Source organism: Azospirillum doebereinerae (assembly GCF_003989665.1).
Taxonomy (GTDB): Bacteria; Pseudomonadota; Alphaproteobacteria; order Azospirillales; family Azospirillaceae; genus Azospirillum; species Azospirillum doebereinerae.
The window spans coordinates 222,599-306,587 of record NZ_RZIJ01000005.1 but is presented as its reverse complement, the minus strand read 5'-3'; the positions used below and the strand labels follow the sequence as shown (position 1 = coordinate 306,587).

The following is an 83,989-nucleotide window of genomic DNA, read 5'->3' as shown; positions in this document are numbered from 1 at the left end:
GCGTAAAACCTGTTACAGTTTGCTTGCTTCAACTTTGGATGCGAACAGACGTCCGCGTTTTGTGCCGATCCCATTCACGAACCGGAACCAAACGCTCAAACGGTGAAACCCTCACCGCCGCCTGCGCATCCCTTCTCACAACACGGTATAAACTTGTCAAACATCCCGCAGCGCCGAAGCGCCGCATCGACCTCTCCCCCATCCCCCATCTTTCAGGGAGGCGAGCCGGAGAAGGCCGAGAATTCTTTTGCGAAACCGGAAGCTCCAAACCGCGAACCGGACCGGCGCTGCCGAACCAACCGCTTGTTTTCGCTTCCTTTTTCTCCGCCGCCGCGCCGCTTCGTGAAGCGCCGCCCCGTCGGTGGAGCGGGTTATAGGCGCCCCAACCCAAACCGCGCAACACCTTTTTTGCGTCTCCATGAAAAATTTCTGACGGTTTCTCTTTTCACGGAAGCCGAGGCGGGATTCGGTGTAAGGGAGCGGTCTTCGGACGGCTCAGGCCAACGGTTTCCCGCCAATTGACAGCAACCCGCCCGACGCGCATCGTTCCTAGCCAATGGTCGTACCTCGATCGTTAGGGAACCCCCGCCCCCGCGTGTCGGATGATCCATATAGGATTAGGAGAATGACGGTGCGTTCGAGGCTTTGCCGCCTTCCCACGCTCGCCTTGATCGCCGCCGGCTTGGCGGGGATCGTGACTCCCACCGCGTCGCGCGCCCTTGGTGTGGAGACGCCCTCCACGGAGATGGAGCGCGAGTTGGAGCGGGTCCACCGCGCCGCCGCCAAGGACAAGCCCGCCCTCGCCCCTGCCATCGACCGACGCACGCTGTCGGTCGGCGAGGGCGACACCCTCATGGATCTGCTGACCGGCGCCGCCGTTCCACGCAGCGAGGCCAGCAGCGCCATCGCCGCGCTGCGCGACGTCTACGACCCGCGCAAGCTGAAGGCCGGGCAGCGGGTGACGGTTCTGTTCGAGCCGCGCCGTGGCGGAACGCGCCGCTTCCTCGGGCTGGAGTTCGTGCCCGACCCGGTCCGCTCGGTGTCGATCACCCGCAAGGGGGAGACCGGCTTCACCTCCAGCCAGGTGGAAAAGCCGGTCAGCCGCAAGCTGATCGCCGCGCAGGGCGTCATCCGCTCCAGCCTGTTCGAGGCGGGCAGCGCCGCCGGCGTCCCGCTGTCGGTGATGATGGCCTTCATCCGTGACTATTCCTACGACGTCGATTTCCAGCGCGACCTGCAGCCGGGCGACCGGTTCGAGATGCTGTACGAGCAGATGGTGACGCCGGACGGCACGGTCGTCGGCGACGGCGACGTGCTTTACGCCTCGCTGGCGCTGAGCGGCGAGGACATGCCGATCTACCGCTTCAAGACGCGCGACGGTCGCATCGACTATTACAACCGCGACGGCGAGAGCATCCGGCGCGCCTTGCTGCGCACACCCATCGACGGCGCCCGCATCACCTCGGGCTTCGGCATGCGCAACCACCCGATCCTCGGGTTCAGCAAGATGCACCAGGGAGTCGATTTCGGCGCGCCGAAGGGGACGCCGATCTACGCTGCCGGCCGGGGCGTGATCGAGCAGGTCGGGCCGTTCGGCGCCTACGGAAACTACATCCGAATCCGCCACAACACCGAGGTCTCGACCGCCTACGCCCACATGAGCCGTTTCGCCAAGGACAGCCGGCGCGGCGGCAAGGTCGAGCAGGGCGACGTCATCGGCTATGTCGGCGCCACCGGGCGGGTCACCGGCGCGCATCTGCATTACGAGGTGCTGAAGGGCGGCCGTCAGGTCAACCCGCGCTCCATCGATCTGCCGACCGGCGAAAAGTTGGCGGGGCGGGAGCTTCAGGCCTTCCAGCAGACCATCCGCGCGCTGGAGAAGTCCTTCGAGGACACGCGCGGCGGCCTGCAACTGGCGCGCACCCCCGGCACGCCGGACGAGAAGGGCTGTTCGAAGGCGACGAGTTGCTGAGAACGGAAGCCGGGACGCTCAGTCCCGGCGCATCATGCCGCGGATGGCGCCCATCAACTGCCGGGCGCTGTGCTCGTCGTCCAGCAGCCGTTGCAGCTTCTCGCGCACCAGCATCGCCTTGGGCTTCTGCTGCATGGCGCGTTCGATGGCGAGTTCGGCCTCGCCCGGCTTCAGCGCGTCGTTGTCGGACATGGGTTCCCCCGGTGACGGTGTGAAAAGAGGATGGGCCAAGCGGCGGCGGGCGGCAAGCTAGCGGTACTGGCCGACGGATTCGGTGGCCTGAGCGCCGGTGCCCAGCTTGAACTCGGCAAGGCCGGGGGCGTCGGGGTTGATGCCGCCGAGATCCAGCGTGCGGACGCCGGCCCGCTTCAGCGCCAGGATGCCCTTCCACATCACCAGCCGCATGGCGCCGGTCTTGCGGCCGGCCTCGCTGGCCCAGCCGATCTGGCTGGTCGCCACACTTCCGTGGCGGAAGAACAGGGTGCAGGCCACGGGGGTCACCGTGTCCAGCGCCGTCACCATCAGCGCGCCCTCCCCCGCCCGGCCGCCCTTGACCATCGCGTTGCGCAGCCGCACCGCCAAGGCGCCGGTCATCGGGCGGAACCCTTTGACCACGGCCTGGTCGTGCTCCTGCTTCATCAGCCAGGGGAGGTTGTCGGCCTTCCAGTCGGAGTCGATGACGAAGCCGCTCCGGTCGGCCAGACGCAGGCGCTTGCGCCAGTCGCGGGCCAGCCCGGCCTTCAGCGCCTCCTCGTCCGGGGTCAGGTCGAGCCAGACGGTCTGGTAGCCGGGGCCGCTCTTGCGGAAGCCGCAACGGGCGAGCAGAGCCTCGGTCTCCGGCGTCGCCGGCAGCTCCGGCAGCAGGCTGGCGCGGCTGAGCGGCGAGCGCGGGCAAGCCTTGCGCAGGAGGCGGAGGGTGGCTTCCAGTGTCTCGGCGTCCAGCTCGGCGCCGTCCAGCCACAGGGGGCCGCGGTGGAGATGGCGGTCGTGGAACAGCTTCAGCATCCGCCGTTCCAGGACTTGGACCAGACCGATGGGCGCGCCGTCGCGCCGGATCACGCCCAGCTTGGGCAGGTAGCCGTAGGTCCGCCCCATGGCCCGGCCATAGGCGAAGCTCTGTGGCAGGGTCGAGCGGCAGACGCGGGCGAACAGCGCGTCCCACTCGCCCAGCGTGCCCTCGTTCCAGGCGATGGAAACCTCGGCCATGCCGGTTCTCCCGTCAGGCCGGCGGCAGGGCGGCGGTGGCCTCTTCGACCTGGGCGAAGGTCGGGCGGTATTCGGGTTCCAGCACGTTGCGGGCGAACTCCACGGAGATCGCCGGGGCATAGCCGGACAGATGGGCGATCAGCCCGGTCTTCATCATCTGATAGTATTTGCCCTCGGCGTGGTAGATGCCCTTCAGCCCGCTGGCGATCGGGGCCATGAAGCCGTAGGCGACGAGAATGCCGAAGAAGGTGCCGACCAGCGCGCCGCCGATCAGCTTGCCCAGCACCTCCGGCGGCTCGGAGATCGAGCCCATGGTGTGGATCACGCCCAGCACCGCCGCGACGATGCCCAGCGCCGGCACGGCGTCCGCCACCGCCTGCACGGCGTCGGCCACCGACTGGTGTTCGTGATGCATGGTCTCGATGTCCTCGTCCATCAGATCGACCAGCTCGTGCGGGTTGTCGGCGCCCAACGACATCAGGCGCAGATAGGTGCAGAGGAAGGCGATGGCGTGGTGGTCGGCGTAGAATTTGGGGAATTGCTGGAAAAGCGGGGAATCCTCCGGCTTCTCGATGTGCTGTTCGAGCGCCAGCAGGCCCTTGGTCTTGGCGATCTTGAAGACCTGATACATCATGGTCAGGGCTTCGAGATAATTGTCCTTCTTGTATTTCGGCCCCTTGAACAAGTGGCCGATCTCCTTGCCCGTATGACTGATGACGTTCTTCGAATTCGCGATCAGAAAGCCGCCGATGCCGGCGCCCAGGATGATCATGAACTCGAAGGGCATCCAAAGCACGCCCATATGGCCACCGCCGAGGACGTAGCCCCCGAACACGCAGAAGATCACGGTGACCAACCCGATCATCACGAACATACGGTCTTTTCCTTCTGAATCCGGCCGGAGACGCCGATCGGCGCGTAGCGTCGGCCTGTCCGGTTGGATTCACGGTCAAACCGGTTGAGTTTCCGTGAACGTCCGAACGGCCTACCGCTTTCGCGACAGAGCGCGGCGATCCTACCGGGGGTGGCCCCGACTGTCACGAAAGGACTGGCGCGTCAGGGTTTTTCAGGAGGGAGCAAGGCCTTGATGCGGTCGCGCAACGGGCCGACCTCGTCGAGCGGCAGGGCGAAATGGCACGCCAAGGTCACAGGGACCGACAGGGCCTGTTCGCGCAGGGCCGCGCCGGCTTCGGTCAGTTCCACGATCACGCGGCGTTCATCGGCGGGGTCGCGGCGGCGGGCGACCAGACCGTTGGCCTCCATCCGCTTCAGGAGCGGGGTCAGCGTGCCGGAATCCAGATCCAGCGCGTCGCCCAGTTCGCCCACCGTGCGGGGCGCGCGTTCCCACAGCACCAGCATCGCCAGATACTGCGGGTAGGTCAGCCCCAGCTTGTCGAGCAGCGGGCGGTACAGCCGGGTGATCCGGTTGCTCGCCGAATAGAGCGCGAAGCACAGCTGGCGGTCGAGCCGGAGAAGCTCGCCGCCGGCCGGGCCACCGGAAGCGGGGCCATCGGCAACAGGGGGATCGGAAGCGGGGGACGGGGTCGCCGCCCCCCCGGTGCTGGTCGTGTCGTCGGTCATGCCGCCTGGACGCTGAGAGCCACGTCGATGTTGCCGCGCACGGCGTTGGAATAGGGGCAGACGCGGTGGGCGGTGGCGACCAGCTCGTCGGCGACGTCCTGGGCCAGACCCTTGACCTCGACCGCCAGCGCGACCGAGAGGGCGAAACCGCCTTCCGGCGTCTGATGCAGACCGACCGTGGACGCGACCGAGGCGTCGGTCAACGGCAGTTTTTGCAGGCGGGCGACGTGGCGGACCGCGCTTTCGAAGCAGGCTGCGTAGCCGGCGGCGAAAAGCTGCTCGGGGTTGGTGGCGCCGCCCTTGCCACCGAGGCTCTTGGGCATGGCAAGGTCGATGTTCAGCAGGCCGTCGTCGGTCTGGACATGGCCGTCGCGGCCACCGGAGGTGCGGGCGTTGGCGGTGTAGAGAGCGGACATCGGTTGGTCTCCTTGGGTTCGGTTTGGTTTGGTGCGTGTTCGATGAAACGGACAATAGCGTTCAATTTAATTGTGCGCAATATAATTGATCGCTTTATACCCTTGCGTTTCGGGCGCGGCGGCTCTGCGCGGGACGTTCGAAATCAGGCCCGTATTTTGCCGAGCCTCCGGCCTCCCCCCGCTGCACGCAGGGACAAGCCACACGCACCACCGAGGAGACCGACGGAACGGCGCCTCAAAGAAAAAGGGGCCGCCTCGCGGCAGCCCCCCTTCCCTCACGCGACGGCTCTGGCGGTTAGCCGATGCGCCAGACGTCCGGGCTTTCCTCCAGACGCTTGAGCAGGGCGAGGCGCTGCTGCTCGATCTCCGTCGGCAGGCGGCTGCCGAAGCGGTTGAACAGCTCCTCCTGGTCCCTGGCTTCCGCCTCGGCTTCCTTGCGGTCGATGTCCATGATCTTGCTGAACTTCTCCTGCCCGAAGCTCAGCCCGTTCCAGTTCAGATCCTGGTAGCGCGGCGAGTAGCCGAAGGGCGACTCGGCGACCTCCGTGGCGCGGCCGCGCACGCGGTCGACGATCCACTTCAGCACGCGCATGTTGTCGCCGAAGCCCGGCCAGACGAACTTGCCGTTCTCGTCCTTGCGGAACCAGTTGACGCGGTAGATGCGCGGCAGGCTCTCGACCTTGGCTTCCATCGACAGCCAATGGTTCCAGTAATCGGCCATGTTGTAGCCGCAGAAGGGCAGCATGGCGAAGGGGTCGCGGCGGATGGCGGCCTGGCCGACGGCGGCGGCGGTCGCCTCAGAGCCCATGGTCGCCGCCCAGTAGACGCCTTCGCGCCAGTTGTAGGCCTCGAACACCAGCGGGAAGGTCTTCGACAGACGGCCGCCGAAGATGAAGGCACTGATCGGAACGCCGGCCGGGTCCTCCCAGGCCGGGTCGATCGACGGGCACTGCGCCGCCGGGGCGGTGAAGCGCGAGTTCGGGTGCGCCGCCAGACGGCCGGCGCCCGGCGTCCAGTCCTTGCCCTGCCAGTCGATCAGGTGTTCCGGCGGGGTGTCGGTCAGCCCTTCCCACCACACGTCGCCGTCGTCGGTCAGCGCGACGTTGGTGAAGATGACGTTGTGGTCGAGCGTCTTCAGCGCGTTCGGGTTCGACTTGACGCTGGTGCCCGGCGCCACGCCGAAGAAGCCGGCCTCCGGGTTGATGGCGCGCAGGGTGCCGTCGGGCTGCGGCTTGATCCAGGCGATGTCGTCGCCGATGGTGCGGACCTTCCAGCCCTCGAACTCGGCGGGCGGGACCAGCATGGCGAAGTTGGTCTTGCCGCAGGCCGAGGGGAAGGCGGCGCCGACGTAGGTCTTCTCGCCGGTCGGGCTCTCGACGCCCAGGATCAGCATGTGCTCGGCCAGCCAGCCCTGCTCGCGGCCCATCGAGGAGGCGATGCGCAGCGCGAAGCACTTCTTGCCGAGCAGCGCGTTGCCGCCGTAGCCCGAGCCGTAGGAGACGATCGAATGCTCCTCCGGGAAGTGGACGATGTACTTGCTCTCGGCGTTGCACGGCCACGCCACGTCCGCCTGGCCCGGCTCCAGCGGGGCGCCGACCGAGTGCAGGCAGGGCACGAAATCGCCGTCGCCCAGCACGTCGAGCACCTTCTGGCCCATGCGGGTCATCAGGCGCATGTTGACGGCGACGTAGGGGCTGTCGGAGAGCTGGACGCCGATGTGGGCGATGTCGGAGCCGAGCGGCCCCATGCTGAACGGCACCACGTATAGGGTGCGGCCCCGCATGCAGCCCTCGAACAGGCCGTCCAGCTTGGCCTTCATCGCGGCCGGGTCCATCCAGTTGTTGGTCGGACCGGCTTCCTCACGGGTCTTGGAGCAGATGTATGTGCTGTCCTCGACGCGCGCGACGTCGCCCGGATCGGACCGGCAGAGGAAGGAGTTCCGGCGCTTGGCCTCGTTCAGGCGGATGAAGGTGCCGGCCTCGACCATCTCGTTGCAGAGACGGTCGTATTCCTCCTGCGAGCCGTCGCACCAGTGGATGCGCTCCGGCTTGCATTTCAGCGCGATCTCCTCGACCCAGGCCAGGAGCTTCTTGTTCCGCGTCCGCGTGTTTGCAGTCATCGTCTTCCTCTCGAATGCGTCGCCGGTTCGGGGGCCATCATGAAGACGCCGGCCTGGACCGCCCGATCGGGCGCTTCAGGCGAAGGCGGATGGTCGCCAGCCGTTCCGGTCTGCTCTTGTCCGTTGTCGTGGTCAGTAAAGCGGCGGTTGGCGCCGCGCCGGACGGGCGCCGCGACGAAGCGGGGCAAAAGGCGGTCCAAGGGCGAGAGGCCCGGACGGGAAACGGGTCGATCCGTTATGGTCCACTGACGTTTTCTCCTGGTTGCGCTGGTCGTGCGCCGCTTTTTTGTTTTTGGTGCGGCGCCCGCTGGGGTCGTACACGGTCCTCGGGCGGATGCTTCGCTCTGCCGTAAGGCTTTGCCTGTTGCTCTTCTTGGGCGGCGACGCTTCTGCGAGCGTTCGTTCCGCCAGGGATCCGGACCCCGGTCAACGGGGGCCGCCGGTGCCGCCGGGTCGGGCGGCACGCTGGACCAGAGCGGCCAAGGCCAGTCTAGCCGATTCGGGATGGTTTGTTCTCTCATCAAAATCGACGCGGGCGACGTACCCCCCGCACCGAAGGTCGCACCCCTCCGGATCCAGCCCGGTCAGGGTCCAGCCTTCCCCGCGTTCGGCGCTTCCGGGCGGAAGCGGGACGAGGAGCGGCAAGGCGGCGGCGTGCGCGGCGTTCAGGGCCGCCAGCGTGTCGGATTCGGCCTCGGCCAGCGCGGACGGCACCCCCGGCAGTCCCAGCGCGTCCTTCGACAGCCAGTGGATGCGCCCGAAGCCGGCGACCAGATGCGCCCGCTCCACCGCGACGCGGTAGACCGCGAAGTCGGCGAAACCGGCGTAGAAGGCGGCGTCCGGGTGGCGGCGCAGGAAGCGCGCGCGGTGGCGCGGCTCGTCGCTGCGCGCGGCGCGGCCCAGCACCGACAGGCGGGCGCCGGTCAGGGGCTGCGCCAGACCGCCGGTGCCGTCGAACAGCAGGCCGACGCGGGGATCGCGGGCGAGGTTGCGCGTGTGTTCGGCGAGGGTGGAGAGCAGCAGCAGCGGGCTGCCGTCGTGGTCGGAGGCGACCAGCACCAGCGACGGGTAGGGCCAGCCGGCATCGTCCGGGGCGGCGTCCTTCGGCTCCGCCTGGGCGGTCGCCAGGGTGGCGCGGTCGTAGCCGCGCATCAGCCGGCGCGCCTGTCCGGCCGCGTCCGGAGTCGCCGGCAATGGCGACGGGCCGTCCGTCCCACGGGGGGAGGACGCACCAAGGGCTTCGGTGGCACTCATACCGGCAACGCGTGCGTTCTCCCGCGCGACGCCGTTGTTCGGCGCCGCATTGACGCCATATTGGACCATAAAAATGGTGTGGGAAAAGGGAAAACTGCCGCAGAACGCTTGACTCCGCCACAATCAAACGGACTGGCCGTTCGCCCTACCCCGCCTGTCAGAGACCCCGATCTCCGGCCGTGCTACAACCCGGCTGTTCCCGCGCATAAGGACGAGATCCACACCCATGGTCCACACCGTCGCCCTGGTGGATGACGACCGCAACATCCTGGCCTCCGTCTCCATCGCCCTGGAGTCGGAGGGCTTCGAGGTGCGCACCTACACCGACGGGGCCGAGGCCCTGCGCGGCCTGACCCAGCGCCCGCCCGACCTCGCCGTGCTCGACATCAAGATGCCGCGCATGGACGGGATGGAGCTGCTGCAGCGGCTGCGCCAGACCACCCAGCTTCCGGTCATCTTCCTGACCAGCAAGGACGACGAGCTGGACGAGTTGATGGGCCTGCGCATGGGGGCCGACGACTACATCAAGAAGCCCTTCTCGCAGCGCCTGCTGATCGAGCGCATCCGCGCCCTGCTGCGCCGCGAGGCGCTGCGCGGGGAGACCGGCGCGCCCGTCGATCCGGGGCAGGTGGTGACGCGGGGGCCGCTGCTGCTCGACGGCGCGCGGCACGCCTGCACCTGGAAGGGCCAGCCGATCGACCTGACGGTGACCGAATTCCTGCTGGTCAAGGCCTTGGCCCAGCGCCCCGGCCACGTGAAGAACCGCGACCAGCTGATGGACGCGGCCTATGGCGAGCATGTCTATGTCGACGACCGGACCATCGACAGCCACATCAAGCGGCTCCGCAAGAAATTCAAGGCGATCGATGCCGACTTCGCGCAGATCGAAACGCTCTACGGCGTCGGCTACCGCTACCGCGAATAGCGCCGTCCCGGCGCGCGCGAATAGCGCCGTGTCCGCGCGGCGGCGCCCGCCCCGGCGCGGCGTCTCGCCGCTGACCCTGCGCATCCTGGCCGTCAACGTGCTGGCGCTGGCCCTGCTGGTGGTCGGGCTGCTCTACCTCGGCCGCTACCAGGACCGGCTGATCCAGGCCGAGATGGAGGCGCTGGCGACGGAGGCCCGCATCTTCGCCTCGGCGTTGGGCGAGGGCGCGGTGAACCGCATCCTCGTCCCGCCCGCCGACAGCGAGGATGGCGGCCGCGAGCGGTTCGAGCTGGCCCCCGAGCTGGCCCGTCAGATGGTCCGCCGGCTGGCCGAGGCGACCGCCACCCGCACCCGCCTGTTCGACATCGACGGCGCGATGCTGTCCGACAGCCGGGTGCTGACCGGCTCGCAGGGGCGCATCGAGATCCGCGAGCTGCCGCCCCCGCCGGCCGGCGACGCGGTCTCGCGCGCGATCAACACCCTCTACAACCGGCTGATCGACGTGGTGCCGAGCCGCGAGGGGCTGCCGCCCTACCGCGAGGAGGACGGCCAGCCCAACGGCGACGTCGAGCACGCGCTGGCCGGCGAGACCGGGGCGACCGTCTGGCGCATGGAGTCGGCCTCGGACGAGCCGGAGCTGCTGCTGACCGTGGCGGTGCCGGTGCAGCGCTACCGCGAGGTGCTGGGCGCGGTGCTGCTGACGCGCGGCGGCGGCGAGATCGACCGGGCCATCCGCTCGGTCCGCTTCGACATCCTGCGGGTGTTCGCGGTGGCGTTGCTGGTGACGGTGGCCCTGTCCTTCTACCTCGCCGGCACCATCGCGCGGCCGATCCGCCGGCTGGCCCAGGCCGCCGACCGGCTGCGCACCGGCCACGGCCGCCACACCGAGATCCCCGACCTGACCCACCGCGGCGACGAGATCGGCGAGCTGTCGGGCGTGCTGCGCGACATGACCGCCGCGCTGTGGGCGCGGATGGACGCCATCGAACGCTTCGCCGCCGACGTGGCGCACGAGATCAAGAACCCGCTGACCTCGCTGCGCAGCGCGGTGGAGACCGTCGCCCGCATCGAGGATCCCGGCCGCCGCGCCCGGCTGATGGCGATCATCGCCGACGACGTGCAGCGGCTCGACCGGCTGATCAGCGACATCTCCAACGCGTCCCGTCTGGACGCCGAGCTGTCGCGGGCGGAGCTGGAGCCGGTGGACATCGGCGCCATGCTGGCGATGCTGGCCGACATGCACCGCGCCGCCGGGGAAACGGGCGAGGACGGAGACGACGACGGCGAGGCCCCGCGCGTCCTGGTCGACGTGCCCGCCGACGAGCGGCTGGTCGTTCCGGGGCTGGAAGGACGCTTGACGCAAGTGTTCCAGAACCTGATCGCCAACGCCCTGTCCTTCTCGCCGCCGGGCGGAACCGTGCGCGTCGCCGCGCGGCGGGCCGGGAGCATGGTGCGGATCACCGTCTCCGACGACGGTCCCGGCATTCCGGAGGGCAAGGAGCAGGCGATCTTCGAGCGTTTCTACACCGAGCGCCCGGCCGGCGAGAAGTTCGGCACCCACTCCGGCCTCGGCCTTTCGATCTCGCAACAGATTGTTCACGCTCATGATGGTATGGTTGACGTGCAAAACCGGCTTTCAGCCGATGGTCGCATTGACGGAGCAGACTTTAGTGTGACGCTGCCCCTTCTCCGCTGACCTGCGGAAAAGTTGCATCGACATTCGATAAGCGGTGGACAAGCGTCCCGCATACGTCAATCATGTTGACGGTGATTCCTCGCGCGTGCCGTTCGCCGCTTTTCCTTTGCGAGCGCGTCTGATCCTGGGCAACCCTGTGGGGTCTTCATGTCCACATCGGCTCAAGTCATTGATATCCGTCGTTTTCGCTTGGCTCGACTGATCCGCGACGCCGGCCGCCAGCAGGGCGAGCTTGCGCGTCTGATGCGCGATTCCGCGCAGGAACGAACCCAGCTGGCCGAGGCGCTGCAAGGCGCGCAGCACCACCTCGTGCGGATCGCCGACAGCTACAAGCTGCTGCTGGTCCGGCTCAAGCGCGAGAAGGATTTCCGCGACGCCTGCCAGGAGGCGGCGGAACTGGAGGATCTCGACGAAATGATCCGTCGCCGCGACGTTCTGGTGCGCGAACTGGAAAGCATCCGCAGCGCCTCGCGCGGGAGCGCCGGAGCCTGAGTTCCAAAAAACATTCCGAATCCGAAACGACGTCGCGAGGCCGGCAGCGCTTCGGATTGTCGAAACGGCGGCGATAACCTTCGTCCGTTCCGTCCCGGAGGGATGATCCTGTTCAGGATCCCCCGCCTTCCCCACCCTCCCCCTACCCTGATCCCATTGACAGAACCCGCGCCACGTCTCACCTTCGCCTGATCATGGTGACGATGCACGGCACCTGCGTCCTGCTCTCCGGGATCGGCGTGTTGCTGAGAGGGGAGCCGGGAAGCGGAAAATCCGACATGGCTTTGCGATTGATCGACGGCGGCGCGCAACTGGTCGCCGACGATCAGGTCGTGCTGCGCGCCGTGGACGGCCGCCTGACCGCCACCGCCCCGGACACCCTGGCCGGCTTGCTGGAAGTGCGCGGCGTCGGCATCCTGCCGGTGCCGGACGCGGACTCCGCCGAGCTTGGCCTGATCGTCGACCTCGTCCCGTCCGAGCGGGTCGAGCGCCTGCCTGAACCGGCGCGCGAACCGATCCTGGGCGTGTCCCTTCCCCGCCTGGCGCTCGCCGCCTTCGAGGCGTCGGCCCCGGCCAAGCTGCGTCTGGCCGCCGCCGCCGCGCGGGCCGGAACCCTGGGTTCCGTGCCGGCCAAACTCGCGGCCTTTCCCCCGGCCACCCCATGACCGCATCCACCGTGACGACCCAATCCCAAAGCCCCGACTCCACCGCCTTCTCCGCCCCGCGCGGCCGCATCGTGCTGGTCACCGGGATGTCGGGGGCGGGCATGTCGGTCGCGCTGAAGGCGCTGGAGGATCTCGGCTACGAGGCGGTGGACAACCTGCGCCTGTCGCTGGTCCCGGCGCTGCTCCAGCAGGCCGACCCCCGGCGCCGGCCGCTGGCGCTGGTGATCGACAGCCGAACCCGCGATTTCTCCGCCCGCAACTTCCTCGACGAGCTGGACGATCTGCAGGCGCGCGACGACCTCGACGTCAAGCTGGTCTTCCTGGATTGCGGCGACGAGGTGCTGCAGCGCCGCTTCACCGAGACGCGGCGGCGCCACCCGCTGGCGGTCGACCGCACGGTGCCCGACGGCATCGCGCGCGAGCGCGGCCTGCTGTTCCCGCTGAAGGAACGCGCCGACGTCACCATCGACACGACGCAACTGTCCATTCACGATTTGCGGCGCATCCTGTCGGGGCATTTCCAACGCGACGCGCAGGCGGCCCTCCAGGTGTTCGTGACCTCCTTCTCCTTCCGGCTGGGGCTGCCGCGCGAGGCCGATCTGGTCTTCGACGTGCGGTTCCTGACCAACCCGCATTACGACCCGGCGTTGCGCGCGCTGACCGGCCTCGACCCCGCCGTCGCGGCGCGGGTGGAGGGCGACGCCGATTTCCCGGCCTTCTTCCGCAACCTGACGGAGCTGCTGCGGCCCCTGCTGCCGCGCTACAACCAGGAAGGCAAGAGCTACCTGACCATCGCCATCGGCTGCACCGGGGGCAAGCACCGTTCGGTGTTCGTCGCCGAACGGTTGGCGGCCTGGCTGGCGGAGCTGGACATCAAGGTGAATCTCAGCCATCGCGAGCTGAACCGCCTCGGTGCCCGGCCCGGTGGAGCGGGGTGAAGCAATTTGCGTCTTGACGGCCATGCGCCCATGCCACCATCCAAAAGCAGTCCATGACGAAGCCCAGCAATCCCACGGGGAGGCCCAACCTTGAAGGATGTCCCATGATCGGCATGGTACTTGTGACCCACGGGCGACTCGCCGAAGAGTTCATCGCCGCGCTGTTCCACGTGGTGGGCGAGCAGACCCAGGTGCGCGCGGTGTGCATCGGCCCCGACGACGACATGGAGCAGCGGCGCCAGGACATCCTGAATTCGGTCGCCGAGGTGGACGACGGGTCGGGCGTGGTGGTGCTGACCGACATGTTCGGCGGCACGCCCTCGAACCTCGCCATCTCCATCATGGACAAGGCGAAGGTCGAGGTGATCGCCGGCGTCAATCTGCCGATGCTGATCAAACTGGCCAGCGTCCGCAAGACCGAGCCGCTCGACAAGTCGGTGATCGCCGCCCGCGACGCCGGGCAGAAATACATCAACGTCGCCTCTTCCCTGCTGTCGGACTGACCCCGCGATGAGCCTGAGCGACCAAAACCCCGATGGCCAGACCCCGGTGCCGGGCGAACTCCGCAGCACCGCCGCCATCACCAACCAGCGCGGCCTGCACGCCAGAGCCTCGGCCAAGTTCGTCAAGCTGGTCGCCACCTTCGAGGCCGAGATCACGGTGCGCCGCGGCGAGTCGGTGGTGTCGGGCGAGTCGATCATGGGCCTGATGATGCTGGCCGCCGGCCCCGGCACCACGGTGGAGCTGCGCGCGCGCGGCAACCAGGCCGAAGAGGCCATGGCCGCCCTGCTCGACCTGATCAATCGTAAGTTCGATGAAGAATGACACGCCGCCCTCCGCCCTGAACGCCGCCGCACCAGCCGCCGTCCAGGCCGCCGCCGCTCCTCCCCCTGTCCAGGCGCCCGCCGCCCCTGTCGCCGCCCTCCCCGCCGCCGGCCAGAGCCGCAGCCTGCGCGGCCTGGGCGTGTCGCCCGGCGTGGCCATCGGCCCGGCCCATGTGGTGGAAAGCGGCGCCGTCGCCATCCCGGAATACGCGATCCCGCCGGATGGGGTCGAGGCCGAGGTCCTGCGCTTCAACGAGGCCGCCGCCAAGGCGCGGCGCCAGATCAAGAAGCTCAAGAGCAAGGCGCTGGTGCTGCCCGACTCGGCGTCGGAGGAGATCGGCTTCCTGCTCGACGCCCATCTGTCGATGGTGACCAACTCGCGCCTGACGCGCGGGGTCGAGCGCCGCATCAAGGAGGAGCGCCTCAACGCCGAGGCCGCCATCCAGGCGGAAATCGCGACCATCGCCCAGACCTTCGCCGGGATGGACGACGCCTATCTGGCCGCCCGCATCGCCGACATCCGCGAGGTCGGCCGCCGGCTGACCCGCAACCTGCTCAAGCACGAGTACCGCGCCTTCTCCACCCTGCCCCCCGGCAGCATCATCCTGGCCGAGGAGCTGACGCCGGCCGACACCGCGCTGCTCGACCCCAAGGCGGTCGGCGGCTTCGCCACCGTGCTCGGCGGCGCCGAGGGGCACACCGCGATCCTCGCCCGCTCGCTGGGGCTTCCGGCCGTGCTCGGCGCCGCCGGGCTGCTGGCGGGGGTGCGCAACGGCGTGACGGTGATCGTCGACGGCGTGCAGGGCCGCGTCCTGATCGACCCGCCCCCTGAGGTTCTGGAGGACTACCGCGCCCGCCGCGCCGCCCGCGAGCGCGAGCGCGAGCAGCTGAAGAGCCTGCGCAAGCTGCCGGCGGTCACCCGCGACGGCACGGCGATCACGCTGATGGCGAATCTGGAGCTGCCGCGCGACCTCGACCACGCGCTGGAGAACGGCGCGCAGGGCGTCGGGCTGCTGCGCACCGAATTCCTGTTCATGAACCGCGACCAGCTCCCCGACGAGGACGAGCAGTACGGCGTTCTGCGCGCCATCGTCGAGGGCATGGGCGGCCGCCCGGTGACCGCCCGCACCATGGACGTCGGCGGCGAGAAGCTGGCCGGCTGGATGGCCGGGCGCTACGGCGAACCGGCCAACCCGGCCTTGGGCCTGCGCGCCATCCGTCTGGGCCTGCGCGAGCCCAAGCTGCTGGAGACCCAGCTCGCCGCCATGCTGCGGGCGGGCGCGCACGGGCCGCTGCGCATCCTGCTGCCGATGATCACCTCGGTGTCGGAGGTGCAGAAGGTCCGCGAGATCCTGGGGCAGGTGGCGCGCCGCCTGCGCCGGCGCGGCGTCGCCATCGCCGATCCCCTGCCGCCGGTCGGCGTGATGGTCGAGGTGCCCGGCGCCGCGCTGGCGGCCGACGCGCTGGCCTACGCCGCCGATTTCTTCTCCATCGGCACCAACGACCTGACGCAGTACACGCTGGCGATCGACCGGGCGGACGAGCAGGTCGCGACGCTCTACGACCCGCTGCACCCGGCGGTGCTGCGCCTGATCCAGTTCACCATCGAGGCGGCGCTGCGCTCGCGCATCCCCGTGTCGGTGTGCGGCGAGATCGCCGGCGACGCGCGCTACGCCCCGCTGCTGCTGGGTTTGGGCGTGCGCGAGCTGTCGATGTCCCCGCCCTCGGTCCCGACGGTGAAGAAACGGATCCGCTCCCTCGACCTGATGGAGGCGAGCCGCCGCGCCCGCGTCATCATGGACCAGAGCGACAGCGGCCGCATCGCCACCCTGCTGGACGACTTCAACGCGATTATTTGAGAGGGCTCACGCCGGGCGCGAATAGGCGGCGGCGGCGGCGACCTGCGCGTCGGTCGGGCGGACGCCGGTGTAGAGCACGAACTGCTCCAGCGCCTGCAACGCGATGACCTCGGCGCCGGTGATCACCGGCTTCCCAGCCGCACGGGCGGCGCGGATCAGCGGGGTCTCGGCGGGCATCGCAACGACGTCGAACACGTGGCCGGCCGCCACGACCAGCGCCGGGTCGAAGGCCAGCGTCTCGGAGTCGGGGCCTCCGGCCATGCCGAGCGGCGTCACGTTGACCAGCAGGCCGGGGGCGATCCCCGCCGTGTCGGCCTGCCAGGGCAGGCCGTACTCGTCCGCCAGCTTGCGGCCCGTCGCCTCGTTGCGGGCGACCACGACGCCCTCGGCGAAGCCGGCGTCACGCAAGGCGCACAGCACCGCGCGCGCCATGCCGCCGCTGCCGCGCAACGCGAAGCGCAGTTCACGCGGCACGGCGTGGCTGTCCAGCAGCGTGCGCACCGCGAGGTAGTCGGTGTTGTAGCCACGCAGCCGGCCTTGCTCGTTGACGATGGTGTTGACCGACTGCAACCCGGCGGCCGACTCGTCGAGGTCGTCGATAAAGGGGATGCAAGCCTCCTTGAACGGCATCGACACGCCGCAGCCGCGAATGCCGAGCGCCCGGATGCCGCCGATCGCGGCGGGGAGGTCGTCCGTCGTGAACGCCTTGTAGACGTAGTTCAGGCCAAGCGCCGCGTAGAGGTGGTTGTGGAAACGCGTGCCGATGTTGCTCGGACGCCCCGACAGCGAGATGCAGAGGCGGGTGTCCTTGTCGATGGCGTGTGTCATGTGGACCTTTCGTGGGCGAACTTGAACGTCTTCTGGAGTTAAGCAGGATTGTGCAAGTCCAGCCACGGTTGCCCCCACCTCATTCCTCCCCCGCTGGGCGGGGGAGGAGGTCGAACGCTTGTCGGCGTGCGGCGGCAGTCCCCTCCCCCGCTGGGCGGGGGAGGTAAGGGTGGGGGCAACCAAGGGCCGCACGCCCCCATCACGGCAGCGTCACCGTCACCCGCAACCCGCCCTCCGGCCGGTTCACCAGCGCGATGTCGCCGCCATGCCCCCGGATGATCGTCCGCGCCGTGGACAGCCCCAGCCCGACCCCGCCGGTGTCGCGCGAGCGGGAGCGCTCCAGCCGGTAGAACGGCGCGAAGACCTTCTCGAACTCCTCCTCCGGGATGCCGGGGCCGTTGTCGTCGATGTGGACGCGGGCCTGCCCCTCCTCCGGCTCCAGCCGCACGGCGCAGCCGCCGCCATAGGCGATGGCGTTGTCCATCAGGTTGGCGAAGGCCCGGCGCAGCGCCACCGGCCGCCCCTCCGCCACCGCGTGGGCCGGGCCGTCGTAGGTCGCCTCGTGCCCCGCGTCCACCCGGTCGTCGCACAGGCTCTGCAACAGGTCGGCGAGGTCGAGCCGACCGCGCGGCTCGCGCTTGGCGTCGTCGCGGGCGAAGACCATGGTGGCGGAGATCATCGCCTCCATCTCGTCCAGGTCGGAGAGCATCCGCCGCTGCATCTCCGGATCGTCGACCAGCTCCGCCCGAAGCCGCAGCCGGGTCAGCGGCGTGCGCAGATCGTGGCTGATCGCCGCCAGCATCTGCGTGCGGTCGGCGACGAAGCGGGCGAGCCGCGCCTGCATGCGGTTGACGGCGCGGGTGGCGGCGCGCAGCTCGCGCGGGCCAGCCTCGGGCAGCGGGGCGGCCTCGCCGTCCACGCCCAGCCGCTCGGCGGCGGCGGCGAAACCGGCCAGCGGCGCGGTGAAGCGGCGCGACACCCAGAGCGACAGCGCCATGATGACCCCGACCACCGCGCCCATCCACAGCACGAAGCGCAGGGTGCGGAACGGCCCTTCCAGCGGGTCGCCACCGGTGAAGCTCAGCCAGGAGCCGTCGCCGAGCCGCACCGAAAGGCGCACATGCGGCCCCCAGCGCCGGTCGTCGTCCCCGCCCCCGCCGGCGAAGGGCGGCGGCGGGCGCATCCGGTCGCCGCCCCGGTCGTTGTCGCGCGCGTCGCGGCGCTCGACCTCGAAGACGATGGCGCGCGGCGGCAGGTTCAGCGTCTCGCTCAGCCGCCGCCGCAACCCGTCGAAGCGGACGTTGGTGTAGTCGGTCAGCTCCGGCGGCCGGTCGGCGTGCCACTGGACGCGCAGCACCGGGTCGTCGATGGCCTGGACCAGCCGCTCGCGTCCGGGGGGGGGCGTGCTCTCCACCAGTTGCACGATGGCGGTGACGCGCTGGACCAGCACGCCCGGCCCGTGGATCGGCGGCCCCTCGCTGCGGTCGGTCAGATAGACCAGCGCGCTGATCGCCTGGGTGAGGAACAGCGCCAGCACCACGGTCAGCGCCATGCGCGCGGCGAGGCTGTCGGGAACCGCGAGGCGGCGGGGGAGCTTCACGATCCCACGCTCACCGTCGGGGTGAAGAGATAGCCGCCGCCGCGCACCGTCTTGATCAGGGTCGGCTCCGCCGGGTCGGGCTCGATCTTGCGGCGCAGCCGGCTGACCTGCACGTCGACGGAGCGGTCGAAGGGCACCGCCGAACGCCCGCGCGCCAGATCGAGGAGCTGATCGCGGTTCAGCACCCGCTGGGGATGCTCGGCGAAGGCGACCAGCAGGTCGTACTCCCCGGCCGAAAGCTGCACCAGCACGCCGTCCGGCGAGCGCAGCTCCCGCTTGGTCACGTCGAGCGACCAGCCCTCGAAGCGCAGCACCGTGCCGCCGCCGCTGGTCCCGGCCACCGGCGGGGCGGAGACCCGGCGCAGCACCGCCTTGATGCGGGCCAGCAGCTCGCGCGGGCTGAAGGGCTTCGCCAGATAGTCGTCGGCGCCCATCTCCAGCCCGACGATGCGGTCGGTCTCCTCGCCCATGGCGGTCAGCATGATGACCGGGGTCTGGGCGGTGGGGGCGGACGCGCGCAGCCGGCGGCAGAGCGACAACCCGTCCTCCCCCGGCAGCATCAGGTCGAGCACGATCAGGTCGACGCGCGCGCCGTCCAGCGTGCGCATCATCTCGGCCCCGTCCTTGACGCCCGTGACCCGGAAGCCGTGCTTGGTCAGGAACTGCGCCACGAGGGAGCGGATTTCGCGGTCGTCGTCGACGACCAGAAGATGGGGGGTGCGGTCCATGCCGCGCATGATCGGGCGCGAAGGCCTTAGGGTGAAGGGGAAATGTGTAACGGCCGGTTACAGGGCCGAAGGCGGTTACACAGTGTTACCAAGTGACGGGGTTGCGGACATCGTCCGGCAACGTCGGGGGCGCATCGTCTGGTCATCGGGAACGCGAAGACGCGCCTCCCCAACGAGATCGCCTCCTCACCAACCAGGAGTACCCCAATGAAACGCGCCCTTCTGACCTCCGCCCTGCTGGTCGCCGGTTTCGGGCTGGCCGTTCCGGTCTTCGCCCAGCAGGCCCCCGCCGGCCCGGCGGGCGGGCCCGCCGCGGGTGGCCCGGACCGCCACTTCAGCCGCATGTGCGAGGACCAGGACGCCCGTCTGGCCGGCAAGCTGGCCTTCGCCGAGAAGAAGCTGCGCATCACCGAGCCGCAGCGCGCCGCCTGGAACAAGTTCGCCGACAGCGCCCGCGCCAGCCTGAAGCCGACCCAGGACCTCTGCACCAAGGTCAAGGACCAGCCGCGTCCCGCCGCCCTGCCGCAGCGCCTGGAGCGCGCCGAGAGCATGATGCAGGCCCATCTCCAGCAGCTCCAGACCGTCCGCCCGGCCCTGACCGAGCTGTACGCCCAGCTGACGCCGGACCAGCAGAAGACCGCCGACCACCTGCTGAACCAGGGCGGCGGCCCGCGCCACGGCGGCATGGGTCCGGGCAAGGAGCATGGCGGTCCGGGCATGGGTCCGGGCGGCGAGCACGGCCCGCGTCACGGCGGCCCCGGCCCCGACGGCAAGCCGCCGCAGGAGTCGCGTGGCGGCTGACGTATCAGTCACCGACGTATCACCGTTGGATGACGCGTCCGCTTAGCGGCGGTTGATCCCAGCCCCCCAAGCCAACCGCCGCAAAGACGCAGGCCGCCGGATCCCCCCTCCGGCGGCCTGTCTTTTTTTGGGTGCCGGGACGGGCTTATCCTCCACAAAGGCTCAGAGGCGCGGGTTGAAGCCCTTCTCCCCTTGCGGGGCAGGGCTGAAGGGCGCCAAAGGCGACCGCAAGCACTGCTGGTTGGGATGAGGGGGATTCCGCCACAGGCGGAAAGAACAGGAGATTTGCGGCCGGCTGAAGCCGGCGCCCCCTCACCCCAACCCCTCTCCCGCAAGGGGAGAGGGGCTCAGCCGCCGTCGGTCGACCTTCAGCCCCGCCCACCATAAAGAAAGGCGCGCCCCCGTTGGGGAACGCGCCTGTCGAGTGGTCAAGGATTGATCAGTGACGTGCCATCGTCACGAAACAGCGAACAGGGCGGCGGGCCGGTTTATTCCAACGGAAGACCCGCGCCCCTTTTCGGTCACCGCTCCACGAAGGCCTTTTCGATCACGTAGGTGCCCGGCTCGCCGTTGGTGCCCATGACGAAACCCTGGCGGTCCATCATCGCGCTGGTCTCGGTCAGCATGGCGGGGCTGCCGCAGATCATCACGCGGTCGTGCTGCGGGTCGAGCGCCGGCAGGCCGAGGTCGCTGTACAGCTTGCCCGTCTCCATCAGCGTGGTCAGGCGGCCGCTGTTGCGGAACGCCTCGCGCGTCACGGTCGGGTAGTAGAGCAGCTTCTCCTTCACCTGCTCCCCGAAGAACTCGTTCTCCGGCAGAACGGTGCGGATCAGCTCGTCATAGGCCAGCTCGGCGACCGTGCGGGTGCCGTGGGTCAGGATGACGCGGTCGTACTTCTCGTACAGCTCCGGGTCCTTGATGATGCTGAGGAAGGGGGCCAGCCCAGTGCCGGTGCTCAGCAGGTACAGGTTGCGCCCCGGCAGCAGGTTGTCGGAGATCAGCGTGCCGGTCGCCTTGCGGTTGACCAGCAGCGTGTCGCCTTCCTTCAGGTGCTGGAGGCGCGAGGTCAGCGGGCCGTCCTGGACCTTGATGCTGAAGAACTCCAGCGTCTCCTCGTAATGGGCGCTGACGAGGCTGTAGGCGCGCAGCAGCGGGCGCCCCTCGACCTCCAGCCCGATCATGGTGAACTGCCCCGGCAGGAAGCGGAACGACGGGTCGCGCGTCGTCGTGAAGGTGAACAGCGTGTCCGTCCAGTGGTGAACGCGCAGCACGCGCTCCTTGATGAGATTGCTCATTGGAGAATCCAAAACCGTGTCGATGCCGGGGCCGGGTGGGCGCTGCGCACGGATGGCTGTGATCGACCGGCCGGGATCGGGTCCTTGAAGACCATACCGGACAGGATCGGGCTTCCGCGCTGCAACGCCGGGAAACCTAACAAGAATTCGCCCCAAAGGCCATGGCTTTATACCAATGTTCCTGTCGTGGTCATGAAGAAACAACACGACGAACGCCGTGGAACTTGATCCAGATCATTCCGCCGTCATTCGGCGCTGGGCGGCGCGAACAGGTAGGGCGACAGGCCGCGCAGGTTCTCGTCGACGATAAGCCGGTGATTCAGCGGCGGAAACGCCCGCTGCGAACAGTCGAGCCGGGGGCAGAGCCGGCAGTTCACGCCGATCGGCGTCGCCGCTTCGGTGTTGCCCAGGTCGAAGCCGTCCGCATAGGTGACGTGCGCCGCGTGCTGGGCGTCGCACCCCAGCGCGATGGCGAATTGCTGGGGCGGGCTGCGGTGGCCGCCGCCGGCCTTCACCACGGTGCGGGCGATGGAGAAGTAGGTGGTGCCGTCGGGCATCTGCGCCACCTGGCTGTGGACCTTGCCCGGCGTGCGGAACGCCTCGTAGACGATCCAGCGCGGGCAGCCGCCGCCGAACCGCGCGAGGTGGAAGCCGGCGCCGGAGAAGCGTTTCGACACGTTGCCGGCGCTGTCCACCCGCATGAAGAAGAAGGGCACGCCCTTCGCCCCGGTCCGGTGCAGCGTGGTCAGCCGCTGGCAGACCTGCTCGAAGGAGGCGTCGAAGCGCCGGCGCAGGATTTCGATGTCGTAACGAACCTGCGTCGCCGCCTCTTGGAAGCGCTGGTAGGGCATCAGCACGGCGGCGGCGAAGTAGTTGGCGAGACCGATGCGGGCCAACCGCCGCGCCTCGTCGCCCGACAGATTGGCGCCCTCGACGATGCCGTTCAGCAGGTCGCGGTGGCGCAGCAGGGCGATCTGGCAGGCGAGTTGGAAATTCCGCCCCGAGGGCGCCAGCATCTCCGACAGCAGGATGCGGCGGCTGTGCCGGTCGAAGCGGCGCACCGCGTAGCCCATCACCTCCGACGGCAGCAGGCGGACGCGAACGCTGTGCTGCTGGTTCAGCCAGTCCACCAGCCCCCGGTAGAGATCGCCCTTCTCCAGCTTGCCGTCCCGCCACAGGGCGTCGGCGGCCTCCTCCAGCTCGGCGAAATGGTTGGAGTTGGCCTGGAACAGGTCGCGCACCTCGTCCTGCGGGAAGCCGGTGCTCTGCACCAGATGCAGCTTCTCGCGGTCGGCGACCCGCTCGGCCAGCGCCTGGAGGTCGTCGCGCGCGCCCCGGAAGCCCCGGTAGAGCGCCACCACCGCCTGCCCCAGCGTCGGCGCCACGGCGGCGAGTTCGCGGAAATCCTGGTTCTTGATGTCGGAGCCGGCGAAGAGCGGGTCGGCGAACACCTCGCGCAGCCCCGCGACCAGCCGGCTCTCGTCGTCCTCGGCGAAGGTCTGGAGATCGACCCCGAACGTATGCCCGAGCTTGAGGAGCAGCGGCACCGTCACCGGGCGCTGGTTGTGCTCGATCAGGTTCAGGTAGCTGGGCGAGACGCCGAGCTGCTCGGCCATCTGCGCCTGGGTCAAACCCTGGTCGCGGCGCAGGCGGCGGACCTTCGGACCCAGCATCGCCTTCTTGTCCATGGCCCCGAACCACCTCCGGCGAGAACTTTACAAGATTTACCGATTTACAAAAATCCTATGACCATACTTTACAACCGGACCGTTTTACGAACAAGGGCTTATTGCAACGCAAACAGGACCGGTTTACCTCTTGTCTCAAGGACGCACTGTAAAGCCAAACGACACCGCCCAAGGCTCAAGACAAACGAGCGGCGGTGTCGAAGAAGAATACGCCCCGAGATTTCCCACCGCCCCCCGAATGGGGGATATTCGGACAGAAGGACACCCACCATGTCGCTCGACGATAAGACCAAGGCCGCCCTGCGCGCCGCCCGTTACGAAGGCATCCGCCGCGATTACACGATGGACGACGTCAAGCGTCTGAGCGGCTCGGTCAAGATCGAGTACACGCTGGCCGAGCTGGGCGCCCAGCGCCTGTGGGAGCTGCTGAACACCGAACCCTACATCAACACGCTGGGCGCCCTGACCGGCAACCAGGCGATGCAGGCGGTCAAGGCCGGCCTGAAGGCCATCTACCTGTCGGGCTGGCAGGTCGCCGGCGACGCCAACTCGGCCGGCCAGATGTACCCCGACCAGAGCCTGTACCCGGTGAACTCGGTGCCGCAGGTGGTGGAGCGCATCAACAACGCCTTCAAGCGCGCCGACGAGATCCAGACCTCCGAGGGCAAGGGCGACACCTACTGGTTCGCGCCGATCATCGCCGACGCCGAAGCCGGCTTCGGCGGCCCGCTGAACGCCTTCGAGCTGATGAAGGCCATGATCAAGGCCGGCGCGGCCGGCGTCCACTGGGAAGACCAGCTCGCTTCGGAAAAGAAGTGCGGCCATCTCGGCGGCAAGGTGCTGATCCCGACCCAGCAGCACATCCGCACCCTGAACGCCGCCCGTCTCGGCGCCGACGTCTGCGGCACCTCGACCCTGGTGATCGCCCGCACCGACGCCGAGTCGGCGCAGCTCATCACCTCGGACATCGACGAGCGTGACCACCCGTTCATCGACTTCGACAGCGGCCGCACCTCGGAAGGCTTCTACCGCCTGAAGAAGGGCCTGGGCGTCGAGCATTGCATCGCCCGCGGCCTGTCCTACGCGCCGTATTCGGACCTGATGTGGTGGGAGACCTCCAAGCCGAACCTGGACGACGCCCGCCGCTTCGCCGAGGCCGTCCACAAGGAATTCCCCGGCAAGATGCTGGCCTACAACTGCTCGCCCTCCTTCAACTGGAAGGCCAACCTGGACGACGCGACCATCGCCAAGTACCAGCGCGAGCTGGGCGCCATGGGCTACAAGTTCCAGTTCGTGACGCTGGCGGGCTTCCACTCGCTGAACTACTCGGCCTTCACGCTGGCCAAGGGCTACGCCGAGCGCGGCATGGCCGCCTACTCCGAACTCCAGCAGGCCGAGTTCGCGGCCGAGAAGGACGGCTACACCGCCACCAAGCACCAGCGCGAGGTCGGCACCGGCTACTTCGACGCGGTCGCCACGGCGATCTCGGGCGGCCAGTCCTCGACCACCGCGTACAAGGACTCCACCGAGGCTGACCAGTTCCATTGATCTGGTCCGTGATCCGGTGTGCGAGCCGGATCGTTTTGAACGGCTGATGTTTTGACTTGTCGACGGCCGGAGGGAAACCTCCGGCCGCTTTTTTGCGCCCTCCCTCCCCTTCGACCCGGTTGAGTCGGAAATCGCGATTCGCAGCGCGGAAACTGCTTGGCCGTGTCGTTCGCGCCACAACAATGCGTTGTCACTGGGACCTCGTGTGACAATTCTGGTAGATCTGCGTCGCACAACCGTGTGGGGAAGCTCCGGGGGGAAGCGATGCGGTCGATCCTGCGTGCCGTCCGTCGTGCCGTGCCTTACGCCGTTCATCGCGCCGTCCTGCCATGCCTGCTCGCCGCCGGTCTTGCCGGCTGCGCCTCGTCGCCGGGCGGCGACGCCGGGCTGGGGGAAGGGCCGCGCTCCATCGTCCTCAGCCATCCCAGCGGCGAGAGCGTCGCCGTCACCTATTGGCGGAGCGGCGGCTACGACGCCGACGCGCTGCGCGAGATTTCCGTCCTGTTCCGCGACCGCCGCAGCGGCGAGACGATCCCGGTCGATCCGGCGCTGATCGACACGCTGGTCGCGCTGCGCCAGCGCACCGGCGCGCCGCCCGACGCGCCGATCCGCGTCACCTCGGGCTACCGCTCCACCGCGACCAACGCGGCGCTGGCGCGGACCAACGCGAACGTGGCCGAGAACTCTTACCACATGCGTGGGCAGGCGGTGGATTTCTCGATCCCCGGCGTGCCCCCGGCCCGGCTGGCCGAGGAGGCGGCGGCGCTGCAGCGCGGCGGCTACGCGCTCTACCCGCACACCGGCCATGTCCACGTCGACACCGGCCCCTTCCGCACCTGGACGCCGAAGAGCGGCGGCGAGCCGCGCGGCCTGCCGGCGGTGCAGGAAGCCAAGGCGAGGGCGCGGAAGACGGAGCCCGTGCAGGTGGCGGAGGCGCCGAGGCCGGCACCGGTGAAGGCGCAGCCGGCCCAGATCGCGCGGGCGATGGCCAAGCCGGCGACGGGCAAGCCGGCGCTCGCCAAGGCGCCGCTGCCGCCCGATTTGTCGAAGGTGCGGACCGTGCTGGCCCAGTTGAAGGAACAGCCGGTGCCGGGCGCGAAGGAGCGGAAGAGAAACTGAGCAGGGGTGTGGAGGTAAGGATAACCGTTTGCCCCCTCCCCATCCCTCCCCCGCTTGCGCGGGAGAGGGGGCCGGATGCTTGTCGGCGTTCAGCGGCAGTCCCCTCTCCCGCGCAAGCGGGGGAGGGTTAGGGAGGGGGCACGCGACGCCCCCCATCCTTACACGTCGAGGTCCACGATCACCGGCACATGGTCGGACGGCTTCGGCTCCCAGCTTCGCGCGTCGCGCAGCACCTTCTGGCCGCGCAAGGCGTCCTTCAGGGGCGGCGTGACCCAGACATGGTCGAGGCGGCGGCCGCGATTCGACGCCGCCCAGTCCTTCGCCCGGTAGCTCCACCATGTGTAGAGCTTCTCGTCCGGCGGCACGAAGTGGCGCATCGCGTCGACCCAGCCGACCGACGCCTGCATCGCCGCCAGCTTCTCCACCTCGATCGGCGTGTGGGAGACGACCGACAGCAGTTCCTTGTGGCTCCACACGTCCTGTTCCAGCGGCGCGATGTTCAGGTCGCCGACCAGCACCATCCGCCGGTCGGGCGAGCGCTGCGTGCGCAGCCAGTCGGTCATCTCGTCGAGGAACTGGAGCTTGTGGGCGAACTTCTCGTTCACCACCGGGTCGGGAATGTCGCCGCCGGCCGGGATGTAGACGCTGTGCAGTTCGACCCCGCCCGGCAGATGGGCCAGCGCGTGGCGGCAATCCTGCTTGCCGCACCAGTGCTGCACGTCCTGCGACTCGAAGGGAAGCCGCGACAGGATGGCGACGCCGTTGTAGCCCTTCATGCCGTGGATGTGGGTGTGGGCGTAGCCGCGCTCGACGATGGGCGCCAGCGGGAAGTCGGCGTCCACCACCTTGGTTTCCTGAAGGCAGATCACGTCCGGCGCCTCCTCTTCCATCAGGCGGAAGAGGAGGTCCAGACGCATGCGGACGGAATTGATGTTCCAGGTCGCGATGCGCATGGGAAACCGGTCAGCCGATGGTCAGGGTCAGGGTGCCGACGCCCTCGACGGCGCCGGTCAGCACGTCGCCGGCCACCACCGGGCCGACGCCTTCGGGCGTGCCGGTGTAGATCAGGTCGCCCGGCTGAAGCTCGACGAGGCCCGACAGGTAGGCGATCGTCTCGGCCACCGACCAGATCAGGTCGGACAGGTCGCCCTTCTGGCGCAGCGCGCCGTTGACCGACACGGTGATGGCGCCCTTGTCGGGATGCCCGATGTCGGCGACGGTGCGGATGGCGCCGCAGGGCGCCGATTGGTCGAAGCCCTTGCCCATGTCCCAGGGCTTGCCTTCCTTCTTCGCCGCGTTCTGAAGGTCACGCCGGGTCATGTCGAGGCCGACGGCGTAGCCGAACACGTGCTCCAGGGCCGACTCCACCGGGATGTCGCGCCCGCCGCGGCCGATGGCGACGACCAGCTCGATCTCGTGGTGCAGGTTGGCGGTCTTGGGCGGATAGGGGATGGTGGCGCCGTCGGCGACGATGGCGTCGGCCGGCTTCATGAAGAAGAACGGCGGCTCGCGGTCGGGATCGGCGCCCATCTCGCGCGCGTGGGCGGCGTAGTTGCGGCCGACGCAGTAGATGCGGCGCACGGGGAACGGATCCCCGCCCGTCACCGGAACGGAGGGCTGGGTCCACAGGGGAAGGGCGTAGGCCATGGCAGCGGCTCTTTGCGTTGGGGTCGCGTCGGTTCCGACGGTCCCAACACGTAACCCGAAAGCGGACGCCGCACCAAGCCCCTCGGACACCCGGCGGCGGCGCGAATCGGACGCCATGGCCCGGACACGAAGACGCCCGGTCTGGGGGGGACCGGGCGTCGGAAGCTCCGTTTACGGAACCCGCGTGCGGCAGGGGAAACCGTGTTGCGGGCGATCGCTGCCGTATCCGGGTACGATCACTTCTTGACTCTTCAAAGTGGAGTTTGTTCGCCGCTCCACCAATACGCAGAACGCATATCAGCCATGCATTGAGCGTGGACTGTACGGTTCTTGCTGACAAAGATAGGCGGCGGCCTCATTTTATCCGTTCATCCGACAGTATTCAAAGATGGCATAGCGGTGACAGACAACGAGCGTTCCACCCCCGCCGACCGGCGTTCGCGCCTGCGTCCCGGCAAAAACGGCAAGCTCGCCCTTGGCCCTCTTCCCGACCTCGTGGGCTACAACCTGCGCAAGGCTCAGGTCGCGGTGTTCCAAAGCTTCCAGACCGCCGTTTCTCCCCATGACATCACGCCCGGCCAGTTCGGCGTGCTGATCATGATCCGGGAGAACGAGGGCCTGTCCCAGTCCGATCTGGGGACGGCGGTCGGCATCGACCGTTCGACCATGGTCGCGGTGATCGACCGGCTGGAATCGCGGGGCCTCGTGGTCCGCGCGCCCTCGCCGAACGACCGCCGCTCCTACGCGCTGCGCCTGTCGCCGGAAGGCCAGTCCTTGATGGACGAGCTGGTTCCGCGCATCCAGGCGCACGACCAGGGCATGGTCAAGGATCTGAGCCCGGAAGAGCAGGCCCAGTTCAACGACTTCCTCCGCCGGGTCTCCCGCGCGAAGTAAGCCGGAACGGCGGTTCACGACGATCACAGGGAGCTGGGCATGGCCCGGCTCCCTTTTTCGCGTCCGCATGACGGGAAAACCGCCCCTCCCCGTTCAGGGAACCGGCAGCGCCGGCCGGCCGGGCGCGCCGGCGAGGGCGCGGCGCAGCCGCAAGGCCGTGACCAGCGCCAGCACGCCGAACGCGATCAGGTAGGCGGCCACGCCCCAGGCCAGCGCCAGCAAGCCCAGCGCCGGCAGAAGCCAAAGGCTGAGGCCGAACAGGACGGACAGGGCGCCCGCCACGCCCCACGCCCATTTGCCGTGGGTCTCGTGCAGGCGCCACGCGCCCATGATCTCGGCGAAGCCGGTCATCACCGACCACGCGGCGATCAGGAACACCAGCGCGAACAGGCTGGCCTCCGGCCAAAGAGCGGCGACGACGCCCGCGATCAGACTGACCGAGCCTTCCAGGATGAAGGGCAACGCCCGGTCGTGCCGGCGCGAGGCGCGCAGGCCGGCGAGCAGGGCGAAGACCCCGTCCAGCAGCAGATAGGCCGCGAAGGTCAGCGCCAGGGTCGCCACCGTCACCCCCGGCAGCAGCAGCGCCATCACGCCCAGCAGGATGGCGGCGGCGCCGCGCAGCGCCAGCGCCCACCAATTGCGGGCGAGCATCGCGTTCATGCCCTGAAGGCGGGACGCCGGGCTGTCGGGCATGGAAGAGTCCCCACTGCGAATCCTGTAGACAGACAACAGGAACGGAAGGGGTTCGTTTCCGGACGGAGCAGGCTCCGCTCAGTTCCCCCGGCCGAAGTCGGACCCGCTCCTCGGTTCCTTGAAATAGAACATCTCGCTGTCGAAGCTGACGTCGGTGCGCGGGTTCAGCAGCGCCACCTCGGTCGTCAGCCCCTGCCCGTCCAGCACCCGCCATTTGCGCAGTTGGAAGGGCCGGTCCTCGAAGACCAGCGTCAGGGTGCCCTTTCCGGGCTCCTTGCTCTCGACCAGACTGATCTCGACCACGCCGGGAGAACGGTAGACGTCGGTGATGATTACGTCGCCCGACAGCCGGACGGTCTTGCGCAGGATGAAGTCGGCCAGGGTCGAGCCGATCGGCGCGCTCGACTGCTGGCGCATCTCGCCGTCCCAGTAGAAGATGAAGGAGCCGTCGGCGACGACGAAATCCTTGATCGGCTTGTCGTATTCCAGCCGCATCTTGCCCGGCCGCGACAGCGAGAAGGTCCCCGTCGCCTGCCGCCCGTCCGGCGCCACCTGCACGAACTTGGATTGCATGGTGTGGATGCCGTTCAGGTACTCCTCCGCCTGCGCGACGACGGTCTGGTCCTGCGCCGACAGCCTGGCCGCGGCGGGCGCGGCGGCGACGCTGGACGGGGCGGCGGCCAGACCGGCCAGGGACGCGGTGACGAAAAGCGTGGCAATGAGGCGGCGAAGCACGGCGGTCATCCCTGAGAAGTCCAAACCCGGTATCGGACCCGTTGGGGTCTTAAGCGGGCGTTGTGGCGGACATAAGGCGCCGCCGGCCCGGTTCCAAGCGTCTTAAAGGGGAAGCCCGCGAATCATCCGGGGCAGATCGCCGACGACGCCCATCGCGTGCCGCATGAAGAAGCGCTTGACCGGCGGCAGCCGGTTGACCACCGCCATGCCGAGGTCGCGCGCCAGCCGGACCGGCGGAATGTTGTTGGAGAACAGGTGCACCAGACCGTCGCAGACGGCGGCCAGCAGCACCGTGTCGAAGCGGCGCCAGCGCTGGAAGCGGGCCAGCACCTCCGGCCCGCCGACGTCCAGCCCCAGCCGGTGCGCGTCGACCACCACCTCGGCCAGCGCCGCCACGTCGCGCATGCCCAGATTCAGCCCCTGGCCGGCGATGGGGTGGATGGCGTGGGCCGATTCGCCGACCAGCGCGAGGCGGTCGGCGATGAAGCGCTCGGCCAGCAGCACCGACAGCGGCCACGCCTCGCGCCGGGACACCAGCTCGATGTCGCCGAGATAGCCGCCGGAGCGCCGGGTCAACTCCTCCACGAACTCCGCGTCGGACAGGTCGAGGTAGGTCTTCACCAGCGCGGTCTTCTCGCTCCACACGATGGAGCAGCGGTTCCCCGTCATCGGCAGCACGGCGAAGGGGCCGTTGGGGAAGAAATGCTCGACCGCGATCCCTTTGTTGGGCTCCGAGTGGCGGATCGTGCAGATGATGGCGCTCTGGTCGTAGGTCCAGCGCCGCACCTTGATGCCGGCGCTCTCGCGCGCCAGCGACCGGCGACCATCGGCGCCGACCACCAGCCGGGCCCGGACCTTGCGACCGTCCTCCAGCGTCACCGTGGCGCCGGAGCGGTTGCGCTCCACCCCGACCGCCTTGGCCGGGGCGAGATGGACCAGCCCCGGCAGTTCGGCCGCGCGGGTGAACAGGGCGCGGCGGATGTCCTTGTTGTCGAGGATCCAGCCGAAGGGCCGGTTCTGCCCATCCACCGCCAGCTCGGTGTGGTCGTAATGGACGAACAGCGGCGAGAACTGGTCGGCGATGCGGATGTCCAGCATCGGGCCGGCCTGGGCCTCCATGTGGCGCCAGACGCCCGCCCCCTCCAGCACCTTCATCGAGGCGTAGGAGAGCGCCGTGGTGCGGATGTCGAAGCCGTCGCCGCCCTGGCGCTCGGGGCTGTCCTGGTCGATGCAGACCACCGGCACGCCGGCCGTCGCCAGCGCCGCCGCCATGGTCAGCCCCGCCAGACCGCCACCCAGAACCACCACCTCGGTGGCGATGTCGCCCGATTCGGCCATGTCTTTCCGTCCTTCGCTTCGCGGTCCCGTCCGGCGCGGCCAGGAGGCCGCGACCGTCGCGCGGCAACAATTGCGCTCCCTCGGGGCGATGTCCAGCGCCGCCGCCGCGCGCCGTTGCCGGACCGGTTGTCGGTGACCAAAATATAGGCTTATGCCCACGCCTTGAGCGCCTAAACGGAGGGCATATCCATGATGTTGCGGCGCCTTTCAACCGGCACGATTCTTGTAATCGTTGCTTTTTGCGGCGCAGACGAACAGGCTTGGCGCACGAACGGGACCACCCGAATGGGAAGACCCGCGACGGGGCCGGGCACAAGGCTGAGGCCGGAACAACGCTTTAAGGGGAAGCCACATGAAACTGGTTATGGCCATCATCAAGCCGTTCAAGCTCGACGAAGTCCGCGAGGCGCTGACGTCGCTCGGGATCCAGGGCCTGACCGTCAGCGAGGTCAAGGGTTTCGGTCGCCAGAAGGGGCAGACCGAGATCTACCGCGGCGCCGAGTATTCGGTGAGCTTCCTGCCCAAGGTGAAGGTCGAGGTCGCCGTGTCCGACGACCAGTTCGAGCAGGTGGTCGAGGCGATCCAGAAGGCCGCCAACACCGGCCGCATCGGCGATGGCAAGATCTTCGTCCTGGAAATCGCCCAGGCCGTCCGCATCCGCACCGGCGAGACCAACGCCGAGGCGCTGTAAGGGCCTTTCCCGCACGCCCTCTCCCGCCCTGGGCGGGAGATGGGCATGCCGCGCCCGTCCGGTTTTGTGCGCTTGTGCCCTCCGCCCCCCGCCGATAGGATCGTTTCCGATTCGTACGGGTGATCCCGAGCGGGTCCGGAACAGGGTCTGGCAAGGTGTGCGGCGTCATGGTTTCTGCGGATTTCAGCGTTCATCCCGGTGCCGTCTTTGCCGAAGCGATCGGCAACGACCGGCTGGACCTGCTGACCGACTACCCCTTCACCCGGCTGGCCAATCTGCTGGCCGGCGTCACGCCCCGCGCCAACACGGCGCCGGTCATGCTGTCGGTCGGCGAGCCGCAGCACCCGCCCCCCGCCCTGATCGACGAGGCGCTGCGCGCCAACACCGCCGGCTGGGGCAAATACCCGCCGGTCGGCGGGACGCCGGAATTCCGCGCCGCGGCCGGCGACTGGCTGACCCGCCGCTACGCCCTGCCCGCCGGGCTGTTCGAGCCGGACCGCTCGCTGCTGCCGGTGTCGGGCACCCGCGAGGCGCTGTTCATGCTGGCGCTGCTGGCCGTGCCGCCGCGCAAAGCCGGCCGCCAGCCGGCCGTGCTGATGCCCAACCCCTTCTACGCCCCCTACGAGGGCGCCGCCGTGCTGGCCGGGGCCGAGCCGGTGTTCCTGTCCGGCACGCGCGGGACCGGCTTCCTGCCCGACCTCGACGCACTGACGCCGGAGTTGCTGGAACGCACCGCGCTGTTCTACCTCTGCACCCCGGCCAACCCGCAGGGCGCCGCCGCCTCGGCCGCCTATCTGGCGAAGGCCATCGGGCTGGCGCGGCAGTACGGCTTCGTGCTGGCGGTGGACGAGTGCTACGCCGAGATCTACCTCGACACCCCGCCGGTCGGCGCGCTCCAAGTGGCGGCCGGGCTGCCGCGCGGGGAGAACCCCTGGGCGAACATCCTGGTCTTCCACTCCCTGTCCAAGCGGTCGAGCGCCGCCGGGCTGCGCTCCGGCTTCGTCGCGGGCGATCCGGTGCTGATCGGTCGCTTCTCTCGGCTGCGCAGCTACGCCAACGCCGGGATGCCGCTGCCGGTGGTCGCGGCCAGCACCGCGCTGTGGCGCGACGAAGCGCATGTCGAGGAGAACCGCCGCCTCTACCGCGCCAAGTTCGCGGCGGCGGAGGCCGAACTCCAGGGCCGCTACGGCTATTACCGGCCCGACGGCGGTTTCTTCCTGTGGTTGGAGGTCGGCGACGGCGAGGAGGCGGCGCGGCGCCTGTGGGCCGAGGGCGCGCTGCGCGTGCTCCCCGGCGCCTATCTGTCGCGCAACAACCCCGGCGAAGCGAACCCCGGCGAGCGTTTCATCCGGGTCGCCCTGGTGCAGGACGCCGAAACCATCGGCCGGGCCTGCGCCGCCATCGTCCGCATCCTGGGCTGAGCCCCGTCTTTTTTGGCTGACAGCGTCCGCCTCACCTCCGGGGCGGACCGAGAACGAGGTTTCGTCCCATGGCCCGACCCGCCGGCCCTCCCTCCGCGCGCCCCCGGCCCACACTGGGGCGGACCGCCAGCCCGCGTCTGGGCACCAAGGACAAGACCGCCGCCAAGGAGGGCAAGGAGCACGGCCGCATCCGCTCCGCCACCGCGCGCCAGGAAAAGCCGCCCTTCTTCTCGCCCGCCACCCGCGCCTTCGTGGTCGCCCGCGCGCGGGAGGCGATGGGCTTCGTGCTGGGCCTGTTCGGCCTGCTGCTGATGATCCTGCTGGGCAGCTACAACCCGGCCGACCCGTCCTGGAACTCGGTCCCGGCGGCGGCGGTCCGCACCCACAACCTGTTCGGCCTGCCCGGCGCCTACGCCGCCGACCTGCTGATCCAGTCGCTCGGCTGGGCCTCCTTCGTCATCGCGCTGGTGCCGATGTTCTGGGGCTGGCGGCTGGGCGCCCAGCGCGGCCTGGGCAACCCGGTGTTCCGCACCGTGCTGGCGCTGTGGGGCGTCGTGCTGGTTGCCATGGCGCTCGCCGGACTGACCACCGAATCCTCCGACCCGCTGGCGGCCCTGCCCGGCGGCAGCCTGGGTGCGGTGCTGCTGCACGGCGTCGGCAACCTGTTCGGCTCCGAGTCGATGGTCGCCACGGTCGCGGCCTGCGCCGGCGGCTTCGTGCTGTTCCTCGCCGCCGGCCTGTCCATCGCCGAATGGATCGCCAGCCTGAAGGCGCTGGGCGGCGGGACGGCGAAGGCCACGCGCTTCGTCATCCGGGGCGCCCGGAGCGGGGTCGGTTCGCTGGGCCGGCGCGGGGTCGAGGCCGCCCGCACCGCCGCGCAGGCCGCCGCCCACACCGCCAGCGGCGCCGTGGACGACGCGCTGAAGCCCTGCGCGCCCAGCCGCGTGCGCAGCGCCCCCAGCTTCGGCGACACGCCGCGCGCCGCGGAGCCGGGACGCGGCGATTTGGGACGGGCGCCAGCCCTGCAGGTCCATCCGGCCGGGCTCGACGCCGGCCCCATCGTCCCGGAGGAGGCGCGGCCGCCGCGCCCGATCCCCATCGTCGCGCGCCCGGCCCCCGACCCGGAGGCCGACGACGCCCGCGACCCGCGCCAGAGCGCCTTCGACCTGGAGCCGGACGAGCCGAGCGGCTACGAACTGCCGCCGCTCGACCTGCTGCAATCCCCGCCGCTGGGTGTGCGCGGCGAGCAGCTCGACGAGACCGCCCTGCAACGCAACGCCGGGCAGCTGGAAGGCGTGCTCGGCGATTTCGGCGTGCGCGGCGAGGTCCAGAAGGTCCATCCCGGCCCGGTGGTGACGCTCTACGAGCTGGAGCCGGCCCCCGGCACCAAATCCTCGCGCGTCATCGGTCTGGCCGACGACATCGCCCGCTCGATGAGCGCGGTGTCGGTGCGCGTCGCCGTGGTCCCCGGCCGCAACGCCATCGGCATCGAGCTTCCCAACGCTAAACGCGAGACCGTGCTGCTGCGCGAGCTGATCGCGGCGGAGAGCTTCGACAAGGGCGGCGCCAAGCTGGCGCTGGCGCTCGGCAAGGACATCGGCGGCCAGCCGGTGGTCGCCGACCTCGCGCGCTTCCCGCATCTGCTGGTGGCCGGCACGACCGGGTCGGGCAAGTCGGTGGCGATCAACACGATGATCCTGTCGTTGCTCTACCGGCTGCCGCCGGAGCGCTGCCGCTTCATCATGGTCGATCCCAAGATGCTGGAGCTGTCGGTCTACGAGGGCATCCCGCATCTGCTGACTCCCGTGGTCACCGATCCCAAGAAGGCGGTGGTCGCGCTGAAATGGGCGGTGCGGGAGATGGAGGACCGCTACCGCAACATGTCCAAGCTGGGCGTGCGCAACATCGAGGGCTACAACGCCCGCCTGCGCGAGGCGCGCGAGGAGGGCGAGTCGCTGACCCGCCGCGTGCAGACCGGCTTCGACCCCGACACCGGCAAGCCGCTGTTCGAGGAGCAGCCGCTCGACCTGACCGAGCTTCCCTACATCGTGGTGATCGTCGACGAGATGGCCGATCTGATGCTGGTCGCCGGCAAGGACATCGAGGCGGCGATCCAGCGCTTGGCCCAGATGGCGCGCGCCGCCGGCATCCACCTGATCATGGCGACGCAACGCCCCTCGGTGGACGTCATCACCGGCACCATCAAGGCCAACTTCCCGACCCGCATCAGCTTCCAGGTCACCAGCAAGATCGACAGCCGCACCATCCTGGGCGAACAGGGCGCCGAGCAACTGCTGGGCCAGGGCGACATGCTGTACATGCAGGGCGGCGGGCGCGTCACCCGCGTCCATGGGCCGTTCGTCTCCGACCAGGAGGTCGAGCACATCGTCAAATACCTGAAGGCGCAGGGCGAGCCGAACTACATCGACTCGATCACCGAGGACGAGGACGGCGAGAGCACCTTCGACGAAGATGGCGGAACGGGCGGCGGCAACGGCGGCGGGTCGGGCGACGACCTCTACGACAAGGCGGTCGCCGTGGTCTGCCGCGAGCGCAAGGCGTCCACCAGCTTCATCCAGCGCCAGCTGCGCATCGGCTACAACTCCGCTGCCCGCCTGATCGAGCGTATGGAGGCCGAGGGCGTCGTCAGCAAGCCCAACCACTCGGGCAAGCGCGAAGTGCTGGCACGCAACATCGACGAGTGAGGATTGCGTGGGCCGGGGTGGATTGACAGCGGCGGGTGGCGACACCAATATCAGGGGTAGGCGAGTTGGGGACGCCATCCCCAACTCGCCCGCCCGATCTTAGTGCAGAAGGTCAAGCAGCCGCTTGACGATCTCCAGCACCAGGATCAGGAGAGTGAGGATTTGGTTCATCCTCGTGCCCTCCGTTCGTGCAGCGGCGGTGGCGGCCCTCCCGCCACCGCGTCTGCCCCCGGATTATGGTGCAGACGGGAATTTCACACACCCGTTTCCTTTTCCGGTTGTGCAATCCGCCCTTACCCCCGCATCGGCACCGCCGAGCCGATCAGGAACAGCGCCGCCGCCGAGACGACCACGCAAGGTCCTCCCGGCAAATCCCAGTTCAGCGACGCCATCATCCCCGCGACGACCGCGACCACGCCCAGCACCGAGGCCAGCGCCGCCATGGTTTCCGGGGTGCGGGCGAAGCGGCGGGCGGCGGCGGCGGGGATGATCAGCAGCGAGGTGATCAGCAGGATCCCCACCACCTTCATCGCGACCGCGATCACCAGCGCGATCAGCAGCATGAAGGCCAGACGCAGCGCGTCCACCGGCATGCCCTCGACCCGCGCCAGATCCTCGTCCACCGTGACCGCCAGCAGCCGGCGCCACAGCAGCGCCAGCCCCGCCAGCGCCACCACCCCGCCGCCGTAGATCCAGGCGAGGTCGCTCGTCGTCACCGACAGGATGTCGCCGAACAGGTAGGCCATCAGGTCGACGCGCAGGGTCTCCAGGAAGGCCAGCGCCACCAGCCCCAGCGACAGCGAGCCGTGCGACAGGATGCCGAGCAGCGTGTCCGCCGCCAGCGTGCGCCGCCGCTGCAACGCCACCAAGGCGAGCGCCAGCGCCACGCAGACCGCCATCACCCCGATCATCGGGTTGACGCCCAGCAGGAAGCCCAGCGTCACCCCCAGCAGGGCCGAATGGGACAGCGTGTCGCCGAAATAGGCCATGCGCCGCCACACCACGAAGGACCCCAGCGGCCCAGCCAGCGCCGCGATGCCGCAGCCGGCCACCAGCGCGCGGACGACGAAATCATCCATGGCAGCAATCCCCGTCGTGCCCGTCGACGATCTTGCGGGATTCGTCGTGGGCGTGGTCGTGATGGTGCACGTAGACCGCCAGCTCCGCCGCGTGGCGGCCGAACAGGGCGTGGTATTCGGGGTGGCGGCTGACGTCCTCCGGCCGGCCGTGGCAGCAGACATGGCCGTTCATGCAGACCACCCGGTCGGTGCGCGCCATCACCGTGTGCAGGTCGTGGCTGACCAGCAGGATGCCGCAGCCGCGATGCCGCCGCACATGCTCGATGCGGGCGAAGAGTTCGGCCTGCCCGTGCACGTCCACCGCCTGGTCCGGCTCGTCGAGCACCAGCAGGTCCGGGTCGCTCAGCAGCGCGCGGGCCAGCAGCACCCGCTGCATCTCGCCGCCCGAGACCGTCTGCACGGCGGAATCGGCCAGCCGGGCGACCCCGGCCTCCTCCAGCGCGGTCTCGATCCGCTCCGCCGGCACCGGCCGCCACAGCGCCAGGAAGCGGCGCACCGTCAGCGGCAGGGTGGCGTCCACCGTCAAGCGCTGCGGCATGTAGCCGACGCGCAGGCCCGGCCGGCGCCGGACATGGCCGCCGCTGGGTCGCACCAGCCCCAGCACGGCGCGCACCAGCGTGGTCTTTCCGGCGCCGTTGGGGCCGATCAGCGTCACCACCTCGCCGGGGTGGACGGCGACGTCGACGTGGTTCAGCACCGAGCGGCCGCCGAAGCGGACCGACAGATCCTCCGTCCACACCAAGGGGCCGGAATCGGAAGCGGGCATGGACCCGGCGTTTGGAGCGATTGACATGTTACGTTATAACGTGACAAATGGGCGGAGAACGCTCCATATGCGCCCAAACCGACCACCTGTCCAGCCAGACAAGAGGATTGCACCCATGCGCCGTTTTGCGCTGCCCATCGCCATGACCGCCCTGCTGGGCACCCTCGCGAACGCAGGGGCCGCGCTGGCCGACGCGCCGAAGGTCGTCGTCTCGATCAAGCCGATCCATTCGCTGGTGGCGTCGGTGATGCAGGGGGTCGGCGAGCCGGCGCTGTTGGTGCGCGGCGGGGCCTCGCCCCACACCTACACGCTCAAGCCGTCGGACGCGAAGGCCCTGTCCACCGCCGATCTGGTCGTCTGGGTCGGGCCGGAGATGGAGAGCTTCCTGGAAAAGCCTCTCTCCTCCAACGCCGCCAAGGCGACGGTGGTGACGCTGATGACGGTGCCGGGCATGACGCTGCTGGACGCGCGCGAGGGCGGCGCCTGGGAGGCCCACGACCATGGGCACGAGCATAGCCACGACCACGGCAAGAAGGACGCCCACGCGCACGGCCATGACGACGACCACGATCACGACGAGGTGAACACCCACCTCTGGCTCGACCCGGTCAACGCCCGGCGGATCGTGACCGCGACGGCCGAGGCGCTCGCCGCCAAGGACGCCGTCAACGCCGAAGCCTACCGGACCAACGCCGAGCGCGCGCTGCAATCCATCGACGCGCTTGACGCCGAGTTGAAGGCGACCCTGGCCCCGGTGGCGGCCAAGCCCTTCGTCGTCTTCCACGACGCCTACCAGTACTATGAGGCGCGCTACAACCTGTCGGCGGTCGGCTCGATCACCGTCAACCCGGACCGCCGCCCTTCGGCCAAGCGCCTGTCGGCGATCCGCGCCAAGATCGCCGGGCTCGACGCCTCCTGCGTCTTCGCCGAGCCGCAGTTCGAACCCGCCCTGGTCCGCACCGTGACCGAGGGCACCAAGGCCAAGACCGGCGTGCTCGACCCCGAGGGCGCCGACTTGGCGGAGGGCGTGGCGCTCTACCCGGCGCTGATGCGCAATCTGGCGGCGTCCTTGCGCGGCTGCCTTGGGGGCTGAGGCGGGCTGTGCTAAACCCCTGACCATCCATCAGGGGAGGGCGTGATGAAGATCGGTGTCGTCGGGTGCGCGGGGCGCATGGGTCAGATGCTGGTGCGCGAGATCGCGGCGACCGCCGGCTGCACGCTGGCCGGCGGCACCGAACGGGTCGGCGGGCCGGCGCTGGGCAAGGATCTGGGCCTGCTGGCCGGGATCGACGCGCTGGGCGTCGCCGCCATCGACGACGCGGTGGCGCTGTTCGCCCAAAGCGACGCGGTGATCGACTTCACCAGCCCGGAATCCACCGAGCGCCACGCCGCCTTGGCCGCGCAGTCGCAGACCGCGCTGATCGTCGGCACCACCGGCTTGAACCCGGCGCAGCAGGCCGCCATCGCCACCGCCGCCACCCACACCCCCATCGTCCAGTCGCCCAACATGTCGCTGGGCGTCAACCTGCTGCTGGCGCTGGTCGAGCAGGTGGCCGGCGCGCTGGGCGACGACTTCGACATCGACATCCTGGAGATGCACCACCGCAACAAGGTGGACGCGCCGTCGGGCACCGCGCTGGGCCTCGGCCGCGCCGCCGCCGCCGGGCGCAAGGTGGCGCTGGAGGATGTCTGGCAGAAGGTGCGCGACGGCCACACCGGCGCCCGCCCGCGCGGCGAGATCGGCTTCGCCACGCTGCGCGGCGGCGACGTGATCGGCGACCATGTGGTGATGTTCGCCGGGGACGGCGAGCGGGTCGAGTTGACCCACAAGGCGTCGGGCCGGCAGATCTATGCCAAGGGCGCCGTGCGCGCCGCGCTGTGGGCGCGCGACAAGTCGCCCGGCCTCTACAGCATGAAGGACGTGCTGGGGCTGTAACGCCCCCTTACGCACCGGCGGTCGCGGCGGGCAGCGGCACCCCGTCGCGCGCCAGCACGGCCAGGAAGGCGTCGACCACGCGCGGGTCGAAATGCTTGCCCGACTCGGCGCGCAGCAGCTCCAGCACCTCCTCCAGTTCCCACGCCTTCTTGTAGGGGCGGCGGTGCAGCAGCGCGTCGAACACGTCGGCCACCGCGACGATGCGCCCGGCCAGCGGGATGGCCTCGCCGGCCAGCGCGTGCGGGTAGCCGCTGCCGTCGAACTTCTCGTGGTGGCTTTCCGCGATCTCGGCGCCCAGCGTCAGGATGTTGCGCCCGCGCTCGCCGTCCGGGCCGCCCGCGTCGCGCAGGATGGCGCCGCCGATGGCGGCGTGCTCGCGCATGTGGCGCATCTCCTCGGCGTCGAGCCGGCCCGGCTTGCGCAGGATGGCGTCGGGAATGGCCACCTTGCCGACGTCGTGCAGCACGCTCGCCAGCCCGATCATGCCGCAGAAACCGTCGTCGAGTTCCCCGGCGAACAGGCCGCGCGCGCGCAGCTCCAGCGCGACGGCGGTCGCCCAGCGGCCCAGCCGCTTCACGTGGTCGCCGGTGACCTCGTCCTTGTACTCGGCCAGCTTGCCCAGCGCGTGGACGGTGGCGACCTGCGCTTGGTTCAGCCGGTCGTAAAGGTGCAGGTTGTCCAGCCCGGTCCCCGCCTTGTCGCAGAACAGCGCGACCAGCCGGCGCTCGTCCTGGGCAAGCGGCGGCTGGCCCAGGACGCAGAGCGCCAGCGGATCCGCGATGCGGGTGCGCAGGGGAACCACGGCGACGCCGACGCCCCAGCGCGGCTGTCCATCCGCCAGCGCGGCGGTCAAAAGAACGGCGCCGCCTCCGGGCAGTTCCGGCCCGTCGCCGACCCCGCACAGCCGGACCGTCCCGCCCGGTGGCAGCAGCCGCGCCGCCTGCTCGGCCAGAGTGGCGAGGAAGCCCTCGCGGCTGCGCTGTTCGTAAAGCCGGTCGGCGGCTTCCATCACCGTCTCCAGCCCCTGCCGGTTGCGCTCGACCGTCGCGATGTGCCGGTAGGAGCGGAGCGCCGCCACTGTCGCGGTGAACAGCTTCTGCGCGGTGAGTTCGCTCTTGGCCTTGTAGTCGTTGATGTCGTAGGCGGCGATGACGTGGCGTTCGGGCGCCTGCCCCGGCTGGCCGGTGCGCAGGATGATGCGGATCAGGTGGTTGTCCAGCTCCTCTCGGATGTGGCGGACCAAGGTCAGACCGGCGTCGTCGGTCTCCATCACCACGTCCAGCAGGATGGCGGCGATGTCGGCGTGCTGGGCCAGCAACGCCCGCGCCTCCTGCCCCGAATACGCCGACAGGAAGGTCAGCCGCCGGTCCTCGAAGGTCACGCTGCCCAAGACCATGCGGGTGATGGCGTGGACCTCGCGGTCGTCGTCGGCGATCAGGATCAGCCAAGGCGGCGTGGGCTGGGGCGCCGGAGCGCTGCCGTCCGGGGATTCGCTGGCGAACAGCAAGGCGTCCCCCTCCCCTTCGATCTCCGCCGGTCCAGCCATCGCGCCCGCTCCCGCCGGTCGCCCGGCACGTCCAATCTGGATGCTTTGCGTGCAAGCGCACGCATTTTCACAATTTTCGGCTTGAAAACCGCGCATTGTCAACGCCGCCGCGTTGCGGCAAAGCCGCCGGGGATCAGGCGGCCTTCTTCCAAGCGGCGGTCAGCAGCCCGGCGCCGATCAGCAGCGAGCCGCCGGTCCGGTTGACCGCGCGCTGCACCGAGGGCGTGCGCACCGCCTTGCGCGCCGCCGAGGCGGCCAGGGCGTAGAGCGTCGCGTTCAGCGTCGCCAGCACCAGGAAGGTTGCCTCCATCGCCACCATCTGCCCGGCCAGCGGACGGGCGGTGTCGAGGAACTGCGGCAGGAAGGCGACGAAGAAGACGATGCTCTTGGGGTTCAGCGCGGTGACCGCGTAGGTGTGCAGCAGCATCCGCAGGGGGCTGACATCGGGCTCGCCGGCCTGCTCGGTCCCGGCCGTGACCGGCGCCCGCCACAGCTTGACGCCGAGATAGACCAGATAGGCGGCGCCGGCCCATTTCAGTCCGGTGAACAGCGCGGCCGAGGTGGACAGCAGCACCCCCAGCCCCAGCATCGACGCGGTCATCGCGGTGAAGTCGCCAAGCGCCACCCCCGCCACCGTCGCCATGGCGGAGCGCCGGCCATGGCCCAGCGCGTAGGAGACGACGATCAGCACCGTCGGGCCGGGAATGGCGAGCATGACGGCGGACGCGGCGGCGAAGGCCAGCCAGAGTTCGAAGGACATGGGACGGACCTCGGCCAAGCGGGGATCGGGTCCGCCCATCAATCCACAGCCGGCAAGCCCGCGCAACGGCCTCGTTGCGCGGGAGGGCTATCCTTACCTGCGCGCGGCCAGCACCCCGGCGGCGAAGGGAACCGCCAGCACCGCTTGGAGCACCGCCCAGCCGATGGCCTCCCAGTTCGGCAGCGTCCAATCGACCTCGTGCAGCGCCTCCAGGAAGGGAAGCTGCCCGTGGATCAGCGACTCCAGCGGAACGAAGCCCTCGGCCAGCAGGGTCAGAACCGCGCCCAGCAGCAGGCCGGCGGCCAGGATCGACTCGACCGGCATGCGGCGGACGGCGCCGCACAGGCAGCGGGCCGGCGCGTCGGCGACCGGCACCGCCGGGCGGAACAGCGCGGCGATCCCGTAGGCGTCGCGCGCCACGGTGCCGAGTGGGCGGCGGGCGGCGCGGACGGCGCCCAGCGCCAGCAGCCCGACGGCGGGGATCAGCAGGTAAGGGTTGGGGAAGTCGCGGTAACGCCCATCGAACACGATCAGCAGCGCCCAGACCAGCGCCATGGCCCCCAGCGCGACCGCCGACCAGCGCCCGGCCGTCTCGATACGCGACAGCGCCGGGCGCGGGTGGTACAGCCCCGCCAGCGGCTCCCGCGCCAGCCCGCCGGTGGACAGCGCGCGGTGCGCGGCCAGCAGCACCGACAGCGCCAGCACAGCGGTCAGCGCCAGCATGACGGCGGCCAGCGCGGTGTCCTGCCAGTAATGTTTCCCGTGAAACGCGGCGTGCACGGCGTGGACGTAGAGGGTGGACAGCGCCTGCGCCAAGAGGATCACCGCCGCCCAGCCCGAGCCCGGCAGGCGCCGCCGGGTCAGCGCCAGCCCGGCCAGCACCACGACGGCCAGCCCGCTGGAGACGGCGAACAGGCGCGGCCAGTCCCGTGTCTCCACCACCGGCCCAGCCAGCGAGAACTTCGCCACCCGGTCGGAGCCGTAGAGCCCCCAATGGCCGCCGACCGTGCCCTCCAGCTTGGCCTTCCAGCCCTGGTCGAAGGCCTCGATCACGTTGTAGTCGAAGCCTTCCTGCTCGGCCATGCGGACGAAGCCGTTGACGAAGGTCGCCTTGTTGACGAGGCCGGGGACGGCGGCGCCACGCGAGCGGCCGGCGGTCGGCCAGCCGGTCTCGCCGACCAGGATCGGCTTGCCGGGGAAACGCTGGGCGATGGTGCGGTAGGAGGAGCGGATGCGCTCGGTCGCCCCGGCGACGCCGGCCGGCACGTCCTCCCAATAGGGCAGCAGGTGGATGGTCAGGTAATCGACGTGATCCGCGATCTGCGGGTATTTCAGCCACCATTCCCAGACGTCGGCGTAGGACACCGGCTGCTTCACCGCCGCCTTCACGCGGTCGATGTAGCCGGTCACCTGCTCGGGCGTCAGCTCGCGGCGCAGCAGCACCTCGTTGCCGACGATGACGCGGGTGATCACGTCCGGGTAGCGGTTGGCGAGATCGATCAGCGAGGCGATCTCCGCCTCGTTCTTCGTGGTCTTCGACGACAGCCAGGCACCCATGGTGACCTGGAGGCCGTGCTTGCGCGCCAGTTCCGGAACCACCTCCAGCCCCTCCAGGGACGTGTAGGTACGGATCCCGGCCACCTGCGGGGCGAGCGCGGCCAGATCCTCCTCGATCTGCGCGACGGAGGGGAAGACCTGGGTCAGCGGGCTCTGCCCGTCGCGGAAGGGGGCGAAGGACACGCTGCGCAGCTTGCCGCCGGGGGGAGGGTCGAGCGGGATCGGCCGGTTGGGCAGGGACCAGACGGCGAGGTTCGCGAGGCCGGCGACACAAAGCGCGGCGAGGATCAGGATCAGACGCATGGGCGGGATGTCTACACCGGAACGCGGGAGGGACCGTGAGCGGCGGCCGCCGTCACGAGGCGAAGACGTTGGGAGGCGTGCTACGAAAATCCAGGCAATTCGGCTTAAACCTCTTCAAGCCTTCTTTCCTTGGCCTTCAAGCCCTCTTCCCCCCGGGGAGAGGGGTGGGTGAGGGGGACGCATCGCGGATCGCCGAGGGAAAACACCGGCTGAACGATCTTATTCCGCCCTTCCGGGCGCAACGCCCCCTCACCGGCCCTGCGGGCCACCCTCTCCCCAGGGGAGAGAGGGTTGTCGCGATGCCACGCTCACGCCGCGCCCGGCACGCCCTTGGAGGTCGAGTACTCGAAGTGCAGCGCCTCGCCCGGATGGACCATCGGGTGGATGGCGTGGGCCGCCTGCGCCGCCTCGGCGAAGCCGCAGAGGATCAGCTTCAGCTTGCCCGGATAGGTCGCGATGTCGCCGATGGCGAAGACGCCCGGCACGTTGGTGCCGCAACCGGGGAGCGAGACGGCGACGTGGCTGCGCTCCAGCCCCAGCCCCCAATCGGCGATCGGCCCCAGATTCATCGACAGCCCGAAGAAGGCCAGCAGGGCGTCGGCCGGCAGTGCCTTCTCCTCGCCGTCCAGCGTGGCGACGCGCACCGCCGACAGTTTGCCGTCCGCGCCGTCGAGGCCGGAGAGCTGGTAAGGGACCACCATCTCCACGCTGCCCTCGCGCACCAGCGCGTCCAGGCGGGCGACGCTCTCGGGCGCGGCGCGGAACTTCGGCCGGCGGTGGACGACGTAGACCTTCTCGGCCAGACCGGCCAGCGAGATCGCCCAGTCCACGGCGGAATCGCCGCCGCCGGCGATGACCACTTTCTTGCCGGCGAAATCCTGGCGGCGGCGGACCATGTAGAAGACCCCGCTGCCCTCGAACTCGTCGAGCCGCTCCAGCGGCGGGCGGTTGGGGCCGAAGGCGCCGGCGCCGGCGGCGACGATCACCGCCTGGGCGTCGATCTTGGTGCCGATGTTGGTCTCGACCAGCCAGCGCCCCTCGTCGGTGCGGGTCAGCTTCTCGACCTGCTGGTTCAGGTGGTAGGTCGGCGCGAAGGGGGCGGCCTGCTCGGCCAGCTTGTCGATCAGGTCGGCCGCCTCGATGGAGGGGTGGGCCGGGATGTCGTAGATCGGCTTTTCCGGGTAGAGCGCCGTGCACTGCCCGCCCACCATGTCCAGCGCGTCGACGACGTGACAGCGCATTTTCAGCATCCCGCATTCGAACACGGCGAACAGCCCGGTGGGGCCGGCGCCGACGATCACGACATCGGTGCGATGGGCATCGCTCGACTGGACGGTGTGCGACATGGAAGCCAATTCCTTGAAACCGGATGCGGGAGGACAACGGTCTTCCATTGTCCGCATTTCGCCGCCGGGTCAACCCCGACGCGGGGAAAGGTCGCGGGAAAGGGCGACCTGAGGAAAGCCCTGATTGCATCATTTAAGGCGAATTTGCTTAAATTTGTCGATTGTGCGTTGCGGCGGGGCCGCGAACAATGCGTTAGGCTGGGACAACCGGCGGGGGCGATTCCGGCCCCGGTCGCGGCGCAATCGCGGTGGAGACCGTCATGAAGGAACTGCGTTGCCTGGTCTTCACCGATCAGGAGGTCATCAAGGCGGTGCTCGACCGCCGCCGCCGCATGCGCGAACCCCTGCCGGTCGGCACGGTGGAGAGCATCACCCACCGCAACGCGGACGGGATCGAGACGGTGCTGAAGGTCGTCGACGACGACGGCGGCGTCCACGACCTGACCCTGCCGGAGGCCGAGGTCGCCGCCGCCATGGTCGCCTATTGCATGGGCCGGCGGATTCCGCTGCCGGTGGCGTCGGACAAGACGCTGAACCTGATCAACGGCGGGCTGACGCTGATGATCACCATGAACTTCAACAAGGCCCCGCGCCTCGTCGGCGCGCTGACCGGCACCGACGGAAAGCCGGGCGCGGGCCGCCGCAAGCTGGGCATCTGACGGCATCGCGTCCAGCGGCACCGGGGCGGCACCGGAGCAACGGTGGCGGACGGCCTGCAAAGGTCTCCGCTTTCCGGCTTGCGGGCGGCGGGCGCGTTCGATCAGTATCCGGCCCATGCCGGACACCCCTTTTTCCCTCTCCCTGCGCCTGCCCGACGAGGCCGCCACCGGGCGGCTGGCCGAACGGCTCGGCGCGTGGCTGCGGCCGGGCGACCTCGTGGCCCTGCGCGGCGATCTCGGCGCCGGCAAGACGGCCCTGTCGCGGGCGCTCATCCGCAGCGTGACCCACCCGGACGCCGAGGTGCCCTCCCCCACCTTCACGCTGGTGCAGGTCTACGACACCGACCTCGGGCCGCTGTGGCATTTCGACCTCTACCGCCTGTCCGTTCCCGACGAGGTGATCGAGCTGGGCTGGGACGACGCGCGGGCGGAAGCCGTGGCCCTGGTGGAATGGCCCGACCGGCTGGGGCCGCTGCTGCCCGCCGACCGGGTCGAGGTGGACCTCGCCCATGACAGCCCGGACTCCCGCCGCGCCACCCTGACCGGTTACGGCACCATGGCGGCCCGCGTGGCCGCCGCCGACTGGACGCTGTGATGACCGGCCGCGACGCCGAAATCCAAGATTTCCTGGCGGCGAACGGGCTGGCCGACGCCGCGCGCGCGCCGTTGGCCGGCGACGCCTCGGCCCGGCGTTACGAGCGGCTGACCAGGGCGGACGGCTCCACCCTGATCCTGGTCGACACCCCCGCCCCCGCCGAGGATCTGCTGCCCTTCATCGCCATTGGCGAGGCGCTTGCCAATCTCGGCCTGTCGGTGCCGGCGGTCCACGCGGCGGACACCGGGCGCGGGCTTGCCATTCAGGAAGATTTCGGAAGCGAAACGTTTTCCCGCCTGCTGGCCGAGGATGCGGATCCGGCGCCGCTCTACACGCTGGCGACCGACGCGCTGATCACGCTGCACCGGTCCTGGCCGGCGGACAAGGCGGCAGCCTTGGGCCTGCCGGTCTATGACGCCGCGCTGTTCGTCGAGCAGGTCATGCTGTTCCCCGAGGTCTACGGACCGGCCGCGCTTGGCATGCCTTTCTCTGAACAGGATCGTTGCGAGTTCGAAACGGCGTGGCGCGCGGTGGTGGAGCCGGCCTGCGCCGGGCCGTCCTCGCTGCTGCTGCGCGACTACCATGTGGACAACCTGATGCGGCTGCCGCGCGACGGCGTGCGCGCGGCCGGGCTGATCGACTTCCAGGGCGCCGGGACGGGGCCGGTGGCCTACGATCTGGTCTCGCTGCTGGAGGACGCCCGCCGCGACGTGGCGCCCGAACTGGCCGAGGCGATGACCGCCCGCTGGCTCGCCGCCTTTCCCGACCGCGACGCCGCCGCCTTCCGCCGCTCGATGGCCGTGCTGGGGGCGGTGCGCCACACGCGGATCGTCGCCATCTTCGTGCGCTTGGCCCTGCGGGGCCGGCGCGGCTACCTTGTCCACCTGCCGCGCGTCTGGCGCCTGCTGGAGGCCCAACTGGCCAAGCCGGAGCTTGCCCCGGTCGCCGCTTGGTTCGCCCGGCATCTGCCGCCGGAAAAACGCGCCGGCTTCGTCGTTCCGGAGACGGCCTGACATGCTCCCACCCGTCCGCATTCCCCGCACCGCGATGGTGCTCGCCGCCGGGCTCGGCCTGCGCATGCGCCCGCTGACGCTCGACCGCCCCAAGCCCCTGATCCCGGTGCTGGGCAAGCCGATGCTCGACCACGCGCTCGACCGGCTGGCCGAGGCCGGGGTGGAGACGGCGGTGGTGAACAACCACTATCTGGGCGGCATGATCGAGGCGCATCTCGCCGGCCGCGCCGCGCCCGTCATCGTCCATTCGCCGGAGTCCGTGATTCTGGAGACTGGCGGCGGGGTGAAAAAGGCGCTGCCGCTGCTGGGCGGGGCGCCGGTCTACACCGTGAACGCCGACATCCTGTGGCTGGACGGCCCGGTCCCGGCCCTGCGCCGGCTGGCCCGGCAGTGGGACCCGGAGACGATGGACGCCCTGCTCCTGCTGATGGCGACGACCAAATCGGTCGGCTACGAGGGGCGCGGCGACTACCACATGGACCCGCTGGGCGGGCTGACCCGCCGGGCCGAGCGGGAGTTGGCCCCCTTCGTCTTCGCCGGGGTGCAGATCGTCAAGCCGGAGTTGTTCGCGGACGCGACGCCGGACGGCGCCTTCTCCACCAACCTGATCTGGGACCGCGCGCAGGAGGCCGGACGCCTGTTCGGCCTCGCCCATGACGGGCTGTGGTTCCACATCGGCACGCCGGACGGGCTGAGGGAGGCCGAGGATCTGCTCGCCATCGGCGGCGTGCGGGCGGTCGCGCATTGAGGCTGAAGCGCGCTTTGCCCCCTCCCTAACCCTCCCCCGCCTTTGGCGGGAGAGGGGACTGCCGACGAACACCGACAAGCCTTCTGCCCCCTCTCCCGCGAAGCGGGGGAGGGATGGGGAGGGGGCCGACACTTCACACCACCACACGCTCACCCCCGGACCCCCGAATGACCCTCCCCCCGCCCAAGGTCTACAGCATCCCCTCCGGCGCGCCCTTCGTGGACACGCTGGCGGCGGGCATCGTGGCGCGGGTGGGGGAGGATCCCCTGGCGCTCGCCGAGGTCACCGTCCTGCTGCCGACCCGCCGCGCCTGCCGCTCGCTGCAACAGGCGTTCCTGCGGCGGTCCGGCGGCCAGCCGATGCTGCTGCCGCGCTTCAGCCCGCTGGGCGAGCTGGACGCCGGCGACCTCAGCCTGACCGAGGACGAGCTGCCCGAGGTGCCGCTCGACCTGCCGGGCGCGATCTCCGCGCTGAACCGGCAGATGACGCTGGCCCGGCTGATCCTGCACGCGGACGGCATGGCCGCCACCACCGCGCAGGCGGTGCGGCTGGGCGCCGACCTCGGCCGTCTGATCGACGCGGTGTGGACCGAGCGCATCGCCTTCGACCGGCTGGATTCGCTGGTCCCCGCCGACTACGCCGAGCATTGGCAGACCACGCTGAAGTTCCTGACCATCGTCACCGAGGTCTGGCCCGCCATCCTCACCTCCACCACCGAGACCGACCCGGCCCACCGCCGCAACCTCGCGCTGGAGACCCAGGCGGCGCTGTGGCGCGCGGTGCCACCCAAGGGGCTGGTGATCGCCGCCGGCTCCACCGGCTCCATCGCGGCGGCGACCGACCTGTTGGGCGTCATCGCCCGGCTGCCGAACGGCGCGGTGGTGCTGCCCGGCCTCGACCAGGACGCCGACGACGTCCTCTGGGACCACATCGAGGTCGACGAGGCCCACCCCCAATACGGCCTCTCCCAACTCATCCGCGCGCTGGCGGTCACCCGCGCCGAGGTCGCCCCCTGGGCCGAGGTTCCGGAGCCGCGCGGCGCCCGCGCCCGGCTGATCGCCGAGTCCCTGCGCCCGGCCGCCACCACCGAGGGCTGGCGCGGGCTGGAGGGACTTGACGCAACCGCGCTCGACGGCCTGACCCGCATCGACGCCGCGACCTCGGAGGAGGAGGCGCAGGCCATCGCCCTGCTGATGCGCCACGCGCTGGAAACCCCCACCCGCACGGCGGCGCTGATCACGCCCGACCGCAACCTCGGCCGCCGGGTCGCCATGGCGCTGGCCCGCTGGGGCATCCTGGTCAACGATTCCGGCGGCCAGCCGCTCGCCCACACCGCCGTCGGCACCTATCTGCGGATGACGGCGGAGCTGGCGGCGACCCGCGTCCACCCGCTGGCGCTGCTGGCGCTGGCCAAGCACCCGATGGCGGCGGGCGGGCGCGACTCGGCGGATTTCCGCGCCGCCGCCCGCGCGCTGGAGCGCGTCGTCCTGCGCGGCCCCCGCCCGGCGGAAGGCTTCGCCGGCGTGATGAGCGCGCTGAATTCGGCCAAGCGCTTCGACCACGAGGACCAGCAGGCGATCCTGCGCGACTGGCTCGACGATTTGTCGCGCCGCGCCGCGCCCTTCCTGCGGGTGATGGAGGGGGAGGCGCCGCTGGCCGAGCTGCTGCGCGCCCACATCGACTTCGCCGAGTCGCTGGCCGCCGACCACGACACCGAAGGACCCAAGCGCCTGTGGCGCCAGGACGACGGCGAGGAGGCCGCGCGCTTCGTCCACGACCTGCTCGACGCCGCCGAGGACTTCCCCAGCATCCCGGCGACCGAATACCCCGCCCTGCTCGACGCGCTGATGAGCGCGCGGGCGGTGCGCCCGCGCTTTGGTTTGCACCCGCGCCTGTTCATCCTGGGTCCGATGGAGGCGCGGCTCCAGCACCTCGACCTGACCATCCTGGGCGGCCTGAACGAAGGCACATGGCCGCCCAACCCCTCGGCCGACCCGTGGATGTCGCGGCCGATGCGCCGCGACTTCGGCCTGCCCAGCCCGGAACGGCTGGTCGGCATGTCGGCCCACGACTTCGCCCACGCCTGCGGCGCGCCCGAGGTGGTGCTGACCCGGGCCGCCCGCGTGGAGGGCACGCCGACCGTGCCGTCACGCTGGCTGCTGCGGCTGGAGACCGTGCTGAAGGCCCTCAACCTCGACGGCCGCATCGAGGAGCGCGGCGCCTGCTGGCTCGCCTGGGCGCAACGCTTGGACGAGCCCGACCAGGTGCGCCCGGTGCTGGCGCCCGAGCCGCGCCCGCCGCTGGCCGCCCGGCCGCGCAAGCTGTCGGTGACGGCGGTCGAGACCTGGATGCGCGATCCCTACGCGATCTACGCCCGCTACGTGCTGGGCCTGGGCAAGCTCGATCCCATCGCCGCCGATCCGGGCGCCTCGGACCGTGGCCAGATCATCCACGCGACGCTCGACGCCTTCGTCCGGGAATTCCCCGACGCCCTACCGCCCGACGCCCTGCCCCGCCTGCTGGAGCTCGGCCGCGCCGCCTTCGGCCCGCTGCTGCGCACGCACCCCGACGTCTGGGCCTTCTGGTGGCCGCGCTTCGAGCGGGTCGCCGAATGGTTCGTCACGCTGGAGCGCGGGCGCCGCCCCCGCCTGCGCCCGCTGGCGACCGAGGTGACCGGCACGCTGACGCTCTACGGTCCCGGCGGCCCCTTCACCCTGACTGCCAAGGCCGACCGCATCGACAAGGGGCCGGAGGGGCTGGTGGTGATCGACTACAAGACCGGCACCCCGCCCTCGACCCGCGAGATCGAACTGGGCTTCGCCCCCCAATTGCCCTTGGAGGCCGCCATCGCCGAGGCCGGCGGCTTCAACGGCATCGACCAGGGGGCCGTCGCCGAACTCGCCTTCTGGCGTCTGGCCGGCGGCGACCCGGCCGGCGAGGAGAAGCCGGTCAAGGGCGACCCCGCCACCCTCGCCGCCGAGGCGCGTGCCGGGCTGGAGGCGCTGATCCGCCAGTTCGACGACCCGGCCACCCCCTACCGGTCCTGCCCGCGCCCGGCGATGGCGCCCCGCTACACCGATTATGCCCATCTGGCCCGCATCCAGGAATGGTCGGCCGGCGGCGGAGAGGGCGAATCATGAGCCTGAGCATCGAAAACCCCGTGCGCGGCCTCGATCCCAACGTCGCCCAACGCCGGGCGTCGGACCCCGCCGCCTCGGTCTGGGTGGGGGCGTCGGCCGGATCGGGGAAGACCAAGGTCCTGACCGACCGCGTGCTGCGCCAGATGCTGGCCGGCACCCCGCCCGCCCGCATCCTCTGCCTGACCTTCACCAAGGCGGCGGCGGCGGAGATGGCGATCCGCGTCAACAACACGCTGGGCCTCTGGGCCACCCTGCCCGATGCCGAGCTGGAGGACCGCCTCGCCGACCTCTGCGGCGAGCGCCCCTCGCCGGAGACCCGCACCAACGCGCGGCGCCTGTTCGCGCAGGTGGTGGATTGCCCCGGCGGCATGAAGATCCAGACGATCCACGCCTTCTGCCAGTCGCTGCTGCGCCGCTTCCCGCTGGAGGCCCAACTCGCCCCGCATTTCGAGGTGATGGACGAGCGCACCGCCGCCGCCCTGCTGACCGAATCGCGCGATCAGGTGCTGCACGCCGGCCGCATGGCCCCGGACAGCCGGCTCGGCCGCGCCATGAACCGGCTGACCGCCGACCTGAACGCCGAGGAGTTCGCCGACCTGCTGGCCGAGCTGGCGTCCGAGCGCGGCCGCGTCCAGCGCCTGTTCGAGGAGTTCCACGGCTTGGATGGCGTCGTGGCGATGGTCCACCGCCGCCTCGACGTCGCCCCCGGCACGACCGAGGCGTCGATCCTCACCGACGCCTGCCACGACGATTTCCTCGACGCGCCGACCCTGCGCGAAGCCTGCCGGGCGCTGTCGGGCGGCAGCGCCGCCGACCAGGAGCGCGGCATCGGCATCCAGAACTGGCTCGACGCCGCCGACAGCCGGGTCAAGGCGTTCCAGGCTTACCAGCGGCTCTACCTGACCGCCGAGGGCACGCCGCGCAAGACGCTGATCACCAAGAAACCGGCCACCGCCTACCCCGCCGCCCTGCTCGGCCTGCAACGCGAGGCCGAACGGCTGGTCGAGATCGCCGCCCGCGTGAAGGCCGCCGGGGTCGCCGCCTCCACCGCCGCCCTGCTGACGTTGGCGCAGGCGATGCTGGAGACCTACCGCGCCCGCAAGGCGGCGCGCGCGCTGCTCGACTACGACGATCTGATCCTGAGCGCCATGGCGCTGCTGCGCGGCAAGAACGGCGTGCCGGCGGTGCCCTGGGTGCTGTTCAAGCTCGACGGCGGCCTCGACCACATCCTGATCGACGAGGCGCAGGACACCAACCCCGACCAGTGGGCGATCGTCGCCGCCATCGCCGGGGAGTTCTTCAGCGAACTGACCGCCAGCGCCGGAGACGGCACGACCCGCACCGTCTTCGCCGTGGGCGACGAGAAGCAGTCGATCTTCAGCTTCCAGCGCGCCGACCCCGCCGAGTTCGCCAAGATGCGCCGCCACTTCCAGGAGCGCGCCGAGGCGGCGGAGCGGGTCTGGGCGGCGGTGGACCTCGACATCTCCTTCCGCTCGACCGCCGCCGTGCTGGAGGCGGTAGACGCCGTCTTCGCCAGCGAGGCCGCCCGCGACGGCGTCGCGTCGGACCGCATCCGCCACCGCGCCTTCCGGCGCGGCCACGCCGGGCTGGTCGAGCTGTGGCCGCCGGTCAAGCCGGCCGAGGCGATGGAGACCCCCGCCTGGGCGCCGCCGGTGGCGCGCGAGGCCGCCGACTCGCCGTCGGCCCGGCTCGCCGCCGTCATCGCCGGCACGGTCGGCGGCTGGCTGGAGCGGGGCGAGACGCTGGAGGCCAAGGGCCGCCCGGTGCGCCCCGGCGACGTGATGGTGCTGGTCCGCCGCCGCACCGCCTTCGTCACCGAGTTGGTGCGCGCGCTGAAGGACCGCGGCGTGCCGGTGGCCGGCGTCGACCGCATGGTGCTGACCGAGCAGCTCTCGGTCATGGACCTGATGGCGCTGGCCGATTTCCTGCTGCTGCCCGACGACGACCTGACGCTGGCCACCGTGCTGAAGGGGCCGCTGATCGGCCTGACCGAGGAGGAGCTGTTCAAGCTGGCCCACAAGCGGCGCGGCACGCTGTGGCGCTCGCTGGTCGCGCAGGCGGAGACGGAGCCGTCGGTCCGCCCGGCGCGGCGCTATCTGGGCGACCTGCTGGCCCGCACCGACTTCTCCGCCCCCTACGAGCTGTTCGCCGGGCTGCTCAACCGTCCCTGCCCCGCCGACACCCGGTCGGGCCGCCGCGCCATCCTGAAGCGGCTCGGCCCCGACGCGCAGGATCCGCTCGACGAGTTCCTGGCGGTCTGCCTGGCCTTCGAGAAGACCGAGCCGCCCTCGCTCCAGAACTTCCTCGCCTGGCTGGCGGCCAGCGAGGCGGAGATCAAGCGCGAGCTGGAACAGGGCGGCGGCACCGTGCGGATCATGACGGTGCACGGCTCCAAGGGGTTGCAGGCGCCCATCGTCTTCCTGCCCGACACGCTGGGCAGCCCGACCCAGAGCCCGCCGATCCTGTGGCCCGACGACGACTGCCCCGTGCCGCTCTTCGCCGCCCGCCGCGCCCAGGAGGACACGCTGAGCGCCCAGGCGCGCGAGCGGGCCAACCGGCGGCGCGACCAGGAGTACCGCCGGCTGCTTTACGTCGCCCTGACCCGCGCCGAGGACCGGCTCTACGTCTGCGGCTACCAGGGCAAGCGCGAGCCGGCCGAGGGCTGCTGGTACCGCTTGGTCGAGGAGGCCCTGCGCGAGAACGGTGTTCCCCAGGAGTTCGACTTCACCCACCACGGGCCGGAGGGCTGGGCCGGATCCGGCTGGCGCCTGACCAGCCCGCAGACCGCCGTCCCGCCCCGCCACGTTGCGGAGGAGGATCTGGCGGCCGACCACGGCGCGCCGCCTTGGCTGACCGCGCCGGCCCCGGTCGAGCCGGAGCCCTCGCGCCCGCTCACGCCATCGCGCCCGGATGGGGAGGAGCCGGCGGTCCGTTCACCGCTGGGCGAGGACGACGGGCAGCGCTTCAAGCGCGGGCTGCTGGTCCATCGGCTGTTGCAGACCCTGCCCGAGCTGGATCCGGCGGCGCGGGAGGCCGCCTGCCGCCGCTTCCTCGCTCGCCCGGCGCACAAGCTCGACGAGGCCCAGCAGGACGCCATCGCGACCGAGACCTTGGCGGTGTTGAGCCATGCGGAGTTCGCGCATCTGTTCGGCGCGGGATCGCGGGCGGAGGTGCCGCTGGTCGGCGTCGTCGGCGGCCGCGCGCTGTCCGGGCGCATCGACCGGCTGACCGTGGTGGGGGACACGGTGTGGATCGTCGACTACAAGACGAACCGGCCGCCGCCCCGGATTTTGGACGATGTTCCATCGGTTTACCGGCGCCAGATGGCCGCCTACCGGGCGGCGCTGACCGCCGTCTACCCCGGCAGGGAGGTGCGCTGCGTGCTGCTGTGGACCGACGGTCCCTTCGTCATGGAGCTGCCGGCGGAACTTCTCGACGCGGCCGGCGTTTCGGCAGGAACGGGCGGCGGGACGCCTGCGGGCGGGTAACCCGAAAGATGGGGCGACTTGACCGGCACGACGGGTCCGCCCTACATTTTGCTCAATTCCACTGTCGGAGCCGTGTTCGCCGTCCCGCTCTTGCGGCCGGTCGAGGGCTCCGAGTTCAGGCAAGAGGTCCCATGAGCGCCACCATCAAGGTTACCGACGACAACTTCGACCAGGACGTCCTGCAGGCCGCCGGCCCGGTTCTGGTCGATTTCTGGGCGGAATGGTGCGGCCCCTGCAAGATGATCGCCCCGGCGCTGGACGAGCTGGCGACCGAATTGCAGGGCAAGGTGAGCGTTGCCAAGCTGAACATCGACGAGAACCCCAACACCCCGACCAAGTACGGCGTGCGCGGCATCCCGACGCTGATGCTGTTCAAGGACGGCAAGCTCGCCGCCACCAAGATCGGCGCGCTGCCCAAGGGCGCGCTGTTCCAGTGGGTCGAGTCGGTCCTCTGAGAGTCCGCCGGTGACGGCGTGAGGAAAGCCCCGTCGCAGTCCGCTGCGGCGGGGTTTTTGTTGGAGGGTGCGGGCGTGGATGCCCCCTCCCCATCCCTCCCCCGCTTTGCGGGAGAGGGGGCCGGACGCTTGTCGAAGGGCGGCGGCAGTCCCCCTCTCCCGCCAAAGGCGGGGGAGGGATGGGGAGGGGGCAACACGCTTGGCGCGCTCCTACCGCCCCTCCTCCACCCACCACGTCTCGATCAACGGCCCGTACAGCGGCGTGATCTCCGGCCGCTTCAGCCGCGACCAGCGCGCCAGCCGGTCCACCGGGCTGTGGAACAGCGGCACCATGTAGTGCCCCCACAGCAGCACCCGGTCGAGCGCCCGCACCCGCGCCACCAGATCGGCCCGCGTCGTCGCCTCGGCGATGGAGCGGGCGATGGCGTCCACCACCGGATCGCGGATGCCGGCGAGGTTGCGGCTGCCCTCCTGCCCGGCGGCCTCGGAGCCGTAGTAATAGAGCTGCTCGTTGCCCGGCGACAACGTGGACGCCCACCAGCGCAGCGTCACGTCGAAGTCGAACCGTTCCACCCGCGCCTGGAACTGCGCGCTGTCCACCGCCCGGACCGACACCGTCATCCCCAGCCGGTCGAGCGACCGGGCGAACTCCAGCGCCACCTTCTCCTCCGATGGGTCGGCCAGCAGGACCTCGAAGGCGAAGAGCCGGCCCTCGGCGTCCGCCAGCCGACCGTCGCGGATCCGCCAGCCGGCCTCGGCCAGCAGCCGCAGCGCCTCGCGCAGGTTGTTGCGTGACCCGGCCGGGCCAGTCCCGTCGGTCTGCGGCAGAGCGAAGGGTTGCGTGAACAGCTCCGGCGGCAGACGGTCGCGGAAGGCGTCGAGGACGCGCAGCTCCTCCCCCTCCGGCAGCCCCTGCGCGGCGAGTTCGGAGTTCGGGTAGAAGCTGGCGGTCCGGGTCAGCGCCCCGTGGAACAGCGTGCGCCCCATCCAGGCGAAGTCGGTCGCCATCCCCAGCGCCCGGCGCACGCGAAGATCGGCGAACAGCGGCCGGCGGGTGTTGAGGATCAGACCGCGCGACGCGTCGGGCCGGCGGTGCGGCAGTTCCTCGCGCAGGATGCGGCCGTCGCGCAGGGCCGGGCCGTCGTAGCCGTTGGCCCATTTGGCCGGGTCGATCTCGCGCCTGACATCGCCCTCCCCGGCCTTGAAGGCCTCCAGCGCCACCGCGTCGTCACGGTAATAGACGTAGTCCACCCGGTCGGCGTTGTACTGGCCGAGCCGGATCGGCAGGTCGCGGCCCCAATAGTCGGGCACCCGCTCGTAGGTGATGCGGCGACCGGGATCGACGGTGGCCACCCGGTAGGGGCCGCTGCCGAGGACCGGCTCCAGCGTGGTGCGCTCGAAGGGCTTGCCGGCCCACCACGCCTTGGAATGGATCGGCATCAGCCCCATCAGCAGCGGCATCTCGCGGTCGACGCTGCCGTCCGGGTTGGGCGCGAAGACGAAGCGAACGGTCCGCGCGTCGGGCGCCTCGGCGGTCACGACCTTGGCGTAGAACAGGCGGCGGTTGGGGGTGCCGTGCTCCCGCTGCACCGCCAGGGAGAACAGCACGTCGTCGGCCGTCAGCGGCGTTCCGTCGTGCCAGCGCGCCTTCGGGTTCAGGTGGAAGATCACGGCCGATCGGTCCTCGGCGACCTCCAGGCTCTCCGCCAGCAGGCCGTAGAGCGAGAAAGGCTCGTCCCACGAGCGCGTCAGCAGGCTCTCGAAGGTCAGCCCCAGCCCCAGCGCCGGCACGCCCTTCACCACATGCGGGTTCAGCGTGTCGAAGCCGCCGGTGGCGGCCTGCCGGATGGTGCCGCCCTTGGGCGCGGCCGGGTTGACGTAGGGCAGCGCCGCGAAGCCCGGCGGAAGCCGCAGGTCCCCGTGCATGGCGATGCCGTGGGTGGGCGCAACGGGCGTGTCGGCCCCGGCGGCGACGGCCGGCAGCAGGGCGAGAAGAACGAGAAGGGCGCGGATCATCCGCGCACCCTTGCCGCTTTGCCGCACCCGCGCAAGAGCCCGCGCAAGCGGCTTGGCCTTGGAGACGCTTCTCGCCTACACTCCCGCCGCGCATGGCGCCGGTGTAGGCCGGCGTCGAATGAGGGAACGTGCCCTAGTTACGCCAGTCGAAGGACGTAAGATCATGGATCTGAGCAAGGTTGCGGTGGGCAAGAACCCGCCCTGGGATGTGAACGTCGTCATCGAGATCCCGCGCGGCGGCGATCCGGTGAAGTACGAGGTCGACAAGGAGTCCGGCGCGATGTTCGTCGACCGTTTCCTGCACACCGCGATGTTCTACCCGTGCAACTACGGCTTCATCCCGCACACCCTGTCGGGCGACGGCGATCCGGTCGACGTCTGCGTCGTCGGCAACACCCCGGTCATCCCGGGCGCCGTGCTGCGCTCGCGCCCGATCGGCGTGCTGTACATGGAGGACGAGGGCGGCGAGGACGAGAAGCTGCTCGCCGTGCCGGTGGACAAGCTCCACCCCTTCTACACCGACATCAAGGAATACTCCGACCTGCCGTCGATCCTGACCGAGCAGATCGCCCACTTCTTCGAGCACTACAAGGATCTCGAAAAGAACAAGTGGGTGAAGATCCTGGGCTGGGGTGGCGCCGAGGAGGCCGCGAAGAAGATCGAGGAAGGTCTTGCCCGCGCCGCCGAGGCCAACAAGGGCAAGCCGGGCGTCATCGTCTGAGCATAGTTTAAGCACGGCCATCCATCGACCGGTTCGGGCGTTGGCGCCCGGGTCGGTTGGTGGGGGTCAATCCTGGAGCGAAGCGGCCTCGTCGAGCCCCAGGACAAGGCCTGCGAAACGGCCACCAAGCACGTTGCGTGTCTTGCGGAGCAACCGCTCGTCGGCGGTGACGAACGGCATCTCTGCCGCCTCAGCCATGGCCAGATAGACGCAATCATAGGCGGGATGGTCGAGAGCGACCGCGATTGCGGTGGCCGCCTCCAGATACGAGCGCATAGGGGCCAATTCGACTTCGGCACGGGCCAGGAGACGGGCGGCCAGCACCGCCTCATCGCCGGACAACTCTCCCCGTCGCACCTTCTTCCACAAGATGTTGGCGCATTCCGCCACCCACAGATCGGGCGCGGCCAAGCGGTGCCGGCGCAAGGCCAGGGCGGCCGGGCTGCCTTCCTCGTCGATGATCCATTTGATGGCGACGCTGGCATCGACGACCAGCGCCCTCACCGCTCCTCGCGCCCCTCGCGCAGCAGGGCTTCGGCGGGGGTGTGGCGGCGCCCTTTGGTCAGCGCGCGGAACTCCGCGGCCAAGTCGTCGAAGCCCGCCTCCTCCTCGGTCATCAGCGCTTGGCGCAGGATTTCACGGTGCTCGGCTTCGGTGGAGCGTCCATGACGCGCCGCGCGACGCTTCAGGCGCGCAATCAGATCGTCGTCCAGATCGCGGACGTTCAGACTGCCGGGCATGAACGCTCCTTTCCGATTAAATCTCCGTCAGTCTAACACGAAACTCAGGCGCCCCACCCCATGCGCCGCTCCACCCCGTCCGCCGCTTCCTTCAGGATCTCGGCGCTGCGCCGCAGCGCGCTTTCCTCCTCGGGCGCCAGATCGGGCAGGATGGTGTCCAGCACGCCGCCGGCCCCGATCACGCGCGGCAGCGACAGCACCACCTCGGGCACGCCCACCACCGTGTCGTTCAGCATCGCGCAGGTCGTCACCATGCGCTCGTCCCCGGCGATGGCGGCGACCAGACGCGCCAGACCGCCGCCGATCCCGTAGGCGGTGTGGCCCTTGCCGGCGATGATGCGGTAGGCGGCGCGGCGCACGCCCTCGTCGATGGCGGCGCGGTCCTCGGCCGTCAGCGGGCGGCCGAGCTGGGCGGCGGCGCGCTCCACCGGCACCCCGGCGACGGCGGCGACCGACCACAGCAGGACCTCCGAATCGCCGTGCTCGCCGACCACATGGGCGTGGACCGACTTGGGCGTCACGCCGAGCCGGTCGGCCAGCAGGGCGCGGAAGCGCGCGGTGTCCAGCACCGTGCCCGAGCCGATCACCCGATGGCGCGGCAGACCGCTGATGCGGGCGGCGATCTGGGTCATCACGTCCACCGGGTTGGTGGCGATCAGCAGCACCGCGTCGGGGGCGGCGGCCAGCACGGCGGGGATGATGGCGGAGAAGACGCGGGCGTTGCGCTCCAGCAGGTCGAGCCGGGTCTCGCCCGGCTTCTGCGCGACCCCGGCCGACAGCACCACGACCCCCGCCCCCTCCAGCGCGGCGTAGGAGCCGGCGCGGACGGCGGTCGCGCTGGCGAAGGGCACGGCGTGGGCGATGTCCTGCGCCTGGGCCTGAGCCAGCGCCTCGTTGGCGTCGACCAGCACGACCTCGTTCGCGGCCCCGGTCATCACCATGGCGAAGGCCGCGGTGCTGCCGACGAAGCCCGCCCCGACGATTCCCACCTTCATGCCCGTTTCTCCTTTTGGTTGCTTCTGTGTCCAACCACAGCCTGCGACCGGCGGCCCGCGCGCGCAAGCCCGCATCGGGGTTGTCATGCCTTTCGGCAAGGCGCGACGAAACGCCACCTGTCCAATGGTCATACCAGCCTTTAATGTTGCGACGCAGCAAACAGGTTGGAAGAAAGTCCGGCCCGCCGCTGTTCGTCATCAAAACCACTGGCGAGGCGCGCTATGCTGACGCCCGTGGTGCTCCCTCCCGCTCCCCAACTCTGCCCTCCGGATCCGGTCATGACCGTTCGTAACCTCGACAAGCTGTTCAAGCCCGCCTCGATCGCGCTGATCGGGGCCAGCCGCAAGCCCGGAACGGTGGGGGCGGTGGTCGCCCGCAACCTGTTCCAGGCCGGCTTCGACGGGCCGGTGATGCCGGTCAACGCGACCGAGCGGGCGGTTGAGGGGGTGCTGACCTACAAGACGGTGGACAGCCTGCCGATCACCCCGGATCTGGCGGTGATCTGCACCCCGGCGGACGGTGTCGCCGCGACCATCGACGCGCTGGGCAAGCGCGGCACCAAGGCCGCCATCGTCATGACCAACGGGATGAGCGCCGAGCAGACCCAAGCGATGCTCGACGCCGCCAAGCCCTATCTGATGCGGGTGCTCGGCCCCAACAGCCTGGGCGCCATGGTGCCGGGACGCGGCATGAACGCCAGCTTCGCGCCGGTGGCGCCCAAGAAGGGCGACGTGGCGCTGGTGGCGCAGTCGTCGATGGTGGTGACCTCGATCGCGGACTGGGCGACCTCGCGCGGGATCGGCTTCTCGCATCTGGTGTCGCTGGGCGACCGGGGCGACGTGGATTTCGGCGACCTGCTGGACTACCTCGCCTCCGACGTCACCGTCCGCGCCATCCTGCTCTACATCGAGAGCATCAGCCACGCCCGCAAGTTCATGTCGGCGGCGCGCTCCGCCGCCCGGCAGAAGCCGATCATCGTCATCAAGGCCGGCCGCTCCGACGAGGCGCAGGAGGCGGCGGCCTCCCACACCGGGGCGCTGGCGGTCTCCGACGCGGTCTACGACGCGGTGTTCCGCCGCGCCGGCATCCTGCGGGTGAACGATCTGGCCGAGCTGTTCGACGCGGCGGGCACGCTGGGCACCGGCGTGCCGATCACCGGCGACCGGCTGGCGATCCTGACCAACGGCGGCGGCATGGGGGTGATGGCGACCGACAAGCTGATCCACGCCGGCGGCCGCCTCGCCGCGATCCCGCCCGAAACGCAGGAGGCGCTGACCGCCGCGCTCGGGGCGAATCCCGGCGGAGCCCCACGCGGCAACCCGCTGCGCATCGGCGCCGACGCCACGCCCAAGCGCTACGCCGACGCGCTGAACGCGCTGATGCAGGACACCAGCAACGACGCGGTGCTGGTGCTGCACTGCCCCTCGGCCCTGACCGACAGCGCCGCCATCGCCAAGGCGGTGACCGACACCGTGCTGGCCAACAAGGCGCGCCGCCATCCGGTGCTGACCAGCTGGATCGGCGACCAGTCGGCGGCCGAGGCACGCCAGCTCTTCGCCGCCAACCGCATCCCGACCTACAACGGGCCGTCGGACGCGGTGCGCGCCTTCCTGCATCTGGTCCGCTACCGCCGCAGCCAGGAGCTGCTGATGGAAACCCCGCCCTCGGTGGCGGAGGATTTCCAGCCCGACGGCATCACGGTCAAGCGCGTGATCGCCCGCGCCATCGCCGAGAAGCGCGACTGGCTCAGCGAATACGAGGCCAAGCGGGTGCTGGCCGCCTATGGCATCCCGGTGGTGGAGACCCGCATCGCCGAGACGCCGGACGACGCCGCCACCGCCGCCCGCGTCATCGGCGGGCCCATCGCGCTGAAGATCCTGTCGCACGACATCACCCACAAATCGGACGTCGGCGGCGTCGCGCTGGGCCTGACCAGCCCCGAGGAGGTCCGGGCCGAGGCCGAGGCGATGCTGGAGCGCGTGCGCGAGCAGGCGCCCGACGCGCGGATCGAGGGCTTCACCGTGCAGGAGATGGCCGTCCGCCCCGACGCCTATGAATTGATCGTCGGCATGACCGAGAACGAGATGTTCGGCCCGGTCCTGCTCTTCGGCGAGGGCGGCATCGGGGTGGAGGTGGTGGAGGACTACGCGCTGGCCCTGCCGCCGCTGAACATGAAGCTGGCGTCGGACCTGATGGGCCGGACGCGCATCTGGCGGCAGTTGCAGGGCTACCGCTCGCGCGCGGCGGTCAACCTCGACGCGGTGGCGGAGACGCTGAACAAGGTGTCGCAGCTGATCGTCGACTTCCCCGAGATCGCCGAGCTGGACATCAACCCGCTGCTGGCCGACGCGGACGGCGTGCTGGCGCTGGACGCGCGCATCAAGGTGGGGGTGGCAGCGCTGCCCGGCGCCAACCGTCTGGCGATCCGCCCCTACCCCAAGGCGCTGGAGGACCGCATCACCATCAAGGACGGCCGCCAGTTCTTCGTCCGCCCGATCCTGCCGGAGGACGAGCCGCTGGTGCATCATCTGGTGGAGAACCAGACCGCCGAGGATCTGCGGCTGCGCTTCTTCGCGCCGCTGAAGCGGCTGTCGCACCAGGCGGCGGCGCGGCTGACCCAGATCGACTACGACCGCGAGATGGGGTTGATCGCCGTCGGGCCGGACGAGGCGACCGGCGAGACCATCATGTACGGCGTGGTCCGCATCAACGCCGACCCCGACAACCGCCGCGCCGAATACGCGGTGATGGTGCGGTCGGACATGAAGGGCCAGGGCCTGGGCTACATCATGATGAACAAGATCCTCGACTACGCCCGCTCGCGCGGCATCAAGGAGGTCTACGGCGAGGTGCTGCGCGAGAACACCAACATGCTGGGCATGTGCCGGGCGCTGGGCTTCGTCCGCAAGGAGAACTTGGACGAGCCGGGCGTGGTGGAGGTAAGGATCGAGCTGGGCGGCGGGTTGGCGGCGGAGTAGCTGAAGCTCCCTCTCCCGCCCCGGGAGAGGGAAGGGGCCCACGAAGTGGGAAGGGTGAGGGGCTGGCGGAACATGGATTCGCACCACGCCCGATAGCCCCTCACCCTCCCCGCCTTGCGGCGGGTCCCCTCCCTCTCCCGGGACGGGAGAGGGCATCCATCCTTACGCGTCGTCGTGGCTGCGGATGAAGTCGCGGATTTGCGGCAGGATGTTCTCGCGCCAGCGCCGGCCGTTGAAGATGCCGTAATGGCCGACCTTTTCCTGGTAGTGGGTCTTGCGCATGGTCTCCGGCAGCGAGGAGCACAGCCGGTGCGCCGCGATGGTCTGGCCGGGGGCGGAGATGTCGTCCAGTTCGCCCTCGACCGTCATCAGCGCGGTCTTGCGGATCGCCGCCGGCTCCACCTTGCGGCCACGCGACACCCAGGTGCCGTTGGGCAGGGCGTGCTTCTGGAAAACCGTCTCGATGGTCTGGAGGTAGAACTCCGCCGACAGATCCATCACCGACAAATATTCGTCGTAGAAGCGGCGGTGCTGCTCGGCCGAATCGCCGTCGCCCTTCACCAGATGGCGGAACAGGTTGACGTGGGCGTCGATGTGGCGGTCGAGGTTCATCGACATGAAGCCCGAGAGCTGGATGAAGCCCGGATAGACCTTGCGGAAGGCGCCGGGGTAGTACATCGGCACCGTGGTGATGACGCTCTGCTCGAACCAGGACAGCGGGCGCTCGACCGCCAGCTTGACCGGGGTGGTCGGGTTCGCCATCGGGTCGATCGGGCCGCCCATCAGGGTCATGCTGCGGGCCTGCACCGGCTCGTCCGCCGCCGCCATCAGCGACACCGCCGCCATCACCGGCACCGCCGGCTGGCACACCGCGACGACGTGGGTGCGCTCGCCCAGGAAGCGGATCAGGCCCGACACCGTCTCGATGTAGTCGTCGAGGTCGAAGGCGCCGGCCGAGGTCGGCACCAGACGGGCGTCGATCCAGTCGGTGACGAACACGTCGTGGTCGGCGATCAGCGCCTCCACCGTGCCGCGCAGCAGCGTGGCGTGGTGGCCCGACATCGGGGCGACCAGCAGCACGCGCGGCTGGGCCGGCGTGCCGTCCGGCTTGGCGAAGTGCAGCAGGTTGCAGAAGGGCGTGCTCGTCACGATCCGTTCGGTGATCGGCACGGTCTGGCCCTGCACGACGGTCTCGCCCAGGCCGAAGGCCGGCTTGCCGAAGCGCCGCGTCGTCCGTTCCAACAGCTCCGCGCCCGCCGCGACCGTGCGGCCGAGCTTGGTGTAGGACAGGGGAACCAGGGGATTCTGGAAGGTGCGCTGGGCGGCTTCGGCCCAGAAACGCATCGGACCCATGGCAGCGTGTTGCATGTCGTACAGGTGATACAGCAAGTCCCGTCCTCGCGTTCCGTTTCGTCCCTGGCGATCAGGACCCGTGGCGCCAAATTGATCGTATGACCAACAGTACAGGTTGATATGGGTTCCGCATAGGGGAAGTGATCCCTCGATTCTTGCAAGGCACTGTTGTGAAAAGCACATTGCACTGCACAAATACCTATGGGAGAGGCCTATATCCCTATGACCTTCGGCAGCGAGTGTCCTCCATACGGTTGGTTCAAGGAAGGGCCAAAGTCGCACGCACCGGCAAATGGTCCGACGCCCTTCGGGTAAGGACGGTGCGGATCACCTCGAAGGACGGGATTTGCAGGCCGCCGGAGACGTAGATGCGGTCCAGCCGCAGCGTCGGCATGCGGGCGTGGAAGCTGCGCGGGTTAGCGACGTCGGCGAAGGACTTGGCCAGCGTCTTCAGCCGGGGGGAGTTCGGCGTCCACTCGTTCAGGTCGCCCATGAACAGGGTCGGCATGTCCGGCTGGGCCAGCGCCCGCGCCACGATCTCGCCGACCTGCTTGGCGCGCTCCCACGGGTCGAGTCCGAGATGGGCGACGATCACCCGCACCGGGCGCCCGCCGACCTCGACCACCGCGTCGATGGCGCCGCGCGGCTCGCGCCGGCCGACCGACAGATCGATGGCGCTGATGGAACGGACCGGCAACCGGGTCAGCAGGGCGTTGCCGTAATGGGCGCGCTCGCTGTGCTTGGTCGGGCCGGCGTGGGCGGTCAGGCCGGTGGCCTTCTCCAGGAAGGCGAACTGGTCGAGCCCGGCCTCGCCGCGATGGTGCCAGCCGACCTCCTGGAGGCCGATCAGGTCGACGTCAAGGTCGCGGATCACCTGGGCCACCCGATCAGGGGCGAAGCGGGCGTCGAGCCCGACGCAGCTGTGGACGTTCCAGGTCGCCACCTTGAACCCGGTCATCCCCTCGGGCACCGGGGCGTTGCGCCCCTCGGCGCGGCGTCTCGGGCGGCGGGCGCGGGCGGCGCGCAGGGCGGCGGCGATGCGCTCCACACGCTCTCGGCTGAATCGAATCACGGTTGTTCCTTTTCTTTGCGCGCGCCGAGAAGCCGGCTGGTCGCCCAGCCCAGCCCCAGCGCCAGGACCGCCAGCCCGACGAGCAGCGCGATGTCGCGGGGACCGGGGTCGGTGACGGTGCGTTCAAGCTGGTGCCCCAGCAGGTTGAAGGCAAGGATTCCCGGCGCCAGCCCGACCGTGGTGCCGATCAGGTAATCGAAGAAGCGCAGCCTGGACGCCCCAGCGACGAGGTTGACCACGGTGAAGGGCGCCACCGGCACCGCGCGCACCCCGGCGACGGTCAGGATGCCGCTGTCCGACAGGCGCTGGTTGGCGCGGGCCGCCAGCGCGCCGCCGTAGCGCCCGATCAGGTCGCGCCCGGCCAGCCGCCCGACCCAGAACAGCGCGCTGGCCGAGGCGAGCGCGCCGGCCATCGCGGTCGGCACCCCCCACCACGGCCCCATCACGATGGCGGTGGCCGCGATCATCAGCGTCAGCGGGAACATGACGAAGCCGCCCGCCACATAGACCAGCACCAGCCACAGCGGCGCCAGCGGCGTCTCGCGCAGGCTCTGGAAGGCCGACAGCACCCCGTCCAGCGTCGCCCATTCGCTGAGCGCGGTGTAGCGCCACATCCCCCACAGCCCGCCGAACACCAGCAGCGCCCCCAGCAGGATCAGCCAGTAATGGTGGCGCGGGATGCGCGAGGGCAGCACGCGGCGCACGATGTCGATGGCGTCGACCGGCCGTTCGGGGTCGAAGACCTGGGCCTCGGCCACGGCGGCGGCCAGCCCCTCGGGTTCCGGTTCGTGCAGCGGCGACAGCGTCCGCCCCTCCGTCCCGCGCAGCGCCTCGATGGCCGCGACCAGCGAGCCGCGCCGCAGGGCCTCGGCGGCGACGGTGTCGGGGGTGGTGCCGAGATGCTCGGCGATCAGGTCGTCGCGGGTGTGGGCGATGGCGCGGCGGGTGGTCGCCTCCTCCGGCGCGGTCGGGTGGGCCTCCAGCACGAGGTCGCACTCGGTGTCGAGCCCCATGGAGCGGTTGTTCATGTTGGCCGAGCCGATGCGCAGCAGCCGGTCGTCCACCACCATCACCTTGGCGTGGACGGTGATGCAGGCCCCGCCGTCGGTCAGCGCGGCGTAGAGCCCGAAGCGCCCGTGCCGGTCGGCGTCGCGCAGCTCGCGGGCGATGCGAGCGCGGGCGCCCAGCATGACGGTGTTCTCCAGCCAACTGGTGGTGCGCACCGGGTTGACGATCACCACCTCCGGGCCGTCCTCCTCGGCCAGCCGCGTCTTGAGCGCCTCGGCGATGGCGGTGGAGGCGAAATACTGGCTCTCCATGTAGATGGAGCGGCGGGCCTGGGCGATGGCCTCCAGATGCAGGGATTCGACCTCGCGCACCTCCTGGCGGCCGTTGCAGGCGGGATCGGTGCGGCAGACGCCGACGCGCACGTCCTTCAGGATCGGCGCGAGGTTCGGCGGCCAGGGATCGGCCGGCGGCCGGCGGACCTGGAACACATGCCGGGACGGGGCGAAGGAGGGCGGGGCCAGCGTCTCGCCGGTGGCGCGCTGCCAGCGCTCGCGGAACAAATCGCCCAGCGCGCGGGCGGCGTCGCCGTCCACCGCCATCATCACGTCGTGGAACGGCTCGTAGCTCTTGCCGTCGGGCTGGCGGCGCAGGGGCTCGTGGGCGCGGTGGGCGCGGGTGTCCCAGCGGTTGGCGGTGATGTCCAGCCCGCCGCAGAAGGCGACGCTGTCGTCGACGATCAGCATCTTCTGGTGATGGCAGGCGCCGGTCGGGTGGTCGCCGTCGAGCCGGTATTGCAGGCGCCGGTGGGTCAGCCAATTGCGCAGCATGAAGGGGTGCGACCAGCGGGCCAGATCGAACAGCTCCGCGTAGTCCCATTTCAGGACGTGGATGTGCAGGTCGGGCCGGCTGGTCGCCAGCCAGTTCAGCAGGTTGCCCAGCCGGTCGGGCCGGCGCGGGCGGCGCATCTGCGGCGTCAGCCGGATGCGCGCGTCGAAATCCCAGGCGGTCAGGTAAACGCTGCGCTTGGCCCGACGCATCGCCGTCTTGGCGATGGTGAAGTAATCCTCCGCGTCCACGATCACGCCGAGCCGCCCGGTGTCCTCGATGCGCCAGCAGGTGCGCCCGGCCTCCAGGATCGGGCGGAACTCCGGAACGGTGTCGCCGGCCGGAGCCGCCGGGACGGATCCCGGAACCGGACGGGGGTCGCGAAGCGGATCGGGGGAACGAGCGAACATGAAGACCCTGGTCTGACTGCCTGTGCCGACTCAACATCTGGGGACGCGATTCCGCCCCTGCCGCTCGCCTTTTGGGAAAATTCATGCCGGAAAGGTCTAGCCCGGTCCAATTTCATTGCCCCGCCGGGGGCGGCGCGCTTACGGTCGGGCCTCGAGCCTTCGCCCTGATCCTCCGCCGGGAAGACCACGCCTCGCCGATGCCGCCGTCCGCCGTCCGCCGCTTGACCGATGCCCTGCCCGCCGCCCTCCTGCCGGTCATCGCCGGGGTGGCTCTGGCCGCCGCGCTGGGGCCGGAACCGGGCGCCGCGACCGGGCTGCTCGCGGGCTTGGCCGTCACGCTTCTCCTGATCCTGCCGGCCCTGGCGGTCGGCACCGCCGTCGGCGCGCTCGCCGGAGCCTGGGCCGGGCTGGCGCCGTTTTCCGCCGCCGGCCGGATCGGGCGCCTGCTCGCCGGCGCCGGCCCGCTGATCCCCGGTTTCCTGCTGGCCGCCGCCGCCGCGCTGGCCGTGCGCGCCGGGGCGTCGTCCTTGCCGCTGGGCTGGGCGGCGCTGGCGCTGCCCGCCGCCTGCCAGGCCGCGACGCTGGCCCGCCCCGCCATGGAGCGCGCCCTTGGCATCGGAAGTGCGGGGATCGGAACCTCGGGCGGCGGCGCCCTGCGGATGGCCCAGGGCTTCGGGCTGGACGACCGCGCGGTGCTGCGCCACCACGTGTTGCCGGCCGCCGTCGCTCCGGCGCTGGGCGGCTTCCAGAACGCGGTGCTGGCGGCGATGGTCGGGGCGACCGCGCTGGAGAGCCTGCTCGGCCTGCCGGGGGCCGGCGGGCTGATGATCGACGCCGCCCGCAACGGATCGGCGGCGGGCGCGCTGCCGCCGCTGGTCGCGCTGTGCGGGCTGACCGCCTTCCTGGCCGCGCTGGGCCATGTTGCGCGCGACTGGATCGACCGGGCGCGATGATGACCCTCTTCACCGGATCCGAGGGCCGCCCGGGCGGACGCGGCGCCGCCGCCGTGGCCGTGCTGGCCGGGCTGGCGCTGGCCTGCGCCGTCGCTCCGCTGATGGCCGACGGCGCGGTCGTCCGCCGCCACGACGCCGACCCGCTGGTCGCCGCTCTGCTCGACGGGCGCGGCAGCCTGTCCTTCGCCCTGTTCGCCGGGCTGCTCGGCGGCGCGCTGGGGGTGGGCTGGGGCGTGCTGGCGACCGCGCTCGGCCGGCGCGCCGAACGCCGGCTGATGAGCACCGCCACCCGCCTGACGGCGCTGCCGCTGGTGCTGCTGGTGCCGCTGGCCGCCGGGCTGCTCGGCGGCGGGGTCGGCATCCTGGCGCTGACGGTGGCGCTGGCCGTCGCGCCCGCCATCGCCGGGCTGACCCACGCCGAGCTGAACGCGCTGATGCGTCGCGAATTCCTCACCGCCGCCCGCGCCGCCGGGCTGTCGGAGGGGGCCATCCTGCGACGCCACCTGATCCCCAACGCCCGGCGTCCCCTGCTGGCGGCCGGCGCGCTCGCCCTGCCCCGCGCCTTGGCGGCGGAGAGCTTCGCCGGGCTGCTCGGCCTCGGCCTGCCGGCCCCGCTGGGAAGCTGGGGGGCGTCGGCCGGGCTGGCCGCGCGGCTGGGCGACCCGGTGGCGCTCGCGGCTCCGGCCCTGCTGCTGGCGGTGAGCCTGTGGGCGCTCTGCGCCTTCGCCGACAGCCTGCGCCCCGGACACCCGCGCCCATGACCGTGCCCATGCCCGCCCCCACGCCCACCCCGCCCATCCAGACCGACGCCCTGACCCTGATGGCCGGCGACCACGCGCTGGTCGACCGCGCCACGCTGCGGGTCGAGGCGGGCGAGGTGGTGGCCGTCACCGGCGGCGCCGGGTCGGGCAAGAGCCTGCTGCTCCGCGCGCTGGCCGGGCTGCCGCTGCCCGGAATCGACGTCGCCGGAAACGCCCGCGTCGACGGGCGCCGGCTGCTGATCGCCCAGGGCGGCGTCCTGGCGCCGCGCCGCCCGCTGGGCGCCCAGGCGGCGGAGATCCTCGGCCACCATCTGGGGCTCGACGCCGGGGGTTCGCTGCGCCGGCTGTCCGACGCGCTCGACCGGCTGGGGGTGCCCGCCGCCGCCCGCCGGCTGGATTTGCCGCCCGACCGCCTGCCCGACGGGCTGCGCTGGACCGCGCTGTTCGCGCTGGCGCTCGCGGTGGGGCCGGCGGTGCTGATGGCCGACGCGCCGGGCGCCGGGCTGGACCCCACGGTGCGGCTGCGGCTGCTGCACCGGCTGGCCGAGTGGGCGCGCGGCGAGGCGGTCGCGCTGATCCTCGCCGGGCGGCCGGAGGACGGCGTCGCCGGCCCGGCGACCCGCGCGCTGGCCCTGCACCGCGGGCGGCTGCTCCCCGCCGTGCCGCATGCCGCCGTCGCGTTCCATCGCGGCCCGGCCGCCGTTCCGCCGGGCGGCCCGTTGCTGACCGGGCGGGGCGTCACCGTGTCCTTCCCGCTCGGCCGCACCGCCAAGGGCGAGGAGCGCCGTCTGACCGTCGTCCACCCGGTCGACCTCGATCTGGCCGAGGGCGAGACCGTCGCCCTGCTCGGCGAGACCGGCAGCGGCAAGGCGATGCTGGCCCGCGCGCTGGCGCATCTGCCGGCCCCGACCGAGGGGCGGGTGGCCTGGAAGGGCCGGGCGCTGGAGTCCGGCGACGCCACCGGGATGCGCCGCACGCGCCGCGACCTGCAAGTCCTGTTTCCCGACCCGGCCGCCGCGCTCGACCCCGCCCAGACCGTCGGCGCGCAACTGGCCGAAACACTGGAGAGCCTACGCCCCGACATCCCCGCCGACCGCCGCGCCCGCCGGGTGGCCGACGCGCTGGAGACGGCCGGGCTGCCCGCCCAGACCGCGCAGCGCTGGCCCGTGTCGCTGAGCGCGGCCGAGGCCGCCCGCGCCGGTCTGGCCCGCGCCCTGCTGCCGGAGCCGCGCGCCCTGGTCTGCGACGAACCCGCGGCGTCCCTGTCCGCCGAGGAGCGCTCCGCCTTCCTCGACGACCTGCTGGCCGTGCGCGACCGCCACCGCCTGTCGCTGCTGCTGGCCACCGAACAGGCGGAGGAGGGTTTGCGCAACGCCGACCGCGCGCTGGTCCTGCTGATGGGCCGGGTGGTCGAGAGCGCGCCCGCCGAGACGCTGCGCCACGGCGCGCGCCACCCCCTGACCCGCGCCATGCTGGCCGCCGCGCGCGGGGGAAGCCCCCGTCTTGAGGGCGAGGCCCCTTCCGCGCTCGCTCTCCGCGACGGCTGCCCGCTGCGCACGCGCTGCCCGAACGAGCGCCCGTTCTGCGCCCAGGCCGTCCCGACGCTGGAGGAAATCGCCCCCGGCCACCGCGTCGCCTGCCATTATTGGGACACGCCCTGATTATCGGGGTATGAACTATTGGGGCGTGCCCCGATTCCCGTCGCCCGTCCATTCGAACATCATTATACGCCGTATGGCTGTGGCGCTTTCATGGTGTTAATGTGACGGCGCCGCTCGAATGATGGGATGTCGATGGCTGTGGCGCAGAGCGAAGACTTGGCGCGAAGCGAAGACTGCGGGCTTACGAACTGCGGGCCTGTGGATTGCGGGCTTGCCGGCCTCGACCTGTTGGCCGGGCTGGCGGCCCCGCTTTGGCTGGCGCGGCCCGACGGCAGGGTGGTGTGGCTGAACGAGGCAGCCCGCGCCCTTCTCGACATGGCGCCGGGGGCCGCCGCCCGCACCGTCCACCTGCTCTGCCCCGACGAGACGATCCAGGCGCTGACCGGCGCGCTCACCGCCGGGCGACGCATCGACCGGACCCTGACCTTCCAGCATGGCCGCGCCGCCGCGCCGCTGGAGATCGACGCGCGTATCGCCCGCGCGCCCCACAGCGACCCGCCGCTGCTGCTGATCGAGGGCACCGCCGACCGCGTGGCGCGCCAGGAGGTGCTGCGGCTGACCGAACAGCTTGTGGCCCTGACCTACGCCTTTCCCGACCTGCGCTTCGAGCTTCGGCTCGACGGCACCATCCTGGACTTCGCGGCGTCCAGCCCCTCCGACCTGAACATTCCGGCCGAGCGCTTCCTGAACGGCCGCGTGCAGGACGTGCTCCCCGAGCCCGCCGCCGGTCTGGTGATGGCCGCGCTGGACAGCCTGCGCGCCGGGGAGACCGTGGCCGGCGCCGACTTCACCCTGCCGGATCCGGAGTCCGGGGTGGAGGGCGACGCCGCCTTCGAGGTCCGGCTGGTCGCCCTGATGGATGGCCAGCGGGCGGTGTGCAGCGTCCGCAACGTCACCGCGCGGGCGCGGGCGGAACACGCGGCCCGGCAGGCCCACGCCCTGCTGCTCGACGCCATCGACAGCGTCACCGAAGGCTTCGTGCTGTACGACGCGCAGGACCGTCTGGTGGTGTGCAACCAGCGTTACCGCGACCTGTTCATCGGCGATCCCGACCTCGCCCAGCCCGGCACCAGCTTCGAATCCGTGCTGCGCGAGGGCGCCCGGCGCGGCCTCTACCGCGTGCCGCCCGAGGGGCTGGAGGCGTGGATCCAGGAGCGTCTCGCCCTGCACCGCACGGGCGGGCCGCCGGCCGAGGTGCAGTTGCGCGACGGCCGCTGGCTGCGCATCGAGGAGCGGCGGACCAGCGGCGGCGGCACCGTCGGCGTGCGCACCGACATCACCGACCTGAAGCAGCGCACCCTGGAACTCGCGACCGCCCGCGATCTGGCGGAGAGCGCCAACCAGCGCAAATCCGACTACGTCCACCACCTGAGCCACGAGCTGCGCACCCCGCTGACCGCCGTGCTGGGCTTCGCGGAGATCCTGCGCGACCAGCTGATGGGGCCGCCCGACAACCCGCGCTACCGCGAGGCGGCCGGGCAGATCGTCACCGCCGGCGACTACATGCTGGAGCTGATCAACAACCTGCTCGACCTCGCCCGGATCGAGGCGGGGCGGATGGAGCTGTACGAGGAGCCCTGCAACCTCTCCCTGCTGGTCGACGCCACCGCCGCCATGATGGCGGAACGCGCGGCGCGCGGGAGCGTGTCGCTGAACTGGGACGTGCCGCCCGAGCTGCCGTGCCTGTTCGGCGATCCCTCGCTGATCCGCCAGATGCTGACCAACCTGATCGGCAACGCGGTGAAGTTCACCCCGGCCGGCGGGCGCATCGCCGTCGAGGCGGCGCTGGAGAGCGACGGTGGGCTGACCTTGAGCGTCCGCGACACCGGGCGCGGCATGGCGACGGACAAGATCCCGCTGGCGCTCGCCGCCTTCTGCCAGGCGCATGACCGGATGACGGTGCCCGAGCACGGCTCGGGCCTCGGCCTGCCGCTGACCTGCGCGCTGATGAGTCTGCACGGCGGGCGCCTGAGCATCGACAGCGCGCCCGGCGAGGGAACCTGCGTCCGCCTGCTCTTCCCGGCGGCGCGGGTCGGGGTGGACGAGGCGGCGTGAGGGCGGACATCCCGATGCGCAGGTAAGGATCGCCCGGCCGAACGGTCAAAATCCAGTCAGCCAAAAACCTGAATAACCAATAAAAATCAATAGCTTAGCGTTTTTTCAAAAAGGCGCCCATTACAGTCCCGGTCTTCGGGACCCCCCTATCCTTACGCCGCCCGCAGCGCCGACAGGAAACCGTCCACCTCGCGGCGCATGCGGTCGGCGTCCTCCGACACCGCCTCCACCGTGCCGACCATCACCGACGAGGCCTGCTCGGCCGAGGCGGCGGCGGCGGTGACCCCGGCGATGTTGCCCGACACGTCGCGGGTGCCGGCGGCGGCGTCGTGGATGTTGCCGGCGATCTCGCCGACGGCGGCGGTCTGCTGCTCCACCGCCGCCGCGACCGCGCCGGCGATCTCGTTGATCCGCGCGATGGTGCGGGCCACGGCGCCGATGGTGTCCACCGCCGTGCCCGACGCGGTCTGAATCTCGGCGATGCGCGCCTGGATCTCGCCGGTGGCCTTGGCGGTCTGGTTGGCCAGAATCTTCACCTCCGACGCCACCACCGCGAAGCCCTTGCCGGCCTCGCCGGCGCGCGCGGCCTCGATGGTGGCGTTCAGCGCCAGCAAATTGGTCTGCCCGGCGATGCCGGCGATCAGGTCCACCACCTTGCCGATCTCCGCCGCCGCCGTGGCGAGTTCGCCCATGACGGCGGTGCCGCGCTCGGCGTCGCGGGTGGCCCCGGCGGCGATGCTGGCCGAGCTGGCGACCAGCCGTTCGATCTCCCCGAAGGAAGCCAAGAGTTCCGCCGTCGCGGCGGCGACGCTGTCCACGTTGGCCGAGGCCCGCCCGGCGGCCGACGACACCGCGTCGGCGTGGGACGCGGTCTCGGCGGCGCTGCCGGCCATGCCGGACGCCGCCGTCGCCATGCCGGCGGTGGAGGCGGCCAGCGCTTCGACCAGCGCCTTCACCGTCGTTTCGAAATTGTCGGCCAGCCCGCGCAGCTCACGGCGGCGCTCCTCGGCGGCGGCGCTCTTCAGGCGCTCCTGCTCGGCCTGGAGCCGGTCAGTTTCCAGCATGTTGTCCTTGAAGACCCGCGCGGCCTGGGCCATCCGGCCGATCTCGTCGCGGCGCCCGGCGTCGAAATCGACCGACACGTCGCGGCGCGCCAGCCGTTCCATCGCCGCCGCCATGTCGAGGATCGGCTTGGAGACGCTGCGCACCAGCGCCGCGCCGAAGGCCAGCGACAGCAGGGTGCAGAGCGCCACCACGCCCAACACCATCCCATGGGCCTCGCGGTAGACGTCGCCGCTGCGGTCGACCACCGTGTCGGCCTCGCGGACCGTGGTCTCGACCAGTGCCGACAAGCTGTCCTGCACGCGGGCGAAGGCGACGGCGCTCGGGCGTTTGAAGACGCTGGCGGCGGACTGGCTCTGGTTGTCGCGCACGAGGCCGCGCACCCGGTCGGCGGCGGCGGCGTAGTCCTTCCAGGCGGCGTCGAAGGCGGCCAGCTTGTCCGCCCCCTCGCCCGCCGCGAAGAGCGGCCCGGCCGCCGCGCGCAGCTTGACGAGGTTGGCCTCGGCGGCGCGCAGGTTGGTCTCGACCTGATCGATCTGCAGGGCGTTGGTTGAGAGCGCGTAGGCCGCCTCGGCGATGCGGTAGCCCTGCGCGGCGGCCATCAGCTGCCCGGCGGTCTGCGTGCTGGGCAGCGAGGTGCCGCGCATCGTCTCCGCCGCGCTGTTTAGAATATCGAGGCGGTTGAGGGTGAACACCCCGAAGCCACCGGCCATCACAACGGCGCCGAGCGCGGCGGCGATGATTTTCGCGCGGATCGAGACGCTGAAGACTGCGTTCATTCTGGCCATGCGCAAACCCCCTGCCCCGTCGGTTGTGAACGGTGCCCGTGCGGTGTCGGTGATGGTTCGGTATCTAATTGTCCTACGGGAAACGTTTAAAATTATCAACATCGATTTTATGCTGCAACGCAAAAAGGCCGCCGCACCCGATGGTGCGGCGGCCTTTTCACGAACGACGTTCCGATGGGCGCGTCAGGCGGCCTTGCGAACCGCGGCGACGTCGCCGAACAGCTTCACGACGGCTTCGACGAAGTCCATCAGCTGCTCCTGGCCGAGCGCGCTGACGGTGGCGTCATCCACCACCAGGGCCTCGTCGCTGATCTTGCCGCCGGCGGCCTGGAGGTCGGCGCGGTAGGCTTCCGGAGCGGCCAGCACGCGGCCACGCAGCTTGCCCGGGATGGCGAGCAGCTGGATTCCGTGGTCGATCGCGGCGATCGGCTTGCCGGCGTCCAGGAAGTGGCCGACGATGCGGCGGGTGTGCGCCGACTGCTGGAGCTTGGCGACGCTGCGCTCGCCGCCCGGCAGCAGCAGCATGTCGAAATCGGCGCCGAGCGCCTCGCCCAGCTGCTTGTCGACCGGGAAGTAATGGCCCCAGGACTTGCCATGCCAGCCGTTCACCAAGCCCGTCTCGGTCGAGATCGTGCGCAGGGTGGCGCCGGTCTTGAGCAAGGCGCGCTGCGGTTCGGTCATCTCCGCTTCTTCGAAGCCGTTGGAGACGAGGATGGCAATGGTCTTTCCCGTGAGCGAATTATCCATACTTGACTGTCCTTTTCATCGTTTCAACCGTAGAACGCCGGGGAAGGCTCCACGCGGGGAATGCGGCGGAGTTGGGTCGGCCAGCGACGCGCCCGAGCATCGGCGCGACGGGCCGGACCCTCCGCCGGAACCCGCAGCGGGCAGCCGGCGTGTGGGACCGTTACGTCCCGGATCGGTTTGTTTTCAGCATGGGACACAAGTGGTCTCGAAGCGTCCCCAAGTCAACAAGGGATTCCGCATCGCAACCGGGAGTGTCCGTGCCGGGAATTCCCGGCCGGATGCCCATTTCGCGGCCCCGTTCAAGACTTTCAGCCGGGTTGACGGGCACCATGGGTGGAGGCCGTGCAAGGCAGCCATACCATGGGGGCGGGGCTATGACCAGCCCCCCGACCGTACTAGCCACTTTACAGCGACAGTTCCATCCCCTCGCGGGCGACCAGCGAACCGGGGCGCATCGCCTCGGCCTCCGCCGCGATGGCGTCCAGTTCGCCGTCGGTGCGGGCGGGGTCGTGGTGGAAGATCACCGCGCGGCCGACCCCGGCCTCCTCGGCCAGACGCAGGCATTCCTGCCACGTCGAATGGCCCCAGCCGACCCGCGCCGGGTATTCCGCGTCGGTGTAGGTGCTGTCGTAGATCATCAGATCGGCGCCGCGCAGCAGCTCCAGGATGACCGGATCGCGGCCCTGGGCCGGGTGCTCGGTGTCGGTCAGCACGCAAACGCTGCGCCCACCGAACTCCACGCGGTAGCCGGTGGCGCCGTCCGGGTGGTTCAGCGGGGCGGTGCGCACCACGACGCCCGGCTTTGGCTCCAGCGTCTGGCCGGCGGTGAAGTCGCGGTAGATGCAGTCGGCGCGGAAGATCTCGACCGGCACCGGGAACAGCGGCGCCGTCATCATGTCCGACAGCACGGTGCGGAACGGCCGGTTCGGCGGCAGATGCCCCGCCCACAGCCGCAGCCGGCTGGCCGGGTCGAAGGCCGGCGCGAAGAAGGGTAGCCCGCAGATGTGGTCGAGGTGGCTGTGGGTCAGCAGAAGATCGATGTCCACCGGCCCGCCGCGCGCCAGCGCCTCGCCCAGCGCGCGGATTCCGGTGCCGCAGTCGAAGACGATGTGGGCCTCGCCGCAGCGCAGCTCGATGCAGGCCGTGTTGCCGCCGTAGCGCACGGTGTCCGGCCCCGGCGACGCGATGCTGCCGCGAACCCCCCAGAAACGGACGGTGAAAGGCGCGGCGGGCGCAGGGGCGGGAACGGAGCGGGGCGGGAAACCGGCGGTCATGAGGCGGCCATGTTGGCGAGGCGCGCGAACGAAGTCGAGCGAAAACCACCCCCTTCGATCGGGTGGAACTTCGGGTCCAACCTGATACGCCTACCGACGATGGGCGTGTGTTCCAACCTATAAGATGTGGTAGCGTGCCGGCGGTCGCGCAAAACGCGGCTTCCTTGCCTGCGGCCCCTCATCGCGTTTGGGGCGTGCCGACGGAACCGACGACCGATGGACCCAGACAAGCTCGCCAAAGTCCTCGCCATGACCGAGTCGGAGCATCCAGGGGAGGCGTTGTCCGCCCTGCGCGCCGCCCGCATCATGCTGTCGCGCGCCGGTCTGTCCTTCCGCGATCTGGCGGAACGCGCCCGCACCGACCGGGTCCTGCCCGAGCCGCCCACCGTCGTCGTCCCGCCCGTCACCCCGGCCCAGCCGCCGCCGCCCGACCAGCTCGTCCAGGGCCTGCGCCGCCAGGTCCGCGACCTGGAGCTGGAGCTGGCCACGCTGCGCCGCCAGCTCGACAAGGCGGCGGGCGACCTCGACCGCCACAAGGACGAGGCCGACCGCTGGCGCCGGCTGGCGCGGGAGACCGCCGAACAGCTGTGGGACGTGGGCAAGGCGCTGGAGCGCAAGCATTCCCGCCACGCCAGCGCCGACAAGCGCCGCGCCGTGCTGGACCTGTTGCAGGATCCCGGCAGCGCCCTGCTGTCCGACCAGGAGATCGCAAGGCGCGCCGGGGTGGCGCCGCAGACCGTCGGCCATTGGCGCCGCCGCCTCGCCATCGTCGGGCGCAAGCTGCGCCTGCTGCCGGTGGTGCCGCGCGGCCGGGGCCTGTGGGGCGCCCCGTTCCAGCAACGCGCCCCGGCGCTCGACCGCGAGCGCCGCCGCTGGCCCGGCTTCGCCCTGGAGGTCACCATCGCCGGCCGGGGCAATTCCGCCGGCGGGAAGGCCGGCGGACCGCCTTACGGCACCAAGCGGTAGCCGCCGGGCTCGGTCACCAGGATTTCCGCGTTGGACGGGTCGCGCTCGATCTTCTGGCGCAGGCGGTAGACGTGGGTTTCCAGCGTGTGGGTGGTGACCCCGGCGTTGTAGCCCCAGACCTCGCCCAGCAACGTCTCGCGTCCGATCACCTGATCCCCCGCCCGGTACAGGTATTTCAGGATCGCCGTCTCCTTTTCGGTCAGGCGGATCTTGCGGTTCGCGGCCTCGTCCAGCAGCAGCTTGGCGGCGGGCTGGAACCGGTAGGGGCCGAGGACGAAGACCGCGTCCTCGGTCTGCTCGAACTGGCGCAGCTGCGCGCGCAGCCGGGCGATCAGCACCCCCAGCCGGAAGGGCTTGGCGATGTAGTCGTTCGCGCCCGATTCCAGCCCCAGGATGGTGTCGGCGTCGGTGGAGGACGCGGTCAGCATGATGATCGGGCAGCGCACCCCGTCGCGCCGCAACAGCTTGCACACGTCGCGCCCGTCGAGGTCGGGCAGCCCGACGTCGAGCAGGATGGCGGAAAAGCCGCCGCCCCGCGCCGCCTCCAGCGCGGCGGCGCCGTCGCCGGCCTCCGCCGTCTCGAACTCCTCCAGCAGGCGGAGCTGTTCGGCCAGCGACTGCCGGAGCGCCGTGTCGTCGTCGACCAGAAGAATGCGTCGGGGGGGCGTCATGGGCGCAGCGAAACCAAGCCGGAAAAAGCGGCCGGGACCTTAGCACGCGGCCCCGGCCCTGTCGTCATGGCTCATCGCCAGACGGCGGAAGGGCTTGCGGGCTGGCTTGCAGGCCGGGACGGAGAGCGGACAGGCGTGTCAGAAGGATCCCGACCGCCTCCGGCGCCGCCTGGACCACCCGCTCCGCCGCCACCTCCAGGGCCGTGACCGTGGCGGCGACCGCCGCGTCCGGGACCACGACGAGGCGCATCAGGGCCAGCGCCCCTTGTTCCAGATGCCAGCGCGCCATGGCCTCTTCCGCGCCCAGCCCCGCGTCGGTCCAGCGCAGCCGTTCGACCAGCGCCACGAAGCGCAGCCGGCGGTCGTCGATGGGCAAAGCGGCGGCGAGGTTGGGCAGGGCGGCGCCGTCCAGCAGCACCGTCGCCCCGTCGGGCAGCCGCGCCAGCGCGATGTCGGCGGCGAGGATGGCGGAGGGATCGACCTGCGGGTGCGGGCCGGGCAGCGCGTGGGCCGTCACCGACCGCCCCGCCGCCCGCAGCGCCTCCACCACGCGCCGGCTGTAGGCGTCGGCCGGCAGGACGGCCGGCAGCAGCGCGTGCAGGACCGGATCGGCAGCATCCGCCGGGGTGTTGCTGGTCATCACGAAACGGCGCTCCTTGGTTGGCTTTTCCGCATCCTAACGCGTCCCGCCACGCGACGGGCAGTGCCTGTTGCTCGGCCCCGCCTGGATCGTGGCGCGGCGCGGCGGCGATCGTTGCGGACCCGGCAACGGAGTGACGCGCGGGAAACGCTGGACAGGGGCGCGCCTCCTGCGCTTTGCTTCGCCCGCCCGCCGCACCATCTCCAGCCTTTCGCCGCGAAGTACCCCGATCGATGCACGCCGAACGCCGCCCCGACACCCGTCCCCTGATCGACGAAGCCGCCGTTCGCGCCGTTGACCGCGCGCTCGCCGCGCTCCGCCGGGGCGAGGTGATCGCCATCGAGACCGCCGATGGCACCGTCGGCGCTGCGGTGTCGGTGGAGTCGGTGCCGCTCGACGCGGTGGAGCGGCTGAAGGCGCTGACCGGCGGCGTCCCGACCCTGGCGGTCACCCGGCGGCGCGCCATCGTGCTGGGGCTGGCGGCCGACACCGACGACACCGCGCCGGGCGTCGTGGCGCTGGGCTGCGCGGGCGGCCTCAGCGCCGACCAGGCGCACGCGTTGGCCGACCCCGAGCACCGCCCCGACAACGCCACCCTGCCTCATGGCCTCACCGCCGCCGTGATGCCGGTGGACACGCGCGAGGCGGCGGCCGTCGACCTCGCCCGGCTCGCCCGGCTGCTGCCCGCCGCCATCACGGCGCAGGTCGTTCCCGAGGATGACGGCGCGGCCCTCGATGCGGCGGCATGGGCGGCGGAGCACGACCTGCTGCTGGTCCGCGCCCGCGACGTGGCCGATTACCGGGTCCACGTGGTGCGCACGCTGCGCCGCGTCGCCGACGCGCGCGTGCCGCTGAGCGGGGCCGAGAACACCCGCATCTACGCCTTCCGCCCGGCCGACGGCGGGCCGGAACACCTCGCCATCGTCATCGGCGACCCGGATCCCGAACAGCCGGTTCTGGCCCGGCTGCATTCGGAATGCTTCACCGGCGACCTGCTGGGCAGCTTGCGCTGCGACTGCGGCGACCAGCTGCGCGGCGCCATCGCCGAGATCGCCCGCCAAGGCAGCGGCGTCCTGCTCTACCTCGCGCAGGAGGGCCGGGGCATCGGTCTGGTCAACAAGCTGCGCGCCTACCGCATCCAGGACCAGGGCTTCGACACGGTGGACGCCAACGAGATCCTAGGCTTCGAGGCCGACGAGCGGGTCTATCTGCCGGCGGCGGAGATGCTGCGGCAGCTGGGCTTCTCGGCCGTGCGCCTGATGACCAACAACCCGGAGAAGCTGCGCCAGCTCACCCGTTGCGGCATCGCGGTGGTGGAGCGCGTCGCCCACATCTTCCCGGCCAACGGCCACAACGAAGGCTATCTCCGCACCAAGGCGGAACGCAGCGGCCACATGTTCTGAAGCGCCGCCGGGAGGCGGGGGCCAGGACGGGGGCAGGAATCGCCACCTTGGCCCGGCAGTTCTTGCCGCCCGTGCTGCAAGGGGAATCGGATTCCGGGTGAAGCGGGCGGAATGGGTCGCCAAAAGCTGGCACATCGCTTGCTTACCTGAGGAACGACCTCAGCGCCGGGAGACTGCCCATGGCCATCGACGCCACCTCCATCGACAGCGGAGCCACGCAACGCGCGGCGGCGCCGCGCGAACGGACGTCGCCGGTGATCAGCGACGGCCACAACGGCGGCCCCGTCGAAATCCGTGGGGAGATGTCCTTCTGGGACTTCCTGGACGTCATCAACCCGCTTCAGCACATCCCCATCGTCAGCACGATCTACCGCAACGTCACCGGCGACACCATCCAGCCGGCCGCCCGCGTGATGGGGGGCATGCTGTACGGCGGCCCGCTAGGCGGCATGGCGGCGATCACCAACGCGGTGGTGGAGGAAGCGCAGGGGAAGGACATCCCCGACCAGATCATGACCGCGCTCGGCTTCGAAGGCGGTGACCATCCCACCGGCTCCGTCGACGTGGCGGACGCCTCGGGGGGATCGGCCGGCGCCGGTTCCCCCGTGGATCCGCTCGCCGCGAAAGCCGCGTTCCAGGCCGCCGAAGGACCGGCCGGGTCGCCGGTCAAGCTCGGCGCCGCGACCTCGGGATCGGCGGCCGGGGCAACCGGAACCGGAGCGGCCGGCGCCGCGGCGTCTCCGTCGCTGGCCGCGCAGCTGGCCGCCGGAGCGGGGCATGGCGGCGGCTTCAGCGGGGGCAAGATGCCGGCGCGCGATACCCCTCTCGCCAGCTCGACCATGGTCAAGCACAGCGTTCCGAAATTCGCGGCCCCCCTGCCCGGCTCCATCCCGGTCAACGCCCAGGCGGCAAAGCCCGGCGCCGCGCAGGCTGGCGCCCAACCGACCGCCCAAGCCGCCAACGCCAACGCGACCCCCGCCGCCAACGCGAACGGAACCACGGCGCCCGAGCCGCTGTCGGAAACCATGATGCGCAATCTGGCGAAATACGAGCAGTCCCGCAAAGCCGCCCAATCCGCCGCTCCCGCTCTCCGCGTGTCGAGTTGAGCGGTCCGGCCGAAACGGCGGCCAAGGCCGCCGTCGCGATCACCGTCGATCCCGACGGCCATCTCCTGTGGCCCGGCGGGCGGGTTCGCTGCGCCCTGGGACGCGGCGGCATTCGGACCGACAAACGCGAGGGCGACGGCGGCACGCCGGTCGGCCGCTTTCCGCTGCGCCGTGTCCTGTGGCGGGCCGACCGCCTGGACGTTCCGGACACCGGCCTTCCCACATCCCCCATTGCCCAAGACGACGGCTGGTGCGACGCGCCGTCCGATCCCGCCTACAACCGCCCGGTCAAGCGCCCCTACCCCGCCAGCCACGAGGCGCTGTGGCGCGAGGACGGGGTCTACGACGTCATCGTGGTGATGGGGCACAACGACGATCCCATCGTCCCCGGCCATGGCAGCGCCGTTTTCCTGCACGTCGCCCGGCCCGGCTGGACGCCGACCGAGGGCTGCGTCGCGCTCGCGCTCGACGACCTGCTGCGCCTGCTGAAGGACTGCGCGCCGGGCAGCGCGCTGACCGTTCCCGATCCCGCCGCTCCCTGAACCCCGGCTCAGGCCGCCGGATAGGGCCGCGACCCGAAAATCGCGGTGCCGACCCGCACATGGGTGGCGCCGAAGCGGACCGCCGTCTCGAAGTCGCCGCTCATCCCCATGCTGATCTCCGCCAGCCCCAGGCGCCGCGCCATCTCCGCCAGCAGCGCGAAATGCATCGCCGGCTCCTCGTCGACCGGCGGGATGCACATCAGTCCCGTCACCGGCAGGCCGAGCCGGTCGCGGCAATCGGCCAGGAACGCTTCAACCTCGGCCGGGGGGATGCCGGCCTTCTGCGGTTCCTCGCCGGTGTTCACCTCGATCAGGCAGCGCGGTCGGCGGCCGGACTTCGCCATCTCCTCGGCCAGCGCCTCGGCCAGCCTGGGGCGGTCGAGGGTCTGGATCACGTCGAACAGGGCGACCGCGTCCTTGACCTTGTTGGTCTGGAGCGGGCCGATCAAATGCAGTTCCAGATCGGGGAAGCGGGCCTTCAGATCGGGAAACTTGCCCCTGGCCTCCTGCACGCGGTTCTCGCCGAACACGCGCTGACCGGCGGCCAGGGCCTCCTCCACGGCGTCCGCCGGGTGGGTCTTGGAGACCGCGACCAGCGTCACCGCGCTCGAGTCGCGGCCGCACGAGGCGCCGGTTTCGGCGATGGAGCGGCGCACCCCGGCGAGGCGCGTCGTGACGGAATCGGCGTGCGGATGGTCGGTGCCCTGCGTCGGCGTCATGGCGGCCCCCTGTCGGATCGGTCCATGTGTACAGCGGACCGTGCGGCGTGTTAGCGGACAGGCTGCGGAAACGCAAGCATCCCCCGTAAGACGCCTGCCCGAGGAGACCTCCGCATGCGGAGTCTGGTTCGCCCCCTGTTGTCCGCCCTGTTCCTCACCCTGGCCGCGACCGGCTCCGCGCCGGCGCAGGATGCCGGGAAAACCGCGCCCCCAAAGGCGGCGGCGCCGGCCAAGCCGGGCAAGGCGAAGGTGATGCCGGGATCGCCGATGGCCCAGGTGAAGTTCGGCGAACCGGCCTACCCGCTGACCGACGACGGCACCTACCGCGACTACATGGGCCGGATCGTCGGCGAATACGGCCGCCGCTGCGTCCGCCAGGAGCAGTTCGGCTGGGAACTGGCGAAGGGCGACCAGGAGCGCCTCGACCGCATCTTCCAGGGCACGATGACCGGCTTCGGTCAGACCGGCTACCTGACGGGCGAGATCAAGCCCAAGGCCGTCACCGACCCCGAAACCATCGTCTTCCTCGCCGACCGCGCCAAGCACCGCCTGCTGATGGTGTGGGTGCCGATGGAAACCTCGGTCCTGCTGATGATGTGCGACACCGACACGGCGACGACGCCCAGAAAGCCCTGATCGCGGCACCGGCCGGACACCAGCGAAGATCGGACGCACGCCCGCGTCCGGACCCGCGCCGGCTTCGTCAAAGAGTCAAAAAAAGAGGCGGCGGATTGCTCCGCCGCCCAATTTTCTGCTGCCGGTTGGAACCTGTCGCTTAGAAAGCGAAGCGGGTGTCCAGCAGGAAGATGTTGGCGTCGTTGTTGACGGTGCCAACCTTGTTGTCGAGGTAGCTGTATTCCAGGCCGGCGGTGAAGCCGGGGGCGACCGTGTAGGTCACACCGGCCTGCCACAGGTGGGCGCGGGCGTTCAGGCCGGCGTAGGCGCTGTCGATGCCCTGGGCGTCGGTGTAGGTCGCCGCCAGGACGACGGGGCCGAGCGTGTAGTTCGCGCCGACGATCCAGACCTGCTGGTCGTCCACGCCACGGGTGCCCGTGGCGTAGCCGCTGTCGCCGCTGAAGGCGTAGCTGCCGCCGATCTTGAAGCCGGCGAAGCCGATGTTGGCGCCGACGTGCACCGAGGACAGGTCTTCGGTGTTGGAGATGTCGGCCTTGCCGAACTGGTAGGCCGCGCTCGCCTCGATGGCGACGGCGCCGAACTCACCCTTGTAGGTGGCCTGGACTTCGCCGATGTCGCGGTACGGCGCGCTGTTCTTCACGCGGTTCACGTTGGTGTTGCTGCTGCCATACACCGGCGTGAAGGCGGCGCCGATCTGGAAGCCGGCGAAGTTCGGGGTCAGGTAGATGACCTTGGTGCTGGCGTCGCCCGACTCCAGCGTGCGCAGGCTGCCCAGGACGTACGGAGCGCCGCTGGC

72 protein-coding genes and 1 pseudogene (1 of these 73 only partly in view) are annotated in these 83,989 nt (G+C 70.6%); 36 read left to right on the top strand and 37 right to left on the bottom strand.

What is annotated here, in order from left to right; translation table 11 throughout:
* The first annotated feature begins 625 nt into the window (after positions 1-625).
* Positions 626-1,972: a M23 family metallopeptidase gene (locus EJ913_RS09460; RefSeq protein ID WP_244939301.1), complete on the top strand. Its 1,347-nt coding sequence runs from the start codon at positions 626-628 to the stop codon at positions 1,970-1,972.
* 18 nt (positions 1,973-1,990) lie between these two features.
* On the opposite strand, the gene EJ913_RS31575 is transcribed toward EJ913_RS09460, so the two are convergent.
* From EJ913_RS31575 to EJ913_RS09430, 7 genes and pseudogenes are all read right to left on the bottom strand, one after another.
* Positions 1,991-2,164, bottom strand: coding sequence for a hypothetical protein (locus tag EJ913_RS31575; protein WP_185909724.1), 174 nt, complete (start codon positions 2,162-2,164; stop codon positions 1,991-1,993).
* Between the two features lie 57 nt (positions 2,165-2,221).
* A complete protein-coding gene (locus tag EJ913_RS09455; protein WP_126997082.1) occupies positions 2,222-3,178 on the bottom strand; it encodes a lipid II:glycine glycyltransferase FemX in 957 nt (318 codons plus the stop codon).
* A 13-nt stretch (positions 3,179-3,191) separates the two neighbouring features.
* On the bottom strand, positions 3,192-4,052 hold the full coding sequence (gene motA / locus EJ913_RS09450; protein ID WP_126997080.1) for a flagellar motor stator protein MotA: 861 nt from the start codon (positions 4,050-4,052) through the stop codon (positions 3,192-3,194).
* 182 nt (positions 4,053-4,234) lie between these two features.
* Entirely contained in the window at positions 4,235-4,759 is a 525-nt protein-coding gene (locus tag EJ913_RS09445; protein ID WP_126997079.1) for a MarR family winged helix-turn-helix transcriptional regulator, read from the bottom strand.
* A complete protein-coding gene (locus EJ913_RS09440; protein ID WP_126997077.1) occupies positions 4,756-5,175 on the bottom strand; it encodes an organic hydroperoxide resistance protein in 420 nt (139 codons plus the stop codon). The genes EJ913_RS09445 and EJ913_RS09440 overlap by 4 nt, the downstream gene beginning before the upstream one ends.
* A gap of 295 nt (positions 5,176-5,470) precedes the next feature.
* Positions 5,471-7,297: pseudogene (locus tag EJ913_RS09435) on the bottom strand (phosphoenolpyruvate carboxykinase (GTP)); the annotation flags it as partial.
* A gap of 423 nt (positions 7,298-7,720) precedes the next feature.
* Complete coding sequence (locus tag EJ913_RS09430; RefSeq protein WP_244939300.1) at positions 7,721-8,488, bottom strand: HugZ family pyridoxamine 5'-phosphate oxidase; 768 nt, start codon at positions 8,486-8,488, stop codon at positions 7,721-7,723.
* Between the two features lie 286 nt (positions 8,489-8,774).
* Between EJ913_RS09430 and EJ913_RS09425 the strand changes: the two genes are divergently transcribed.
* The 8 genes from EJ913_RS09425 to ptsP all read left to right on the top strand — a co-directional run bounded on the left by EJ913_RS09425 (position 8,775) and on the right by ptsP (position 15,947).
* Positions 8,775-9,473, top strand: coding sequence for a response regulator transcription factor (locus tag EJ913_RS09425; RefSeq protein WP_126997071.1), 699 nt, complete (start codon positions 8,775-8,777; stop codon positions 9,471-9,473).
* A 28-nt stretch (positions 9,474-9,501) separates the two neighbouring features.
* On the top strand, positions 9,502-11,169 hold the full coding sequence (locus tag EJ913_RS09420) for a stimulus-sensing domain-containing protein (RefSeq protein WP_244939299.1): 1,668 nt from the start codon (positions 9,502-9,504) through the stop codon (positions 11,167-11,169).
* Between the two features lie 189 nt (positions 11,170-11,358).
* Positions 11,359-11,661, top strand: coding sequence for a hypothetical protein (locus EJ913_RS09415; RefSeq protein WP_244939298.1), 303 nt, complete (start codon positions 11,359-11,361; stop codon positions 11,659-11,661).
* Positions 11,662-11,855: 194 nt separating this feature from the next.
* Positions 11,856-12,326, top strand: coding sequence for an HPr kinase/phosphorylase (locus tag EJ913_RS09410; protein WP_126997067.1), 471 nt, complete (start codon positions 11,856-11,858; stop codon positions 12,324-12,326).
* Positions 12,323-13,264, top strand: a complete 942-nt coding sequence (rapZ, locus tag EJ913_RS09405) for an RNase adapter RapZ (protein WP_126997065.1) — start codon at positions 12,323-12,325, stop codon at positions 13,262-13,264. The genes EJ913_RS09410 and rapZ overlap by 4 nt, the downstream gene beginning before the upstream one ends.
* Positions 13,265-13,368: 104 nt before the next feature.
* Positions 13,369-13,767, top strand: a complete 399-nt coding sequence (locus EJ913_RS09400; RefSeq protein WP_126997063.1) for a PTS sugar transporter subunit IIA — start codon at positions 13,369-13,371, stop codon at positions 13,765-13,767.
* 7 nt (positions 13,768-13,774) lie between these two features.
* Positions 13,775-14,089, top strand: a complete 315-nt coding sequence (locus EJ913_RS09395) for an HPr family phosphocarrier protein (protein ID WP_126997061.1) — start codon at positions 13,775-13,777, stop codon at positions 14,087-14,089.
* Entirely contained in the window at positions 14,079-15,947 is a 1,869-nt protein-coding gene (gene ptsP / locus EJ913_RS09390) for a phosphoenolpyruvate--protein phosphotransferase (protein WP_126997059.1), read from the top strand. The genes EJ913_RS09395 and ptsP overlap by 11 nt, the downstream gene beginning before the upstream one ends.
* Positions 15,948-15,953: 6 nt before the next feature.
* On the opposite strand, the gene EJ913_RS09385 is transcribed toward ptsP, so the two are convergent.
* From EJ913_RS09385 to EJ913_RS09375, 3 genes are all read right to left on the bottom strand, one after another.
* Positions 15,954-16,775 (bottom strand): shikimate 5-dehydrogenase, encoded by an 822-nt coding sequence (locus EJ913_RS09385; RefSeq protein WP_126997057.1) that lies wholly within the window; start codon positions 16,773-16,775, stop codon positions 15,954-15,956.
* Positions 16,776-16,974: 199 nt separating this feature from the next.
* Complete coding sequence (locus EJ913_RS09380) at positions 16,975-18,375, bottom strand: ATP-binding protein (RefSeq protein ID WP_238521771.1); 1,401 nt, start codon at positions 18,373-18,375, stop codon at positions 16,975-16,977.
* Positions 18,372-19,103, bottom strand: a complete 732-nt coding sequence (locus tag EJ913_RS09375; RefSeq protein ID WP_126997055.1) for a response regulator — start codon at positions 19,101-19,103, stop codon at positions 18,372-18,374. The genes EJ913_RS09380 and EJ913_RS09375 overlap by 4 nt, the downstream gene beginning before the upstream one ends.
* A 207-nt stretch (positions 19,104-19,310) precedes the next feature.
* On the opposite strand from EJ913_RS09375, the gene EJ913_RS09370 reads away from it, so the two are divergent.
* Positions 19,311-19,904, top strand: a complete 594-nt coding sequence (locus EJ913_RS09370; RefSeq protein WP_126997053.1) for a Spy/CpxP family protein refolding chaperone — start codon at positions 19,311-19,313, stop codon at positions 19,902-19,904.
* Between the two features lie 521 nt (positions 19,905-20,425).
* Here EJ913_RS09370 and EJ913_RS09365 read toward each other — a convergent pair.
* Both EJ913_RS09365 and EJ913_RS09360 read right to left on the bottom strand, forming a co-directional pair.
* Positions 20,426-21,199, bottom strand: coding sequence for a ferredoxin--NADP reductase (locus tag EJ913_RS09365; RefSeq protein WP_126997051.1), 774 nt, complete (start codon positions 21,197-21,199; stop codon positions 20,426-20,428).
* A 245-nt stretch (positions 21,200-21,444) separates the two neighbouring features.
* A complete protein-coding gene (locus EJ913_RS09360; protein WP_126997049.1) occupies positions 21,445-22,887 on the bottom strand; it encodes a helix-turn-helix domain-containing protein in 1,443 nt (480 codons plus the stop codon).
* 270 nt (positions 22,888-23,157) lie between these two features.
* Here EJ913_RS09360 and aceA point away from each other — a divergent pair, with 270 nt between their 5' ends.
* Together aceA and EJ913_RS32955 are read left to right on the top strand one after the other, a co-directional pair.
* A complete protein-coding gene (gene aceA / locus EJ913_RS09355) occupies positions 23,158-24,435 on the top strand; it encodes an isocitrate lyase (protein ID WP_126997047.1) in 1,278 nt (425 codons plus the stop codon).
* 264 nt (positions 24,436-24,699) lie between these two features.
* On the top strand, positions 24,700-25,554 hold the full coding sequence (locus tag EJ913_RS32955) for a YcbK family protein (RefSeq protein WP_126997045.1): 855 nt from the start codon (positions 24,700-24,702) through the stop codon (positions 25,552-25,554).
* A 158-nt stretch (positions 25,555-25,712) separates the two neighbouring features.
* On the opposite strand, the gene xth is transcribed toward EJ913_RS32955, so the two are convergent.
* Entirely contained in the window at positions 25,713-26,507 is a 795-nt protein-coding gene (xth, locus tag EJ913_RS09345; RefSeq protein WP_126997043.1) for an exodeoxyribonuclease III, read from the bottom strand.
* Positions 26,508-26,517: 10 nt separating this feature from the next.
* Entirely contained in the window at positions 26,518-27,201 is a 684-nt protein-coding gene (locus EJ913_RS09340; RefSeq protein ID WP_126997041.1) for a fumarylacetoacetate hydrolase family protein, read from the bottom strand.
* A gap of 399 nt (positions 27,202-27,600) precedes the next feature.
* On the opposite strand from EJ913_RS09340, the gene EJ913_RS09335 reads away from it, so the two are divergent.
* On the top strand, positions 27,601-28,095 hold the full coding sequence (locus tag EJ913_RS09335; RefSeq protein WP_126997039.1) for a MarR family winged helix-turn-helix transcriptional regulator: 495 nt from the start codon (positions 27,601-27,603) through the stop codon (positions 28,093-28,095).
* A 93-nt stretch (positions 28,096-28,188) separates the two neighbouring features.
* Here the strand turns inward: EJ913_RS09335 and EJ913_RS09330 are convergent, their stop codons facing one another.
* The 3 genes from EJ913_RS09330 to EJ913_RS09320 all read right to left on the bottom strand — a co-directional run bounded on the left by EJ913_RS09330 (position 28,189) and on the right by EJ913_RS09320 (position 30,861).
* Positions 28,189-28,788, bottom strand: a complete 600-nt coding sequence (locus tag EJ913_RS09330) for an HdeD family acid-resistance protein (protein WP_126997037.1) — start codon at positions 28,786-28,788, stop codon at positions 28,189-28,191.
* 78 nt (positions 28,789-28,866) lie between these two features.
* On the bottom strand, positions 28,867-29,532 hold the full coding sequence (locus tag EJ913_RS09325) for a LolA family protein (protein ID WP_126997035.1): 666 nt from the start codon (positions 29,530-29,532) through the stop codon (positions 28,867-28,869).
* 93 nt (positions 29,533-29,625) lie between these two features.
* Positions 29,626-30,861, bottom strand: a complete 1,236-nt coding sequence (locus EJ913_RS09320) for a UbiH/UbiF/VisC/COQ6 family ubiquinone biosynthesis hydroxylase (protein WP_126997033.1) — start codon at positions 30,859-30,861, stop codon at positions 29,626-29,628.
* Between the two features lie 352 nt (positions 30,862-31,213).
* On the opposite strand from EJ913_RS09320, the gene glnK reads away from it, so the two are divergent.
* The 3 genes from glnK (at position 31,214) to EJ913_RS09305 (ending at position 35,678) form a co-directional block, all read left to right on the top strand.
* Positions 31,214-31,552, top strand: a complete 339-nt coding sequence (gene glnK, locus EJ913_RS09315; RefSeq protein ID WP_085555610.1) for a P-II family nitrogen regulator — start codon at positions 31,214-31,216, stop codon at positions 31,550-31,552.
* A gap of 167 nt (positions 31,553-31,719) precedes the next feature.
* Positions 31,720-32,973 carry an aminotransferase class I/II-fold pyridoxal phosphate-dependent enzyme gene (locus EJ913_RS09310; RefSeq protein WP_126997031.1) on the top strand — a complete coding sequence of 418 codons (1,254 nt, stop codon included), beginning with the start codon at positions 31,720-31,722 and terminating at the stop codon, positions 32,971-32,973.
* 68 nt (positions 32,974-33,041) lie between these two features.
* A complete protein-coding gene (locus EJ913_RS09305; RefSeq protein ID WP_126997029.1) occupies positions 33,042-35,678 on the top strand; it encodes a DNA translocase FtsK in 2,637 nt (878 codons plus the stop codon).
* A gap of 293 nt (positions 35,679-35,971) precedes the next feature.
* Here the strand turns inward: EJ913_RS09305 and znuB are convergent, their stop codons facing one another.
* Together znuB and znuC are read right to left on the bottom strand one after the other, a co-directional pair.
* Positions 35,972-36,757 (bottom strand): zinc ABC transporter permease subunit ZnuB, encoded by a 786-nt coding sequence (gene znuB / locus EJ913_RS09300; protein ID WP_126997027.1) that lies wholly within the window; start codon positions 36,755-36,757, stop codon positions 35,972-35,974.
* On the bottom strand, positions 36,750-37,523 hold the full coding sequence (znuC, locus tag EJ913_RS09295; protein ID WP_126997026.1) for a zinc ABC transporter ATP-binding protein ZnuC: 774 nt from the start codon (positions 37,521-37,523) through the stop codon (positions 36,750-36,752). The genes znuB and znuC overlap by 8 nt, the downstream gene beginning before the upstream one ends.
* Before the next feature lie 115 nt (positions 37,524-37,638).
* On the opposite strand from znuC, the gene znuA reads away from it, so the two are divergent.
* Both znuA and dapB read left to right on the top strand, forming a co-directional pair.
* Entirely contained in the window at positions 37,639-38,616 is a 978-nt protein-coding gene (znuA, locus tag EJ913_RS09290) for a zinc ABC transporter substrate-binding protein ZnuA (RefSeq protein WP_126997024.1), read from the top strand.
* A 45-nt stretch (positions 38,617-38,661) separates the two neighbouring features.
* The gene (gene dapB / locus EJ913_RS09285) at positions 38,662-39,459 is read left to right on the top strand and encodes a 4-hydroxy-tetrahydrodipicolinate reductase (protein ID WP_126997022.1); all 798 of its coding nucleotides are present in this window, start codon (positions 38,662-38,664) and stop codon (positions 39,457-39,459) included.
* Between the two features lie 7 nt (positions 39,460-39,466).
* On the opposite strand, the gene EJ913_RS09280 is transcribed toward dapB, so the two are convergent.
* From EJ913_RS09280 to EJ913_RS09265, 4 genes are all read right to left on the bottom strand, one after another.
* Positions 39,467-41,005: an HD domain-containing phosphohydrolase gene (locus tag EJ913_RS09280; protein WP_126997020.1), complete on the bottom strand. Its 1,539-nt coding sequence runs from the start codon at positions 41,003-41,005 to the stop codon at positions 39,467-39,469.
* Between the two features lie 133 nt (positions 41,006-41,138).
* The gene (locus tag EJ913_RS09275; protein WP_126997018.1) at positions 41,139-41,765 is read right to left on the bottom strand and encodes a LysE family translocator; all 627 of its coding nucleotides are present in this window, start codon (positions 41,763-41,765) and stop codon (positions 41,139-41,141) included.
* 93 nt (positions 41,766-41,858) lie between these two features.
* Positions 41,859-43,625 (bottom strand): glycoside hydrolase family 17 protein, encoded by a 1,767-nt coding sequence (locus tag EJ913_RS09270; RefSeq protein ID WP_126997016.1) that lies wholly within the window; start codon positions 43,623-43,625, stop codon positions 41,859-41,861.
* A gap of 308 nt (positions 43,626-43,933) precedes the next feature.
* Entirely contained in the window at positions 43,934-44,971 is a 1,038-nt protein-coding gene (locus EJ913_RS09265) for an NAD(P)/FAD-dependent oxidoreductase (protein WP_126997014.1), read from the bottom strand.
* A 260-nt stretch (positions 44,972-45,231) separates the two neighbouring features.
* Here EJ913_RS09265 and EJ913_RS09260 point away from each other — a divergent pair, with 260 nt between their 5' ends.
* The 7 genes from EJ913_RS09260 to trxA all read left to right on the top strand — a co-directional run bounded on the left by EJ913_RS09260 (position 45,232) and on the right by trxA (position 55,090).
* Positions 45,232-45,630: a hypothetical protein gene (locus EJ913_RS09260; RefSeq protein ID WP_126997012.1), complete on the top strand. Its 399-nt coding sequence runs from the start codon at positions 45,232-45,234 to the stop codon at positions 45,628-45,630.
* A 115-nt stretch (positions 45,631-45,745) separates the two neighbouring features.
* Positions 45,746-46,225: a tRNA (adenosine(37)-N6)-threonylcarbamoyltransferase complex ATPase subunit type 1 TsaE gene (gene tsaE, locus EJ913_RS09255; RefSeq protein ID WP_126997010.1), complete on the top strand. Its 480-nt coding sequence runs from the start codon at positions 45,746-45,748 to the stop codon at positions 46,223-46,225.
* A complete protein-coding gene (locus EJ913_RS09250; RefSeq protein WP_185909723.1) occupies positions 46,225-47,238 on the top strand; it encodes an aminoglycoside phosphotransferase family protein in 1,014 nt (337 codons plus the stop codon). Before tsaE ends, EJ913_RS09250 begins: the two co-directional genes overlap by 1 nt.
* Before the next feature lies 1 nt (position 47,239).
* Positions 47,240-47,986, top strand: a complete 747-nt coding sequence (locus EJ913_RS09245; RefSeq protein WP_126997006.1) for a nucleotidyltransferase family protein — start codon at positions 47,240-47,242, stop codon at positions 47,984-47,986.
* Positions 47,987-48,153: 167 nt separating this feature from the next.
* Positions 48,154-51,126 carry a double-strand break repair protein AddB gene (gene addB, locus EJ913_RS09240; protein ID WP_126997004.1) on the top strand — a complete coding sequence of 991 codons (2,973 nt, stop codon included), beginning with the start codon at positions 48,154-48,156 and terminating at the stop codon, positions 51,124-51,126.
* Positions 51,123-54,635 (top strand): double-strand break repair helicase AddA, encoded by a 3,513-nt coding sequence (gene addA / locus EJ913_RS09235; RefSeq protein ID WP_126997001.1) that lies wholly within the window; start codon positions 51,123-51,125, stop codon positions 54,633-54,635. Before addB ends, addA begins: the two co-directional genes overlap by 4 nt.
* 131 nt (positions 54,636-54,766) lie before the next feature.
* On the top strand, positions 54,767-55,090 hold the full coding sequence (trxA, locus tag EJ913_RS09230; RefSeq protein WP_126996999.1) for a thioredoxin TrxA: 324 nt from the start codon (positions 54,767-54,769) through the stop codon (positions 55,088-55,090).
* Between the two features lie 210 nt (positions 55,091-55,300).
* On the opposite strand, the gene EJ913_RS09225 is transcribed toward trxA, so the two are convergent.
* The gene (locus EJ913_RS09225) at positions 55,301-57,106 is read right to left on the bottom strand and encodes an extracellular solute-binding protein (RefSeq protein ID WP_126996997.1); all 1,806 of its coding nucleotides are present in this window, start codon (positions 57,104-57,106) and stop codon (positions 55,301-55,303) included.
* Between the two features lie 163 nt (positions 57,107-57,269).
* On the opposite strand from EJ913_RS09225, the gene ppa reads away from it, so the two are divergent.
* Positions 57,270-57,827 carry an inorganic diphosphatase gene (gene ppa / locus EJ913_RS09220; RefSeq protein WP_126996995.1) on the top strand — a complete coding sequence of 186 codons (558 nt, stop codon included), beginning with the start codon at positions 57,270-57,272 and terminating at the stop codon, positions 57,825-57,827.
* A 66-nt stretch (positions 57,828-57,893) separates the two neighbouring features.
* Here the strand turns inward: ppa and EJ913_RS09215 are convergent, their stop codons facing one another.
* The 3 genes from EJ913_RS09215 to EJ913_RS09205 are packed head-to-tail and all read right to left on the bottom strand — an operon-like array spanning position 57,894 to position 59,562.
* Positions 57,894-58,331, bottom strand: a complete 438-nt coding sequence (locus EJ913_RS09215) for a type II toxin-antitoxin system VapC family toxin (RefSeq protein ID WP_126996993.1) — start codon at positions 58,329-58,331, stop codon at positions 57,894-57,896.
* Positions 58,328-58,567 (bottom strand): FitA-like ribbon-helix-helix domain-containing protein, encoded by a 240-nt coding sequence (locus EJ913_RS09210; RefSeq protein WP_126996991.1) that lies wholly within the window; start codon positions 58,565-58,567, stop codon positions 58,328-58,330. Before EJ913_RS09210 ends, EJ913_RS09215 begins: the two co-directional genes overlap by 4 nt.
* Positions 58,568-58,611: 44 nt before the next feature.
* Positions 58,612-59,562, bottom strand: coding sequence for an L-lactate dehydrogenase (locus EJ913_RS09205; protein ID WP_126996989.1), 951 nt, complete (start codon positions 59,560-59,562; stop codon positions 58,612-58,614).
* Positions 59,563-59,841: 279 nt separating this feature from the next.
* On the opposite strand from EJ913_RS09205, the gene EJ913_RS09200 reads away from it, so the two are divergent.
* Positions 59,842-62,541 (top strand): bifunctional acetate--CoA ligase family protein/GNAT family N-acetyltransferase, encoded by a 2,700-nt coding sequence (locus EJ913_RS09200; RefSeq protein WP_126996987.1) that lies wholly within the window; start codon positions 59,842-59,844, stop codon positions 62,539-62,541.
* Between the two features lie 162 nt (positions 62,542-62,703).
* Here the strand turns inward: EJ913_RS09200 and EJ913_RS09195 are convergent, their stop codons facing one another.
* From EJ913_RS09195 to EJ913_RS09185, 3 genes are all read right to left on the bottom strand, one after another.
* Positions 62,704-63,930, bottom strand: coding sequence for a polyhydroxyalkanoate depolymerase (locus EJ913_RS09195; RefSeq protein WP_126996985.1), 1,227 nt, complete (start codon positions 63,928-63,930; stop codon positions 62,704-62,706).
* Between the two features lie 223 nt (positions 63,931-64,153).
* Positions 64,154-64,966 (bottom strand): endonuclease/exonuclease/phosphatase family protein, encoded by an 813-nt coding sequence (locus EJ913_RS09190; RefSeq protein WP_126996983.1) that lies wholly within the window; start codon positions 64,964-64,966, stop codon positions 64,154-64,156.
* Positions 64,963-67,209, bottom strand: a complete 2,247-nt coding sequence (locus tag EJ913_RS09185; RefSeq protein ID WP_126996981.1) for a VTT domain-containing protein — start codon at positions 67,207-67,209, stop codon at positions 64,963-64,965. The genes EJ913_RS09190 and EJ913_RS09185 overlap by 4 nt, the downstream gene beginning before the upstream one ends.
* Positions 67,210-67,406: 197 nt before the next feature.
* Between EJ913_RS09185 and EJ913_RS09180 the strand changes: the two genes are divergently transcribed.
* The 4 genes from EJ913_RS09180 (at position 67,407) to EJ913_RS32400 (ending at position 72,639) form a co-directional block, all read left to right on the top strand.
* Positions 67,407-68,162, top strand: coding sequence for an ABC transporter permease subunit (locus EJ913_RS09180; protein ID WP_126996979.1), 756 nt, complete (start codon positions 67,407-67,409; stop codon positions 68,160-68,162).
* Positions 68,159-68,923: an ABC transporter permease subunit gene (locus EJ913_RS09175; protein WP_126996977.1), complete on the top strand. Its 765-nt coding sequence runs from the start codon at positions 68,159-68,161 to the stop codon at positions 68,921-68,923. The genes EJ913_RS09180 and EJ913_RS09175 overlap by 4 nt, the downstream gene beginning before the upstream one ends.
* A complete protein-coding gene (locus tag EJ913_RS09170) occupies positions 68,920-70,584 on the top strand; it encodes an ABC transporter ATP-binding protein (RefSeq protein ID WP_244939297.1) in 1,665 nt (554 codons plus the stop codon). The genes EJ913_RS09175 and EJ913_RS09170 overlap by 4 nt, the downstream gene beginning before the upstream one ends.
* 156 nt (positions 70,585-70,740) lie before the next feature.
* Positions 70,741-72,639 (top strand): PAS domain-containing sensor histidine kinase, encoded by a 1,899-nt coding sequence (locus EJ913_RS32400; protein ID WP_244939296.1) that lies wholly within the window; start codon positions 70,741-70,743, stop codon positions 72,637-72,639.
* 152 nt (positions 72,640-72,791) lie between these two features.
* Here EJ913_RS32400 and EJ913_RS09160 read toward each other — a convergent pair whose 3' ends face one another.
* The 3 genes from EJ913_RS09160 to EJ913_RS09150 all read right to left on the bottom strand — a co-directional run bounded on the left by EJ913_RS09160 (position 72,792) and on the right by EJ913_RS09150 (position 76,510).
* On the bottom strand, positions 72,792-74,489 hold the full coding sequence (locus tag EJ913_RS09160; protein ID WP_185909722.1) for a methyl-accepting chemotaxis protein: 1,698 nt from the start codon (positions 74,487-74,489) through the stop codon (positions 72,792-72,794).
* A 183-nt stretch (positions 74,490-74,672) separates the two neighbouring features.
* Positions 74,673-75,236 carry a DJ-1/PfpI family protein gene (locus EJ913_RS09155; protein WP_126996973.1) on the bottom strand — a complete coding sequence of 188 codons (564 nt, stop codon included), beginning with the start codon at positions 75,234-75,236 and terminating at the stop codon, positions 74,673-74,675.
* 404 nt (positions 75,237-75,640) lie between these two features.
* Entirely contained in the window at positions 75,641-76,510 is an 870-nt protein-coding gene (locus EJ913_RS09150; protein ID WP_126996971.1) for an MBL fold metallo-hydrolase, read from the bottom strand.
* 216 nt (positions 76,511-76,726) lie between these two features.
* Between EJ913_RS09150 and EJ913_RS09145 the strand changes: the two genes are divergently transcribed.
* Positions 76,727-77,476 (top strand): helix-turn-helix domain-containing protein, encoded by a 750-nt coding sequence (locus EJ913_RS09145; RefSeq protein ID WP_126996969.1) that lies wholly within the window; start codon positions 76,727-76,729, stop codon positions 77,474-77,476.
* Here the strand turns inward: EJ913_RS09145 and EJ913_RS09140 are convergent.
* A complete protein-coding gene (locus EJ913_RS09140) occupies positions 77,458-78,147 on the bottom strand; it encodes a response regulator transcription factor (protein ID WP_126996967.1) in 690 nt (229 codons plus the stop codon). The two genes, EJ913_RS09145 and EJ913_RS09140, sit on opposite strands and share 19 nt — an antisense overlap.
* 64 nt (positions 78,148-78,211) lie before the next feature.
* Complete coding sequence (locus tag EJ913_RS09135; RefSeq protein ID WP_126996965.1) at positions 78,212-78,787, bottom strand: glycosyl transferase; 576 nt, start codon at positions 78,785-78,787, stop codon at positions 78,212-78,214.
* A gap of 233 nt (positions 78,788-79,020) precedes the next feature.
* Here EJ913_RS09135 and ribA point away from each other — a divergent pair, with 233 nt between their 5' ends.
* The 3 genes from ribA to EJ913_RS09120 all read left to right on the top strand — a co-directional run bounded on the left by ribA (position 79,021) and on the right by EJ913_RS09120 (position 81,838).
* Entirely contained in the window at positions 79,021-80,190 is a 1,170-nt protein-coding gene (ribA, locus tag EJ913_RS09130) for a GTP cyclohydrolase II (protein WP_126996963.1), read from the top strand.
* Between the two features lie 179 nt (positions 80,191-80,369).
* Positions 80,370-81,296 (top strand): hypothetical protein, encoded by a 927-nt coding sequence (locus EJ913_RS09125; RefSeq protein WP_126996961.1) that lies wholly within the window; start codon positions 80,370-80,372, stop codon positions 81,294-81,296.
* The gene (locus EJ913_RS09120) at positions 81,293-81,838 is read left to right on the top strand and encodes a L,D-transpeptidase family protein (protein ID WP_126996959.1); all 546 of its coding nucleotides are present in this window, start codon (positions 81,293-81,295) and stop codon (positions 81,836-81,838) included. The genes EJ913_RS09125 and EJ913_RS09120 overlap by 4 nt, the downstream gene beginning before the upstream one ends.
* A gap of 8 nt (positions 81,839-81,846) precedes the next feature.
* Here EJ913_RS09120 and EJ913_RS09115 read toward each other — a convergent pair whose 3' ends face one another.
* Positions 81,847-82,557 (bottom strand): YggS family pyridoxal phosphate-dependent enzyme, encoded by a 711-nt coding sequence (locus EJ913_RS09115; RefSeq protein WP_126996957.1) that lies wholly within the window; start codon positions 82,555-82,557, stop codon positions 81,847-81,849.
* A gap of 114 nt (positions 82,558-82,671) precedes the next feature.
* Here EJ913_RS09115 and EJ913_RS09110 point away from each other — a divergent pair, with 114 nt between their 5' ends.
* A complete protein-coding gene (locus tag EJ913_RS09110) occupies positions 82,672-83,193 on the top strand; it encodes a hypothetical protein (RefSeq protein ID WP_126996955.1) in 522 nt (173 codons plus the stop codon).
* Positions 83,194-83,332: 139 nt separating this feature from the next.
* On the opposite strand, the gene EJ913_RS09105 is transcribed toward EJ913_RS09110, so the two are convergent.
* Positions 83,333-83,989 carry the 3' portion of a porin gene (locus tag EJ913_RS09105; RefSeq protein ID WP_126996953.1) on the bottom strand. It continues 435 nt past the right edge of the window, so only the last 657 of its 1,092 coding nucleotides appear in the window; its start codon lies beyond the right edge, outside the window; the stop codon is at positions 83,333-83,335.

Coding starts and splice junctions, on each gene's coding strand:
- EJ913_RS09460 (WP_244939301.1), top strand. CDS start 626: ATGACGGTGCGTTCGAGGCTTTGCCGCCTTCCCACGCTCGCCTTGATC.
- EJ913_RS31575 (WP_185909724.1), bottom strand. CDS start 2,164: ATGTCCGACAACGACGCGCTGAAGCCGGGCGAGGCCGAACTCGCCATC.
- EJ913_RS09455 (WP_126997082.1), bottom strand. CDS start 3,178: ATGGCCGAGGTTTCCATCGCCTGGAACGAGGGCACGCTGGGCGAGTGG.
- motA (WP_126997080.1), bottom strand. CDS start 4,052: ATGTTCGTGATGATCGGGTTGGTCACCGTGATCTTCTGCGTGTTCGGG.
- EJ913_RS09445 (WP_126997079.1), bottom strand. CDS start 4,759: ATGACCGACGACACGACCAGCACCGGGGGGGCGGCGACCCCGTCCCCC.
- EJ913_RS09440 (WP_126997077.1), bottom strand. CDS start 5,175: ATGTCCGCTCTCTACACCGCCAACGCCCGCACCTCCGGTGGCCGCGAC.
- EJ913_RS09425 (WP_126997071.1), top strand. CDS start 8,775: ATGGTCCACACCGTCGCCCTGGTGGATGACGACCGCAACATCCTGGCC.
- EJ913_RS09410 (WP_126997067.1), top strand. CDS start 11,856: ATGGTGACGATGCACGGCACCTGCGTCCTGCTCTCCGGGATCGGCGTG.
- rapZ (WP_126997065.1), top strand. CDS start 12,323: ATGACCGCATCCACCGTGACGACCCAATCCCAAAGCCCCGACTCCACC.
- EJ913_RS09400 (WP_126997063.1), top strand. CDS start 13,369: ATGATCGGCATGGTACTTGTGACCCACGGGCGACTCGCCGAAGAGTTC.
- EJ913_RS09395 (WP_126997061.1), top strand. CDS start 13,775: ATGAGCCTGAGCGACCAAAACCCCGATGGCCAGACCCCGGTGCCGGGC.
- ptsP (WP_126997059.1), top strand. CDS start 14,079: ATGAAGAATGACACGCCGCCCTCCGCCCTGAACGCCGCCGCACCAGCC.
- EJ913_RS09385 (WP_126997057.1), bottom strand. CDS start 16,775: ATGACACACGCCATCGACAAGGACACCCGCCTCTGCATCTCGCTGTCG.
- EJ913_RS09375 (WP_126997055.1), bottom strand. CDS start 19,103: ATGGACCGCACCCCCCATCTTCTGGTCGTCGACGACGACCGCGAAATC.
- EJ913_RS09370 (WP_126997053.1), top strand. CDS start 19,311: ATGAAACGCGCCCTTCTGACCTCCGCCCTGCTGGTCGCCGGTTTCGGG.
- EJ913_RS09365 (WP_126997051.1), bottom strand. CDS start 21,199: ATGAGCAATCTCATCAAGGAGCGCGTGCTGCGCGTTCACCACTGGACG.
- EJ913_RS09360 (WP_126997049.1), bottom strand. CDS start 22,887: ATGGACAAGAAGGCGATGCTGGGTCCGAAGGTCCGCCGCCTGCGCCGC.
- aceA (WP_126997047.1), top strand. CDS start 23,158: ATGTCGCTCGACGATAAGACCAAGGCCGCCCTGCGCGCCGCCCGTTAC.
- EJ913_RS32955 (WP_126997045.1), top strand. CDS start 24,700: ATGCGGTCGATCCTGCGTGCCGTCCGTCGTGCCGTGCCTTACGCCGTT.
- xth (WP_126997043.1), bottom strand. CDS start 26,507: ATGCGCATCGCGACCTGGAACATCAATTCCGTCCGCATGCGTCTGGAC.
- EJ913_RS09340 (WP_126997041.1), bottom strand. CDS start 27,201: ATGGCCTACGCCCTTCCCCTGTGGACCCAGCCCTCCGTTCCGGTGACG.
- EJ913_RS09330 (WP_126997037.1), bottom strand. CDS start 28,788: ATGCCCGACAGCCCGGCGTCCCGCCTTCAGGGCATGAACGCGATGCTC.
- EJ913_RS09325 (WP_126997035.1), bottom strand. CDS start 29,532: ATGACCGCCGTGCTTCGCCGCCTCATTGCCACGCTTTTCGTCACCGCG.
- EJ913_RS09320 (WP_126997033.1), bottom strand. CDS start 30,861: ATGGCCGAATCGGGCGACATCGCCACCGAGGTGGTGGTTCTGGGTGGC.
- glnK (WP_085555610.1), top strand. CDS start 31,214: ATGAAACTGGTTATGGCCATCATCAAGCCGTTCAAGCTCGACGAAGTC.
- EJ913_RS09310 (WP_126997031.1), top strand. CDS start 31,720: ATGGTTTCTGCGGATTTCAGCGTTCATCCCGGTGCCGTCTTTGCCGAA.
- EJ913_RS09305 (WP_126997029.1), top strand. CDS start 33,042: ATGGCCCGACCCGCCGGCCCTCCCTCCGCGCGCCCCCGGCCCACACTG.
- znuB (WP_126997027.1), bottom strand. CDS start 36,757: ATGGATGATTTCGTCGTCCGCGCGCTGGTGGCCGGCTGCGGCATCGCG.
- znuC (WP_126997026.1), bottom strand. CDS start 37,523: ATGCCCGCTTCCGATTCCGGCCCCTTGGTGTGGACGGAGGATCTGTCG.
- znuA (WP_126997024.1), top strand. CDS start 37,639: ATGCGCCGTTTTGCGCTGCCCATCGCCATGACCGCCCTGCTGGGCACC.
- dapB (WP_126997022.1), top strand. CDS start 38,662: ATGAAGATCGGTGTCGTCGGGTGCGCGGGGCGCATGGGTCAGATGCTG.
- EJ913_RS09280 (WP_126997020.1), bottom strand. CDS start 41,005: ATGGCTGGACCGGCGGAGATCGAAGGGGAGGGGGACGCCTTGCTGTTC.
- EJ913_RS09275 (WP_126997018.1), bottom strand. CDS start 41,765: ATGTCCTTCGAACTCTGGCTGGCCTTCGCCGCCGCGTCCGCCGTCATG.
- EJ913_RS09270 (WP_126997016.1), bottom strand. CDS start 43,625: ATGCGTCTGATCCTGATCCTCGCCGCGCTTTGTGTCGCCGGCCTCGCG.
- EJ913_RS09265 (WP_126997014.1), bottom strand. CDS start 44,971: ATGTCGCACACCGTCCAGTCGAGCGATGCCCATCGCACCGATGTCGTG.
- EJ913_RS09260 (WP_126997012.1), top strand. CDS start 45,232: ATGAAGGAACTGCGTTGCCTGGTCTTCACCGATCAGGAGGTCATCAAG.
- tsaE (WP_126997010.1), top strand. CDS start 45,746: ATGCCGGACACCCCTTTTTCCCTCTCCCTGCGCCTGCCCGACGAGGCC.
- EJ913_RS09250 (WP_185909723.1), top strand. CDS start 46,225: ATGACCGGCCGCGACGCCGAAATCCAAGATTTCCTGGCGGCGAACGGG.
- EJ913_RS09245 (WP_126997006.1), top strand. CDS start 47,240: ATGCTCCCACCCGTCCGCATTCCCCGCACCGCGATGGTGCTCGCCGCC.
- addB (WP_126997004.1), top strand. CDS start 48,154: ATGACCCTCCCCCCGCCCAAGGTCTACAGCATCCCCTCCGGCGCGCCC.
- addA (WP_126997001.1), top strand. CDS start 51,123: ATGAGCCTGAGCATCGAAAACCCCGTGCGCGGCCTCGATCCCAACGTC.
- trxA (WP_126996999.1), top strand. CDS start 54,767: ATGAGCGCCACCATCAAGGTTACCGACGACAACTTCGACCAGGACGTC.
- EJ913_RS09225 (WP_126996997.1), bottom strand. CDS start 57,106: ATGATCCGCGCCCTTCTCGTTCTTCTCGCCCTGCTGCCGGCCGTCGCC.
- ppa (WP_126996995.1), top strand. CDS start 57,270: ATGGATCTGAGCAAGGTTGCGGTGGGCAAGAACCCGCCCTGGGATGTG.
- EJ913_RS09210 (WP_126996991.1), bottom strand. CDS start 58,567: ATGCCCGGCAGTCTGAACGTCCGCGATCTGGACGACGATCTGATTGCG.
- EJ913_RS09205 (WP_126996989.1), bottom strand. CDS start 59,562: ATGAAGGTGGGAATCGTCGGGGCGGGCTTCGTCGGCAGCACCGCGGCC.
- EJ913_RS09200 (WP_126996987.1), top strand. CDS start 59,842: ATGACCGTTCGTAACCTCGACAAGCTGTTCAAGCCCGCCTCGATCGCG.
- EJ913_RS09185 (WP_126996981.1), bottom strand. CDS start 67,209: ATGTTCGCTCGTTCCCCCGATCCGCTTCGCGACCCCCGTCCGGTTCCG.
- EJ913_RS09180 (WP_126996979.1), top strand. CDS start 67,407: ATGCCGCCGTCCGCCGTCCGCCGCTTGACCGATGCCCTGCCCGCCGCC.
- EJ913_RS09175 (WP_126996977.1), top strand. CDS start 68,159: ATGATGACCCTCTTCACCGGATCCGAGGGCCGCCCGGGCGGACGCGGC.
- EJ913_RS09170 (WP_244939297.1), top strand. CDS start 68,920: ATGACCGTGCCCATGCCCGCCCCCACGCCCACCCCGCCCATCCAGACC.
- EJ913_RS09160 (WP_185909722.1), bottom strand. CDS start 74,489: ATGGCCAGAATGAACGCAGTCTTCAGCGTCTCGATCCGCGCGAAAATC.
- EJ913_RS09155 (WP_126996973.1), bottom strand. CDS start 75,236: ATGGATAATTCGCTCACGGGAAAGACCATTGCCATCCTCGTCTCCAAC.
- EJ913_RS09150 (WP_126996971.1), bottom strand. CDS start 76,510: ATGACCGCCGGTTTCCCGCCCCGCTCCGTTCCCGCCCCTGCGCCCGCC.
- EJ913_RS09145 (WP_126996969.1), top strand. CDS start 76,727: ATGGACCCAGACAAGCTCGCCAAAGTCCTCGCCATGACCGAGTCGGAG.
- EJ913_RS09140 (WP_126996967.1), bottom strand. CDS start 78,147: ATGACGCCCCCCCGACGCATTCTTCTGGTCGACGACGACACGGCGCTC.
- EJ913_RS09135 (WP_126996965.1), bottom strand. CDS start 78,787: ATGACCAGCAACACCCCGGCGGATGCTGCCGATCCGGTCCTGCACGCG.
- ribA (WP_126996963.1), top strand. CDS start 79,021: ATGCACGCCGAACGCCGCCCCGACACCCGTCCCCTGATCGACGAAGCC.
- EJ913_RS09125 (WP_126996961.1), top strand. CDS start 80,370: ATGGCCATCGACGCCACCTCCATCGACAGCGGAGCCACGCAACGCGCG.
- EJ913_RS09115 (WP_126996957.1), bottom strand. CDS start 82,557: ATGACGCCGACGCAGGGCACCGACCATCCGCACGCCGATTCCGTCACG.
- EJ913_RS09110 (WP_126996955.1), top strand. CDS start 82,672: ATGCGGAGTCTGGTTCGCCCCCTGTTGTCCGCCCTGTTCCTCACCCTG.